This is a genomic window from Sinorhizobium arboris LMG 14919 (assembly GCF_000427465.1).
Taxonomy (GTDB): Bacteria; Pseudomonadota; Alphaproteobacteria; order Rhizobiales; family Rhizobiaceae; genus Sinorhizobium; species Sinorhizobium arboris.
On sequence record NZ_ATYB01000009.1, the window covers coordinates 170377 to 283425 of the forward strand.

Below are 113049 nucleotides of genomic sequence, written 5' to 3' on the forward strand. Positions count from 1 at the left end.
TTCCGAGGGCGCCCGGGCGGTGCCCACCGACGGGCCTGTCATCGTCTTCGACGACGATTGCTTCTACATGGGCAGCGTGCTCGCCGAATTGCTCGCCAGGGCCGGCCGCATGGTTATCTTCGTGACGCCCGAATGCCAGGTTTCCCCCTGGAGTAAAAACACGCTGGAACAGGGACGCGTCCAAAAGCGCCTCATTGACCTCGGTGTCGAAATCATCACGGCCATGGCCCTTGCCGATCGCACGAAAGACCGGCTCGAACTATCATGCGTCTACAGCGGCAGGACCCGCCCGGTGGAGTGCGCCGCTCTCGTCCCAGTCACCGCCCGCCTGCCGGACGAGACCCTGTGGCTGGAACTCAAGGCCCGCGAAGACGAGTGGGCTGACGCCGGCATCAAGAGCGTGACCCGCCTCGGCGACTGCCTCGCGCCAGGGCTGATTGCAGCCGCCGTCTATTCTGGCCATCAATATGCCCGGACCTATCAGGAACAGGTCGACGTAGATCGAGCTCCGTTCCTGCGCGAAGATATTGCGAGGCTTCATCGTCTGTGCTCGGCGTAGGACGGTTTGCGGCGGCCAGGAGCGGATGAGGCATGCCGCGCAGGAACTGTCACCTGAAGTAGCTGCGAGGGATCAACTGTTCTTTTCGCACACGACTTACCAGTTGATTATGCGGCGGGCGACAAGCCCCCCTGCAAGCGACAGGATTACGACTGCCATCGTGTACCAGATTGCAACGAAAAGCGGAGAGTCATCCGTGCAGTGCGAAGCATAGAAAGCCGCCGCAACGCCGCCGGCGGCCAAGCCGGCAACCGCGCCCGCAAGCGCGGGATGTGACGGAGCTCCATGGCGCAGCGCCAGCAGCAGCAGAGCGAGCGGCCCGATGCCGATCAGCGGTATAAAGGTCAGGCACACGAGAGCGTTCGTTCCAAAGAGCTTCGGGAACCATGTGCTTGCCGGGACGGCAAAGAGCTCGGCGATAACCGCCAGTGCGATTAGTACCGGCGCGACCATCAGAGTGGGCAGCAAGTCGCGCGGCTCGGTTTCCGGCCGGGAGAGCGAGCGCAAGGCGCCAAGGCAGCTGACTGCAAGGACGATCGCCGCCACAATCTTGAACGGGAAGCGCAACGTCTGCATTGCGCTTGCAATATCCGGCCTCGGACCAAGGAAGGCGAAGAAGACACCTGCAGCGAGGGCGACGGCGAGGGCAATGGCGCCCGACCAGGCGACAGTCATCGGCATGCCGCTTCGCCGGTTGTCCGCAGCCAAGGCCTTGATGAGTTCCTGCGTTTCCATATCACTTCCGTCCAAATCGCCTGGCGATGGCAGCAAGGCCGCGATGGAGCGCGACGCGAACCGCGGTTTCATTCATGTCGAGGCTTCTTGCAGCCTCGGCGATCGTGCGGCCCTCCACCGATATAGCAGTCACGACCGAGCGTTGGCCGGGCGTCAGCGCCTCGAGCGCGCGGCCAATCTCCCAGTCCCTGGCGGTTTCCGCCTCCTCTGTCACGAGAACGTCCTCGACCGCGTCGAGTCGCACGCGAGCATGGCGGCCATGCCGTCGCAAGGCATCCACGAGCTTATGCCTCGCGATGGCAAACAGCCAAGGCTTCACAGGTCCGTCGGTTCGCCAGGTATGGCGCTTCAAATGGACCGCCAGCAGTGTCTCCTGGACGACATCTTCGGGATCAAGGCCATTGGCCACTCTCCGGCGCGCCCAGATTCGAACAAGGGCAGCCGCGTTTTGCAGGAAATCGCTGTAGGCCTTCTCGTCGCCACCAAGCGACATACGAAGGAGCCGGGCGAGATCGCGGTCGTCAGCGCCGTTCACCTGCTCTTCCTTCCTATTCGCCGACATTTGCCACTTGTTACATGCCCCCACGCGGCAAATGTTTGCCGCGCAGGCCGTGGGGCCGGAAGTATGCGTTCTTCCTAAATCTTCCCGCACCCGTCCTAAAATCAAACGTCACCGCGCTCACGAAAGCGTGTAGCGGTCGATTGTAACATCCCGCTCGGTGGCCGCGAAGGACGGACTGCGTGCCTATGCTAGGCGCACGCAGCAACGATGGAGGGAAGACCATGACAACCAGAAGCTCGATCAACACGGCCATGCTTGCCGGCGCTGTGGCAACCGCGGTGTCGTCGCTCGCCATGGCCGCGCCGCTTTCGCAGGCCGAGGTCAAGGCCGCAATGGATGCAGGCAAGGAGAAGTGCTACGGCGTCGCGCTCAAGGGCCAGAATGATTGTGCAGCAGGCCCCGGCACGACCTGCCAGGCCACGTCGACTGTCGACTACCAAGGCAATGCCTGGAAATTCGTCGACGGCGGCACCTGCACGACTATGGAACTGCCGGGTGACCGCAAGGGCTCGCCGGAGCCGCTGACGCGCGATCTTCCATCTTAATCGGAACAGCCGGAAAGTGGAGGCGACAATGCCGGAAGTGGCAATTCACGCTGATCGCGCCCCGCCAGAAGCGCTCCGCTTTCCGGCGCATCCGGTCGATGGACTGGCCGGAACCAGCTTTAAACATCAGCATCTGCAGGACATTCTCGCCGACGGACCGGCTGGCGGCTTCTTCGAAGTTCATGCCGAAAACTATATGGGAGCCGGCGGCCCTCCGCATGCCGCGCTGACGAAGATACGCGAGGACTATCCGCTATCGCTTCATGGCGTGTGCATGTCGATCGGCGGACCGCAGCCGCTGGACAAAGGCCATCTCGGCCGCCTCGCTGCCCTCGTCCGCCGATACGAGCCGGCGCTCGTTTCGGAACATCTCGCCTGGTCTACGCACGACTCGACCTATTACAACGACCTATTGCCCTTGCCTTACACCGAGGCAAGCTTGCAGCGCGTGGCAGAACACATCGACGAGGTACAGGAGGCGATCGGACGGCCGCTCCTGCTTGAGAATCCCTCGACCTACCTGCTTTTCAGGGAATCGACGATGAGCGAAACGGCGTTCATCCGGGAACTGGTGAGGCGCACCGGCTGTGGCCTCTTGCTCGACATCAACAATGTCTTCGTTTCGGCCACCAACCATGGCTTTTGCGCCCTCGCCTATCTATCCGACTTTCCGCTGGCCCATGTCGGCGAGATTCACCTCGCCGGCCATACGGAGCAGGAGGACGATGAAGGCGATCTGCTGTTGATCGACAGTCACGATGGGCCGGTCGCCGACGCGGTGTGGAAGCTCTTCGAGGTGGTGATCGCCCGACATGGCCCGACGCCTACGCTGATCGAATGGGATAGCGCTATTCCGGATTGGCCGGTGTTGAAACATGAGGCGAAGGCCGCCCAAATGCTCATGGACCGCCACGCCGCCGGCCTTCGACAGGAGACGTTGCATGGGCGCGGTTAGGGACTGTTTCTTGAAGCCGGCGGACGACCTCAACTATCCCGGAAGCTTCGTGGCCGGCCTGCTCGATCCCGCTTGTCCAACCCCGACGCTCCTTGCCGGCCCGCACGGCAAGGCGGCCGACAGGCGCTTCAACGTCTACCGCAACAATGTGACGGTAAGCCTTATGGAGGCGCTGGCTGCCACATTCCCGGCGACGAGGCGCATCACCGGCGAAGCATTCTTCCGTGCCATGGCCCGGTTCCATATCCGCGAGACGCCACCGAAATCGCCACTCCTCTTCGAATACGGCCAGGACTTTCCCGACTTCATAGAACGCTACGAATATGCCAAGCCGATGCCGTGGCTGGCCGATATCGCGCGGATCGAGCGCGCCTGGCTCGATGCCTATCATGCGCCGGACGCAGCCGTCCTGCTGCCGCAGGCGCTGGCAGCCGCTGAGCCCGCTGAACTTGCCGACCTCGTTTTCGAGCCGCATCCGGCGACCGGTCTGGTCCGCTCCTCCTATCCGGCCGTGACCGTGTTCTCTGCAAATCGCGGGGATGGTCCGGTCGGGCGCATCGAGGCCACGGCCCCGGAAACCGCGCTGATCACCCGCCCTGCGCTCGAGGTGGAGGTCCGCGCTCTTCCGCCGGAGGTCGGCATCTTCGTCGTCAGTCTCCTCGAAGGGGAGCCATTGGGCCGTGCCGCGGTCGCGGCGCAGGCTCGCCACCCCGGCTTCGATCTTGCTCCTGTCATCAGGATGATGCTGGAGGCCGGTGCTTTTGCCGCTATTGGCCATGGAGGACGAAAGGGCGATGTTGGGACGTAACTTCCTCGACGGACACGAGAACGGGAAAAAGAGAAGCTTGCTCGGCCGAACCGACGGCATGATCGCCGCCTTCGTCCCGGCGTCCTTGGCCCAACTCGCCTTACGCCTGGCGCTTGCCGTGCCCTTCTGGCGCTCTGGCATGGGCAAATGGGATGGTTTTCTTGAACTCAACGACGTTGCCCTTCTTCTGTTCACGTCGGAATTCCAGCTTCACCTGCCGGGCGGGCCATATCCGTTCCCGGCACCGGCGGTGACTGCCTTCATTGTCGCCTGCGCCGAGGTCTTGTTGCCCATCTTCCTGGTCCTGGGCTTGGCGACACGCCTTGCCGCGCTCGGGCTTCTCGCAATGACGATCGTGATCCAGTTCACCATTCCGGACGGGTGGCCCATTCATCTGACCTGGGCTGCGATGGCTTTGGGCGTCATCGCCGCGGGTGCGGGGCGGCTGTCGCTTGACCACTGGCTCATGACACCGGTTGCGCCCGGAAAATGAGCAGCCGGAGTCTCGATCCGCACCGATCCGAGCCAGACAATCCGCCGCCGAGCGCGAACTGACGGCTGTGCCGATTCAGCTGATGCTTGCGCTTGTAGACCCGTAACGTGGTAGCCGAGACGCTTCTGGTGCCGGAACCCGGCTCGCTTCTACAACGCCAAGCCGTCGTGAATCCCCCGCCTTGAACGGCATCGACCCGTCGACCTACCGCCGCCGTCGGATTCTCGTTTTCGATGTAAGTGAAGATGGTGTCGCGATCGTCAAGCGCAAATCGCGCCCAGACGAGCCTCATCGATCACCCGGCGCAGCCTTGCGCAAAGCTGCCGACCGGCGCTCTCGAAAGTGCGCATCGGCATCGTCGACGTCGGGTCGGGTATCCTCGAGTGCCCGCAGCACTTTGGCACGGAACCAAGCGTCGTGCGCCTCGCTGTGACTGAAGAGTTCCAGCGGCAGGGCGCCCTCATTCGCAGTCCGAGTCAACAGGATTCGAACAGCGTCCGAGACCGTCAGACCCATGTTCTCTAAAACCGCCGTGGCGCGCTCTTTGACCTCGGCATCGATCCGAGTCTGAACAAGTGCATTTGAAGCCATGTGCAATCTCCTTCACCGCCAATGTAATGCACATGCATGACAGATACTAGAGCCGCCGCGACGGTCTCATGCCAAATTCAAACCGACTCGGGCCGGCTACAGCGCCGTTCCTGTTGATAGATTATGCGATCTTGTGGTCCGGAACGTGAACATCCTCGCAACAAGCCGCGCACAGGCCTCGTGCAGAATGGCTCTCTTCGACACCTTAAGGATGGAAACGGCAGGTGCGCCCCGTTGACAGCCTCAATTCGTTTATCCGATCGAGGACGCTGCTGTGAGGCTCGCGGGTATGATCTCGCGTTGCAACAGCTTCAAAGGTTTAGCCAAGAGCGTGGCTTGCGAGGCCGTAGAGGTTTGTTCCGGGCACCACGTCCGCGCCGCCTTTGCCCTGACGGGACATTGCGAGCACGGTGTCGAAGACGGTCAGGCCCGACTGTAAGAGGAATGTGGCGAAAGGGCCTGTCTCGGCCGGTGTGTCGAGCCTCAGAAACTGATTCTCGTGTGCGGCGACATGCTGTCGGATAACTGCGATGGCATCAGCATCAGAGTCCGCAACGACCGGGCCGATAACATGACCTCTGCCAAAAGGACGGCAAAGCGCGAAAGCGTGAAGCCGACCGTCGCGAAACAACCCGTAACTTTTGGCTTGTGCGAAGAGTTTGCCAATCAGCGCCACCCTCGAAATACCGAATGCCCGTGCATCCAGTTCAGCGACCGCGGGAAAGTCCTCCCCTTCCAGTCGCCGAACGGCCGACTGCTCCGCCGGCGATAAGCTCTCGGTCGAGAGGTGGACAATGCCTTGGCATTGATAGATGGTCCGCAAGGGCTGGAAACCGAGCGAATGATAAAGACGGCGGGCAGGCCTCGTCGCATTGAGCCTGAGATGGCGTCCCCGGCAATCCGAAAGCACGTGATCCATGAGCCAACGTGCGGTGCCGTTTGTCTGCAGGCGCGGAGAAGTGATCACCATGCCTATGGTCGCGAAATCGTCGCCATGCGGGAACCACATGGCAGAACCTGTTAGCCTGCCAATATCATCGCGCGCGACATAGCCGTGGCCGCACTCGCGCAGAAACTGCAAATCCTCCGAACGCAGAGGCCAACCGACGGAAACGGACAAGGCATGCAACTGTTCGAGATCGGCGCTCTCGATTGTGGCCACATGCATTTTGAAGCTGTCGATCAATTTAGAATCGGCTGCCGGTGCGCCCACCCTTTGCCTCCCGCCATTGTTTTTGCTTTCGTCTCATCTTCGCCAGTAGAGTTTCAGCCAGGCGGTGGCGAAAGCTTTTCTTGCTCACAATAGGACCTGACGCACGACACGATTCGCTTGAGAGCGTATTGCGCACACAACAATCCTCCGAATTCGACGCGCTTTCAGCATGTAAATCGTTCGCAGGCTTCTAAGGTACCTGTCGAAAAGCGAGCCGCGGGTCGCTTGCCGCTCATCTCATGCGGACACGTCGATATCAAAACTTTCGTTGTGAACGCATGAACGACAGCATCGATCTCGAAAAGCCGGGCATATTATGAGGGAACCGATGCAGGCAACGGAAATCCTGGAGAAGCTCGTTGGCTTTCGCTCTGTCGTGGGCCTGCCCAATGAAGACATAGCGGGTTGGATCCGCAGGTTTCTGGAAAGTCACGGCATAGCTGTCACTGTCCTTCCCGGTCCGGAGGGCGATCGGTCGAACATCTTCGCCAGCATCGGGCCGAAAGAGGCGCGTGGCTATATTCTATCGGGTCACATGGACGTCGTTCCGGCGGATGAAACCGGCTGGGCAAGTGATCCCTTCCGCCTGCGTGCGGAAGCGGGCCGGCTCCATGGGCGCGGCGCCACCGACATGAAAGGCTTTCTCGCCGCCGTTCTCGCCACCGTTCCCAGGCTCGCAGCCAAGCCGCTTCGCCAGCCGCTGCACCTCGCCTTCTCCTATGACGAGGAGGCGGGCTGCCGCGGCGTGCCGCATATGATCGCGCGCTTGCCGGAACTCTGCGCGAGGCCGCTCGGTGCGATCGTCGGCGAGCCGAGCGGCCTGCGCGCGATACGCGCCCACAAGGGCAAGGCTGCCGCCAGACTGACCGTCAAAGGTCGTTCGGGCCATTCTTCACGTCCCGACCAAGGGCTGAACGCCATCCATGCTGTCACGGGTGTCTTTGCTCGCGCGGTCGCAGAAGCCGACCGACTGACCTGTGGTCCGTTCGAGCATGTCTTCGAGCCGCCCTACTCTTCCCTGCAGGTCGGCACGGTGAAAGGCGGCCAGACAATCAACATCATTCCGGACACTTGCGAGGCCGAGTTCGAGGCCCGGGCGATTTCCGGCGTCGATCCGGCGGAACTCCTCGCGCCGGTGCGAGAGGCAGCCGAGGCGCTGTCGGAAGGAGGCTTCGAAGTGGACTGGCAAGAACTAAGCTCCTATCCGGCACTTTCGCTTAGCCCCGAAGCGCCCCTTGCGCGGCTGCTTGAAAAATTGACCGGTCTCGAGCCTCTCCCAGCCGTCAGCTACGGCACCGAAGCGGGACTTTTCCAACGGGCCGGCATCGACGCGATCATCTGCGGCCCCGGAAACATCGACCGCGCCCACAGGCCCAACGAATTCATTCACGTCGATGAGCTCCTGGCCTGTCAGGCGATGATCGAGCGGCTTGGCGAGACTTGCCGCGCCTGAGGCTCGGAGAAGGAGACGCGCGATGACCTTCCTCTTCAATTCCGACGCAAAACGTGGCGCAATCTTCGCCAAGGCCTTTTCGCGTGAACTGCCGGAGATTTCTTTCGCCACGGACCCGGCGGCGGTCGATCCGGAATCGGTGCGCTACCTGATCACCTGGACAGTGCCCGAAGATCTCTCGCGCTATAGCAATCTTGAGATCCTTTTCTCGATCGGCGCCGGCGTTGACCAGTTCCACATCGATGCAGTGCCGCCGCATGTGCAGGTGGTGCGAACGGTCGAGGACGGTATCATCCGGATGATGCAGGAGTATGTGACACTTGCTGTGCTCGCGCTTCACCGCAACCTGCCGGCCTATCTCGAGTGGCAGCGAGGCGAGAATTGGCAGGCCATTGCGCCGGTCCAGGCGGCCGAGCGACGGGTCGGCGTGCTCGGCCTCGGTATGCTTGGAACTGCGGTACTCGATCGACTGATGCCTTTCGGCTTTCCGCTCTCCGGCTGGAGCCGCAGCCCGCATGAAATCGAAGGCGTGAGATGCCTGAACGGCCGAAACGGTCTTGATGCTTTGCTGGGCTCGACCGACATTCTCATCTGCCTGCTGCCGCTGACCGACGAGACCCGTGGGCTGCTAAGTGCCCAACTCTTCGCCAGGCTCCCGGCCGGCGCGGCGCTCGTCCATGTCGGACGCGGACCGCAACTCGACCACCAGGCACTCCTCCAGGCACTCGACAGCGGCCATCTCTCCGGGGCCGTCATCGATGTCACTGACCCCGAACCGCTGCCGGCGGGTCATCCCTTCTGGAGCCACCGGAAGATCCTGTTGACGCCGCACATCGCGAGCGTCACCCAGCCGGAAACCGCGGCCAAAGCAGTGATCGAGAACATCAAGCGGCATCGATCAGGTCTCAAGCCCTTTGGGCTGGTCGACCGCCGCCGCGGCTATTAAGGCGCGTCGCGTTGAAGCGCAACCATGTGAAACGCTTTACGTCTTGTTTTCATGAATGTTGTTGCCCGGATACCGCTGCACAGGTTCGGCGAAATGCATCAAGATCTAACCCCAGGAAAGGAAAGCCATGTCGCTGTTGAAAACCATCGAGACCAGCCCCTCTTTCGCGCCGCGCGAGTCTAGCCCGCTCCCCGAGCGTCTGATCTCCGGCAATCCCTCCTTCAAGACCTGGGCTCAGGACGTCGCCCGCGGCGAGATGATCCATACCGGTGTCTGGGAAGCGACCCCCGGCGAGACGCGCTCGATCAAGGGCGAGACCTTCGAGTTCTGCCATATCCTTTCGGGCGTCGTCGAACTCACGCCGGAAGGCGGCGAGCCGGTCGTCTACAAGAGCGGCGACAGCTTCGTCATGAAGCCGGGTTTCGTCGGCGTCTGGAAGACGATCGAGAAGGTGCGCAAGATCTACGTGACCGTGATGTAGTGCGCGACGCGCGATCCGATCGGGGGCTTCTCATACGGGCTACCCCCGCGGATCGCGCTCGAACAGGTTCGACGGAATTTTGCGGCAGACCGGCATCCTCGCCCAACACGGCACGTTCGCGGCTTTCTGGCGCATCCTCGCTTCTCCAACCCATCAATCGCTCCCTCCCGCCCCTTTCGGATTGCTCCGGCGCATCGCCGATACGTCACCGTCGCGTCCATCCCGGTCTCCAAACATTTCGCTGTCCAGTCGCTGAAAACGTAATTTTCCGCCGTCGTTGCTCCTTCACTCGATGCATGCTGCTCGGCTTCGTCCGTTAGCTTGGCTTTAAGCCCATGCCGAGGATGCGCGATGACACTCAGCTTTGATCCTGACACACTTCCCCTGCCCATCGGGCATTTCATCGGCGACCGACTGGTATCGGCCGAGGGTGTCATCGACATGCGTCGCCCGTCCGACGGCAAGCCTTATGCGGGCTGCCCTCTTGCGGACGAAGCTCTCGTCGACCGCGCCGTCGAGACGGCCAAAGCGGCGCTGAAATCCAGCAACTGGGGCGGCGTGCGGCCGCGCGAGCGCACAGTCGTGCTGCAACGCTGGGCCGACCTGATCGAAAAGGAAGCAGGAACCCTCGCCAAGCTCGAGGCGCTTTCCTCGACCCGCCCCGTCGGGCACCTCGTCGCGGGCGATATAGCTGTTAGTGCCGAACAGATCCGCTTTTTCGCCGAGTTCGCCGACAAAGAAGGAAGCAATCTCGTGCCGACCGACGACGCCAGTCTCGGCATGGTCATGACCGAGCCCTATGGCGTCGTCGGTGCCATCACGCCCTGGAACTTTCCCATTTCCATGGCCGCCTGGAAGCTCGGACCCGCTCTCGCCGCCGGTAATGCGGTGGTGCTGAAGCCCTCCGAAATGACGCCGTTCTCGACAGTCTACCTTGCCGAGCTTGCGATCCGCGCCGGTCTGCCAGCCGGTCTCATCAATATCGTGCTCGGCGACGGAGCAGTCACCGGCAATACCATCACCGGTCACCCGGACATCGGCAAGGTGAGCTTCACCGGCTCGACCGGCGCGGGCTCCGCCATCATGACCAATATTGCCCGCACCGGCATCAAGCCGATGACGCTGGAGCTCGGCGGCAAGAGCCCCCAACTGGTCTTCGCCGACGCCGATCTCGAAAAGGCCGCAGTGGCGATCGCGCAGAGCATGCTTTCGAACGCCGGCCAGGCCTGCGTCGCCGGCTCCCGCCTGCTTGTGGAGGAAAGCATCGCCGCCCCGCTCGCCGAGGCGATCGTCACCCGCATGAAGGCTGCGGTGCCGGGGCCGACCTGGGATGAGACGAGTGAATATTCGCCGATCATCTCGAAGCGTCAGCTGAACCGCATCCACGGCATCGTCGAGACGGCCGTGGCGGCGGGCGGCGAATGCCTGTTCGGAGGCGCCCCAATGGATGTGCCGGGGTATTTCTATCAGCCGACGCTGATGGCCGTGCGCGACAGCTCCTCGCCAGCGATTACGGAAGAAATCTTCGGCCCGGTGCTGACGATGCAGACTTTCGCCGACGAGGAGGAGGCATTAGCTCTCGCCGATCACCCCACCTACGGCCTTGCTGCCGGCCTCTTCACCCGCGACCTGTCGCGCGCACTGCGGCTGACGCGCAGGCTTCAGGCCGGCACCGTTTGGGTTAACCGTTACAGCCGATCGCGCGACCACATCCTGCCGACTGGGGGCTACAAGCGCTCTGGCATCGGTAAGGACCTCGGCCGCGAGGCGTATCACGCCAACCGCAAGAGCAAGAGCGTGCTCATCAGCCTTTAGGAGCTTTCATGAAATCCTATTCGATCGCACTCATCCCCGGGGACGGAATCGGCCCGGACGTGACGGATGCCGCCTGGCAGGTCCTTTCGACCGTCGCAAGGCATTCCGGCTTCACGCTCACCGGAACGCCCCTTCCGTGGTCCTGCGCCTTCTACAATGAGACCGGTGCGATGATGCCACCAGGCGGCATCGAAACGCTCCGCCGCTTCGACGCGATTCTGCTCGGCGCCGTCGGCTGGCCGGCGGAGGTGCCGGATTCCATCTCGCTCCATGGCCTGCTGCTGCCAATCCGCAAGGCCTTCGTGCAGTACGCCAATCTTCGCCCGCACCGACTACTACCGGGCGTGCAGGGGCCGTTGAAAGCTGGAGCCTTTGACATTCTCTGCATTCGCGAGAATACGGAGGGGGAATATTCCGGTGCCGGTGGCCGCGTCCATCATGGGACGGAGGACGAGGTCGCGGTCGAAACCTCGATCTTCACCCGCACGGGCGTCGAACGGATCCTGCGTTTCGGCTTCGAGCAGGCACGTCAGCGTCGCGGCAAGCTCGCTTCGGTGACCAAATCCAACGCCCAGAAATACTCCATGGTGCTCTGGGACGAGATCACGCGAGAGCTCTCTGCCGAATACGCTGAGGTGGAGGTGACGAGCTACCACATCGATGCCATGGCCGCGCGCATGGTGATGGCGCCTGAAAGCCTCGACGTGGTCGTCGCCTCCAACCTCTTCGGCGACATACTCACCGATCTCGGCGCGGCCATTCAGGGCGGACTCGGTTTTGCCGCCTCGGCCAATGTCAATCCGGACAGGAGCGCCCCTTCCATGTTCGAGCCGGTACACGGCTCCGCTCCGGACATTGCGCATCTCGGCATCGCAAACCCCATCGCCTCCATCTGGTCCGGCGCCATGCTGCTCGACCATCTCGGGGAACGAGAGGCAGGGCGGAGGGTCATGGAAGCGCTTGAAAGAACGACCAGCCGCGGCATCGGAACGGTGCCGGGAAAAGACAGAACCGAAACCATTACCGCGGCGGTTGTCGCCGCGCTCGACTGATTCCAGGAGGACAGCACATGAAATTGAAGGACAAGGAGCTTTTCCAGCAATCCGGCCTGATCGGCGGTGAGTGGATCGCCGGCACCTCGGGCGACGTCGTCGAGGTCATCGATCCGGCCAGCCAGGCGGTTCTCGGGACCGTGCCGGACATGGGAACTGCCGAAACCCGCGCGGCCATCGAGGCCGCCAACAGGGCCTTTGGGCCCTGGAAGAAGAAAACGCATGCCGAACGGGCGGTCCTGCTCGAGCGCTGGCATGCGCTGATGATCGAAAATCTTGAGGATCTGGCGCTGCTCCTGACGATGGAGCAGGGCAAGCCGCTCGACGAAGCGCGCGTCGAGATCCGCTACGGCGCTTCCTTCGTCAAATGGTTCGCCGAAGAAGCCCGCCGCATCGGCGGCCACACCATCCCCTCGCCGACGCAGGACCGCCGCATTGTCGTGCTGAAGGAAGCGGTCGGCGTCTGCGCCATCGTCACGCCCTGGAATTTCCCGAACGCGATGATCACCCGCAAAGTGGCACCCGCGTTGGCCGCCGGCTGCACCGTGGTCGTCAAGCCTTCGGAATTCACGCCTTTTTCGGCGCTCGCCCTCGGCGTGCTAGCCGAGCGCGCCGGCATTCCGGCCGGCGTCATCAACATCGTCACCGGCATGCCAGCGGCCATCGGTAACGAGTTCATGGCGAACGAGACGGTGCGCAAGATCTCCTTCACCGGCTCGACGCGCGTCGGCTCGCTTCTGATGCGTGGTGCCGCAGACAGCGTCAAGCGCCTCTCCCTCGAACTCGGCGGCAATGCCCCCTTCATTGTCTTCGACGATGCCGATCTCGATCTCGCGGTCGAAGGCGCGATCGCCTCGAAGTTCCGCAATGGCGGCCAGACCTGCGTCTGCGCCAACCGCATCCTGGTGCAGGCCGGCGTCTACGACGCTTTCGCGGAGAAGCTCGCTGCCCGCGTCAACGCGATGAAGGTCGGTCCGGGCATGGAGCCCGGCGTAGCGATTGGCCCGATGATCAACGAGGCGGCGATCGAGAAGATCAACCGCCATGTCGAGGACGCGCTTGCCAAGGGAGCGAAGGTTGCGGCGCGAGGAAAATCGCTGCCGGAGGGCAGGCAATACGCCGCCCCGATCGTGCTGACCGGTGCCACGACCGACATGCTGCTCGCCAGCGAAGAGACTTTCGGCCCCGTTGCCCCGCTCTTCCGTTTCGAGACGGAAGAAGAGGCAATCGCGATCGCCAACGGCACGCCGTTCGGCCTAGCTGCCTATTTCTACACCGAAAGCCTCAAGCGCTCCTGGCGCGTTGGGGAAGCGCTGGAGTTCGGCATGATCGGCCTCAACACCGGCGCCGTCTCCACCGAAGTCGCTCCCTTCGGCGGCGTCAAGCAATCCGGCCTTGGCCGAGAGGGCGCCCAGGTCGGCATCGAGGAATATCTCGAGATGAAGAGCTTTCACATCGGCGGGCTTGGATAGCCCGTCGGTTCTCGGCGCATCGCCTTGATCATCCTGCCGGGCGGTCCATCACCGCTCGGCATTCGTTTGTCGGCCCGGCGCCTCTGGACTGGGCGCAGCGCCGGTGCGGTACGTTAAAGCAAGGATAAGGGTTTTAAACTCATTGAGGAGTCTTAGCGGCCCCGGGGTGGGTTCAGGGGCAATCCGGAAGACCTGAAGATGTGCCGGAAAAGCGCATGCGGATATGCCCGTCGCGCCTGGCCTACTGGATCCTGTCCAGCATCTTGTAATACATGCCGACAAAGGGCAGGAACCAGGGCTTGCCGAAATGGCCTGGCACCGCCGGCCAGTCGAGACCCTTCAGCGGATTACAGTCAGGCCGGTCAAGGATCGCGTCCGCCATGATCATGCCGAGATGTGTCGAAAGCTGCGCCCCGTGGCCGGAATAGCCCATCGCGTACCAGACCCCGTCGTGATAGCCGGCGCGGGGGAAGCGGTCCTTGGTCATGTCGACGAGACCGCCCCAGCAATAGTCGATCTCGACATTGGCAAGCTGCGGGAAGATTTCCTTGAGGCTCGCCTTGAGGATGGCGCCGCTTTTGGCGTCCGAGCGCTGGTCGGAAGTCGCCGAGAAGCGGGCGCGGCCGCCGAAGATCAGCCGGTCGTCGGGCGAGAGCCTAAAATAGTTGCCGATGTTCATGGACGTGACGCAGGTGCGGTTGCCGGGCATCGTCGCTGCGATCTCCGGTGCCGTCAGCGGCCGGGTAGCGATGATGAAGCTGCCTACGGCGATGATGCGGCGGCGGAAATAGCCGAAGGTCGAAGGCGTATAGGCGCCGGTGGCGACAAGCACGGCATCCGCAGTGATGCTGCCGCGTGATGTTTTCAGATGATGGCGGCCGCCCGCCTGTCGATGTTCTGTTACGGCTGCCTGCTCGAATATCGTGGCGCCGTGACGTTGCGCCGCTTCGGCGAGACCGACAACATAGCGGCCCATATGCATCATCGCGCTCTTCTTTGAGAGCATGGCGCCAAAGAAAGGAGCCCCGACCTCCTGCTTCAGATCGTCTGCTCTGAGAAGCGCCGTATCGGGGTCGACCTCGGCGTGCACGGCTTCGAAGTTGCGGGCGATCGCGTCGAAATGCTGGGGCTTGGAGGCGAGCTTCAGCTTTCCGGCGCGGCGGAAATTGCAGTCGATCCCCTCCTCCGCGATCAACGCCTCGATTGTGTCGATCGAGGCGTCGAGCGCCTTATAGAGGGCGATTGCCCGCTCCTTGCCGAGCTCCGCCTTGGCCGCCAGATAGCCATGCGCAAGTCCGTTGTTAAGGTGCCCGCCATTGCGGCCGGAGGCGCCCCAGCCAACCCTCTCCGCCTCCAGCACGACGACTTTAGCGCCAGCCTTGGCGAGCTGCCGAGCAGCAGCGAGGCCGGTGAAGCCGCCGCCGATCACTGCGACGTCGTAGTGGCCATCGACCGGACCCTGAGCGGCCCCGGCAAACGCCGGGGTTGTGTCGTGCCAGTAGGAGAGGAATTTCATGGCGATCCGCCTTTTCTTAGAGCCCGACGACGCCCGGCAGGCCGGAGATATCGGCAATCTCCACGTAGCCGTAAAAGGGATTGGCCGGCTCGTGGCCGCGATTGACCCAGACCTTGTTCTTGATGCCGAGGTCATGCGCCGACATCAGGTCATAGCGGAATGAGGATGAGCAGTGGAGAATGTCCTCCGGACCGCAGCCGAGCATGTCGAGCATGTATTCGAACGCCTGGAAACGCGGTTTGTAAGCCTGTGCCTGTTCGGCAGTGTAGACGGCGTGGAAAGGAGCGCCCAATTTTTCGACATTCGACATGATCTGCGAGTTCATCGCATTCGAGAGAATGACCAAAGGGATCTCTTTGGCTACTTTGGCGAGACCCGCAGGCACGTCGGCGTGCGGACCCCAGGTCGGAACGCGCTCATAGACCATGCGCGCCGCTTCCTCGCGGAATTTTATGCCATTGCGCTTGCAGGTCCGTTCGAGCGAATTGTGCACCACCTCCGCATAGGGCTTCCAGTCGCCGAGAATCTCGTCGAGGCGATAGGCGGCGAAATTCTTGATGAACTCCGCCATGCGCGGCTCGTCGAGTTGTTCGCCGTAGAGGTCGCGCGCTGCTTCTGCCATCTGGAAGTTGGTCAGCGTGCCGTAGCAATCGAAGGTGATATATTTCGGACGGAAGGTCGACATGTGAACTATCCTCGAAAGAGCCGGACTAGGGGTTTACGTGTAAGATCATAGGCGCCAGCTCATCCCTCGGCTCACCTGATTTCGCGACAATCGAAGCAGATTCTATCGTATCCAAAGTCGGCTTTGGCAGAAGGTTGCGGAGCTTTGCCGCCGCGCTGCTTCTTACCGGCGGCATTTTCGCTCCCGCTCTTGCCTGCCAGCATAAGATGCGGCGGCCCGTAAGAGCAAAGCTATAAGATATCGCGCGGGCCGCGGTCTTCAGCCGATCTGCCGGCCGCCACTCCTGCAGACTTCAGGGCAGGAAATGAAGGACATCCCCATGCAGACAAATCAGATCGACATCACCGCCTTCGGTCCCGAGCATCTGGAAGCCGCCGTCAGGCTCTCCCGGCAGGCGGGCTGGCCGCATCGCCCGGAGGATTGGCAGATGGCGCTCACCCTGAGCGAAGGCGTGGTGGCTATCGAGGATGCCCGAGTTGTCGGCACCGTGCTCGTCACCCCCTATAAAGCGGACTGCGCGACGATCAACATGGTGATCGTCGACGAGGCGATGCGCGGCCGCGGTCTCGGTCGGATGCTCATGGACGCCGCTCTGCGGATCGCCGGCGACCGGCCGCTCCGGCTCGTCGCGACCGCCGAGGGATTGCCGCTCTACGAGAAACTTGGCTTTCGGGAGACGGGGCGCGTGCTGCAGCACCAGGGCGTGGTCGGCGACGTCGCCGCGCCGCTGGGGATCGAGGCTGCAACCGCTGCCGATATCGGCGCTATCGCCGCACTTGACCGCCGGGCCTTCGGCGCCGACCGGGAAGGATTGATCGCTTATCTCGCCAAGGTGGGCGAGTTCGCCGTCCGCCGTCGCGACGGCCGCATCTCGGGTTGCGCGGCGATACGCCCCTTTGGCCGCGGCGAGGTTATCGGGCCCGTCGTTGCCGCCGATCTTGATGATGCCAAGGCGCTTGTCGCGCATTTCATTGCCGCGCGGCCTGGCCGGTTCCTCAGACTGGACACCACGGCCGACACCGACCTCGCGCCCTGGCTTGCCGAACAGGGCCTCGCCCATGTCGGCGGCGGCATCGCGATGATGAAGCCGCCGATCCACCGCGCCGCAGATCGCGCCGCTAACATCTTTGCCCTCGCCAATCAGGCGTTCGGCTGATCCGGAGATCTTTGATGTACAGCAATTCCCTCATCGAACTCGATCGTGCCCACCTCATCCATCCGGTCGCTTCCTATCGCAGCCACGAAAAGCTCGGCGTGCGCGTGCTCGCCTCGGCCAAAGGCGCGACCGTCACCGACGCCTCAGGTAGACAATTGATCGACGGTTTCGCCGGCCTCTGGTGCGTCAATGCCGGCTACGGACATGAGAGTATCGTCGAGGCGGCGGCGAAGCAGATGCGCGAACTCCCTTACGCGACGGCCTATTTCGGCCTCGGTTCGGAACCTGCGATCCGCCTTGCCTCGGAATTGGCCGAACGCGCGCCGGGCGACCTCAACCACGTCTATTTCACGCTCGGCGGTTCCGATGCCATCGATAGTACGATCCGCTTTATCCGCTACTATTGGATTGCCCGCGGCGAACCGCAGCGCGATCAGTTCATCTCGGTCGAGCAAGGCTATCACGGCTCCTCGACGGTCGGCGCCGGTCTGACCGCGCTACCGGCCTTCCATGCCGGTTTCGGCATCCCCTTCGACTGGCAGCACAGGATTCCGTCGCACTACGCCTACCGCAACCCGGTGGGTGGAGATCCGCAGGCAATCATTGAGGCATCGCTGGCTGCACTCCGTCGCAAGGTCGAGGAGATCGGCCCCGAACGCGTCGCCGCCTTCTATGCCGAACCTATCCAGGGCTCGGGCGGCGTGCTGGTGCCTCCCAGGGGTTGGATGAAGGCGATGCGCGAGCTGTGCCGCGAGCTCGGCATCCTCTTCGTTGCCGACGAGGTGATCACCGGTTTCGGCCGAACCGGACCGCTCTTTGCCTCAACCGCGGACGAGATCGTCCCGGATTTCATCACCACGGCGAAAGGGCTGACTTCGGGCTACGTGCCGATGGGCGCGGTCTTCATGGCCGATCATGTCTATCAGACGATCGCCGACGGCGCGGGCGCTGCCGCCGTCGGTCACGGCTACACCTATTCGGCGCATCCGGTGAGCGCTGCTGTCGGCCTCGCCGTCTTGAAGCTCTATGAGAACGGTCTCCTCGACAACGGCGTGAAGGCCGGTGCTCGGCTGATGGAAGGTCTCGAAAGCTTGAGGGACCACCCGCTCGTCGGCGATGTGCGCGGCCGCGGCATGTTGGCGGCCGTCGAGCTCGTTGTAGACAAGGGGAAGAAGACGCCCTTGCCGGCGGCCGCGGAACCGGCCCGGCGCATTTTCGATCGCGCCTGGGAAAACGGACTTGTCATCCGCGCCTTCGCCAATGGCGTGCTGGGCTATGCGCCGCCTCTCTGCTGTAGCGACGAGGAAATCGGCGCAATTATCGAGCGTACCCGCCAAACTCTGGATGAGACCCTGGAAGACCCGGATGTTCGCCGGGCTCTGCGCTGACGGTGCGGGGCGCGATATATCGCGAAAACGTCATATTCGAAATTTTGTGCCGCTCCAGAATGTCTTTTCGGACACTTCCGCGCGGCACAAGTGCCAAACTCAAATCAACGAAAAGGGCCGTATCCCAGCAAATGCGGGCCTTTTCACCAAGAGCGGGAAAAACATCCGCCGCCGGGAACAGAATAATCTTCTTCACGAAGCCGGTGCTCCCGAGCGAGCGCCCGAAAACTGGGGAATTGACGTGCGCAAGAGCCTTCCGGAATTCAAGTACATGACTTTCGACGTCGTCGGCACGCTGATCGACTTCGAGGCTGGTATAAAGCACTGCCTCGCAGAGATCGCCGCCGAGGCGGGTGTCGCGATCGATGGCGAGGAAGCGCTCGGCCTTTACCGCGCGGCGCGCTACTCCAAGGACGCCGACCTCTTCCCGGATGATCTCGTCCGAGTCTATCTCGCTATCGCTCCGAAGCTTGGCCTGCCAGCCGAACGGAAACAGGGGCAACGTTTCAGGGACTCGGCGAAGAACTGGAAGGGTTTCGCCGACAGCGCCGAGGCGCTTGCGCGCCTTGCCAAAGGTCACCGCCTCATTGCGATGACCAATGCCCGTCGCTGGGCCTTCGATTTCTTCGCCAGGGAGCTGGGCAATCCCTTTTACGCCGCCTTTACGGCCGACGACACGGGTACTGAGAAGCCGGACCCCGTCTTCTTCGAGAAGGTCTTCGCCTTCGTCGACTCGGAAGGAGATTCAAAAGACGACATCCTCCATGTCGCCCAGAGCCAGTACCACGACATCGGCATTTCCCGAAAACTCGGGCTGACCAATTGCTGGATCGAGCGTCGCCACGCCCAGAAGGGCTATGGCGGCACGATCGAGCCCGCCGAATTCACCGAGCCCGATTACCACTTCACCTCCATGGCCGGCCTTGCCGATGCCGTGGCCGTCGAACGCAGCTGACCAGTTCACCGGATCGGGTCGAAGCCCACCGAAGAAGGGCAGCCCGCCAATAGACGAAAGGGGAATGACATGAACGACAGGATCACCAATTGGAACAAATCCGATGACGCTATGGTCGAAAACGCCATTCGTCGCGGCGCGACGCGACGCGAACTGCTGCAGATGATGCTCGCGAGCGGCGTCGCCCTCTCCGCGGGCAGCCTGGTGCTCGGCCGAGCCGGTAATGCGGTTGCGGCAACACCGATCTCGGGCGGCGCGCTCAAGGCGGCCGGCTGGTCATCCTCCACCGCCGACACACTCGACCCGGCCAAGGCATCGCTCTCCACGGACTATGTTCGCTGCTGCTCCTTTTATAACCGCCTGACCTTCCTCGACAAAAGCGGTACGCCACAGATGGAACTGGCCGAAGCGATCGAAACCAAGGATGCGAAGACCTGGACCGTCAAGCTGAGGAAGGGCGTCACGTTCCATGACGGCAAGCCCCTAACAGCAGACGATGTGATCTTCTCGCTGAAGCGTCATCTCGACCCGTCCATCGGATCGAAGGTTGCAAAGATCGCCGCCCAGATGACCGGCTTCAAGGCGGTCGACAAGCAGACCGTCGAGATCACGCTGGCCAATGCGAACGCAGACCTGCCGACGATCCTCTCGATGCACCACTTCATGATCGTCGCCGACGGCACCACCGACTTTTCCAAGGGGAACGGCACGGGCGCATTCGTAAGAGAAGTCTTCGAGCCCGGCGTGCGCTCCGTCGGGATCAAGAACAAGAACTACTGGAAGTCCGGACCGAACGTCGATTCCTTCGAATATTTCGCGATCAGCGACGACAGTTCCCGGGTGAATGCACTCTTGTCCGGCGACATCCACCTGGCCGCCACGATCAATCCGCGCTCCATGCGCCTGGTCGAGAGCCAGGGTGACGGCTTCGTGCTCTCGAAGACCACCTCCGGTAACTATACCAACCTGAACATGCGGTTGGACATGGAACCCGGCAGCAAGCGCGATTTCGTCGAGGGCATGAAGTACCTCGTCAACCGCGAGCAGATCGTCAAATCGGCGCTGCGCGGCTTGGGCGAAGTCGGTAACGACCAGCCGGTATCCCCGGCAAACTTCTATCACAATCCGGACCTGAAGCCGCGCGCCTTTGATCCCGAGAAGGCCAAGTTCCACTTCGAGAAGGCCGGCGCGCTCGGCCAGTCGATACCGGTGGTTGCCTCCGATGCAGCGAACTCGGCGATCGATATGGCGATGATCATACAGGCTTCCGCTGCCGAGATCGGCTTGAAGCTCGATGTCCAGCGCGTTCCCGCCGACGGTTACTGGGATAATTACTGGCTGAAGGCGCCGGTCCACTTCGGCAATATCAACCCGCGTCCGACGCCCGATATCCTCTTCTCGCTGCTCTACGCCTCGGAGGCTCCGTGGAACGAGAGCCAGTACAAGTCGGAGAAGTTCGATAAGATGCTGATCGAGGCGCGCGGCTCGCTCGACCAGGAGAAGCGCAAGGCGATCTACAACGAGATGCAGGTGATGGTCGCCAACGAAGCCGGCACCATCATTCCGGCCTATATCTCCAATGTCGACGCGATCACCAGCAAGCTCAAGGGCTTGGAGGCCAACCCGCTCGGCGGACAGATGGGCTATGCTTTTGCGGAATATGTCTGGCTCGAAGCCTGATTGAGTAGCGGGGCTTGGGGCTGCAGCCGCAACGCTGCGGCCCCGGGCATGATGGTTCGAAACCTGTCTTGAAAGCGGAAAGGGAGCGCGCGTGAACAACCGGGTCCTATCCCTTGTGCTGAGCAGATTGCTCATTGCACTGATCACCTTGGTGATCGTCTCCTTCGCTGTCTTCTTCGCGACGACGCTCCTGCCGGGTGATACCGCGTCGATCCTGCTCGGCCAAGCCGCCACGCCGGAGGCCGTCGAGGGTCTGCGCAAAGCCATGCATCTCGACGAACCGGCAATCTTCCGTTTCCTGCGCTGGATCGTCGGTCTCCTGCAGGGCGACCTTGGCACCTCCTATGCCAATGAGATGCCGGTCGCGGATCTGATCGGCGGTCGGTTCGTCAACACACTCCAGCTCGCCGGCGTCACCGCACTCTTCTCCGTGCCGATCGCACTCACGCTCGGGATCACGGCGGCCATGCTGCGCGGCTCGCTCTACGACCGCATCGTCACCGTGCTCACGATCGGCGTCATCTCCGTGCCGGAATTCATGATCGCGACCTCAGCCGTGCTGATCTTCGCCGTCTATCTGAAATGGCTGCCGGCGCTTTCCTTCGCCAATGAGGTGACGTCGCTCACCGATCTGCTGCGCATCTATGCCATGCCGGTGATCACGCTCACCTTCGTCATCTCGGCTCAGATGATCCGTATGACCCGGGCGGCAGTGATCGAGACACTCAACACGCCCTATGTGGAGATGGCGCTGCTCAAGGGCGCCTCCCGGGCTCGCATGGTATTTCGCCACGCGCTGCCAAATGCTCTGGGGCCGATCGTCAATGCGGTCGCGCTTTCGCTCTCTTATCTGCTGGGCGGCGTCATTATCGTCGAGACGATCTTCAACTATCCCGGTGTTGCCAAGCTGATGGTCGATGCTGTCTCGACCCGCGACCTGCCGCTGATTCAGAGCTGCGCGATGATCTTCTGTCTCGGCTACCTGCTCCTGATCACGACAGCCGACATCATCGCCATCCTTTCCAATCCGAGGCTACGATGACAATGACCCATTCTGAGACCAAGTCTGCCCGGATTTCCGGAACCCGGCTCGGCTATCGCTTCAATATCGTCGGGATATTCGGCCTTTCGATTATCCTTTGCTGGGCGCTCGTCGCGATCTTCGCGCCGCTGATCATCCCCTATCCGGTCGGGGAAATCGCTGACCTCGATTACTTCGGCCCGATGAGCCGCGACTTCTGGCTCGGCTCCGACTACCTCGGCCGCGACATGCTTTCGCGGATTCTGATGGGTGCCCGCTACACCGTCGGCATCTCGCTTGCGGCAGTCACGATCGCCTGTTTCAGCGGCGTGGTCCTCGGCATGATCGCAGCAGTCGCCGGCGGCTGGCTCGACACGCTCTTGAGCCGCTTCCTCGACGCCCTCAACTCGATCCCGAGCAAGCTCTTCGGCCTCGTCGTGGTCGCCGCTGTCGGCTCCTCGATTCCGGTGCTCATCCTCACGCTCTCGGTGATATACATTCCAGGCGCCTACCGCTTCGCCCGCGCGCTTGCCGTCAACATCAATGCGATGGACTTCATCACCGTGGCCCGTATCCGTGGCGAAAGCACGCTTTATCTCATTCGTTCGGAGATCCTGCCGAACATCATCGGCCCGGTTCTTGCCGACCTCGGGATCCGCTTCGTCTTCATCGTCCTTTTGCTCTCCGGCCTCTCCTTCCTCGGCCTCGGCGTCCAGCCGCCCTATGCCGACTGGGGGGCGCTCGTTCGCGAGAACATCGGCGGCCTGCCCTTCGGCGCACCGGCGGTCATGTTCCCGTCGCTTGCCATTGCCAGCCTCACGATCAGCGTGAACCTGCTGATCGATAACCTGCCGCAGAAGATCCGCGATCGGAGCGAATGATGGCCAATCTCGCAGAAATCCGTGACCTGAAGGTCGAAGCTACCACCGATTCCGGCCGCCGCGTCGAGATCATCAAGGGCGTCAGCCTCGATATCGCCGAGGGCGAGATCGTTGCGCTGATCGGCGAAAGCGGTTCTGGCAAGACAACGATAGCGCTGACACTGATGGGATATGCCCGTCCGGGCTGCCGCATTGCCGGCGGCAGTGTCTCGGTGGCCGGAAAGGACATGACAACCCTTAGCGAAAAACAGCGCGCGAGGGTGCGTGGCACCGAAGTCACCTATGTTCCGCAATCTGCTGCCGCCGCATTCAACCCGGCCGCTACGATCATGGACCAGGTGATCGAGGTCACCCGTATCCACGGGCTAATGGCGGCCGACGAGGCGCGCGCCCGCGCCGTCGGCCTATTCCGGGCGCTGTCCTTACCAGAGCCCGAGACGATCGGAAGCCGCTATCCGCACCAGGTCTCCGGCGGGCAGCTGCAGCGTCTTTCCGCGGCCATGGCGCTTATCGGTGATCCCAAGCTCGTCATCTTCGACGAGCCGACAACAGCGCTCGACGTAACGACCCAGATCGAGGTGCTGCGCGCGTTCAAGTCTGTGATGAAGAAGGGCGCGATCGCCGGCGTCTACGTTTCGCATGACCTCGCGGTGGTCGCCCAGATCGCCGATTATATTGTCGTGTTGAAGGGCGGCGAAGTACAGGAGGTCGGCACCACCGAGGAAATCCTCTCGAACGCCAAGCACCCTTACACGCGCGAACTCCTCTCCGCCTTTGAACCAAAGCCCCGCGAGGCTGCCGACACAGGCAAGACCGCACCGGCTCCGCTTCTGAAGATCGAAAACCTGGTCGCGGGATACGGTCCGTCCCAGAGCGACGGCCTGCCGCTCGTGCGCGCCGTCGAGCATGTCAGTCTCAAGGTGGAGAAGGGGCGCAACCTCGGTATCATCGGCGAGTCGGGTTGCGGCAAGTCGACGCTCGCCCGCGCCATTGCCGGCATATTGCCGGCCGCCGCAGGCAAGATCGTTTTCGACGGCAAGGAACTCGGTCGCAGCGCCCGCGAGCGCTCGCGCGATGAATTACGCGAAATGCAGATCGTCTTCCAATACGCCGATACGGCGCTGAATCCGGCGAAATCCGTCGAGGACATCTTAGCCCGGCCACTTACCTTCTATCACGGGATGAACGCAAAGGCGCGCAACGCACGCATCGACGAGCTGCTCGACATGGTGCGCCTGCCTCGCAACCTGCGTCATCGCCGGCCCGGCGAGCTATCCGGCGGCCAGAAACAGCGCGTCAACTTCGCCCGGGCGCTTGCCGCCGATCCGAAGTTGATCCTTTGCGACGAGATCACCTCGGCGCTCGACACGGTGGTCGCCGCAGCCGTCATCGAGCTGCTGAAGGAGTTGCAGCGCGAGCTCGGTCTCTCTTACATCTTCATCAGCCACGATCTCTCCGTGGTGGAGGCGATTTGCGACGAGATCGTCGTGATGTATGGCGGCAAAAAGGTTGAGGACATCACTCCGGCCACGGTCAAGACGCCGCATCATCCCTATTCGCAGTTACTCTTCTCGTCGGTCCCGAAGCTCGACCCCACCTGGCTCGATGGCCTCCAGCGGGATCCGGAACTGGTGCGAGCCTATTGTCGGCGCTGAGGTGCCGCTGGAATGCCCCTCATGAGCCTGCCGGAACCTTCTCTCCGCACCGGAGCGAAGCAGACTCGGGGCATGCTCGTGCCTACGTCATCGCTGGAGGACGAAGGCCACCGCAGGCCCTCCCCTAGCCCTGCCTGCCGCGAAAGGGCCAGAGTGGGAGACGAATACAGATTCGAGAATTCTACGTCCGAAACAGGCTGGTCAGCGGCATGTGTGCCTTGACGATCGGCGACTTCAGTACGACGAAGCTGAAATATTTGTCGATGCCGACGTCCATGTCGGTAAGGCGTTCCATGATCGTCTGGTATTCGCCGATCCCGGCCGTGACGAATTTCAGAAGATAGTCGTAGCCACCGGACACCAGATGGCATTCGATCACCTGGTCGACCTTGTCAATCGCCGCAAGGAAGCGGGCAAAGTCGATCTGCCGGTGGTTCTTCAGCGTGATCTCGGTGAAGACCGTCAGGGTCTGCCCGAGCTTGCTCACGTTGATCTGCGCCGAATAGCCCTCAATGTAACCCTCCGACTGCAGCTTCTTGACCCGCATCAGACAGGGGCTTGGCGACAGGTTGACCAACTCGGCGAGTTCCACATTGGTGATGCGGCCATTCTTCTGCAGTTCGTATAGAATCTTGATGTCGATCCGGTCGAGTTTCATGGCGCGCCTTCCCCCCTGCTGAGTGGCCAACGGGTCAGCAGATTGTGCTGCGACTTTCCCATTCATGACCTTAACACACTGGAGAGACGTGTCGATTTCGTTTGTCACAATGCGCCAAAGCAGAAAGGGCGGTATTGCTCCCGCAAGACAAAATCTTGTGCTGCGCGCCGTCGCAGTCCGGCAACGCCGTTGCGCCAAAGCCGCTAGACTGTGGTCGTAACGGAGGTCACGACATGCCCGCACCGCTGAAACTCATCGACACAACGCCGCAGTTGCCCGAAGACGCCGATGCCGTGGTGATCGGCGGCGGCATTGTCGGCGTGTTTACGGCCTACTACCTTGCCCGCCGGGGATTGAATGTCGCCCTCGTCGAGAAAGGACGGATCGGCGCGGAACAGTCGAGTCGTAACTGGGGTTGGTGCCGCCAGCAGAACCGGGACGCCCGCGAATTGCCGATGGCGACGAAGAGCCTCGATCTATGGGAGCGTTTCGCCGCCGAGAGCGGTGAGGACACCGGTTTCCGCCGCTGCGGGTTGTTCTATCTCAGCAATAGCGAAGAGGAATTGGCCGGCTGGGCACGCTGGCGCGATTTCGCCCGGACCGTCGGTGTCACCACCCATATGCTCGACGGCGGCCAGGCGACCGAGCGCGGCCGCGCAACCGGCAAGCCATGGAAGGGCGGCGTCTTTTCGCCGACCGACGGCACCGCCGATCCGGCGAGCGCAGCACCCGCGGTCGCGCGTGCGATCCTGAAGCTTGGCGGCACCGTGCACCAATCCTGCGCCGCCCGCGGCATAGAGACAGAAGGCGGTCGCCTATCCGGTGTCGTGACCGAGCATGGCACCATCCGTACGAAAACGGCCGTCCTCGCCGGCGGCGCCTGGGCCTCCTCCTTCTGCCGTCAGCTCGGCATCCGCTTTCCGCAAGCTGCCATCCGTTCGTCGATTCTTGCCGTCTCGCCGGGTGCCATCGGCCTTCCGGATGCGCTGCATACGGCCGCCGTTTCGGTGACACGCCGCGCCGACGGCGGCTATACGCTCGCCATCAGCGGCCGCGGCCGTGTCGACCCGACGCCGCAGCAACTCAGGTTCTCGCCGCAATTTCTGCCAATGTTCGTCAAACGCTGGCGCAGCCTGGCGCCAGGCGGGCTTGAGGGCTTCCACTCCGGCCATGAGACCTTGGCTCGCTGGCGGCTCGACGAGCCCACGCCGATGGAGCGCATGCGCATCCTTGATCCTGCGGTCGACAAGGGCACCATTCGCCTCACCCATTCGCGCGCGCTCGACCTCCTGCCTCCCCTGAAGAACACCAGCATCGCCGCCGCATGGGCGGGCTATATCGACAGCACGCCCGACGGCGTGCCGGGTATCGGCGAAATCGCCGCTATGCCGGGTTTTATCCTCGCCGCCGGGTTCAGCGGGCACGGCTTCGGAATCGGTCCTGGCGCCGGCCACCTGATCGCAGACATCGTGACCGGTAACGAGCCGATCGTTGATCCCCGCCCCTACCATCCGGACCGTTTCCGAAAATCCGCCTGGGGTAAAGTCGCTGACTTTTAGAACCTACCAACGGGCCAGGGCCGACGCCGCCCTGTGCATCAGCTCGAGGCGACGATGCCATCACGATGCCGGTGACGGTGCGACCGCCCAATCTGTGGCGCGGTCTCAAGGCGCGCGATCGACAAGGGCCTCTGCTCCCTCCTGTTCCGCGCAATGTGCACAGCAGTAGATCGTGTCACCCTGCTCCACGCCATGCCCGATGATTCGGACGCTGCAATGCGGGCATGTCGGCGCAAGTTTCTGGATTGCGCATTCGAAACTATCGAAAGTGTAGGTTGTTTCGTTTCCAAGGCTCACCTGGAAAGCCTTGTCATAGTCATTGCCGCATTGGTCGCATCTGGCCATGGCTGTATCCTCCTGCTCACTCGGACCAACCTCGCGAGCAGCGATAGGTTCCGTCCAGGCTTCGGCTCAAGCCAGGACCGGTCATGTTGCCGCGTCCCTATTGGGACCGATGTCGAGTTTTTTCCAGGCCGGACAGTTCATTCGACGTCTGGCACGGTTGAACCGATTCGAACCCGAGACCAGTGAATTGCGGGCTTTAGGTTTCTTGATAGTTCCAGGGATTTACGACGGTAAGTCCTGCCGCCTCGAAGGAACTTATATCACGCGTCGCTACGATAAATCCTTTGGAGGCGGCAATGGCGGCAGTATATCCGTCGGGCGTCGGGAACCCCTTGCCAGCCGTGCGGGCCTTCACGGCCAAGTCGGTATAATGCCGAAGAACGAAAACCTATGCCAGCGCGGCAAGAATCAGCGCCGCATAGGTGAGCTGGTGCATCAATTGATCGGCGCCGTGCATCGCCCAGTAGGTCCTCGTCGTCGCATCGGCGCGGCTGTGCCGCGACAGCAGTGCCTTGCCATAGTCGATGAGATAGTGAGCTATGAATTCGGCGAGCACGAGAATGGCGACGCGCGTCATGCCGGCGCCGGCAAGCATCAGCGCCGGCACGGTTCCGAGCGCGTGCCCGCCCGCATGGACATAGCCGCCGATCATGCGGAAATTTCCTTTGCCGCGCAGGATCCAGGCGGGCTGCAGCACATAATCAGCGACGAAGTGCTTGAGCTGCATGCAGGCTAGCATCGCCACCGTCGTAATCGCCATTTCCATCGCTTCCTCCCGCGGATCGAGCGTTTAGCTGGTCCATCGTATGCACGCCGACGGGCCTGGTCTTGCCGCGGACGGTCGCAAGCCCGAGCGGCCTCGTCATCAGCTCTGCCCCGAGTTCCCGCATCGTTGCGTCGCTGAGCACGATTTCGACGCCGCGCTCCTTGGCCACGTTCACCAGCCGGCTCGCGAGATTGACCGTGTCGCCGATCGCGGTGTAGCTCAGCCGCTCGGCGGAGCCGATATTGCCGATCAGCGCCATGCCGCTGTTGATGCCGATGCGCACGCGGATCGCATTCTCGCCGGCCGCGATTGGTGGCTCGTCATGCATTGCCGTCCGAATTGCGACAGCCGCGCGGCAGGCGCGAGCAGCATGATCCGCCTGTTTGCCCGGCGCGTTCCAGATCGCCATGACGGCGTCCCCGATGTACTTGTCGACGGTGCCTCCCTCGGCATGGATAGCTGCGACCGCGATCGTCAGGAAACGCGTCAGATGCGGCTCGACGCCGGGTCCGAGCCTCTCCGTCAGCTCGGTGAAGCCGGGCAGGTCGGCGAACATGACCGTCACTTGACAGAGCTCGCCGCCGGGCTTCGGCTCGATGCCGCCCTCGACGAGCGGTCGCACGACGTCGAGCGGCATATAGCGGGCGAAGGCCGAAAGCCCGACCGCCATCCGCTTCAACGCCTGGGACAAATCGTTGAGCTCGGCGAGAAAGGTCGGGTGATGGCGGACGCTCTCGAGCGAGAAGCGCTCGACCGCGCGCAGTTGCTCCGCCAGCCGGGCGAGCGGCCGGGCGAAGAGGAAATTCGCAAAGCCTACGGCAGTTGCTGCGGCAAGCGCGGCCATGACGAGCACGACTATGGCTATGCGGCGGATATTCTTGTCGATAGCGCCTGCGAAGGTCGAGCGCGGGGTGGCGGTCACCAGGCGCCAGTTCTCGAAAGGCAGGCGCGACGACGACACGAAGACCGGCCCCAGCAAAGCGTTTGGCACTACGGCGCGGAAGGCGTCGACCTTATTGGCCGCGACGGCGTCGGCGGCGGCCGTCGCCACCGCATCGGAGGCCGGAAAGTCGGAAAAATGCGCCGCCATCACGCCGTCGGAAGGTTGCGATGTCGCAAGTACCTGCCCGCGCTCGTCAAGAACGAAGGCTTTGCCGAGCGGCGGTAGCTCGAGCGCCTGCAGGGTCTCGGAAAGGCGCCGGAGACTCACGGCCACCATCACCACGCCGGTAAACTTCCCGAAGGTCACGACACGCTTCGACAGCACCATCGCGGGCTCGAAACCATTCGGCAGCACATTGGTGACCGTCCAGACGGGCTCTCCGGTTTCCTTGCCCAGCCGGTACCAGGGGGCGCCGAGTGCCACATAGGCGCTCTCCGCCTTGATGCGCTCCTCGAAAAAGATGTCGCCCGGGATCGGCCGGTAGAGATCGCGCCGCAGCGGACGGAGTTCGCCGGCTTTCGCAGCCCCGATTTCGACCATCTCGATTCGCCCGTCGGCGGTCGCATGCGACCCGAAGAAACGCCCGTCCGGAAAGCCGAAGCCGATCCAGGCGATCGCCGGCTGCTCGCGCAGCAGCGACAGGAACAGGAATTCGCGCTTGACCTCGTCATCGGCGCCGATTGCCCCCTGGAAGAAGATCGAGCGGACAACTTCGGCGGTGCTCGTCACGAGCGCCAGCGTCCGGGAAAGGTCGTTCCGGACGGATCCCGCCGTCTGGCCATCGAGACTCGCGACGATCACCTCGATGTTCTCGCCGGCTGCACGCTGCCAGATCAAATGGATCAACGCGGCGGTGGAGAGTACCGCCAGCATGAGGATAACGATGATGACCTGGGCGAGCTTCGGGCGATACATCGCTAGGCCTCGTGTTGGCCGGTAATCAGCCGCGCGGCGCGATCGTTGCGGACATAGGCGAGCGCCCAATCGAGAAAGACGACGAGGCGATTGCGGAAGCCGACGAGGAACCAGAGATGGGCGAAGTTCCAGACGAGCCATGCGGGATAGCCGGAGAGCCTGGCCCTGCCGAAATCCGCAACTGCTGCTTTGCGGCCGATGGTCGCGAGATTGCCGTAGTCACGGTAACGGAAGGGCGCCGATTGCCGTCCCGCCATGTCGCCGAGAATCGCGCGGGCCGCGTAACGCCCCATCTGCTTGGCCGCCGGCGCTACGCCCGGTACAGGACGCCCGGCCGCATCGGCCACCGAGGCCGTGTCACCGATGACGAATATTTCGTCGTGCCCCGGCGGATTGAGGCGCTCGTCGACCAGGACCCGACCGGCGCGGTCGGCCGCCGCAGCGATCCACTTGGCGGCGCGCGAAGCCACGACGCCTGCAGCCCAGAGAATGCAGGCGGAGCCGATTTCAGTTCCGTCGGCCAGCCGCACGCCGCTGTCGTCGCAACCGGCGACGGCATTGCCGAGCAGCAACTCGACGCCAAGGCTTTCGAGTTGTCTCTGAGCCTTTCTCGAAAGGCAGGGCGGCATCGCCGGCAATATCCGCTCACCCGCTTCGACGAGAACGACCCGGGCCGAGGATGAATCGATGCGCCGGAAATCACGGACGATCGTCCTACGCGAGAGCTCGGCGATGGCGCCGGCGAGTTCGACACCGGTCGGCCCGCCGCCGACGACAACGAAAGTCAACAGCGTCTGACGCAGATCCGGATCATCGGTCACCTCCGCCCGTTCGAAGGCGGAGAGGATACGCGCGCGGATCGCCGTCGCATCCGTGATTGTCTTCAGGCCCGGGGCGTAGTCCGCCCAAGCATCGTTGCCGAAATAAGTGTGGCGGGCACCGGTCGCGACGATCAGGTAGTCATAGGGGATGCACCGACTGCCGGTCATGACGCATCGCGCGGCGGTATCGACCGCCTCGACCTTGTCCATCAGGACCGTGGCATTCGACTGCCGCGAAAGAATGCGGCGGATGGGCATCGCAATCTGCGCCGGCGAGAGCCCCGCGGTCGCGACCTGGTAAAGCAGAGGCTGGAACAGGTGATAGTTTCGCCGGTCGATGACGGTGACCTCGACCGGCGCGCGACGAAGCGCGATCGCCGCGTTCAATCCGCCGAAGCCCGCGCCGAGAATGACCACGCGCGGCCGGTGCTTTGTCTGGTGCGAGGCGGCCGCGATCTTGCCCGTCACGGAGTCGCTCTGAAAAGGCGTCACCGACATCGCTCAGCCTCCGGCACGGATGCGTCGGGCGACCAGATGATCGACGGAAATGGCTCCCGCGCCCCGCGACAGGATGAGCAAGAGCAGGCTCGTCCACATCAGATGCTCGACCCAATGATCCGGGTAGACGAATATCTGAATGGTAGCGACAACGCCTAGCAGCATCAGCGACGCGAGCCGCGCGAGCAGTCCCAAGGCGAGCATCGCCGCGCCACTGAGTTCCGCCGTCGTCGCCAAAAGGGCGGCCAGCCCGGGATCGAGCAGCGGCACGCGATATTCGAAGGCGAACAGCTGAAGGGTTACCGGCCAGGATGCGAGCTTCGTCTGGGCGGATTGCCAGAAAACCTCCGCGATCGCCACGCGGGCCGCCAGTTGCACGATCGATAGCGGCAGTGCGGTCGCCCACTCCACGGCCGTGTCGTGAAGTCTGTATATCGTTCTGGAAACACTGATCGGTGTTGCGCGCATTGTGGTCATGACACTCTCTCCTGCTGGTTGGAAGCCCCCTTCATGCGATGGATGCCGATGACGAGCTCGCTGACGAAAAGACCCGTCAGCGCGCGGGCGATATCGAACTCAGGCGAATGGCGGCAGGCGCGAGCGACCGCAGCCTCGAGTCTGCTGCCCCGCATCAACACGTGCCAGAACGCAAACTCCGCGGCGTTGAGGCGCAGGAAGCGAACGGTGTCGGCATGTCTCCACAGTGCAATGCGCTCCGGCTCGCGTTCGAGGTGCGCGAGCCTGTCGGGATCGCCTCCCTGCTGGTGCGCCGCCCAGATGCTGAGGGCGGGCCAGCGGCAGAAAACAAGTCGCAGTGAAGGCTGCAGGAAGAGTGCGAAGGACCCGCTCGAAAGCCCCTCGTAGAGCTCGATGAGTGTGCTTGGCCGCTCCAATGGCGCGTCGAGCGCTTCGGCGATCTTCCACTCCAGGCGCGCCACCTCGGAAACAAAGGGCATATCGGCGGTTCCCTCGAAGCGCGCGAGGAATGGCGCAAATCCTGCGCCGTAGCGCGAAAGGCGCGGCTCCTGTGGCGGGCTGTTCCGGATGAAACAGCCGGCCACATAACTGAAGTAGCGCTCGTCGAGCAGCCGCACCGTCACGGGGAACACGGCCTTCAATGTTGTCGTGAGCGAGACCAGCGTGTTGTTGCGGTAGATATTGAGCCGCCTTGCGGGATCGAAACGGCCCCGCTCGAGGAGTGGCAGGATATCGGCGGGGCCGGTCGTCAGAACCGCGCGCGCGACGACGCTCTGCAGGGTCTCAATGGAGGACATGGCCGTGCCTCCTGCAACCATCCGATGCGCACTTGCCGCAAGCGGCTTTGACTGCCGCGATTGCGGCAAGCGCCGGGAAACGGATGCCACTCGCGTCATCGCGGCCGGGCAGCTTCATGGTCTCGAAACGGCTGTCCGGCATGGTGACCGGCGGCTCCTCCGGGCGCTCGCCGAAGGCGATACTGCGGGCCAGCATGTCCGCCCACATGGCTTCGCCCAACAGGACCTCGAGCGGCGGCACATCCGTGTCCCATTCGATCAGTGTCGGTCGCGGGCCGATCCTGCGGAGAGCGTGGGCATAGAGCGACCAGACGGCCGGCGGCACGCGCGACCCATGGTCGTCGATGAGAATGACGTCGCCATCCACTTCGTTGACTGCATGGCCGGCCAGGTGGATTTCGCCGATCGCATCGGCAGGCAGGGCGTCGATGAAGGCGAATGCATCGTAATCGAGGTTGCTTGCAGAGACATGGACGTTGTTGACGTCCAGCAGCAAGCCGCAACCGGTGCGGTTGACGAGCTCGCTTAGGAACTCGGCCTCGGTCATGCTCGATTCCGCGAAGGCCAGATAGGCGGAGAGATTTTCGATGAACACCTGACGCTTGAGCGTGTCCTGCAGCCGGCCGATGTTCCCGCAAACGATGGCGAGCGCCTCATCGTCATAACGGAGCGGCAGGAGGTCGTTGAGGTAGGCGCCGTCGGCGACGCTCCAGGCAAGGTGCTCCGAGACGATCGCCGGTTGGAAGCGCTCGCAGACGAGACGCAGCCGCTCCAGATGCGCTCGGTCGACACCCGATGCGCTGCCGAGCGACAGTCCGACGCCGTGCACCGAAAGCGGATAAACCTCGCGCAGCTTCTCGAGCGCATCCACGGCCGCTGATTGGCCCATGTAGTTTTCGGCATGGACTTCCAGCCAACCCGCAGCGGGCCTGCGGGAAAGCATGTCGGCAATGTGTATCGAACGGAGGCCGATGCCCGCAGCGCACGGCACCGGGTGGGTTGGAAACGTCTTGGGCATCGGTCTACTCCCTTTTTGCTTGTTGTCGGAGGCCGTCAGGCCTTAGGGGCGTCGCTGCCGCCGGCGATCTTTCCGCAGGTGCCGGCAGGCACGTAGATCCAAGCGTCGGCCTGGTCGTCCATCGTCGAGGTGCCCGCGCAGGAATGGGTGGCTGTCTGGCAGTCGTTCTGCCCGGCCTTGACGATGCCGTAGCACTTCTCGAACGAGAACTCGGGCTGGGCGGCCGGTCCTGCCGATGCGGTCGACGCCGAGACGGAGGCGATTGCGGCAAGCGCGGAACTGATGAGCGTACGAGTGTTGATCATTGAACATCTCCTGGATCTGACGTTGTTCGGACCGGGTATCGGCCTGACAATGACAAGCTTCGCAGACCGCTCGCGCTCTTTGAAATGCTGTTCAGGCATGGTTTCGATAGGCCGAACTATCCGCCGGCGACGGGCGCACCTGAGACAAAAAAAGTCCCCCGATCGGACCGTATCGGGGGACAGGACTGCCATCGGGAGGGAGATGGCAAGGAGGTGCGTTCGGCCAATGGCGACGCGCCGTGATTGGTCGGGAAGCGCTGAGCCGTCTAAAGGTAACGCGTACTGATATCGACGCTCGAGCGTTTCCCTATCGCGTCATAGTTCGCCATCAGCCAGTCCTCCGCGCACTGTCGACCGCGGTCACGGAGGTCTACGAGGGCTCCCCACTCGGCATTGAGCTTGCTGGAGACGCTGAGGTTTCTCATCGTCTCGTCGTCGGAAATGCCATGTACGAAAATGCGTTTGAGGCCAAGGGAATTGCCGGCCTCGGAATCGATCAGGTGCGTCACGAAGGCGATTGCCCGCATCTCCCTCAATAGTGACGAGTTGAAGCTGATTTCGTTGATCCTGTTGAGGATTTCGGCCGCAGTGCGCGGCAGTTCTGTTCGCTCAAGCGGATTGATGTGCACCACCAGCACATCCGGGGTCTCGCAGCCATAGATCAGCGGGAAAATGGCGGGGTTTCCCATGTAGCCTCCATCCCAATAGGCCTCGCCGTCGATCTCTACGGCTTGAAACAGGAACGGCAGGCAGGCCGAGGCCATGACGGCGTCGATCGAGATCTCGTCATTGGAAAACACCTTGACCTTGCCGGAGCGCACGTTGGTGGCGCAGATGTTCAGCTTCACGGGACAACGGGACATGCGGACCGCATCGAGATCGATCGACTGTTCCAGGACATGGCGCAGCGGATTGTAGTTCAACGGGTTGAACTGGTAGGGCGATAGCAGCCGCGTCACCATGTCGAAGACGACGAAGGCCGGCGAATGCTCCAAGGATTTCGACCCGGTCAGGCGGTCGAGCAAACTCGGCTGCAGAGGACTGAAGGCTGCCGCATGGCTGATGCGACGCCAGAAATTGGCGAGAGCCCTTTGCGCGCCGCTGCGTCCGCCCTCCGCAAGCCCATAGGCGAGGACCGCGGCGTTCATCGCGCCAGCGCTGGTCGCAACGATGCCTTCGAAGGAAAGGTTCGCCTCGTCGAGCAGCCGGTCGAGCACGCCCCAGGTGAATGCGCCGTGCGCACCGCCGCCCTGAAGCGCGAGGTTTATCGTTCGCGGCGGACGCAGGTCGGCCTCCGAGCGCCGCACCTGGTGCTCGGATTCCGGCAGGTCCACATGGGTGTGCTTGTTCATGGCTTTGCTCCTCTCGATCAATGGGCCGTCCACCCGCCATCGACGGGAATAGCCGCACCGGTGATCGAGGCGGCCGCGCTGCTGCACAGGAAGACGCTGAGCGCCCCCATCTCTTCGACCGTCGCGAAGCGCTTGGTCGGCTGGTTCTTCAGGAACACGTCGCGGATAACCGCGTCGCGGGCGATCCCGTGCGACTTGGCCTGGCCGTCGATCTGCGCCTCCACCAGCGGCGTCCAGACATAACCCGGGCAGATCGCATTGGCCGTAATGCCGAATTCCGCGCCTTCGAGCGCCACGACCTTGGTGAGTCCGACGAGCCCATGTTTGGCAGCCACGTAAGCGGACTTGAACGGCGAGGCGACGAGACCGTGAGCCGAGGCGACGTTGATGACGCGTCCGTAACCGCGAGCGCGCATCTGCCCGTAGGTCGCCCGAACGAGGTGAAACGCAGCAGAAAGATTGATCCCAAGGATCGCGTCCCATTTGGTCTCGGGGAATTCGGCGATCGGCGCAACATGCTGGATTCCGGCATTGTTGACGACGATGTCGACCTGTCCGAAGCGGGCGCCGGCGCGCTCGGCCATCATCCGGATGGCCTCCGGGCTCGACATGTCGGCGCTGTCATAGGCGACGTCGACGTCGTTCTCCTCCGCCATCTCGGCCCGCTGCCGTTCGATTTCGGCCGGATCGCCGAAACCGTTGAGCATCACTGCCGCGCCCGCCTTGGCCAGCGCCTGGGCGATGCCGAGACCAATGCCGCTGGTGGAACCGGTGACGATGGCGCTGCGCCCCTCGAGCGCCCTGCGCCCGAACATCGCGTCGATTTCAGCGTCGGTACTTTTGAGCATGTCCGCGTCTCCTCACGTTTTGGCCGAAAGGCCCTTTCCGGGAAGAGAATGGCGCTCTATTCATTTCAACTGAAATGCCACTGTGCTATGAATTCGATAGGTGAATTGCATTGGCAAGGGCGGCGCACACAGGGGAAGTTCATCGCCTCGACTTCGGCGCTGCCAGGACCCCATGGTGGGTCTCTATAGCATTTTCAAATGATTGATTTCTAGGTCGGATCCGATCCGAAGCAATATGCCGTAGAAGCCTTCCGGGGGGCAGGTATGGACATTCACCACGTTCGCTATTTTCTGGCGGTCTGCGAAACGCGCAACTTCACGCGCGCCGCCGAGAAATGCAATGTAACGCAGCCGGCATTGAGCCGCGCAATCCAGCAACTCGAGGACGAGGTCGGCGGCCTGTTGTTCCGGCGCGAGCGCAACCTCACTCATCTGACCGATCTTGGAAACCTGCTGCGGCCTCGCTTCCAGTCGATTCTAGACGAGTTGTCGGGCGTCCGGCAGGAGGCGTCCCGCTTTCTTTGTCTCGAGGATGCGCATGTGAAGGTCGGCGTCATGTGCACGATCGGGCCGCGGCGTTTCACCGGCCTGCTCACCGATTTCAATGTGCGCCATCGCGGCATTCAGCTTCAGCTGGTGGAAGGGGTGCCTCTCGGCCTTTCCGAACTGCTGGGGGCTGGTGAGATCGATGTGGCGATCATGGCAAGCAGCGACCAGTTTCCCGAGCGTTTCGATATCACGCCGCTGTTTCGCGAGCGGTTCATGCTGGCCTTCCCTGCCGGGCACCGCTTGAGCCAGTACGAGGCAATCCCCATCTCGGCAATCGACGGCGAAGTCTATCTCAAGCGGGTCAACTGCGAATTCAACGACTATCTCTCCGATGTCTGCAATGCTTGCGGCGTGCGTACCCAGGATTCCTATTCGAGCGAGCGCGAGGATTGGATCCAGAACATGGTCGCGGGCGGCCTCGGCATCTGCTTCCTGCCCGAATACAGCGCCGTCATTCCGGGCCTGCAGGTGCGTCCCGTCACCGATCCGGAAGTGAGCCGGGAGGTCTGCCTCGTGACCGTCGCGGGCAGGCGGTTTTCGCCAGCCATGGCGACATTCGTGAGCGCCGTGAAATCCTTTGGCTGGGCCTCTCCGCATTCGGGAATAGACATGCGGCGCATTGCCTGACCCTGCAGCGCAGCGCGCCCCTTCTCGCGCAATAGCTCTGAGCTATGGAATTCAAAAGCAGGCGGCATTTCTTTGTCGGCGGAATCTCCCGCAATCTCCTTGTGCCGCCGGAATTTCTCCGGCGTTACCGACGAAGGAGAACCCGACATGCCTCAGAAGTTCACTGCAGGCCGCCTGCCGCTCGCCCTTGCAACGCTCGGCCTATTTGCCTCCACCTTCGCAACCGTGCCTGCTCTTGCCGGAGAATGCCCAGCCGATCAGGTGGCGGCAGGTGCCATGGCGCCTGGCGCAACCGCACCGGACGGCGTCACCGATGACGTCCTCGCCTCGATCGATCTCTCCCCCAGGGGCGGCGACTGGAAAGGAAGCGCGCTGCGTTTTCGCAAACTGGTCGTCCAGCCGGGCGGCGTCGTGCCGTGGCATTCGCATGAGGCACGTCCAGCCAACATCCTGATCCTCGAAGGCACGATCACCGAATATCGCAGCACCTGCAAGGTTCCTATCGAGCACAAGGCGGGCGAAGTCACCGCCGAATTCGGCGAGCTTGCCCACTGGTGGAAGAACAACGGCTCCAAGCCGGCCGTGCTCTACTCGGCCGATATCCTGCCGCCGATGTCGAAAGACGATCACACCATGTGAGCCGCAAGGCGACAGCACCGCAACCATCGCGGACGTTTCCGGCCGCTGGCGGGAAACGTCCACATTTATAGGAGGACAAGCGATGGCGAACCTCGATCATGCCTCGCCGCCGGCGTCCATGTCCGTTCTGGCAAACCCCGTAGCCGACCGCTGGCATTTCGGCATCATTGCGCTCATCGCATTCCTGACCCTCGTCGATCTTTTCGCCGCCCAGGCGATCCTGCCATCGCTGCAGCGGGAATTCGGGGTCAGCCGCGCTACAATGGGCCTCGCGGTCAATGCCAGCACGTTCGGTATGGCGGCCGCTGGCCTTGCCGTCGGCATCTTCGGACGCAACCTGGATCGGCGAAACGGCATCTGGATCAGTCTCGCACTGCTTGCAGTGCCTACCGTGTTGCTCTCGACGACCCGAGACATTGCGACCTTTGCCGGCCTGCGCGTGGCGCAGGGCCTGTGCATGGCGACCGCCTTCACGCTTACCATGGCCTATCTTTCGGAGCGTTTCCCGGCCGAGCGGTCCACCGGCGCGCTTGCGGCCTATGTCACCGGCAATGTCGCGAGCAACCTTTTCGGCCGCATTCTCTCGGCGGCAGTTGCCGACCTCGGCGGATTGTCCGTCAACTTCCAGACTTTCGCGCTGCTCAATCTGGCGGGCGCGGTGCTCGTTTGGACCACGTTGATGCGGACCGAACGCATGATGGCGGACCGACACAGGCGAAGCAGGAGCGGAAACTGGCGCTCGGTGCTCGGCAATCGACGCCTGCAGAGCGTGCTCGCCATTGGTTTCCTGATCCTCTTCGTCTTCATCGGGACATTCACCTATGTCAACTTCCGGCTTGTCGAGCTCGGGCTATCGCCGATGCAGCTCGGCCTCGTCTATCTGGTATTTCTGCCATCGCTGTTCACGACGCCGCTCGGCGGGTATATCTCGCGTCGTCTCGGCGCCGGGGCCGGCATTGTGCTGACGCTCCTATGCGCTGCGCTCGGGCTCCTCGCCCTTCTGAGCAGCAGCCTCGCCGCTGTGCTTGCCGGTCTCGCCATCGTCGCCGTCGGCACGTTTCTCGCGCAGGCGCTTGCAACCAGCCAGGTCGGCCGCATCGCCGAAACGGAAAAAGCGACGGCAAGCGGCGCCTACCTCGCCTCCTATTACACGGGCGGGCTGTTCGGCAGCCTGGTGATCGGCCAGGTCTACGATCGCTTCGGATGGAGCACTTCAGTGCTGATGCTCGTGGCAATGGTCGTGCTCGCCATGCTCCTTGCCGTGCCGCTGCACGCCATGAGGTCCGGTTATCGAAATGGACAAGAGACGGCATTATCAAATCGCAACGGCGAGCCGCATCCTTGAATAAGCCCATCGGGGGCTACTGCATGATTCCTAAATCGGAATCGGTTCAAGGACCAAATCATGCAGCAACTCAAATTGCTACAGCGACCTTTGCGCGTCCGGTCGGACGCGGCGCTGTAGAGAGGAGCTTTGAAATGATGAAGATCAGCAATGCGATACTGACGGCAGCCTTGCTCACCACGATGACGGCACCGGGTCCTGTTTCGGCGGCCGGGGCCGCAGACCGGGACGGCATCGTCACGGTCAAGAGCCGCTATTCGGTCAGCGAGACCGTGAACCGCATAAAGCGCAGCGTCGAGGATAAGGGCATCACCCTCTTCGGCGTCATCGACCAGGCCAAGCTCGGCAATGCCGCTGGCAACGAGGTGCGTCCGTCGCGCCTGGTGATGTTCGGCAACCCGGCACTCGGCACGACTTTCATCACCGCCAATCCTCTCGCCGGACTCGACTGGCCCGTCCGGGTCCTCGTCTATCAGGCGAAGGACGGATCCGTTTATGCGGCGTACACGGACTTTGACTGGATCGCCAAACGCCATCGAATTTCGAATCGGAAGGGCGAATTCGCCATGGCGTCGCAGGTGATCGAAGCTGTCACATCAATCGTTAGAGAGTAGATGCGCGAGGCCAAAGCGCTCATCCCCGGCTCCTTCCAGGAGCCGGCGAGCGCCTCTGCATTTCTCGACCGGCTTGAAGGCTCTCGACGAGAGAGCCTCGGCCATACGTGCTCGCCTTGAAGGGAATGGAACCAGCGACCCCGTCTTTACAACCGCCCCGCCAGTGCCCCGCGCCCGCAAGGCATGGGGCACACCGTTTCAGGCTGAAGAATTGGCGGAATGATCGTTCGACTCAGCCTGGCAGCGCGACCGCGTCGGCACCCGCGGGCAGGCGCAAGGGGCAGTCGGGTTCCGTGACGGCGCGCCAGATCGCAGCATCGACATCTCGGGGCTCGACGACCTCTTTATTCCCGCCTCGGCATGGGCAGAGAAGACGCGCCCGGCCAGTGGGCGATAGGCTTCGGGAATCCCCCCGCCCCCTGCCATCTTGGCCCGCGCACTTTTCGCGAAGCGGGTCCCCCGGGCCTGGCCGGGCAGCACCAGCCGGGTGCGGATACCGAACGGCTCGAGCTCGTGCGCGAGGCATTCGGTGAACGCACGCCCGCATCTCGGCACCACCGGAGATCAGGCGCGGTAGAGGCTTTGGAGATAGGCGCAGAACATGTCGGCCAGGGCGTCGGCGTAAGCCTCGATCTCCGCTGGCGTTCGTGGCGTCTCCGAAAAGCGCTTGCCGACCGAACTCAACGTCGTGGTGATCAGGTCGCCAACCAGATCGCGGATTGGCTCGGAGGCTTCGGGCAGCACCTCCCGTATGAAGGCTTCGAAAATGCGGTCTCCTGCCGCACGGGCCCCCTGCGCCTCGGGTGCATTGCGATAGAGAGGAGCTGCATCGTCGAGTGCCACGCGCACGGCAGCTTCATCACATTCGGCACCGCGGCGCAACCCTCCGGCCCCAGCTCGACGAGCTGGAGACGTTCGTTGCGCTGCTCGCTTCGCTCGACCCGCGTCAAAAGGCGACGGCCGAACTCGCCGATGAACAGGAGAAGATGCTGCTGGGCCCCGAAGCGCGGAACAAGGACTGGAATTTTCCTGCCAGGGCTCAGGGCATTCCGGCTTCATCACTGAACGGGGAACAGCGCGCTCTGCTGATGAAGGCGATCAGCCTGTACGTGAACGACGTTGCGGACGCGACCGCTGCCACGATCCTCGCCCGGTACGCGCGGGAGCTGGATTCCACCTATCTCAGCTTTTCCGGTTCGGGTTCGCTCACCAGGACCGGTGATTACGTCCGCATCGACGGACCGTCGGTGTGGCTGGAGCTGGTCATGGACCCTCCGTACTCGACCAACCGGCCGCACACGCATGCCGCCTGGCGCGACAAGCGCACGGACTATGGTGACACCAGGGGCTAGCTGCTGTGTCTCGTCTTTCCTCTCTGCCTGCAAATAGCAGAGCAAACCGATTGCTTCGGCAGCATGTTGTCGAACGCAATACCGTCACGCAATAACATCGAAGAATAAGGACATGCATGTATTCGTAACAGGTGCCACGGCTGGGTCGGCTCCGCAGTGGTTGATAAGCTCATCAATGCCGGCCACCAGGTCACGGGCCTTGCTCGCGACAAGGACAAGGCCGCTGTACCTGCAGCGAACCTTCGACGGTTACCCAACCGGATTTCGATCGTGGGGCAGAGGTCAGGCTTCATTTTTGCTAGGCTTACCGTCGGTGGTGGCCAGTCTATCCAGGTTGCCAATGAGCCGTCTGAGAAGATCGACTAACATCTTCTTGTCAGCTTCGGAGAAGCCGGCCAGGGCATCGCGATTTCCCTGCATGACGGCCTCTGTCGCCCGCGGAAGACGGCCGCGCGCTGCCTGGGTCAGAGCTATTCGACTGCTGCGTCGATCCAGCTTATCACGTGTTCTTGTAATCAGCCCATCGCGCTCCATTCGCGCGAGCATCTGCGCCATTGGTGGCTGCTCAATCCTGGCGAAACGGGTGAGATCCTTCTGAGTTGTGGCGATGCGGTTCTCGAGCGCGACGAGAACCGGAAGGTGTCCAACTCCAAAGCCAAGTGGCCCCAGACGGTCTTCGCTGAGACGGGCAAAGGCCCGCGCCGCCAGACTCACGAGGTGCCCTGGAGTGTTGAGTACATCTTCGTTCACGTCGCACCTCGAATCGCAGTTGACGGCAACTATATACGTACATATGTATCTTGATGTCGAGCGGGTGCATCCCTGCTCAAGAACTTATCAAGCGAGGTCAGCAGCATGTTTGACAACGACGTTCGGACAATGGGGCATCTGTACGAGCGCTTTAACGCAAGGGACATCGATGGCGTGCTGGAGGCACTCAGTGGCGACGTTCAATGGGCAAACGCCATGGAGGGCGGCCACGAACGCGGACACGAGGCTGTCCGAGCGTATTGGACGCGTCAGTGGGCACTGGTTAGTCCTACTGTGACGCCAAAGACGTTCTCTCGCTCACCTTCCGGGGCGGTGCTGGTTGAAGTGGAGCAGCGTGTTTTCGATCTCGAGGGTCGGCCGCTTTCAGGAGAGCAGGGACATGATCTCAAGGACAAGACGGTCACTCACATCTTCCACATGGAGGGGGGCAAGGTTGCTCGCTTTGACGTGGATGATCCCGCAAAGTGAAACAGCGTCCCGGCCCCGTTCCCATCCGATCGGAAGGGCTAAGGCGAAGGCGATTGCGACTTGATCACGTCGTGGAGCAGCCGCTCTAGATAAAGACCCAATTCCATTTTTTCGCTGCACATGGTCTTGTCGATACAGCTGAGCGTTGCTCGGGTGGCGCCGAAGCTGCGTGGAATGCATTGCCTTCCGTGAAGAAGCTGAGTTTCAAAGAACCTCTTTGCCCCAACTTGAGCGTACGGGATACGTTCCAACAGACCTGCGGCAGTGGGACGCCGCCGTTCCTACCGCACTCCAGTGCCGCATACGCGTTCCTACTTGCGATCCTGCGCGCTTCGGGCAAGCACGCTCGGAAAGATGAATGCCTTCGATCTCGTCGTCACGGTTGCGCTGGGATTTGCCCTCGCGACCACTCATGAAGGAATCGCGCTCCTCGAAGCGAATTGCGGCAGGAAACACCGCGCGGCCCAGCGGAGTGAGCAGATGGTCAGCTGCACCTCGCCGGCTCAGAACAATTACCGGAACCATTGCAGTCGGTCGCGGTTGGCCTGACAGAAAGATTAGTCGCCTCGACGGAAGTGCGGCGGTTCCGATGGGGCCGATAGAAGGGCCCGTCCGATGACAGAATACAGACACTCTTTCGCGATTCCGCTGCTCGCATTCGCGGCCTTGATCGCCACGCCTGCCCTGTCGCAGGCACCTTCACCGAGTGCCGAGGCCGACCCCTGCCGCGCCGTCCCGGGCGCCGATCAGAAGCCGCTTACCCAACAGCTCGATGACTGCAATGGCGTGCTCAAGCCGCCAAAGGTCGGCGACACGGAAATTGTCGCGCCAACGCCAGACGTGGGCAAGTCACGGGTGATACGTCCGGGAGACTTACCTGCACAACAAAGCGGTGCCGGCGTGCAGTGAGAGAGTAGGAGAGAGCTGCAGTCGAGAGGGTCGCGCTTTTCCGGTGGGATATGAGCCGCTCGACACGTCCGGTTGCGGCGTCGACCAGCTCTTCGACGACGCCGTGCGGGGCGGCGCGATGGTGAAGAAATCGGCGACGTGGAGAATATCGTCTTCAATGGGAAGGGCGAGGTTCTTTCGCTGATTGTGGAGGTGGGCGGCCTGTAGCGTGTAGGGATACGCATTTCGGCATCCCCAATCCCTTACGTGGCAACTAGCCACTGCTGATTTGAAGTCAATTAAGGTAGCCGGCTAAATACATTGTGGTTTCCTATGCCGCTTTTTTGACGGTGGATCGGATCACCTCCCACGCCCGAAACCTCCCCTCCCCGTCATCTCGCGTTAGACTAGCCCAGTTTGCCAACGATTCGAAGCGCCAGCTGCGGCGTGACATCGAGCGACCTGGCAACCATGGCACCGAAAACGAGTGGCCCTACGATGACGAGGTTCGCCTGCCGCCCGTGGTCAGCCCTTGAGCGATGGCGAGCGACACGATGAATGGTTCGGTTTGGCCTGAAGCAGTCAGCCAATCCACCGCCCGATGTGTGTGGGGGGGTTATTGGCTGCCGAGTTGAGGGGCACCGTACCCAAAGAAGAGATTCGCTTTGCAGCGGGAGCTATCCTCGCGCCCCACAGCCGCATCGGGAGGGGACGCCATGTTCATCAAAACGATCGAACCTGACGAGGCAACGGGTGAAATCGCATTGCTTTACGAGGCCGAGAAAAAATCAATGGGCCGTGTGATGCAGGCGCCGCAAGCCTGGTCCGCCTGCTGATCGTCGGGCCCGGAGTTCCGGTAACCCCTCAAACCGCCAGCTCGCCAACGCGGAGCAGATTACGCGCGATGGATCACAGGTAACCAAAGCCAATATACAGCGGCTGCGGGACGTCGGCTTCACCGATGTCAACATAGCCGACATCGCATTGGCCGCCTCGTTCCGCAATTTTGCCCGCAGGCCTGCTATGCCGGCGGCCCCGGCCGCTTCCGCTACCTGCTCTACAAGGACGTCAATCGTCACCCAGACCTGTGAGCAAGGCGGAATGGCGACGTCGCAACCGAGACGTCGCCATCGCATCGGGTGCTAGACGCCCAGCCAGAGCGCTGCCAGGATGAAAGCGGCCAGGAAGACGGTTTCAGCAATCAGCACGGCGAAGGCCTTGCCGCCGACGCCGAGGATGCGGGGCAGGGATGTCTTGATGCCGACGGCGGCGATGGCGATCAGCAGCGCCCAGCGGGAGAGGTTCCCGGCAAGCTCCGTCACGGGTCCGGGGATATTGAGCCAGGAATTGATGCCGGCCAGCACCAGGAAGACGAGGACGAAGCCGGGGATGAGGGGCGCGCGCGCGGCATTCTCGGGCATGCGGCTGCGGAAGACGAGCGCGGCCGTCAGCACGACAGGGGCGAGCATGGTGACGCGGATCAGCTTGACGAAGACCGCCGTCTCGCCTGCGGGAACGGAGACCGAGAAGCCCGCGCCCGCGACCTGTGCCACGTCGTGGATCGTCGCACCGAGGAAAAGGCCGGTCAGGACATCGGACAGTCCGAGCGAGGCGGCAAGAACCGGGTAGAAGATCATCGCGAGCGTCGACAGGAGCGTGACGCCGATCACGACGAAGACCATTTCGCGCTCCGCCTCATTGGATTTCGGACGGGCGATGACCGCGGCGATCGCCATGGCTGCCGATGCGCCGCAGATCGCTACGGCGCCACCGGTCAGGGTGCCGAAGCGGGCATCCTTGCCGGTCAGCCGGGCAGCCAGCAGACCGAAGCCGATCGTTGCGACGACGGCGGCTGCCAGGACGAGGAGCACGGACAGGCCGAGATCCGAGAACATGGCAATGCTGACGCGAAGGCCGAGAAGGGCGATGCCGGCGCGCAGCAGCGTGCGCGAGGCGAAGTCGAGGCCGGCCGCACTGCGTTCGTCCTCCGACAGGAAATGCAGCGCCAGGCCGATGAGAATTGCGAGAAGCATGGCCGGAGCGCCGTAGTGCTCGGACAGGAAGGATGCCGCCAGCGATACCATCACAGCAACGGAGAGGCCGGGAAAAATGGTACGCAGGTATAGGGGAAAGCTGGTCTTTGCCATCTGGTCACGGGCGGCAGGCTCGGTCATGCGGTTCTGGGTGTCCTGATCGTGGCGGGAGGACGGCGGGAAATTCCGCGCCGCCCCTGATTGTCAGTTGATGTCGGCGGCGCGCTCAGCGTCGACCGTCTTCTGGGCTTCGCTGACGGCCGCCCCGAAGAGGTCAAAGACCTCCTGTCCGCGCGTCACATTGGCCTTGAACCACTCGAACACCGGTTCCACGGCCGCCTTGAACTCCGCCTTTTCGGCATCCGTAGGAACGTAAACCTCGCCGCCGGCCTTGGCGAAATCGGCATAGGCGCCGATTTCCTTGCGCTTGGGGCTGGCGAACGTCGCCTGCTGCAGGGCTGCGAAACCGTCGATCACGATCTTGCGCTGGTCTTCGCTCAGTTCGAGGAAGCGGTTGTTGGACATCCACCAGAAGGCGCCCATGTAGCTGTGGCCGTCCAGTGTCAGGTATTTGAGGCCTGCATCCGGAAACTTCATGCTCATGATATCGGTGATGCCGTTGGCGGTTCCTTCCACCACGCCGGTCTGCAGCGAGGTGAAGAGTTCCGGCCACGGAATGGGCGTCGGCGCGGCACCCACGGCTGTGGTGATCTTCTGCGGCAGGTCGGCCGGAACGGTGCGCATCTTCAGCCCGTTGAGGTCGGCCGGCGTCTTGACGGTGCGCCGCGTGTTGGCGTAGTTGCGCCAGCCGCCGGTATTGCCGATCGTCATGAGACGGATCGTGTTGTTGCTGTCTTCAAGCGCCATGTCCCGCAGCTTCCGGGTGAAGTCGCCCTCCAGAACGGTCTCGGCCACGCGGTCGTCGCTCATCAGGTAGGGCAGATCGAGAACCTGAATATAGGGGAACAGACCGGCAGCGCCCCCGGAGGTCGAGATATAGATGTCGATGGAGCCGTCTCCGACGCCCTGAAGGCATTCCTCGCCGGTCGCGCAGAGTTGCGTCCCGATGAAGAGCTCGACCGCGATTGCGCCATTGGACGCGTTCTCGATGTAGTTCTTGAAGACCACGAGGCCATCGTAGTCCTCGTCGTTCTCGTTGGAGTTGGCGGTCGCCCGCAGGGTGATGTCGGCGGCATGCGGCAGCGTCGTTGCAGCCATCACCAGCGAACTGGCGACCAGAAGTGTTTTCATCAGATGTTTGAGCATTTTGGTTCCTCCCTTTTTTCTCAATCTCTTGTTTCGGTTCAGTCGATAAACCCCGCCAGACGGGGAACCGTCAGGCAGATCGCGGGAAAGTATGTAATCAGGAGAATCGCCACCACCTCGACCAGCAGGAACGGAAGCGTCGCGCGGGCAACCGTCTCGACCCTCAGGCCGGAAACGGAGGACGTGACGAAAAGCACGAGTCCCATGGGCGGTGTCAGAAGGCCGACGGTCAGGTTGACCGCCATGATGATGGCGAAGTGAACCGGATCGACGCCGAGCGAGGTGAAGATCGGTCCGAGGATGGGTCCGAGAATGATGATCGCCGGGCCGGCGTCCAGAAACATGCCGACGATGAACAGCAGCAGGTTGATCAGCAGCAGCAGGATCAGCGGATTGTCCGACAGTGTCAGAATGAAGGCTGCCAAAATTTCCGGCGTGTGCGCGAGGCTGGCGACGGTCTTGAAGGCCATCGCCGCGCCGACGAGCAGCAGGACGACGGCTGACGTCATGCCGGCGCGGATCAGGATGTCGGGCATGTCGCCGGCGCGAAGACTGCGCAGCACGAATATTGCGATCAGCGCCGCATAGCCCGCGGCGATCGCGGAGGCTTCGGTGGGGGTGAAAATGCCGCCGAGAATGCCGCCCATGATGATGACCGGGGTCATCAGCGGCCAGAAGGCCTTGAGGCTGGCATCGCCGCACTCCTTCCAGCTTGAGCGCTGGGTGGCCGGCGGCAGGTTCTCCCGGTTTGCCAGCAGGCGCACGACCACCATCAGACTGACGCCGATGAGGATGCCCGGCACGATGCCGGCCAGGAAGAGGGCGGCGACGCTCTCGCCCATGACATAGGCGTAGATGATCATGATGCCGGACGGCGGAATGATCGGCCCGATGATCGAGGACGCGGCCGTGACGGCGGCGGCAAAGCGGCGCGAATATCCCTGCCTTTCCATGGCCGGGATCAGCATGGAGCCTAGCGCCGAGACATCGGCGACCGCAGAGCCCGAGAGGCCTGCAAACAGCATCGACGACAGGATGTTGACATGGGCAAGGCCGCCGCGCAGATGCCCGATGACGGCCTGCGAGAACTCGACCAGCCGGAGGGTGATGCCGGCCCGGTTCATCAGTTCGCCGGCCAGCATGAAGAACGGAATGGCCATCAGCGGGAAGCTGTCCATGCCGTTATAGACATTGCGGTAGAGCAGCACGATGTCGCGCTCCTGGCCGTTCAGCCAGAGCAGGATGGCGGGCGCGGCGATGAGGCCGAACATGACCGGCAGGCCGAGCATCAGGAAAACGAGGAAAAGCGGCAGGAACAGTCCCAGCATCATTCAGCCCCCAAGGTGGTGCTCATCGGAATCGGCAGCAGTCGCGATGCGGCGCCGAAGAGGCTTGCGACGCACCGCAGGATCAGTTCGACATTCACGGCAAACATCACGGTCACACCGGTCGCAAGCGATGCCATCATCCAGCTTCGCGGCACCTTCATCCATTGCGCAAGGTCGAGCGACACGGGGATGCTGAGGGACGGCATGGTAAAGCGTCCGCCAAGTCCTGTTACCTCGTTCCAGCCGATGCGCAGGCCCCACCACAGGACCACTGCGGATATGAGGAGAAGAACAAGGTTGAGGATGGCTGCGGGCAATCTCGGAAGAACGGAGACGACCAGCTCAATGCTGACGAAGCCGCCGCGGCGGAAGGCCGTCGGCGCCATCAGGCCCGTCATCCAGAGCATGAGGAAGCGGGAAAACTCCTCCGTCCACGGCAGGGCGTTGCCCAGGCCGTAGCGGAAGAGAACCTGAACGAGGATGACGATGACCATGACGCCAAGGCAGGCGCCGCCGAGCCACCGGCCGATCGTCAAAAGGGTGGCATTCACTCTGCCAAGATGTCCGGCAGCCGCCAGAAGTAGGTCCATTTATTCCTCCCGGGCGCTGTCCGGCTTCTCCTCCGAAGCCGGATGCGCCAGCTTCATGCCATCTGAGCGAAGCGTCCGAAGCTCCCCTTCGAAAAGCAGAGCGGTTCACCCTCCCGGTGTGCCGCCCGCAGGACACGTCCGAGAAGGATCGTGTGGTCGCCGGCATCATAGCGGTCGGCGCGCGCGCATTCGAAGCGGGCAAGCGTGCCCCTGATCACCGGCACGCCTTCGGAATTTTCCTGCCAGTCGATGCCGTCGAAGCCGCGTCCGCCGCGTGTGAACCGGGCGCTGAGTTCGTTCTGGTCGGCGCTGAGAACGTGGATGACGAAATGGTCTGCGGCCGTGAACAGTTCATGGCGGCTGGAACTCTTGGCCGGCGACCACAGGACCAGGGGCGGATCAAGGGAGACGGACGCGAAACTGTTGACGGTCATGCCCGAGGGACCCTCCGGCCCGGACACGGTGACGACCGTGACACCCGTCGTGAAACTGCCGAGTGCGTTGCGCAGCGACCGGGCGTTGGTCGGCTCGGGTATGAAGAGATGTTCACCGTTCGAAGTGGCAATATTGGCAGCCATCATCACGCGACCTCCTGTCCTGTCGCCAGAGTGTAGAGTTCAAACCAGGTTTGCCGGTCCATCTCAATCCTGGCCGCTTCCGAGATCCGCGAAATGCGCTCGAGAGTGTTGGTGCCGAGAACCGGGAGGATCCGCGCCGGATGACGCAGCAGCCAGGCAATTGCTGCCGCACCCGCATCCGTTCCGAATGTGGCGCCGAGCTTTTCCAGCGCGGCGGTCAATTCGCCGTTCGATGCCGAAAAGAGCGCTCCGCCGCCGAGCGGCGACCAGGCCATCGGCGGGATCCTGCGTTCCTGCAGAAAGGCCAGATCCCCGTTGGTGAAGGCCTCGGTGGCAACCAGGCTCATTTCGATCTGGTTGGTCGCAAGCCGCGTCTGCATGGCCGATTGCAGCAGCGAGAAATCGAAGGGCCTGAAATTCGAGACGCCGACGGCCCTGACCTTGCCGGAGGCGACCAGCGCGTCAAGCGCCGATCCGGTTTCCTCGGGATCGATCAGCGGGTCGGGGCGATGGATCAGAAGCAGGTCGACACGATCGGTCGCAATGTCGCGCAGCGAAGCCTCGACGGAGGCCGTGATGTGGGTACGGGTCGTGTCGTAGTGCTTGACGCGCGCGCTCGCATGGCGGCCGGCAGGCGCGACGATCCCGCATTTGGTGACGATCTCGATCCGCTCGCGCAGATGTGGCGCTGCGCGAAGGGCGCCGCCGAGAATGGCCTCGGCGGTATAGCCACCGTAGATGTCCGCCTGGTCGATCGTGGTAATGCCCTGTTCGAGGCAGCGCTCGATCTTCGCCTGAACATGCACCGGCGACGTGTCGGCATCGTCGCCGATCCGCCACATGCCGTAGACGAGGCGGCTCAGGCTCAGGTCGGGGGAAAGGGAAATGCGGTCCATTAGCGGCGAACTCCTATGCCAAGCGGGGTTGCCGGCGTTTCATCGGGAACGCGGCCGTATTCGTGCGGGAGAGAGCAGGTCTTGAGCTGAGGCAGAACCTTCGTGCCGAAATGCTCCGCCTCGTCGAGATGCGGGTATCCGGACAGGATGAACGCGCGGATGCCTATTTTCCGGTAGGCTTCCAGCTCGCTGAGGATGCGATCGGTGGAGCCGACGAGGGCCGCGCCGCAGCCGGAACGGGCCCGGCCGACGCCGGTCCACAGGTTCGGCTCGATATAGCCGAACTGGTCGGCAAGTTCGCGGGCGCGGGCCTGATGCGAGACGCCGAGGGAAATGCTGTCATGGGCCCGGTCGCGGATAAGCTTGCCATATTCGTCGTCGAGCCGGGAGACGAGATGCTCAGCATATTCGCGGGCTTCCTGCTCCGTGTCGCGCACCACCATGTGGACGCGCAGACCGTAGTCGAGCGTGCGGCCATGGGCCTCGGCGCGAGCGTGGGCGGCCTTCATGCGGCCGGCAAGCGCCTCGCGGGTTTCCGGCCACATCAGGTAGACGTCGCATTGCGCGCCGCACAGTTCGAGCGCATCGGGAGAATAGCCGCCGAAATAGAGAAGCGGGCCGCCATTCTGCTGGTAGGGCCTTGCCGGGTCCGTGGAAACGCCCTTGAAATTGTAGATCTCGCCGTCATGGTCGATCGTGTCGCGGGTCCAGGCCTGGCGCAGGATCTCCACCACTTCATGGCTGCGGCGGTAGCGATAGGCGCTGTCGGCGGTCTCGCCGGGGAAGTCCGAACTGATGACGTTGAGAGTGAGGCGGCCCTTGAGCATGTGGTCGAGCGTGGCGACCGTGCGCGCCAGCATGATCGGCTGCATCTCGCCGCAGCGAATGGCGGCCAGGAAGTTGATGTCGCTGGTAAGCGGCGCGCAGCCGGCAACGAAGCTCAGCGTATCCTGTCCGACCTGATAGGAGGACGGGCAGAGAATGTTGCGGAAGCCATGCTTCTCCGCCGCTTTCACGATGTCGGAGCAATGCTCGAAGCTCGAGCGCAGCGCGCCGTCGGGAACGCCGAGATAGGCGTAGTCATCCGAGCAGAGCGCCGCGAACCACGAAACTTCCGCGGCGTCCAGATCCGCCGATGTCACAGGGACGATGCTCATAAATCTCCTCCGGGTGCTGCAATTTCCTCTTGCCTATCATCCGCATTGATGTAGATCAATAGTGTATCAATTTTTCCTGCGCAGCGTCGCGACGGTTTCGAAGCCATGAATCAAACGAACGGAAGTCTGCCGATCTATCTCCAGATCACGGAGCTGCTGGTGCGCGATATCGCGGCCGGCCGGCTGATCGACGGGGAAAAGCTCGCGCCGGAGCGGGACATGGCGGAAAAACTGGGCATCGCCGTCGGGACATTGCGCAAGTCGCTTGCCGAATTGCAGGCGCGCGGACTTCTGGAGCGGGTTCAGGGCTCGGGCAATTACGTCCGTGCAATCAGCGATCCGCAGAGCGTCTATTCGATGTTTCGGCTGGAGCTTCTGGGCGGCGGTGGCCTGCCGACGGCAGAAGTCCTCGATGTCACCCGGCTGGAAAAGCCGGCAGAGTTACCAGAATTCGGCACGTCCGCCGAAGGGCACCGGATCCGCCGAATCCGGCGGCTGAGCGGCAAGGTCGCCGCGCTGGAGGAAATCTGGCTCGACGGTTCCTTTGCCGATGTGGTGACGCGCGAGGATCTTTCGGAATCGCTCTACCTCTACTACCGGACGCGGCTTGGCCTGTGGATCGCGCGGGCGGAGGACCATGTCTATCTGGACAGCGTGCCCGACTGGGCGCCCGAGGTCTTCGCCCTGCGGCCGGGAGCCCCCATCACTCATGTCCTGCGCATCAGCTATTCCCAGAGCGGAACGCGGGCCGAAGTGTCCCGCACATGGTTCGATCACGATGTCGCGCGCTATGTGACGCGGCTCAAGTAGAGAGCAGAGAGGAAGACAGCCTTGACACCCAGTTACGGTATTATCGGTTGCGGCATGATGGGGCAGGAGCATCTGCGCAACATCGCATTGCTGCCGGAGGCATCGGTCGCCGCGATTTTCGAGCCGGACCCCGCCATGCGGGCGCTGGCCGCCGAAAATGCGCCGGGAGCCGTGCTGGCGGACAGCATCGAGGCGCTTCTTTCGGTGCCGGAGGTGAACTGCCTGCTGATTGCCAGCCCCAACCATCTCCATGTGCCGCAGATGGAGGCGATTGCGCGGATCCGGCCGCTGCCGGTCCTGGTGGAAAAGCCGCTCTTCACGGCACCTGCCGATGCGGCGAAGCTGGAAGCGCTGCGCCGTGTCTATCCGGCGCCCGTCTGGGTGGCGATGGAATACCGCTACATGCCGCCCGTGGCACGCCTCATCGAGGAGGCGGATGCCGTGACCGGCGGCATCCGGATGCTGACCATCCGCGAGCATCGCTTCCCCTTCCTCAGCAAAGTCGGCGACTGGAACCGGTTCAACCGCAATACGGGCGGCACGCTGGTCGAGAAATGCTGCCACTTCTTCGACCTGATGCGCCACATCCTGCAATCGGATCCCGTCCGGGTCATGGCGTCCGGTGGCCAGGCGGTCAATCACCTCGACGAACGCGTCGGCGACGAGCGGCCGGACATCTGGGACAATGCCTATGTCATCGTCGACTTCCAGTCCGGCGCGCGCGCCATGCTCGAACTCTGCATGTTTGCGGAAGGCGCGCGCTATCAGGAGGAAATTTCCGCGGTCGGGCCGAAGGGCAAGATCGAGTGCCTGGTTCCGGGGCCGGGCCGCTTCTGGCCGGAGCACCTCGGAGAGCCGCCGGTCGCACAGGTGATCGTCTCGCCGCGCGCACCGAAGGGGCCGAAATTGGTGAAAATCCCCGTCGATCCGCGGCTGCTCGATGCGGGCGATCACAACGGATCGACCTTCTACCAGCACCTCCGCTTCCAGCGCGTGGTCATGGGATTGCAGGATGTCGAGGTCACGCTCGACGACGGCTTGTGGGCCGCGGCAATCGGCATGGCAGCCCAGCAATCCGCCATGACCGGGCGCGCGGTGGAGTTCGATCGCCAGAGCTACAAGGTGGCCGTCTGATCTTGGAACTGTACGCATGACCGCGCAGACCGGCCAGACGATCGCGGCGGCTGCGACGGCAAAGTGCCACATAGGTGTCAAGCCAGGACGATAGGAGCTAGTGCCAGGTCTCGATGACCGGTCCGATCGGGCCCATCATCGGGATCTGGCCACAATTTTTCCGGAAGGATGCTCCTGTCGCTTGGCATTTCAGGGTGTCGACGTGATCCACGGTGTTCCTGCAATGAGCGAACCGGTACGAGATTGCCGCCTTGAGCAGCGCCTACGTTCTATTCCGCCGCGAGACCTTCCTTGCCGACCATTGTCGCCATGCACCGTGACGGTCTTGCGCTTTCGACGGACACGACCCCGGGTCAACGTCTGCCGACACCGTCGCCGATCCCCAGTCCAAGCAGGGCACGCGTTGTCTTTTGCTGATGCAGAAACTGCAGCCGCGCGACGATCATTTCATTCAGCGGCGCGAGGCCGGCCGCCCTATCAGCCAGTTCGACGCAGAGATTGCCGCGATCGCCCGCTCCCGCGGCGCGGCGTTGGCAAGGCGCAATGTCGCGGACTTCGAAGGCACCGGCATTGCCATCACCAATCCCTGGGACCACCAGCTCCCGTGATTTCGCATCCCCTCAAGCGATGTGAGCGTTGCAGATCGCCAGCGTGCTCGGGATTCTGGCGGGTATCTGTCCGGCGTTGACGAGGCCGGCCTCGCGTCAATCTGGAATGCTGCTCATCACGGCCATTTGTTGCGTTCTTGAAGTCCGCTATTTTGCGCAAAACATCCCAACGCTCAGGAGGACTCATGACGAAGCATCGCATCTATTCGGTCAGCGTCGCGAGCGTCTATCCGCATTATGTCGCCAAGGCGGAGAAGAAGGGGCGCAAGTATGGCGTCGGAGCGATGGTGGTTTCCCAGCGACCGTCCGAAGTCGACGAAACAATCCTCTCTCAGTGCGGCACGCTGGTGGCGCTGAGGCTGACCAATCCGACGGATCGCGGACGTGTCAAAGGCGCGCTGCCGGACAATCTTTCCGGGCTGATGGACTTGCTACCTGTTCTACGCACGGGCGAAGCCATAATTGCTGGAGAAGCCGCACGGCTTCCTGTCAGGACCCGCATATTCCTGCCCCCAGAGGAACACCTGCCCAAGAGTGCGGATCCCGATGTCGCTTCCGCATGGAAAACAAGGCGCGTGGCCGAAGGGTACGACAGGGTCGTCGCGTCCTGGCGTGCCCAGAGCACGATCGCAGTCGCGCGTAACCTTGAAATCGAGAGACATTTGGTTCCGGACTTGGCTGAGGAACAATCGAACAATGATGCGTGATCCCGTAGCTTCCAGCACCGTCGTATCTATCGGGTATGGCCAAGCCACAGAAACACTAGAAGTCGAGTTCCTGAATGGTGGCATTTATCAGTACTACAATGTGGGTCAGGTCGTTTACGACGAGTTCCTGACCGCCCCGTCCAAAGGGCAGTACCTCTATCTCAACATCCGGAATTTCTATCCGTACTCACGGGTGGGCTGATGCATGCCGACAGCGGTGTCCCGTCCGGGATCGCCCTTGACGGCAAGGGCGCTATCGGCAACTTTAACTTGAGGAATCTGTTGGGGGGCCTATGTCTACAATTGAAGAGAGTCTGCGGGCGATATCAGAGCGCGTCAAATCACATTCCAGCACCATGGCAACCGAAGAGGCAGTGAAAACGGCCGTCGTCCTGCCGTTTCTCCGCTCCCTTGGTTACGAAGTATTCGATCCCACCGAGGTGATACCGGAGTTTACGGCCGACGCTGTGGGCAAAAAGGGCGAGAAGGTCGACTACGCGATCAAGATCGACGGCGAGATCCGAATCCTTATCGAGTGCAAACCGATCTCGGTAACACTGGAAAAGAAGCATCTGGACCAGCTCTATCGCTACTTCAGCGTGACGAACGCCAAGTTCGCCATACTGACGAATGGCCGAACTTTCAATTTTTACACGGACCTCGAAGCTCCGAACAAGCTTGATACACGCCCCTTCTTTGTTTTTGACGTCACTGATTTCAACGCTGGAATCGTGACCGAGCTGCGTAAATTCGAAAAGGCCTCTTTCGACGTATCTGCCATTCTCGCGACGGCCGAGCGACTGAAGTACACGTCCGGTGTCAAGCAAGTGATTTCCAAGCTTATCGAAGAGCCTTCCGAAGACTTCGTACGGCTCGTCGCCGGAAACGTCTACGAGGGCAGGATCACGGCCCCGGTAAAAGAGATGCTGACCGGAGTGGTTAGGACCGCCTTCCGTGACGTGATCATGGACTCGGTTAAGAACCGACTTTCCAGCGCACTTGCCGACACCGAAGAAGTCATTGAAAGGATCGACGAACCCGTCGAGGGAGAGCCCGAGGTCGTCACGACCGAAGAGGAGCGTGAAGGGTACATGATCGTCAAAGCGATCGTCCGAGACACGATCTCACCGAAACGCGTCGCTATGCGCGATCAAAAGTCCTATTGCGGCATCCTGGTCGACAACAACAATCGCAAGCCACTGGCAAGGCTACACTTCAATCGTTCGGTCAAGTACATCGGGCTTTTCGATGGTGAGGCGGAGGAGAGACTCATCATCGACTCTCTTGATCAGATCTACGACCACAGTGACCGACTCAGGGCTACGGCGACGAAGTACGCAGGCGAATAGCGTAGGGCCAGCCGGTACCTCCCAAAATCGATACCTGTGAGAACGCTCCGCCAGGCTCTCTGGCGGAGTCTATTGATCGAAATTGCCCACCTCTTGGGTCCTTGTGGCACTTTCCTCCCGAACTCGCTGGCCCCAGGCCCAGCGAACTAGCGGCCGCCATACGCCATGGCAGATTTCGCACCACTCCGTCATTTCAGCGTTTAACACCCGATCGAAAGAAGCGAATTGCTCCCCGTTCCTTGTACAGTCCGATGGTCAGCGTGGCCGATGCCGCGATTTCCCGCACGTGATCACCACATTCCAGCCTACCCAAAAGGCGGCGTGCCTCTTTTGGGTTGGGCGCATCGATTTCAGTATCTTCCAGGCGCAACCGGACACGCCGGGAGGTCACCCAAACGTTCAAGTAGTCTGGACCTTTCCAGATAATAACTGCGATGAGACCGGGCCAGGACGCAGAAAGCAGGTCAAGAATCTCGGTCATAGAGCGAACCAGCGCCGTGAATGGTTGTCCCCATAAACTAGCCGCAGGCAGAGACTGTTAAATGCGAAACCCAGAATCTTGAGGTTTTCTGGCGTTTCGGTTCGCAGATCATGATTCGTGAGCTGTTAAATGCGCCGGCCGCACTTTTTGAGGCGTCGCCGGCGACCGTCCGGAACATCGATCACAGCGACGCGTCGCCCTTCGGCGATGCTGGCTGTTGCCATAGCCAGTCCTCCTCGAGCCTTGGTGCGGGACAATTCCCCTGGCAGCGGATCTCATTGTTGAGACCGTTCATGTCGAAGAATGTCTGCTCGTCTCCGACATGAATGACAAAGCGGCCGCGCTGATAGGGGTCGTTTGCGGGAGGGGGCGAAATCCTACGCTAAGGCTTTGGCCAACGATATTCTCGGGTGAGATTGATGTGTTCCCAGCCGAGGGGTGAGACATGGGCCAGCAAATCGGGCGGCAGCAGTCTTCCTGCGCGTTTCTGGCTGGCGACTACCTCTCCCAGCTTCATGGTGTTCCAGAAGATGATGATCGCGGCGAGCAGGTTCATGCCGGCGATGCGGTAATGCTGGCCTTCGGCTGAACGGTCGCGGATTTCACCCCGGCGATGGAAGCTGATTGCCCGCTTCAGCGCATGATGCGCCTCGCCTTTGTTGAGCCCGATCTGGGCACGGCGTTGCAGCTCGGCATCCAGAATCCAGTCGATCGTGAACAGGGTTCGCTCGACGCGGCCGACCTCGCGCAGAGCAGTATCAAGTTCGTTCTGCCTCGGATAGGAGGCGAGCTTGCGTAAAATCTGGCTGGGCGCGACGCTACCGGCCGCAATGGTGGCAGCGATGCGCAGAATGTCAGGCCAATTGCGCTCGATCATGGCCTGGTTGATCTTTCCGCCGATCATAGTTCGCAAATGGGCTGGCGCTGACGAAGGATTGAATGCGTATAGCTTTTTGGATGGCAGATCGCGGATGCGTGGAGCGAACCGATAACCGAGGATAGCACAGGCGGCAAACACGTGATCGGTGAACCCGCCTGTATCAAAGCGCCAATTCCAACTCGGGGCACCTTATCCGGCGCCACCGACCGGAGTGATCACCTTGCCCGTCCCGCCGCAGTCTGGGCATGGTTCGGCGTCGAGCCTGCCTGTTCCCGCGCAGCGGCGGCAGATATTTTCGCCCGAGCCGGGCGTGCCGGCGGGAACCTCGTCCGGATTGGATGAACTGGGCCGGGTATTGGATCCGGTCGTTTGCTTGGGCTTCTGAGTCATTACGCTGTCCCTGTTTCCTCCGGTGGCGCCTTGCAAGCCCGCTCTTCGTTACCTTGGTGTCAGATAGCAAAAGCGACCAGATCATCGGAGCGATCCAGCGAAGGAGCCGCGTCACGCGGTGTTGCTGACCTGAGGCAGCACCCGCCGTATTGCCGCCACTGTTCTCTTGCGCATCGGAGGACTGACGACGCCCCGGATTGCGAATTGGCACCTAGTAATCCCTCAGGCGCCAAATTGTTCCTGGGCAACTGCTTTGCTGCCGCATGCCGGCCGGCACCCACGCTCGGAGCTCTGGAAGGGAAATGGTCGGGGCATCGGTTCTCGAGCTGGCGCCGGCCGCTACTAAGGCCGGAAAAGTCGCTTCAGCACGAGATGAACCGGCAGATAGGCAACCGCGGGAAGCAACACCATGTAGAGCCCTAGATAGGTGCGCGGAGACAGCACCTTTTGCGCCTCCGGCCCCGGGCCGATCCCGTGCACCCAATTGATGTTCTTCTCGGGAGGAGTGAGCCAGTAGCTCGCGAGAAGCACTCCCCAGGCGAAGACGGTCTGCGCCTTGAATGCCCGGCGATCGTAGCCTTGCCGCATCAGCATGAATAGCATGAGCACCGGCAGGAAGAGATGAAAGCCGGATAGCAACCGCATGTGCGCCGGCTCCTTCGGATCGAACATATAGGCGGCGAGCCCGATGAACCTGCCGCCGGTGAGGAAGTCGACACACCAGGCCAGTTCGAGCGGCAGAACGCCGACCGCCATCATCGAATAGAAAAGCCGAATGCCTGTCCAAAGTGCAATGAGCACCGCAAAGAGGGCGAGATCGGAGAACCAAAGGAAATTGCCGGCGCCGTATCGCAGCCAATAGAAAGGCGCGAGGACAGCGACGAACAGCGTATATGGCAGGGTGATCCAGAGCGGATAGGCTGGGATCGGGTCTTTGCTGCGCTGTTTGGCTATCATCGCTCGCCTCGGTCGCGGAACCGGCATCAGCGGCGCCGGCAAAGCCTAACTCCGCAGCCGCAGGGCTGTTCCCGCGTCGGACGGCCCGCGTCGTCGGAGTCAAACGGTTTCGAGCGCTCGATACGTTCGCCTCCCGGCGCTCAGGTCTCGCGTTTTGATTCCGGACTGGTCGTGCTGCTTCCGGTCGTCGTTCCCGCGCCGGTTGTTCCTTCTGTTCCTGTTGTTCAGGTTGGGGATCTTCCGCCCGCAGTCCAGCCTTGCTGGCTCACGCGCAGATTATTCTGCACGTTCTTAACGCCTGAGACTTCTTCCACGCAGTCTTCGGCGCAGCGCTTTTGCTCCCGGCTTTCGACGGTGCCGCTCAGCGTGACCTCGCAATTGCTGACGTGCACCTCGATTTCCGAGGCATCGACCGAACGGTCATCGCTAAGCCGCTCGCAGACGTCTTCGCGGATGCGTTCATCGGATCGCTGGTAGCCTTTCGGCCCCCGACCACGATATTGTCCGAAGCGCTCGCTGCCGGGCTGTCCATAGCCACCGCCATACATCCCGCCGCGATATCCCTCGCCGCCGTATCCGCCGCCGTGCCCGGCGCCATATCCCTCGCGCCCATAGCCGGCGCCGTATCCGCGGCTGAAGTCACGGCCGTAACCGCTCTCCCCACGACCAAAGTCCTGATCTTCAAAGACCGCCTCCGTACTCTCGCTGCCGCCACCGTAGCGCTCGGCACCGAAGCCCCGTCGCGATCCGTACTCACGGCCATATCCGCCCATCCGCTCATTCATTCCACGACCGCCATATTCTCCCCAATGAGCCCTACCGTGGCGTTCGCGACCGTAGTCTTCGCCACCGGAAGAATAATCGCCCCAACGGCTCTGGCTGCTACGATAGCCGGCCCTGTCGTCTTCGAAGCCCCGGTCGGAGGAGCCGTAGCGTCCCCTGTTTTCATCACGGTCACGGCCGTACTCGCGACGATATCCATAGTGCTCGTCTCGGCGATTTCTATCGTTGGCCATCTCGATTCCTCCCTAGCAATCGGGAGCTCAGCTGCGATGCCAAGCTCCGCGCTGCGTAGAACCAGCGGACCGCACGGCTGTTCCCTTGTGCTTGTTTCTTTACAAGCGGAACAAACAACTTCGGAAGCGATTTTGATTTGAGCAGCCGACGAGAGTTGGCCCGCTTGCACACCCGAGTGTTCCGATAAAGCATCGCAAACCGAGAAGATCCAAAACGGTGAACCTGGACTCGATGATATTCTGCCTAGGTAGCATCAATGCCGATTTAACATTCGGCGGCATAGCAGACATGGCGGCCGGCGGCACGATACGCACCGGGCAATTCCATCAGCGCGCTGGCGGCATGGCAGCCAATTCGGCTTACTTCATTCATTGCTTGGGTGTTCCGGTGCAGCTCCTCGGGCGCGTCGGCGACGACCACTTCGGCAAGATCGCTCTTAATCCGTTGCGAAAGGCAGGCCTGCCACTCGACGGAGTCTCTATAGCCGAAGGCGAATTCACAGGCGTTGCCGTGATTGCCGTTGCGAAGGATGGAAACAAAACGATGCTGTCGGCGTCGAACGCCAACAACAGCTGGCCAAAAGAGGCCGTTGCCGCAGTCGTCCAACGCATCATGCTGGCGCCCGATGGTTCGATGCTCGTTGCCGACTTTGAGGTGCCCCGGTCAGTTCTGGAGGCGGCATTCGACGCCTGCGAACGCAGAGGCTTTGACATCGTTGTCGATCCAACATTCCCGGAGGAGATGAGAAAGCCAGACTTTTCGCGGCTCCGTGCCATCACTCCCAACGCGCAGGAAGCGTCAGCGCTCGTCGGCACGCAGGTCAGCGATGAGGCGAGCGCCAGGGAGGCAGCCCGGGTACTTAATGAATGGGGCGTTGATATTGCCTGTCTCAAATTGCCTGAAGGCGGATGTATTGCGGCGAAGGGAAACGAGCTTTTTACCATTCACGCCCCGAAGGTCGAAGTAGTTGACAAAACCGGGGCGGGCGATGCGTTCGTCGGAGCCTTGTCCATAGCCCTGCTGAGGGGACTGCCCTTTGGTGAGGCCGCTCGATGGGGCGTTGCTGCTTCGAGCATATCGGTCAAGCGAAGCGGGGCTCAGGAATCGTTTCCCCCTGCAGAAGAATTCAACCGAATGCTTGAGGTCGTCAGAGCGGCGGCATAACCGCGGGCGGAATTTCGGGGATGCGGCGAGCAGATGCGTTCAGAAGTGAAACAAATCGTGTCCTCCGACTGTTAGGAACTCATTCGATGCCGGGCAAGGGCCCGATCGCAAGCCCGCAGCATTGGCGAAGGCAGCCAGGGCCCGCCGAGGTCTACCCATCAACGAGTTGGATTCAGATCGTGGAGGCACCATGTTGACCGAAGCACAGAAATTGACGCTGGAGCAAAGCGTCCGTGACGTTCTGCAGGATTTCGACCAGAGCGGTGCCGCCTTTACGACGCCGATGCTCATCTCTGCCCTTAGAGAAACCGATATGGCCGCAGACGAGCACCTGCTCGACGAGGCCGATACAGAAGCGTTCATCACCGACATTGTTACACGCCGACGCGACGAACTGGACGGAGGTCCACGCCAAATCGTTGTGCTGGAAGTCGATCCAGAGCAGAAATGGGGGTTCAAAGATGCGTAGCGGCGGCTCTCGTCGCAACGGCTGGAAGGGGCGACGCCAGAACACGATAACGTGGTCCCCACCACCGCCTGCACTTTGAAAGCGAAGGCCAACGAACACGATTGCGGACGACTCTCGCGAGCGAAAGGTTTCCTACAGCGGCAATCTGCTGTGAGAAGTCGAGGATGGTTATGGCCACTTGCACCGTTAGGTTCTTCAATGGAGAAATAGGATTTGGGTTCATTACGCTATGTAAAGAGCTACACGGCGTTAGCCGTCCGCCGCGTTTACGTCGCTGCCAGGTGCTCCTCAGTGAGGGCAAGGTGATCCATACGTGCAAGATAGCACAAGCGGTCGCGCTTCACGTTTCAGAGCGCCCCGAAGACGAAGCTCGCGCGGAACATCGCGACGTTGTAGCGATTGGGCTGTTCAAACCGGAAACGATCGAATGGCAGCCATTGCGCGCGATCCTTCTTCAGACAGCACCTTGTCCCCGGACCAGCGGATCCGTGCGGCCCGTCTTGAACGCCGGTCGCTGCAAAGCCGCAGCAGCACGTTCACGTCGGCGGTGGCCAGCGGAACGATAGCAAGCCTGATCACGACGGCGGCATTGGCGCTGCTCGCTGGATTGGAGGGACGGAACGTCTTTCAGCCAACCAATGCCACGAGCCATTGGTTTCAGGGCGGAAATGCCGGCCGCGTCAGGGTCGCAGACGCGAAGCACACCTTGCTCGGCTACTGCACTCATCATCTGTCGGCGATCTTCTGGGCTCTGCCCTTCGAAGCATGGCTGGCGGCGGGCCGTTCCAGGGAACCGTCGTACTGCGGAAGGCGGCGCTGACCGCCGCCGTTGCCTACTTAGTCGACTACCACCTGGTTCCGAAGCGGCTGACCCCCGGTTGGGAGACCGTTCTCTCGAAGGACTCGATTGGAATGACCTATGCCGCACTGGCGCTGGGTCTGGCGGCGCGAGCGATGCTGTCACACATATCGCAACATCGGCCTTGGGGCAACCGCAGCATTGGCGACGAAAAAGAAATCGACCTGAATTCCAGGGCCGAGGTCATACCGGTTCGCGCTGTGTCAACGTGCATGATCAAAGGCAGATCGGCCAGCGACTCGTGTGAGACCTTTAAGCACGCTCCATGCTCGCGACCATTGCCCAGATCGCCCGGCTTAGGGCAACTTGTCCGACGGGACCACACCGAATGGCTGTTCCCCCCATTCCAGGATCAAGGCGGACCGATGGACCGACCGTTCTTCGGAAAGCCGGCACTGCATGTCTCGCCTTGAGTGGATACGAACCACGGGCCCACCAATAGTTTCGGCGGGAATGTCCGAGCGGTCAGTGATTGTTCGGCTCCTGCATCCATTGCGGAATGTCTTGCTTGGCATGTAGCACGCGCCACACATCCACATGATCTGGCTGGTCGCGATAGAAAATGAGATAGGGATATCGCTTCAGAGAGACACTCCGCAGGTCAGGCAATCCCAATTCGTATGCATACCGCAACGATCCGGCCTCAGGATGGCTTGCGATCAAAGCGTACGCCGCTTGAAGTGCGTCGATGAATCCGAGGGCGGCCTCGGTTCCTGCTTCGCGTGCATAATAGTCAATGGCCGCCTCGACGTCGCTGCGCGCCAACTGCCGCAGGATAATAGTCTTATTATTCACTTGGTGTGCTGACCACGAACTCGATCGCGCAGACTGGTGAAATATTCCGCGTCGACCGGCTCAGTTCGCGCGGACGAGGCTCCGTCAAGCAACAACCTGCGTAACGCGAGGCGATCCTGATCTCGACGTATCAACTCCCGAATATACTCACTGCTTGTCCCATAACCCCGTCCGGCGACTTGCTCATCGACGAAGCTCTTAAGATGGTCCGGCAGGGAAATGTTCATTGTGCCCATGCAAGTGACCATACCGGCCTTGGCAAAAATTGGCAAGACCGCTCGCTTCTCTTGAACCACGAGACCGACGTCGCGATGCCGAATCGCGGTATGGCAGCAGGTTCCTGTTGATACATTATGCGATCTTCTCGGCCTAAAACATGAACATCCTCGCAAGAAGCCGTGCACACGGCTCGTGAACAACGGCGGCCTTCGACCCAAAGTCGCGTTCCCGAGAGCATCCGGAATTTCGGGTGCCAGCCCGCACAGCAGAAAAGTATTCGCACGCTTTTGGCTGAGACACAGATATTGCGTCCGGGGCACTGTCGGCTAGCGTCACCGGCTAATTTAGTTTTGGCTATATCAATTCTCCCGCTCGCTAACCCACGCCGCAAGGCTTTGGACCAGGCTGACAACGCGCTTTCTGACTTTCGCGTCGCGAATTCGTTCGAAGGCTTTGTTCAGGGCCAAGCCCTCGTCACTGGACACAAACTCGGTCAAATCATTGTGCGGAATCGGCTTGGCGGACTCGTCGTCCTGACCGCCCGGCATGTTCCCGAAAAGTACGAGGGTGCCACTTCGAGCACTTTGGCAATCGCTTGAAGCCGGCTTGCTCCGACCCTATTGGTCCCCTTCTCGTACTTCTGCAACTGCTGGAATGTAATCCCGAGCGCCTTGGCAAGGGTCTCCTGGGTCATCTCGATCCAGAGTCGGCGCATACGGATTCGGCGGCCCACGTGAATGTCGATGGGATCAGGTTTCTGCCTCTCAGGGCTATGAGTGAACACGCATTACCCCCTTGGTGTTTGTTGATTTCCGAGCCAACGCCCGCCCGCGTGCCTGGATCTAAAACTCCTGCCGGCGGGCACCTGGACAATCTCTCCGTGGGCGCACGAGCATGCTTAAAACCGCAGCACGAGGCCCAGGATTGGCCCCTGCTGAACGGCGTCGAACACGAACCCGTTGTTGCTATAGTCCACGCCCAGTGCGCGGTAGCCGGCGACCGCCGAAATCGTGTCACTGAACCGGTAGCCGATCGCCGCGGCGACGTCCCAGTCGAGATCGGCGCCACCGGCACCGACGAGCCCCCAGCCTGTCAGGTAGATTTCGGATGTCAGCGAATAGATTCCGCGAAAGCCGGCCAGACCGTCTACCCAGGTGGCATCATCGCTTCTGGAGCGCCCATCGAGAAGCCTGCCGCTAAAGGAAAGCTGGCTTTCGACCGACCATACGCGCAGACCGCCCACCACGTCCAAACGCGCTGTCCCGCTTTCGAAGACAGAGTACCCCGCACCGAGCAGTCCTGCGAATGTTTCGGATGCGAGCTCAACGTCCGTCGCGAGAACACCTCTTGGTGTGCCCGCCTGCCCCGAAATCTTTGTATACATCACGTCAGCGAAGATGCTGTACGGGCCGTTGCGGGCTTCGCCTATTGCCATCGCACCGAACTCAAGATTATCGAAAATGTCGCTGAAACTGGCATCGACATCCACCGCCGGCAGCCCGAACTGGGCAACGTCACCCGACAATCCGGCCGCCCAGAAATAAGGGGCAAAGGAAAAGGTCCATCCGCTATCGGTGGTCGTCTGCTGAAGCTCCGGCGTCATTGGGGAATATATTTCCGCAGCGTTGACCGTCCCGACAACGAGGCACGCTCCGATTGCCGCCACAGTACAGGAGATGCAACTGTTCATGATTTCTCCCTATAACGGTCGCTGTTGCGACCAACCTGTGTTGGTGGTCCGCGTTCAACCCGCTGAGATGGATTGGCGCTGCGCCTCGACCGCACTGTTCTGACACCGATCTGTGTGACACAGGAGATCGATGATTTGTTTTTCGCAGCCGCCACGAACAGCGCCGTCGCGGCTGCATGCACGCCAACACAGATATCAACTCACCTTCGTCACTGGCGGTATCGTCCAGGAACCATCGATTATGGATGGATTGCTTTCGTTGGGCCAATAAAGGCGCATCATGAGGATGAATTTTCCCTTGGGCGCCGGAAGCCAGTTCGATTCCTTGTCCGCTCCCGGTGACTCGTGCTGGATAAGCAGGTCGATCGAGCCATCGGGGTTCGCCTTGAGTGGCTGGCGCGCACTGATTGAGTAGCGATTCAGTGAATTGTCGACAAAGAAGTAGTCTGCATCATACATGGTCAAGGACCAGAAACCCGAAACGGGCGGCGTTAGGCCTTTGTTGAACGTCAGAACGTACTTCTCGGACCCGTTATATGCCCGCTTAATTACTCCGCTGCCGGACTTCAGCGAGGTTGGGTAAATCGCATCCTGGGGCCGGTTAGCTCCAAGACCGATCGCGGTAACCAGGGCACGCTGGATATAGTTGGTGCCGTAAATACCGGTCTTCGTCGTGAAGCCCCAGCCATCAATATCCTGCACGTCCCCGTCGCTGAATTTGAAGTGCATCATGATGCGTGCGAAACCGAGCTGCGGCACCCGCTTCAGGAAGGCCGGGTCGAACTTGGTCTTGTCGAAGTCCTGGCCGGGAACGATCCCGATTTCGGCGAGCTTAGCGACCATGGGCGCATCCGCATCGGTCGGCGGATTTCTTTTCAGGAGCTCGGCGAAGAGGGTGAAGTACTCGACGGCGTCCATATTGTTGACCTGCTCGCGAACGGCGGTCTTCATGTCGATCGCCGGATCGACCTTGCCCTTGGGTGGAGCCCAGTCCTTCCCCCATGCGCTTAAGGGGTAAAGCTTCACTTCATCCTGCAGCTTATGAACTTCGGCGTAGTCCTCCGGGGTTCCCGTGCAATAGATGCGCCCAAGCAGCCACACGATGCTCGTCGGAGACCTGTATTCGGTCACACCCTCCGGAAGCGTCCCATCCCACCCAGGGCCGGTCACCACGAACGTCTGTGGGCCCGTGCCAGTGGTGCGCTTTCCGGGAACGTCGAACACTGTCGTCCAGCCATCCAGCATTGGAAACAGGGCATAGCGGTCTTTCAAGTCCGGCAGGCTGACGACCCAAGGCTCATTTCCCACATCGAAGAACGCGGTCGTATAGAGGGTATCGGCATTGGGCGCCGTCACGTCCCGGAACTTGGCGTCCGGATACTGGCGCAACTTGATCAGATGCCCCATGGGGCCCCTGCTTCCCTCCGCTTCGGCGACGTTGGTAATCACCCGGCGGGTCATTTCCATCGTTACCAGAGGATAGGCGTAAATATAGGCCTCGACAGCCAGCGCGAACTCGTCGAGTCCTTCCGGAAAATCGGCCACCAACCCGTCTCCGGCCATCGCCGGCGAACCGAGAGACCCAGCCGCCAGCGCCCCAAGACCGGCCTTCGTCAAGTCACGACGTGTAATATCCATTCTGTCCCTCCAAAGAAAAATTGAGTTGCAACGCAACGCGTTGAGTTCAGTCGATGTAAACGACGACGTAGCGCCCGCCTTCTGGTTGGTAATAGACCCCGCCACAACGCCATACCACGACACCGTTCACGCTGGTTTTGACGCAACCGGCTGGCAGAGTGGCGGCATACACCGAGGAGCGGCGGATCACTCGACGCGTCGTACGGCGGGCGACGCCAGCCACACTTCCCGGCGTTATTGGTCGGCCTATGACTGCGTGCGCCTCCGACACAAACGGGCCGAACGGCGTGGGAACAACGTTGTCCACCGCAAGCAGCGCCAGACCAACGATGGCGATTGAAAGGACCTTCAACTTGCGCCTCTTCATTGCGCCGCCTCCAGTGAAAGCTCGCCAGTGACGTCGGCATGGTGGTGTTCAACTTTGTTCGCGGCGGCTGGCGGCGCGAATTTAAACTGTGCCGTATCGATCGCGTCCGAATTCCAGTTGCTCAGTCGCAGCGTGTATTGCGGCGCCCCGGTCATCCATTTGGTCGTGATGACATACTTGAGCGGTAATGGCTTGCTGCCCTTGCTGATCCAGATTTGCCAGTCGACGATATCGGTCCTGAAGGCGAGATGATCGCATTCGACGCCGTTGACGAAGGCCGATCCGACGACGGTTCCCTCGGTGACGCCATCAGTGAGGACCCCATAGGGATCACTTGCCAGCAAGTCCGCTCCCGGAGCGTCCAGTTCGCTTGTGGCGCGAAGTTCCTCAGTCGCATCTTCAATGCTGCGGCCTGGACTTTGCAGTTGGGCATAAGTATTTGTGATCCGATCATGGAGCGATATCGTGGTGCCGTCGAATATCACCTCCGCCTGGGCAAAGGGCCCCATTCGATTCATCCGGAACCCCTTCGCGCGATCGAGTGCAATGGAGCCGGATGCGCTGTACTGAATCTTCTGGCCATCCAGAGTGACGATTTCCTGATCTGCATCGTAGTCGACACTAAGAGTCGGCATCGACCTGAGTTTTTCGCTCATCGCAGCCAGGATCCTATCGGCTTCGGGATCAATCCCGTCTCGCGCTGAGGCCGGCCGAGCGATCGCGCTGACTGCGAGCATGGATATCAGTGCGTACGAGCGCCATGCCGTACCAAGCTGTCTCATTATAGGTCCATTCATTTGCTCACCTGCCGCCTGCAACTGGTCGGTCATGGCGCGCCGTCCGGAGTCCGCATCCGGGTCTATTGCTTCTTGGGCCCGGGACGGCGCATGCGGGAGCACGACGGCAATCACGGTGGCCGCCAATCCCGTCGCGCGACGCCTGGTCCAGGAGACTACATCGGCATGCACGTTCTGTTGCTTCATCTCGCTCACTCTCAGCTAGTGGGATTCCGGGATGCATCGCCAATGTCTTGATCGGAGGAGCCCTTCAGTCGGAGTTTCCCAAGCCGGGCTTCCACCCTCCCCGCCCTTCGAGGGCTTCGCCGATTTCGGCGACGAGGCAATTGATAAGCTCCTGCCATTCGCGCTCCCGCTCTTCACGCAGCACCCTGTCGGACTGCAGAACCTGGGCGAGCGCGTGCTCGGCTTCCGCGAGCTCTCCGCACAGATCGAAGAAATCCTCGCTCATTCTCATCAGACGGCGGATCGCGAATTCGGCCCGCGGGAAGCGACGCGCCGCCGCTGAAAAAGCCAGCTCCTCGCCCTTCTGGTCGTTGATCCAGGTCATCGCCCCTCCGATAAGCAGGCAGCCTATGCGGAGTTTCGGTTCGTGCGTAGGTGGAGGGCTGTAACTTACGTGATCATCTGTTGCGGCCGGGTGCCGCGAGGCGCTCGCCATTTTGCCGCCGCCCTATGGCGCGCTGCAGTCGATCGACGGTTGTCGCTGTTGCACTTTACACGCCTGATCTATAGTTTGTGGCTGCTAGATGCGGCTTTCGGCCGAAGGGAACGGCCGGCACAATTCTCGCTTTTCACGCACGGGGGTGTCGTGATTTACACTGCAGCATCGGACCCGGAAAAACCGCAGTCCACGGACGCCAGGTGTCTGGCCCAGCTCGCCCGCATCCGGCAGAGCGCGGATTTCGATGCGACCGAGCGCGAACACCGCTTTCTCCAGTATGTCGTCGAGGAGACCCTCGCCGGCCGCGGCGGTCGGATAAAAGCCTATACCGTCGCCGTGGAAGTGTTCGGTCGGGACAGTACGTTCGATCCACAGAACGATCCGATCGTGCGCATTGCTGCGAGCCACCTTCGCCGGTCCCTGGAGCGCTATTACCTGACGGCCGGGAAGTCCGATCCTATGGTCATCGAGATTCCCAAGGGCGGTTATGTCCCTATCTTCTCGGAGCGAGCCTCGCCTGAGCCCGCCGCGGCCACAATGCTGCCTCCGGCTCCAGGACCGATGGACGCCTTCTCGGTTTCAGCGGTTCCTTCCTCTGACGACGTTCGCGCCCAGCTCGAGCGGATAGTCTCGAACCCGGAATTTCACGGTGGCGGGCGAGGAACCGCGCTCCTGCGCTATATTGTCGAGGAGACGCTTGCTGGCCGAGCCGAGCGGATCAAGGGCCACTCTATCGCAACCGAGGTCTTCAAGCGCGACGAGAGCTTTTCGCAGGACGACCCGGTCGTGCGGATCGAAGCGGCCCGGCTGCGGCGGGCGCTCGAGCGCTACTACCTGGTCGCGGGGCAGACCGATTCGCTGCGAATAGAGGTCCCCAAAGGCGGGTACGGGCCGACGTTCAGATGGAACAATCTCGTGCCTTCCGAAGCGGACAGGGCGTCGGTTCCGAATATGTCCGAGCCAGCTCCCCTCAGAAGGCGGCGGTATGGGGCATTTCTGGTCGCAGGCGTCGTGGCAGTCGCGGCCGCGATCCTCGGCTACTCGATGATCGGTCGGTCGGGACTGCTTTCCGCCTCACCAGCAGACGCTGTTCCGGTGCCGGATGGTCCCACTCTCGTGATCGCGCCCTTCGCCAATCTTGGAGAGGGGCCGAATGCCGTCATCTATACAGATGGCCTGACGGAGGAACTCCTGACCGCTCTTCCCCGCTTCAAAGAGATCAAGGTCTTCGGTCGCGAGACATCGAAATCGCTGCCGCCGGACGTGGACGTGTCGCAGGTCCGGGATGAACTGGGCGCGCGGTATCTACTTGCGGGCGGCGTGCGGACATCGGGCAGCCGCATCCGGGTGACCGCCCGACTCGTCGATGCCTCCGACGGAGTGATCCTGTGGTCGGAAGACTATGACGACGATCTGAAGTCGCGCGATCTGTTCGCAATCCAGTCCGATGTCGCGAGCAAGGTGGCGACCACCGTTGCGCAGCCGTACGGCATCATTGCCCAAGCCGCTGCCGCCATCCGCCGCCAGACGATCTTGGCGCTTATCGGTGCACGCTGAGGTTCTACGACTACCGCGCCGAGCTAAGCGTGGAACGTCACGCCGAGGTCAGGGCATGTCTCGAAAGCGCGGTCGCCCAATATCCGACCTATGCGACTGCCTGGGCGATGCTGTCCATCGTCTACCTCGATGAGGAGCGATTCAGTTTCAATTCGAGGTCCGGCGCCCCCACTGCCATGCAACGGGCGCTCCACGCGGCGCGGAGAGGAACTCAGCTCGATCCCGGCAACACCCGCGGCCGTCAGGCGCTGATGACCGCATTGTTCTTCAACGGGCAATATGCCGAGGCGATGCGCACCGGAGAGCAGGCGCTTGCCATGAACCCTAACGACACCGAGCTCTTGGGTGAATTTGCGACCCGGCTGGCGATGGGCGGACAGTGGCGCCGCGGCGCGGCGCTTCTGGACCGGGCAATCGCGCTCAATCCGGGCGGAGGGGGGTACTATTACGGAGCTCGTGCCCTAGCGGCCTACATGCTTGGAGACTACCCGGCGGCGGCGGCCGGCATCAAACAGGCCGACCTCCAGAAATTCCCGCTTTTCCATGCCGTCGCCGCGGTCATCTATGCGGATGCCGGGATGCCAGACGAGGCCCGGCGAGCGGGCGAGACGTTCATGCGGATGCGCCCTGACTTCATTCACAACATTCAGGCTGAACTCACGACGCGAAACTACACGCCGAAAGATCAGTTGCGCCTGGTTGCAGGGCTTCGAAAGGCGGGCCTGCCAGTACCGGAGGGCGTTGAGGCCGCTATCGCGCGTGCGGCGAACGATGCACGGCCGCGCTAGAGGGTCACGATAACTACACGTAACTACCCTGATGCTACGGGCGTGCCGCTCTGCCTTCACCTAAACTTCGTGCATCGGCCGTGGGGCAGACTCGACCGGAGGATGTCGCGTTTCGCACGACGCACTCTTAACATGGGGATACCAGTGACCAGTCAAAATCGCCTCACGAAACACTCCGGATTCTTCCGGCTTTTTCAAAGCATGGTGGTCTGCGGAACGTTCGTGGTTATGACTGGATGCGGCGGGCATCCCAAAGGCGTGCTGACGCCTGTCGCCGAGGGCACGCCTGCGACGAGCCGCGTCGATATGCTGATCACCACCACCCGTGGCCGTTCGGAGGTGGCCGGAGAGATGTTCACGGGCGAACGAGCGCGCGCCCCGGCCTTCGCGAATATCACGGTTTCGATTCCGCCTGTCCGCAGGGTCGGCGAGGTTGCCTGGCCGAAGAAACTTCCGTCCAATCCGGCCACTGATTTCGCGACGTTAAAGGCGGACGAACTGACCAGGGATGGAGCCAAGACCTGGCTCAACACAACGGTCAGGAAGAGGCCAGACCGCAGCGTGCTCGTCTTCATCCACGGCTTCAACAACCGCTTCGAGGACTCCGTCTATCGCTTCGCGCAGATCGTCCATGACTCAGGAATCAAGAGTGCGCCTGTGCTGGTGACATGGCCGTCGCGAGGCAGCCTGCTTGCCTATGGCTACGACCGCGAAAGCACCAATTACACCCGCAATGCGCTAGAATCGCTCTTCCAGTATCTCGCCGCAGATAAAGAGGTGAAGGAGGTATCAATCCTCGCACACTCGATGGGGAACTGGCTCACGCTCGAAGCTCTCCGCCAGATGGCGATCCGCAATGACGGCCTGCCGAACAAATTCAAAAACGTGATGCTTGCGGCTCCGGATGTCGATGTCGACGTCTTCCGTTCGCAGATCGAGGACATGGGCAGCCAGCATCCCCGGTTCACCCTGTTCGTATCCCGCGACGATCGAGCTCTCGCCTTCTCTCGCCGGGTCTGGGGCGACATTCCCCGGCTCGGTTCGATCGACCCGGAGGCCGATCCCTACAAGCAGGAACTCGCGGACAACGAGATCAACGTCATCGATCTGACGAAGATCAAGGACGGCGACGGCATGCATCACGGCAAGTTCGCCGAATCCCCGGAAGTCGTGCGGCTCATCGGCGCACGCATCTCCGAAGGTCAGTCTCTGACGGACAGCCGGTTGGGCCTCGGGGACCATCTCATTGCAGGAACGACGGGAGCCGCCGCGGCAGCCGGCAGCGCTGCCGGCCTCATCCTCGCTGCTCCGGTCGCCGTCATCGATCCGCATACCCGAGACAACTACGCCCACCACGTTGGTTCGGCGATGGGACAATCGGGTGGCAAGCAGAAGGTGGCCGTGAAAGGCTGCGGTGCGAGACAGTCGGCTGAACGCGATCCGGCGTGCGCGCCGCAAAACTAATTTGGTTTCGTCCCGGGGAACTCGATTAGTGCCTACCCTAGAAAGGGAGCAGACAGTTCCTGTCGATGTATTATGCGATCTTTTCATCACAGAACGGGAACGTCTCCCTGCTGCGCGCGCGTTGGGACAGCTTCCTCTATACGCGTTGCGCGCTCTGATGAAGGCGAGCGCAATCACGGTTCGTGTCGTCGCGGGCGGCAACGATGAAGGGTGCGGTCAAGCGGCTGCATTGGCGAAAGCCTCGGTCACTTGGACGGCCGCTTCCGGGGTGCATCCCCAGCGGCTCCCAAATATGGCCGTCGAGATCCTCGAAGCAGCGGCTGTACATGAAAGCCCTATCCTGCGGCTTTTCGCGCGCCTCGCGTCCACCGCACGACCGTCTTTTCGGTGATCGCATCCACCGCCTCGCGGCGATCCGGATCTCAAGAAGATCCGCAGAAGCACTGAGCCGACTCTGGGAAGGGTTTGATGATCGAGGCTCTGACCGGGCTTGTCGTCGTCATCGCGCTCGCGGCCTACCTGGTCGTGACGCTTCGTGCGGCCGGAACGGTTCTTCAATACCTTTTCCCGCTACCAGAGCTTTGGGCTAGTACCCGGTCATCTCCAGGTAGCCCCTCCCACTGACACTGCCTTCAAAGGCAATCGGGCCCTCCCAATACGGTATGGACGTTGACATCCACGCATGGTCGTTCAGAGGCTGGGTTGTGACGTCAAAGCCGCGACTGGGAATCTGGACGTTCCATGAAACGGGAATTTGACGTCCTGCGACTTTGGCGGTTCGCACGGGAACGATCTTGAGAGCTGCCGCGGGTAAGGGGTCCGGTCGCCCATCGGCAGTGATCCAAGTGGCGGAGGTAAATCCCTCTCCTTCATTTCTGAGACGGAAGCCCATGAGCTTCTCCCCTGTATCGAGATGCAGCGAGAACCAGTCCCAACCGGTCTGATCTTCCGCAAGCGGCTGCGACGACCACTCGCGGTCAAGCCAAGCTTTCCCCGTCACCTCGACATTCCCGGTCGGTAGCGAAAGCGAGCCGGTCACCGCATAGAACGGTTGCGAATAGTAGTAGCTGGCCTGTCCCTTCGCTGATTTCAGCGAATAGCCGTTATCGCCATGCGACACCAGCGGGCCCGTGGCCAACAGGCGGAGTTCGTAGCCGAATTCCTCTGCCGTCGCAGTCAGGCTGAGATCGGCCAGCTGATCCGCTCCTGGGACGGCATGTCCCTTCATCTGCCAATCATCGATCCAGGCCGAGAAGGGCTCCGCGACAACCCCAGCCTGCCCCACTCCCCCGCGTGCAATACGCTCTGCCACGAAGTGGTCCCCTGAAGTGGTGACGGCCGCGTGACCCATCCAGAGTTGGGGGCTCGACCACCCGTTGACCTCCCTTGGAGCAAGCGCTGACCGGAAAAGGGTCCACTGCGCTCCGTATTGAGTCCCGTCGGGAGCTTCAAGATTGGCTGTTAGATACCACCACTCTATCCGGAAATCCGGATGTGGGCCGTGGTCGGCAGGGAACCGGAACAGCAGGCCGGGCTGCGGCTCCGAGAACCCTCCGGCAACCGAGCCGAGGCCAGCAAAACCCTCGGAGGCCGCTTGGCTTCCGGACAAGCTGGCCATTGTCATCATCGCAACGGCGATCGCAGTCGATCTAACGCTCATTGGCGAAAGCCTTCAGAAGATCCGACGGCGCGAGTCCCGCCAGCCGGCGAAGCGGGATCAGTACGGAAACGACCGCAGCGGCGAGCGCGACGAGACCGAGCCTGACCCACTCGTAAGGAAAGATATGCATCGGCAGACGCCAGCCGAAGGCTTCGACGTTCACCACCGCGAGAAGCACCCACGCCAGCGCCAGGCCGAGTGGCAAAGCGGCAATAAATGTCGCCAGCCAGAGCAGCAGCATCCTCAGAAGCTCGAGGAGAGCGAGATCGCGTCTCGTGACCCCCATCGCCCACACGGGTGCAAGCTGCGGGAGGCGCATGTCCGAAAGCGTGAGGAGGCTCGAGAACATAGCCAATGCCGCAACCCCAAGCGTGAATATATTCAACGCGCCAGTAACCAAAAATGTGCGATCGAAGATCCGCCGTGACTGTTCCTTCAGTGCCGCTTGATCGACGATGTTCTCTGGTGGAAGTCCGAATTCGTCCGAGAGGCTCGAACGTAGGTCTGCAACCTGTTCAGGCTGGACCCGCAGACCGTAGCGCAGGCGCGAGACGTGCGGGTAGCGAGAGGTCAGGGCGTTTATTCCGGCGATGACCTGGCCCTTTGGGTTCCCGTAATCCGAATAGACGCCCACAACCGCCGCACTCCAGTCGCTCGCCAATTCCAGCTGATCGCCGATGCGGAGCCGCTCCCGCCTCCAGAACTGTTCGTTGACCAACACCCCTTCACCGGACGCCACCAGATCCCAGACGTCCGGCCTGCCAACGATCAGGGGCCAGTGCTTCCTATAGGTCGGATCGTCAACGACACCGAAGATCTGCATCGGCTGCCCCCGGATCTCGGCGTCTATGCTGGAGATCGGCAACACCGATTCCACCTTGGTTGCGAGCCATGCCTTGAGCCTGTCTGCCTCGCCTTCGTTCCGGGCGGCAACGTAAAGCTCCGCGGCGAGACGTTGGTCGAGCCAGCCGACGAACGTAAGACGGAAGCTCGACACCATGGTTCCGACGCCTACATTTGCCGCCAGCGCAAGAAGCAACGCCATGAGGGCAAGGGAAAGTCCGGGGAGCTGCTGCCGCGCGTCGGCCCAGAACCATGTGACGAGCGCTCGCGAAGACGTCCACTGCATCAAGGTGATGAATCCGGAGAGCACAGCGGGGAAAAGTAGCGACGCCCCGAGCAGAAGACAGCCAAGCACGCCAAAGCCCGCCTGGAGTCCATCAGCCGACAGAAGAAGAGCTCCCGAGAGGGCTAGCAAAGCCGCTGCGGCCAGCACCTGAAACCGCCGCCCCGCTTCCGACGATCGCCCCCAGGTCTGGGGCTGGGCCGCCGCGAGCAAAGGCACCCTCATCAACCGCAACAGGCTGGGCCGACGAAACCAATGTTCCGGCCACTGCGATGGCGAAGCCAGAAACCCACCACTCCGGACGCAGGGAAAGCGTGCCGGGCACGCTGGCTCCGTAGAGTCCTTCGAGGGTTGCGGCCACTCCGGGTAGCAGCAGCGACGCGACCAAGTATCCAATGGCGACGCCGACCACCCCGGCGGCAAGGGCAAAAAGGATAAGCTCGGCGAGCAGCAGAACCGCAAGCGCACTCATCGAAACCCCAAGGCAGCGAAGCGTTCTGAACGTCGGCCGCCGTTGCTCGAAGGCGAGGCCGATCGTCGAGTACACTATTAACAGCCCGACAGCGAAGGCGAGAAACCCGAAAGCCGTCAAATTGAGATGGAAGCTCTCGGTAAGATGCTCGACGTCGGCTTGTGCATTTGGCTCGCGAACCGAGAGCGTTGGAACAAGCTTCCCAAGCGGCTCCAGACCGGGACGTTGGTTTTCGGCGATCACGATCCGACTGAGCTCGCCCTCTCGTCTCAATAGCCGCTGAGCCAAGCCGATATCGATGAAGGCAGCCCCGTCTAACATCCGATTCGAAACATGCAGCGCGAGGTCGGTCTGCCCTCGGATTTTCTCCACTGTTCCAGGAGAGACGACTATCATGCCCGGAGGCGTGATGAAGGAAAGCAAGTCCTCGGCATTTCTCAGGTCGACGGTCTGCGTCTCCGCGGGCATCGTCAGTGGCTCTATCCCAATCACCCTTAACCGGGTGGCTCCGAACCGATATTCCCCCTCCAAAACTGGCGACACGTTCCAGCCCGCCAGTCTGAGCCGCACGAAGACGGATTGAGGAATCGAGCGGTCGTTTGGGGAAACCAGGTTCGCCAACCCTTTCTGGTCGAGCACAACCGCGGCGCGGGCGTAGCTCGCGCGGGCTTCTGCATTGATTGCCTGCACTCCGGACCACAAGGCCGTCGCCAGTGCCAGGCCCGACAAGAGAGCGCCGAGTTGCAGCGGTCGTCGTCGCCAGTGGGACAGAAGTGCTGTGGATTCGGTCCACATCGTCATTCGATCCGCCCGCACCGCAGATGGACCTGCCGGTCGAGCCTGTCCGCCAGTCTTTGCGAGTGTGTCACCACGAGCAGCGTTGATCCAATTCCCTTCGAAAGCGAGAGCATCAGATCCAGGACGGCGTCTCCATTGGCCTCGTCCAGATTCCCCGTGGGTTCGTCTGCCAGAACCAAGCCGGGACGAGCGGCAAGGGTTCGTCCGATTGCCACCCGCTGCTGCTGTCCGGTGGAAAGCTGCTCGGGATATCTGGTCAGCAATGGCCCGATTCCGAGGCGCTCCACGAGTTTATTTTCCCACGCGAGATCGTGGCGTCCCGCAAGCTTGGCGTGGAAAGCGACATTCGCGGCCACGTCTAGTGAGGGGACAAGGTTGAACTGCTGAAATACGAGGCCGACTTCGGTTCGCCTGTAGGCGGCGCGTTCCCGATCGTTCAACTTGGAGATGTCTCGGCCCCCGATCTCGATCTCGCCTGAGTTCGGGCGGTCAAGGCCGGCTACGAGATGCAGGAGGGTGCTCTTTCCGCTGCCCGACTCCCCTGTCAGGGCAACGCTCTCGGCCGCGCCGAGATCGAGATTGATCCCTCTCAACACTTCAAGCCGCCCTTCGGCGGTCTCATAGGATTTCCTGAGATTGCGGAGAGTGATCACCATGGCGGCCAAGATTAGGAAGATTTCACATATGTAACTCTCCACGGCCGCTTGGAAAGGCCCACGGAGAGGAGATGCGAATGCTGAGCTCGTCGAACGTCAGGTCCTGCGCAAAACGGCTCGTCTTTCGAAGGAGACAAAGCTGTTTTTCCGGGGCCGCCTTAGCGCCTTTTCGGGAATGAACTTAGGGCCTAGGTCCTACACAAGCGGGCCGATGCCCAGACTTGAAGAATTCGTCACATGGCGTCGGGGGTGTCTCGTGAATGCGAGCGTTGGTACATCGTCAGCGCCCACTCCGTTCGAAGTTCGTCCAGATACAAAATGTAAACGTTACCGTCACTGCCCCTGACCTTAAAGTAGCGGTAGTCGGCGCCGTGCCACTGATCGATGTTTTCGGCCACTTCGATCTGCCGGCCGTTGAGGTAAAATCGTCGGAGCTTTTCGGCACCGCCGTCGTCCATAAAGGTTTCGACCTGAACTTGCATGGCGTGCTTGCTGTCCCGCGGCCGAAAGGCGCAGGACCGCGCCTCCTGCCGGTCGAACCGGAATCTCTCTCGGTGATTGGACAAATAGCTGAGGGTGGACGAGAAGAAAAGGTGCACGGCGCGCTGGCCTCGACGAGGCATTGGAACGACCTTCCGATGCGGTGGCGGAGACGAAGCCGGCGCCGACGCCCTCTCGACGGTCAGGAACGGTATTGGGACATGGTGAACGATATGGATTGGACGGGTCTCCTGCAGGGGGCGCTGCCACAGCTCGACCTACCCTGGCCTGGGTTCCGGAAGGTGCGGCGCCAGGTTTGCAAGCGCCTGAGGCGGCGCATGCATGATCTCGGCCTCGAAAGTTATGCGGCTTATCGCGCCCGCCTGGAAGCCGATTCGGCGGAATGGCGAATCCTCGCGCTCGACAATGCACACCCGGGCCGACCGGGAACGCAGCGCTAAACCAAGAGGTCAGCCAGCGTAGGTGCGAGACCGCGTGCCGTGCCTTCGAAGCTAAGGGGCGTGTTCGCCATTCGGGTTTGGCGCCGGCGCCTCTCTTGTGTCCCGAGGCGGATTTTCGCGTTCAACGGACTTTGGTGTCGATTCCTGAGGGTCGGGACGGCGGAGGGGCCGCACTTTGGGATCGCCCTTCTTGGGCCGAATAGGAACTTTTTCCATCATGGTACGTTGCTCCCGTCTTCCACAAGAAGAACGGCTCGGCAGAAGCAGAGTTCCAATCGAATGCGAGTATCTCAGCCTTGTGGGGCCCCCGACGCAGCCTCGCTCCGCTGCGGTTGGGCTTGAGCCCGCGCCCGCTGTAGCGGATTCATGGTCTCGTGGAGAGAGCGCGCCGCTCAGGCGATGAAATTCCAGGTGGTGGGCAAGCAACATAGCGCTGGTCCTCGGCAATTTCCCCTAACCTTGCGGAGCAAGGCTCGTGCGGATGCCGGCCGCGGCAAAGCGGGTCAACTGTATCTGAGTTGCCTCCTCGGTATAAAGAACATGAACAGCGCGACCGCTGGCCGTGAGCTTTTCAGCCTCGTTAAAGGCTTCTTCGAAACTGACGGGAATTGCGTCGGTGGGGGTGGAGAGATCGTCCTGTTCCAATACGTAGAACCTGGCGTTTCGGATATCAGTGGTCATCGGCACTCTCCTTTCGCACAACAATAGCTGGCGAGCGCGTTGGTTCCTGATGACAAGGATTTACCTGACGCTGCATGGACGGTGGCCAGAAAACCGCAACCGGCTCGTCGGCCTCATGTCTATCCGCCGGCGACGCATTGTCGATGATAACGTCTCTGGCGGAGGTCGGGTCCTCCTTGTTCCAGGTTATACCAAGCCCGATCTTGAGATCGTCGCCACGCACGCACTCAGCTCGAAGTTTTCTGAAGCGTTGGCTCCCACCGACAGCTAACTTCGTCCGACTGCAGTTGCAGACGATAGATTATGCGATCCTTTGAGCACGGAACGCGAACATCCTCGCAAAGAGACGGGCAAGATTAAACCACGCGCGAGACTAAAGGCGATCGGTGGCCGGCCGATGCGGCGCCGTGGCGCCGTGACTGTACAATCCCCTCGCCATGAGAGGAATCGAACCGTTTCGATGTTGCGTAATTTGTTTAATGGCATAGGACCTGTCGCGCTATTCGCTTTGGGGCCTGACAGTTCCGCCGGCGGCTCGCCGGGCGCCTTACCTGCCGCGGATGATGGCGTCTCTTCCGCCTGCCGTTGAGCGGAACCGGTCAATTCCGAATAATCGTCGGCTGAGAGCCGAGAGTTTATTTTACTGAACCGAAAACGGCTCCCGAAGTCCCTGAAACTTTCGAGTAGGCAACTGTTTCATCGAAGGCGAGATTCGGCGACCGAGGAGAGATCGAAAGCAAGCAGCTCTTCAACGCCTCGCGACGGTCGTTCAGCCATCTGGCGTCGCGGAAGACCAAAACTGTAGCGAAGATGATGTCGGCCCCGAAAAGCAGGCCTGGCATGGGCCCGCCTACGCCAGCCCGCCCTAACAAGGCCAGAGATTTAGGCGTAGGGCTTTTGGGGGCTGTTTACTTGTCGTCGTCGCGCCAGATACGCTCCATGGAAATGAAGGTAAAAGACGCCGACCAAGCAATCAGCACAAGCCCGTTTAACCCTTCCAGTCCGGCGATAATTCGCATGTCGCCCGTGGCGTAAACATCGCCGAATCCCATCGTACTGTAGCAACTCAGCGAGAAATAGAAGAAGTCTGTGGTGCCTGATCCTGCCAGCCCTGCAAGTGAACCAAATTCAGGGTGATAGTGCATCCAGGCACCCAAGGAACACGATCAGTTCGGTTCGTTTCGAAAGTAGCTTGCTGCGGCGCGGGGTCGCCACGCCGGTCATGATCTTAAAATGAGTAGCGCTTGTCACGACGACGAGCGCGGCTGACAGGAGGCAGACCCACACAATCCCTGGCACGTATCAACCTCGACATGGTGCTTGTCGCAGTCGTTATCGGCGCTCCTAAACGGGACCGTACCCAACTGGTTCAAGTACAATAGCAGGGAGCCCTAGTGGGCCGCGAGCTTATAACATGGTCCGCATGCGCGAGATCCAGTCATCTCGCATCGAAGCTCAAAATATCCGCATAGGGTCGTTCCTTCCGGTTCCTGCAGTGAAGCCAGATCAGACGAGGAGATGGTCGCCAATCGGGGGCCAGACCAAGAGAAGATCAAGTTTGAAAATCATTGCCGCATACAGGCCCTCGCACACGTAACGGGGTGATGGGCGGAGATTTCCGGAACCTCAGTCTCTTCTCGCCCCATTGCCAGATCGCGACAGTTGGGCGAAGTTCCGGCGATGTGGCTCGTGAAACTGATGCTTGCGCTGGCAGGGTCGTATGTGATCGTCGCGGCCGGCGTGTACTTCTTTCAGACTTGGCTGATCTTTCCGGCCGGCCTTGCTGCGCTCGGCCCCGACCTGCCGGCCAGCGTACGCCATGTCGAACTGCTAACGGAGGAAGGCGAGCGCATCGTTGTGGTGCGCCTGCTGCCGGAGCGGTCGGCAGCTGAACCACGGCCACTCTTACTCGGCTTCGGCGGAAACGCCTGGAACGCCGATGCGCTTGCCCTAATGATGCACCAACTACTCCCCGACTATGAGGTAGCCGCAATGCACTACCGCGGTTATGAGCCGAGCGGCGGCCGCCCCTCAGCCGTCGCCCTGTTCGACGATGCCCGGCAGGCATACGATCACGTTGCCGCAGAGACCGAAGCAGGCGTCGTTGCGGTTGGCCTTAGCATCGGTGCTGCAGTTGCGGTGGATCTGGCCGCTACCAGGCATCTGCGGGGCGTCATCCTTGTAACCCCGTTCGACTCGTTGAAGGAACTTGCCGCACACCACTATACCTGGCTTCCGGTGCGCCTTTTGCTGCGGCATCGCATGGAAACGGCGGAAACGTTGCGCAATCTCGACGTCCCGACGGCCATCATCACGGCCGACAACGACGTGATTGTTCCCGCGGCGCGCTCGGCACCCGTTCGCGAGGCCGCTCGCGACCTGCGCAGCGACATCGCTATCGCGTCTGGCCACAATGACCTCTATGGCCATCCCGACTTCGCCGGGGCACTGCGCGAATCGATCGCTGCGGTTAGTGACGATTGAGGTTAAAGGAAATCGGCCCTCAATCCGAAGCGCGTCACGCCAGCGATCAAGCGCCGCTGGAGGCGACTAGGCGGAGACCTGGTTGCCGAGCACGGATCGAACAGGACGGGTTCAGTTTCCGCCGGCCTTATAGCTGATCCTGTAAATCACCCCGTTCGTATCTTCAGACACCAGCAGTGACCCGTCCGGCGCTATCGCGATCCCATGGCGCCGTCGCGTTCTTTGATCTTTCGAAGGCTGGAACTGATCGCGATGCGCAGCATTCCAGCGAGAGATAAGGAACGGGAGGCGATTTCCGATGAGCGTGCGCACTTTCCGACGCGACACTATTACCAAGCCAGTCTTCAAATGGGCCTCGCGCATCATGCCGCCGATCTCGAAGACCGAACGCGACGCGATCGAGGCGGGCACGGTGTGGTGGGACGGCGAGCTTTTCACCGGCAATCCCGACTGGAGCAAGCTTCTCGCCAAGCCGCCCGCGAAACTATCCGCAGAGGAGCAGGGCTTCCTGGATGGGCCGGTGCGCGAACTCTGCGCGATGGTCGACGACTGGAAGATCAACTGGGAGCACCGCGACCTGTCGGGTGAGGTTTGGGATTTTCTGCGCGAGAAGAAGTTCTTCGGCATGATCATCCCTAAAAAATATGGCGGCCTCAGCTTTTCAAACACCGCACATTCGGAGGTCGTCCGCACTGTTTCTTCCTGCAGCGTCGTGGCCGGCGTGACGGTAATGGTGCCGAATTCGCTCGGCCCCAGCGAATTGCTGATGCATTTCGGCACCGACGAGCAGCGCGATTACTGGCTGCCCAGGCTCGCCGACGGGCGCGAGATCCCCTGCTTTGCCCTGACCTCGCCTGAGGCCGGGTCGGACGCGGCGGCGATGACCGACACCGGCGTCGTGGAATATGGAGAATGGGAGGGCGAAAAGGTTCTGGGCGTCAGGCTCAACTTCCACAAGCGCTACATCACGCTCGGCCCCATCGCCACCGTGGCGGGCCTCGCCTTCAAGATGTACGACCCGGAAAATCATCTCGGCCACGGCAAGAAGCTCGGCATCACGGTTGCGTTGTTGCCGACGTCGACGCGAGGCGTCATGTATGGCGAGCGACACATTCCGCAATTCACCCATTTCCAGAACGGTCCGCTTTACGGCGAGGACGTTTTCTTGCCGCTCGACCTGATCCTGGGCGGCGAGAAGCAGATAGGAAAAGGCTGGAAGATGCTGATGACGGCGCTCGCGGCCGGCCGCGGTATTTCGCTGCCGGCGCAATCGGCGGCGGCAGCAGCCATATGCGCGCGCGCCACCGGCGCCTATGCGCGAGTCAGGACCCAGTTCAACGTACCGATCGGCACGTTCGAGGGCATCCGGAAGCCGCTTGCCGATCTCGCCGCAAATATCTACCAGATCGATGCTGCAAGGCGGCTCACCATCGCCGCTCTCGACGAGGGACACAAGCCGTCGGTGATCTCGGCCATCATGAAATTCCATGCCACTGAGCGGATGCGCGATTCCGTTGCGAAGGCGATGGATATCCACGGCGGCAAGGCGATCATCGACGGCCCGCGGAATTATCTCGGCAGCCAGTTCAGGTCGGCGCCGATCGGCATCACGGTCGAGGGCGCGAATATCCTCACGCGCAATCTGATGATCTTCGGTCAGGGCGCGGTGCGCTCGCATCCTTACATGCTGAAGGAAATACTGGCCCTGTCGAATGAGGACGAGGCGAAAGGGCTAGACGCATTCGACAAGGTGGTCTGGCGCCATGTCGGGCATGTATTCGCTGCGCTCTGGCGAGCCTTCGTCCGCGGGTGGTCGGGCGGGCGCATCGGTCCGGCGCCGCCCGAAGCGGCGATGCCCGGCTACTGGAAACAGCTGTCGCGGCATGCCGCAACCTTCGCGCTGCTTGCGGATCTCTCGCTGCTGACCTTGGGCGGCGCGCTCAAGCGCAAGGAAATGATCTCGGCCAGATTAGGCGACATACTCTCGGAACTCTACCTGCTCGGCGCGGTTCTGAAGCGCTTCGAGACAGAGGGCCGGCATGAGGAAGACCGACCGATCGTCGACTATGTCATGCGCCAGGGGCAGGGCCGCATCGCGGCCGCCTTTGCCGGCGTGCTCGACAATCTGCCGTCGCGCTGGGTGCCATTCCTCGTCAGGTTGGCCGCTTTTCCCGCTGGCGTATCCGCTCCGGCGCCGTCAGACGCACTGACGAGCGCGGTGGCCGAGACACTGATGAAGGATTCGCCGCAGCGCGACCGGCTGACGCCAGACATCTACCTGGGTGAAGGACATGCGGAGCATCCGCTGAAGGATCTCGAGCGGGCTTTCGGGCTCGTCACCGCGGCGGCACCCATCGAAAAGAAGATGCGCGACGTGCATGTCCGTGACCTGGAAGAGGCCCGCGCCAAGAGTGTCATCAGCGAGGCGGAATTCGCGCAACTCGCCGAAGCCAAGGCGGCGGCGGACCGCGTGATAGCGGTCGACGCATTTCCCATGGAGGAGATCTCGCCGGTCGCCGCGCAGCATCGAAGAAAGAAGACGATGCGCGACAAGCGCTCGGCAGGCTCCGATGCCGCTCAGTGAGACGCGGCCTATTGGACCAGCGCCTGCCTCGGACCATCAACGCTCCTACAGCCGGGCGTCTTATCAGACGCGCAAAGGTCGCTGTAGCACTTTGAGTTGCTGCATGTCTCTTTTAAATTGAGATCGATTTAAGGAGACATGCGGTAGCCGCGCCTGAGCGCCCAGAGAAGCAGCTTTGCATAGAACCTTTCGCGCAGGTCCGCTGGGGCTAAAAGCCGCATTCTTTCGAGTGCCGCGCGCTCCTCCTGGTCGGGCTGACCTTCGCTCAAAGACGCAAGTACCGCGTGCGCGAGCAACCGCTTCGAGGCACTTGTATGCTTCAGATGTCGCAGTGCCGGGACCAGGTGCTGCTCCTCCTCTGAAAACTCCGTGTCGAATGGAAACGGGGCGCACCAATCTTGCTTGCGCAGTGGGAGAAGCGCTTCGGCTATGCGGGCGGGCGTATTATGGCGGGATGCCGACGGAATGCTGAAATCCTTCTCGATCTTGCCGGCGCATTTCGCCGTTTCGAGGAGTTCGTCCTGAAAGGCCGAATCGGTGATCGCCAGCATGGCTGCGATGCAGTCACGATCGGATTTTCCGCGCAGATCAGCAACGCCGTATTCGGTCACGACGACGTCGCGCAGGTGGCGCGGCAGTGTCGTGTGGCCGTAGGACCAGACGAGGCGTGATTCACGGCGCCCGCGCGCCTGGCGTGCCGCGTTGAGTGTGATAATGGAGCGCCCGTCTTGGAGCGCGAAGGCCTGGGCGGCGAAGTTGTACTGCCCGCCGACACCTGAGACAACGCGGCCGTCCGCGAGCGCGTCCGAAACGGTTGCACCCATGAGCGTCACCATCATCGCGTTGTTGACGAAGCACGCATTCACCCGATCGGCGCGCTTTTGCTCCTCGTCGCCGTAAAGTTCATTGACGAAGGAAATGCCCCGCATCTGGAAAAGCGCACGCTCCTCCTCCGGCAGGTCGCGGAGAAACCGGTGGAACGCGGTGCTACCGACAAAGAAACCGGAATGCAGGATTGCCCCGTCGGAGGCACGGCGCTTGAGAATGCGTTCCCGGTACAGATCCATGAAGCCGTCGACGAACATTTCGCTGGCGGCGTAGAGGCCGGTCTTGAAGGCTCCAGTCTCCCGCTTTTCAGCCTCGTTGTGCGGAGAGAGGCGATGCAGCGCGTCGGCGAAAAGCTCGGGCCGCCGCTGCCGGAGGATCAGACCGGCCGTCAGCGCATCGCCGAGCGAGCCGATGCCGATCTGCAGGGTTCCGCCATCCTTCACCAGGCTTGCCGCCTGAATGCCGATGGCGTGGTCGGCCATCGATACCGGCTCCCTCGGCACGACGAAGAGCGGCCGATCGCGATCGAGTCCGTCGAGAATGAGATCGAATTCGCCGGCCGGGAGCACCGCCTCGCCCGGCATGAAGGGCAATTGCGAGCTGACTTCGCCCACAAGCAGAAACGGCTCCCGCCGCGCCTTTATCTTCGGCAGAATATCGAGCGTGATGTCGGCATTGCAGGACACGCTGTACTCGGCGTCCGCGCCGTCGCCGCGCTTTGCCACAAGTTGCGCGAGCACGTTGATGCCGCGGTCGATGAGGTAGCGGCCGACATGGGTGTAATTGGCCGAGACGTAGTTCTGTTGGGCGATCTTGATCGCGAGCCAGCGACCGGCGACGAAAAAGAATTCGCTGACGCGAACGTTTTCCGGCAGCTTGCCTTCGCGCAGCGCCTTGGCGTACGCGATATCCGGACAGCCCGAGTATAGCCGTTCAACCAGCGGCTCGACGAAGCGGCGTTCCATGTCGCTCGACCAGGAAGGCTTTTCCAGCGTCAGCGCCGTCAATATCTCCAGATTGATCGCCCTGTCCTTGATCGCCCGTTCGAACAACGCATTGGTGATGAGATTGGCTTTGCCCAATCCAAGCGGAAGCCCGAGAACGATGCGCCCGTCAAGGCGCTCGATGATGCGGTCGGCGATGCTTTCGGCCTGTTGATGCTGGTCTGGCTTGCCCGTCACGGTTCTCCGCTCAATGCCTCCCAGCCCTTGTCGGGAGCAAACCGCGACCCGTGCCGCTGTTGGAACCGCTTGAGCGTCTCAACAATGTCCGCCGCACCGCGACTGCGCGCATAGTGCATCGGTCCGCCGCGGAACGGCGCGAAACCGGTCGCGAAGATCATCGCGGCATCGAGCGTCTCGTCATCCTTGACAATACCCTCGCGCAGACAGCGTACGCAGGTGTTGAGCATGGGCAGAAGGAGACGGTCTGCCATCTCCTGTCCGGGTGCGGGTGCCTCGGACGACTTTTTCGGCTTGCCCTTGTCGTCATAGACGTAGAGTCCCTTGCCCGCCTTTCGGCCGGTTTCGCCGTTTTCAACCTTCGCTTCGAGCCAGGCCGGAATGTCAGGAATGGGGTCGTCGAGCTTGTCCTTGAGCATCCGGACGACATCGAGACCGATGTCGAGCCCGACACGGTCGGCGAGCTCTATCGGGCCCATCGGCATCCCGAAATCCTCCGCCGCCCGGTCGATGGTCTCCTTGGGCGTTCCCTCGTCGATCATCACGAAAGCCTCGGTGAGATATGCCGTCAGGGCACGGTTGACGAGAAAGCCGGGCGCGCTTTTCACTCCGGCGGGCAACCGGTCGATAGTGCCGCAGAAGCCGTGCACCCTGTCGAGCGTTGCCGGGCTCGCCTTGTCGTGGGCGACAACCTCGATGAACTCCATCTTGGCGACCGGGTTAAAGAAATGCAGCCCGACCAGGCGATCCGGAAAGGCCAGGCCCTCGCGCAGCACCTCGAGCGGAATGCTCGACGTATTGGTGGCGAGGATGGCGTCCTCCTTCAATTTCGGCGCGAGGCCGTCGAACACCTTGCGCTTGACGTCCGTCTTCTCCACGACCGCCTCGATGACGAGATCCGCCTTGGCGACGCCTGCTCCCTCGAAATCGGGAACCAGGCGGTCGAGGGCGTCGCGCCGCTCGATGCTCGAATGAAGTTTCTCGTCGCAGAACTCCGCGGCGCGGCCAATCGCCTTGGCGAGGGTGTCGTGGTCGACATCGGCAAGCGTGACATGCAGTCCCCGCGCCGCGCACCAGACGGCGATATCGCCGCCCATCGTGCCCGCTCCGATAACGTGGACGTGACGAATGCCGCTTTCGGCCTTGGCGGCGTCCTTCAGCTTTTCGCGCAGGAAGAAGACCCGCATGAGGTTCTGCGCCGTCTCGCTCACAAGCAGTTCGGAGAAGGAGGTGATCTCGGCTCCTTGCATTGCCTTGGCATCGCCGCCATGCTCCTCCCAGAGATCGATGAGACGGTAAGGTGCCGGATAGTGCTGCTTCGGTGCTCGTTTTTCCGCCTCGGCACGAAACCGGCGGGCGGCGAGCCGGCGAGCCGGCGCGAGGCCGAGCAGTCCCGATTTCCAGCTGCCGCGATCCGTCTTCATCTGGCCAGCGACGGCGGCGCCCACTGCATTCTCGACATGGCGTTCCTCGACAACCGCGTCGACGAGACCGAGCGCCTTCGCTTTCTTCGCGTGCACGGTCTTTCCCGTCAGCATCATCGTCATCGCCTGGACCGGATCGATCAGCGCCGTCAGCCGGAACGTCCCGCCGAGCCCGGGATGCAGGCCGAGCCTTATCTCGGGAAAGCCCAGTTTCGCGTCACTCAAGGCAATGCGGTATTTGCAGGCGAGTGCGATTTCCAGGCCGCCGCCGAGGCAATAGCCATGGATCACCGCCACGGTCGGTATCGCGAGCGCCGCCAACCGGTCGATGATCCCGTGCGCCCACCGCGTGCGCTTTTCCACCTCGCGCACCTCGGTCACGCCTTTGAAGTCGCGGATGTCAGCGCCCGCGATAAAGCCGCCCCTTTTGGCCGAGCGGATGACGAGGCCCTTGGCGCCGATGCCCTCTATCTCGACAAGCACCGTGTCGAGTTCAGCGATGACTGCTTCCGAGATGGTATTCGCGCTTTCGTTGGCTCTGTCGAGCACCAGCCAGGCGATATCGTCCGGTCCCTTGCTCAGCCGCCAATGCGTGAAAACCTTCAAGGCGGTTCCCGGCCCGAACTCTTTATCGCGGCGGGCGAGCGTTTCCCAAACCGAGGTGTTTCCGGCCGGCATCAGGCAGCCTCCAGGAGCATGGCGCCGCCTTGCCCGCCGCCGATGCACTCGGTGGCTATGCCGCGCTTCAGGTCAAGCCGGCGGATCGCGTTGACGAGATGAAGCACGAGGCGGGTTCCGCTCGTGCCGACCGGATGCCCGAGGCTGATCGCCCCTCCGTCCACGTTGAGCCGGTCGCGTTCGATGTGCCCGAAGACGCCGTCGAGACCGAGCACGTCGCGGCAATATTCCTGATCCTCCCAGGCGGCGATGCAGGCAAGCACCTGCGAAGCGAAGGCTTCGTTGAGTTCCCAGAGATCGACATCCTCCCGGGAAAGCTTCCTGCGTTTCATGATTTCAGTCGAACACAATGTCGGGGCAAGCCCCATGATCGAGGGATCGAGCGCCGACCATTCACTGTCGACGATGCGGGCGAGCGGCGTAATCTGGTGCCTGTTCATCGCCTCTTCCGATGCGAGGACGACCCAGCAGGCGCCATCGGTGATCTGGGAGGAATTGCCGGCGGTGACGTTGCCGTGGGGTTTTTCGAAAACCGCCTCCAACTTCGCGAGCTTGTCCATCGACGTGTCCGGCCGCACGCCGTCGTCATGATCGTAGAGCACGCCGTGGCGGGAGATCGCCGGGATGACCTCGCCCGCGAAGACGCCATTGTTCTGCGCGCGCGCCAGGCGTTGATGGCTTTCCAGGGCATAGGCATCGGCAGCTTCCCGCGTGATGCCGAACAGATGGCCGATCACTTCCGCCGTTTGACCCATATTGAGATCGGTGATCGGATCAGTAAGTCCGCGTTCGAGTCCGACCACAGGCTTCGCCATCTCCGGTCTCAATCCCGCCAAGGCAGTGGCTTTTTCCCAAGGTGTCTTCGCCGCTGCACGGCCGCCGAACCATTCGGCCGCTTGCTGGCGAAGCACCAGAGGTGCATGGGACAGCGCCTCCGTTCCGCCAGCGAGAATGAGATCGGCCCTGCCAGCTTCGATCGCACGGAAGGCTATGTCGATCGACTGCATGCCCGAGCCGCAATTGATCTGGACGGTAACGGCCGTCATTGCCGCCCCCATGCCGAGCCTGAGGGAGGCCACGCGCGCCGGGTTCATCTCGTCGGCGATCACATTGACGCAGCCGAGAACGACGGTGTCGAATTCATCCGGAGAGAAAGGCTGGCGCATGAGAAGCGGCCGTCCACATTGAACGGCAAGATCGACCGGCGTGAACGGTCCCGGCTTGTTGCGCGCCCGCAGAAAAGGCGTGCGCGCCCCATCCACCAGGTAAACGGGGCGAGCAGAAATCGCGGCGGTCCGATTGGGAGATCGGGATCTGCCGGCCATCGGTACCCCGGGAGTGGCCGCCTTCGCCGTGCGACGCGGGGTCGTCGCTGCAGCGGAGTTCGGCGGCTGGGCCATCGCTTGGCTCCCACTAGACGGCGGGACGTCGAAACCGGATTTTCTCCAGGAAAGCATAAGAAAATCACGCGTCAGCCGCACGGGTTCGCGTCAAGGTCAAACGTTCAAAGCCGGGAATCGGTTCCGCAGCCGCCATTCACACGATTTCGCGTGGCAACAGGACCGGCGACACGTGCGCCGGGGCAAGACCGCGGCGCTGCCCAGTAGCCCGCGCCCGGCGAAGCCGTGCAGGGGCTTGAACACAAATTCCTGCTTTCTTTGCGCCAGCGCTTCCACGTTTTCGGTGCGGATCAGATGCGTCTCCGGTACTGGTCGCTCAGGATTTGACGCTCCCGGGGCTCTATTCCCAACTCTTTGTCCCAATGCGGCAGCGATAGCCATTCCAACAGCCGTTTGTCGCTTCGCGTGGCATAGGTAAACGGATTGGGCGCGACGTAACACGACCCGCGCGATAGGCCGCCCGGAGAGCGGAAAAGTCCTCGGACTGCCAGAAGAAATCGGTCGAGCGGTTGACGATGAAGCTCACCGCCTGTCCCTTGAGCAGCAGTTGCTGGCCGTCGCAGCGAAGCTCCCCGGGACAGCCCATCTCCGACTGCCAACCGCGCCGGCGCAACAGATCGCAGAGCAGCTGGAGTTCATTGCGAAATCTGCCTTGTTGCAACGATTCGGCATCATCGAGGATGAGAAACGAAAGTTCATTGGAGCATCGGCGATGATCGGAGGTCCGATTGCCGTGGCTTGATGGTCATGTCGTTGGCTACCGCCGGGCTCAACACCCCGGCAGGCGCTGAGCACTCGCGAAACAAGGACCCTCACCGACCGTTTCCCTGAAAACGGCGAGGCCTCGCCTCGGCATCCCGACGAGGAGATTGGCCATAGCAATTCGCGACTCTTACCGCAACGATGGGCGCTCCCGCTATCCTGACCGTGGCGACTACGTGAATGAGCGTTCGGGCAGGCCTGTTACGCGGGGTGCCCGTCCGGCGGACCGCATACCGGATCGGACATTTGGCGACGACGAAAACTGGAACGATTACGGCGGCACGGGTGTGCGCTACGGCGGCAGCTCAAGCGGCGGTTATGGCACAGGCGGCGCGGCCCTGGACTACCGCGACGTAGTCGGAAGCCGCTATGACTGGGAGAATCGCTACTCGGATGTCCGGCAAGTGTTTCCCGAACAGGGGTGTCATCGAAGGCGCGGGCCTCGCAATTATACCCGTTCTGATCAGCGCATTCGCGAAGATGTGAGCGATCGCCTGACGGACGATCCGCACATCGACGCGTCGAACATCGAGGTGACGGTCGAGAACGGAGAGGTCACGCTTTCCGGCACGGTCATGAGTCGGCCGGTCAAGCACCGCGCTGAGGACATCACCGAATCTATCTCCGGAGTGAAGCACGTCCAGAACAATCTGCGACTCCAGCGCAAAGCCGGTGTTCTCGTGGGTGCCGGACGCAACACCAGGACGCCGGATAGCTCGCCCGGTGGCGGAGGCAATCCCCCGACGATGTTCTAAGGCTCACAAGCCAAGTGTGCCCTAGGCCAAGTATGCCTGGGAATGAATCGGCGAGTGCCATAGCCGTTCATTGATTCAACATCGCTGCAACAGGGGAACATTCGACGTCCGCGGCGATTGGAGTAGGAGATCTCCAACGCAGCTGTCAGGAACGAGGAGGTCAGCGATGAGCACAACCGGACTCGATGTCTTCGACAAGACGCTTCAAATTACCAATACCTGGTTGGATGAAATAATGGCCGAGCTCGGCCCTGATCGGCAAGTAGCTTGGCATGTGTTGAACGCGGTGCTGCGCCCCCTCCGTGACCGTCTGCCGATAGACCTCTCGGCCCATCTTGCATCGCAGCTCCCCGTTCTGGTGCGTGGCACCTATTACGAACAATGGCAGCCTGGACATCAGCCGGACAAGGCTCGTTCGACGAATTTCTCCAGCAGGTGGGCGCCAAGCTCGAAAACATCCGCCCGGTCAATGCACGCGATGCGACGAAGGTGGTCTTCCACGTCCTCTCACGACACGTGGACCGTGGCCAGTTGGAAAAGGTGCGGTCTTCTCTGAAGGAGGACGTGCGGCAGCTCTGGCCAGAGAGCGCCCTGGACGATGCCCCCGGCAGGGGAACATCGGATCGTGGCGGGGCCGAGTAAATGTAGCAACGAAACGCCGCAGACGCGCGTACTGCGGCTGTGAGGGCAAGCTAATGGCCTTCTCCACTCCTGATGACGTCGAGTCTGTCAGAATCGGACCTCCTGGTATCGAGGCCTTTCTCGGCGTCCCCTCAGACGCGAGTGGCCTAGTGATCTTTGCGCATGGCAGCGGAAGCGGACGCTTCAGTCCTCGCAACAATCGCGTTGCGGCGGCGCTGAGGAAAGCGGGGTTGGCGACGCTCCTCGTTGATCTCCTGAGACCGGACGAGGAACAGGACCGCCGCAATGTCTTCGACATAGCTCTCCTCGCCAGTCGGCTGACGGCGGCCAAGCGTTGGATTGCCGAAATCTCCGCGGTGCAGCATCTCCGGGTCGGCTACTTTGGCGCGAGCACCGGTGCTGGCGCGGCCTTGCAGGCAGCTTACGCCGAGCCGGACGTGGGGGCGGTAGTGTCCCGCGGCGGCCGGCCCGATCTGGCCCTAAGCGTCCTGCCGGAGGTTCGTGCGCCCACCCTCCTCCTCGTCGGAAGTCTCGATGGGCCAGTGATCGGCATGAACGAGCGCGCCTTCGACGCCCTCACCTGCAAGAAGCGGCTCATCATTATCGAGGGTGCGGGCCACCTGTTCGAGGAGCCGGGCACGATGGATCAGGTGGTCCGACATGCGACCGACTGGTTCCTGGCCCATCTCGGCAACACGTCGAGAGGGACGTGACATCATGGTGTATTCTCAGCGAAATTTTGTGGATCGCAGGGATGCGGGACGGCAGCTCGCTGGCGTTCTGGCGAAGTACACCCAGTCGGAGCCTCTTATCCTGGCCCTGCCGCGCGGCGGCGTGCCCGTAGCTTTCGAGATAGCCCAAGCATTGCGAGCACCGCTCGAACTGATGCTGGTGCGCAAGATCGGCGCGCCCGGACACCCGGAATACGGCATCGGCGCCGTAGTTGACGGCAGCGACCCGCAAGTCGTTTATAACGAGGAGGCGATGCGCATCGTCAATCCTCCAGCCAGCTACGTCGAGACCGAGAGCCAGCGGCAACTCGCTGAGATCGAGCGACGGCGCAAGACATATCAAGGAAATCGATCCGCCACGCCGACCGAGGGACGCACAGTAATCGTCGTGGATGACGGCATCGCGACGGGCGGCACCGTCAAAGCCGTCTTGAGGGCGTTGCGCAAAGCCGGCTCCGGCAGGATTATCCTTGCCGTTCCCGTCGCCCCCAGAGAGGCGCTTAAGGAACTCAGGACGGAGGCTGATGAAGTCATCTGCCTGCAAACACCGGATCCATTCCGGGCCGTCGGTCTCCACTACCTCGACTTCGACCAGACATCCGACGAGGAGGTCATACGGCTTCTCAGAGACGCCCGCAGCGGCGTGGGTTTGAGCCGCTAGCGCCTTACTCCCGCCCACGACCCGCCCAGTTCAAAGAAGCCGAAGCCAAGCAGTCCGGTCAGGGGTATACCCCCCGGCCCAGTTCAGGGCGAAGCTGATGGCTACCAGGCATAGGATCGCCGTCGCCGTCGTCTCTCGCACGTGAAAATACGAGTAGTAAGCGCCAACGAGCAGCACCAGCAAAGTGCCTGCGAGCCACCACCGCTATTGGCGGCAAACGCTACGCCGTGATGAATCATGTTTCTTTTGCCTCTCAGACGCCCACTGGGAAGTCGTAGGGGCTTGGGACGTGTGGATGAACATGGTTGAGATCGAAAAGTGATGAGTGAGTTAGGTGTACCTAGAGGAGTCCTCAACGGGCCATCGAGCGGGTGCTGTCATGTCTTACGGCGATAGTGCATCTCGGCCCAAAGATGGAGAAGAGGTACGCCCAGGGTTAAACCGTATGAAAAAATGCGGGACGCTCTCTCGTCGATCATTTCCGTTGTCAGACCCGGAAGGAGGGCGTTGGTGGCAATTAGGGGAAGAGCCGCCAATGCAAGGCCACGCCAGAAGGTCTCTCGGTGCTCGCGCAATTCGGCTGCACCGTGCCTTACGAACGCTGCCGAAAGGGACACGAATTTCACCAGCGCAGTTGCTCCCATCCCAGTCAAGCTGGCGATGGCTCCGGAAAGGACCAGCAATTGCAGCATCCCTTTTGGAGTCTGTGGTAGGTCGAACAAGATGCTGGCCGGCAGCATGGGGATGGAGAAAAGGAGCCCAAACAGCGCTACAAGACCTGCGAAAATTATCCACGCAGCCAGAGCGACGGCCGGGATCAGCGCGAAGATGACGAGTTCGACAACATATAGGCTGCGACTCCATTTTTCCGAAATTGTCACCCGCCCCACCAGCGCCTCCCTTACGCTGCAGTAGTACAACTTGAAGGGGAATGATTGCAATGGGGTTCGCGAGGGGCCGATGTTCGAATGCGCCTGCCTGCGGCGACCCAGTGCGGTCCCCGGGTGATTGCTCCGCCTACCGGTCACTCGAGTCGAATGCCCGTATCCGCGTCGAAAAAGTGCACCGTCGTGCCGGCCATCGACACCGAAACATCCTGTCCCGGTTGATAGTCGCTCCGTTCGCGCAGCAGGCAGGTCAGTTCCTGTCCCGCGAAACCGATTTGAAGCAGTGTTTCGGAGCCCGTCGGCTCGACAACGATGAGCTTCGCCGGCGCGCCCTTGCCGCCGATCGTGATATCCTCCGGCCGAATACCAAACACGACTTTCCGACCGTCCGCGTTGGCTGGCATGCGCGACAGGGCGATCGAGGTGCCATCGAGCATTTCCAGCCTTGGACCCCCGGCGCTTCGCAGTGTGCCGGGTATGAAGTTCATGGCCGGCGAGCCGAGAAAGCCTGCGACGAACTGGTTCGCCGGCCTGTCGTAGAGTTCGAGGGGCGCGCCGATCTGCTCGACTTGGCCGCCATGCATGACGACGATCTTGTCCGCCATGGTCATAGCCTCGATCTGATCGTGGGTGACATAGACCGTGGTGGTGTTGAGACGCTTCTGTAGCGCCTTGATTTCGGCGCGCATCGCCACGCGCAGCTTGGCATCTAGGTTTGACAATGGTTCATCGAACAGAAACACCTTCGGGTCGCGCACGATCGCCCGACCCATGGCGACGCGCTGCCGTTGGCCGCCCGAAAGCTGCGCCGGCTTGCGGCCGAGCAGCGGCTCGAGGCCAAGGATGGAGGCGGCCTGATCCACCTTCTTCTTGATCTCCTGCTTCTTTATACCGGCCATTTCCAGTGCGAAGCCCATGTTCTGCTCGACAGTCATTTGCGGGTAAAGAGCGTAGTTCTGGAACACCATCGCGATGTCACGCTCCTTTGGTGCCAGATCGTTGACCACCCGATTCCCGATCCTGATCTGGCCTGCGGTTATCGATTCCAGACCGGCAATCATGCGCAGCAAGGTCGACTTCCCGCATCCGGACGGGCCGACGAGGATGACGAATTCGCCGTCCTCGATATCGACGCTTACGCCGTGCAGAACCTGCATCGAGCCATAGGACTTGCGCACCTCTGCGATTTGAACGGATGACATTTGCGGATCCTCTCAGCGGGCCTGCGGTTTCTTGCGCACGCGAATCGCCTGGTAAGGTTTGCCTGGAAGCTCGACGCCAAAGGCGGCGTCCGGCCTTCGGCCGCGGATCTCGCTGCCGTGACGGGTTGGATGAGGCTGCGGCGCTGCGATTTTCCTGGCCGGCGTCACCGTCATCTGCCAGGTGTCTATGAGGTCTACCTCATAGTCGCCGTCCTCCGTGGGCAAGCCTGTAGACCAGACGACAGGCTGGTGCTCGCCCAGGTAGATGTAGCGCACGTCGCCGTCGATTGCGCCGGAGACGCGACTCCACGGGAACACGCCCGGCTTGCCGATCGGGTTCAGGCCGCTGCGGACATCCTCCTTGAGGAGCTCGAGCAGGAAACCGATACGCTTCCATGCCTCGCCATGCAGCTGCCCGCCCTTGGCCCACCAGATCAGGTCCTCGGCGTCCGAGTAGGTCTCGCCATGGCCGGCATAACCGCCGCGCATTACCGTGATCCAGAAACGGTGTACTAGTTCCTGCGCGGTTATGTTGCCCCAGGACTGGATAATATTGCCCTCGTATTCCGGCTCATCGTTGACGACCGGCTTGCCGTAATCCTCGCGCCAGTCGAAAGTGCGCTTGACGTCCCAGTTTTGAATGCAGACGTGGCTGACCCACGGCTTGCGGTGGTCGTAGTTCATCGTGACGTCGCCATTGTGGATGGACTTCAGGTGACGGTACGGATCGTTTTCCTCGATGATGTGGAAGAAGCGATCCCACCGGCTCATCGGTTTGGTATCGAGCAGAAAGTCGTACTCGTTGGCGAGCGACCACCAGACATTGCGGTAGGCAGCCAGGCGCGCGGTCAGATACGCGACATACCGGTAATCCTGTTCGGCCGACATGTCGCAGTATCCCCAGCGGTCGTAGGGGTGAAAGATGATAATGTCCGCTTCGATCCCCAGCGTGCCGAGCGCCGCAACCTGATTTTCGAAATGCCGAAAGGCGTCCGGGTTGGGCCGGTCGAAATCTTCTTTGCCGCTTTCTTCGGGCGTATAGATCGGATGCAGGGGCTCGTTGGTGTTGTAGGGGTAGTCCTTGGGAAAAACGCCCATACGCAACTTGTTGAAGCGTGTCTCTTTCAATGTCTTCAGCGTCTCCGCCTGTATCGCCAGCGGTTGATGCGTCCATGCATAGCAGGTCGTGCCAAAGGGGAAGTACGGGGTCCCGTCGGCATAGGCGAAATGGTAGCGGTTGCTGACCGATACCGGCCCGTGATTGCCCTTCGACGGCGGCGTCGCCAAGAAGGAACCAGTCCTGCCGTCGAGTTCAGCCGTGGTAGAGCGGGTCCGGAAGGTCCACTCGCCTTCCCTGTCCGGCATGAAGCGCACCTTGTAGGCCCCCTGGCCGTCATAGAAGCCCGGCACGCGCACCTCGCGGCCGAATTGCGAGAAGACGGCGTCGAGCTCGACGTCGACATATGGATTTCCAGCCGAAGGACCGTCAAAGCTCGCTTCGAACATTCCCCATTTTTCGGTTGTCGGCACATTGGTCATGCGAAATCCTCTGGTCGGTTGGGGGATAGCTATTCCTTCACCGCGCCGGAGGTCAGGCCCGATACGAAATAGCGCTGAAACATGAGGTAGACGATGGTCGCCGGCAGCACGGTCATGACGATCGCAGCATTGAGCTGGCCATAGTCGTTCGAGAACTGGCCCTGAAACGACATCAAACCGAGCGGCAGCGTCCACATGTTCTGGTTCTGGAGCAGCACCAAGGCCATGGCGAACTCGTTCCATGTGGCGACGAAATCAAGGATGAACAGCGCCGCCAGGACCGGGATCGAAACCGGCAGGAAGATGCGTCGAAATATCGTGAAATGCGACGCACCGTCGATGAGCGCGGCCTCGGAGAGTTCCTTGGGTATTGCCCGAAAGAAACCGTGCAGGATGAAGACCTGATAGGGTACGCCGAAGGCGATGTAAGGCAGGATTATGCCTGGATAGGTATCAATCAGGTCGAAGCGGTTCACCATAGTGAACAGCGGCGCCAGCATGACCTGGAAGGGAATCATAGTGCCGAACAGAACAACCAGCAGAAGCGCCTTGCCCCAGGGAATCGACATGCGCGCGAGCGCATAGGCCGCCATGGCGGAAATGGCGAGCCCGAGCGGAACCTTTATCAGCGCGATGACGGCGCTGTTAGAAAAGGTGGTGTCGAAGCGCCCACGCCTCCAAGCTTCCGTATAATTGTGCCAGGCATATTCCGGCGGAGGGGTAAAAGCGCCGGTTGCCATCACCGCCTCGTTCGTCTTGAGCGAGGTAAAAATCATGAACACGAAAGGAGCCAGCCAAATTAGCGCCACCAGCACCAGCGCGATCCACAATCCGACGAGGACCGGATCGACGCGGCGCGTCGTTCCGTCCGGTTCACTTGCCTCGGCCGTGGTCACCCTCATCTGGCGGCCTCCTCCTGTTTCTGTGTCCAGCGCAGATAGGGCACGACGATCGCCACGGTGATCAGCAGCAGGACTACGGAGATCGCGGCGCCGCGGCCATAGTCGAAGATCTGCATGGCTTGGGTGAACGCCCACAGGGCAAGCATTTGCGTCGACTGTGCGGGACCTCCCCCGGTCAGGCCGTAAACGATATCGAATGCCTTCAAAGAATTGATCACTGACAGCACCAACACGATGGTGATGGTGGGCCTGAGCGCCGGCAGCGTGACATATCGGAATACGCCCCAACCGCCGGCCCCGTCGATCCTGGATGCCTCGACGAGTGTCTGCGAAACGCTTTGCAGGCCGGCCAGGAACAACACCATCGAAAAGCCGACGGAATGCCACAGGTGAGCGACAAACACGCAGTAGAGCGCGATGGTGCGGTCGCCGAGCCAATCAGGAATTGACGAGGCCATACCCATATTGGTCATTAACTGGGAGAACAGGCCGAAGAAGGGATCGTACATCCATCGCCACATGGTCGCCACGGCAATGGAAGCAATGATAACTGGAAGGTAGTAGGTGGCGCGCAACACGCCGCGCCCAAAGAGCTTTTGATTCAGACCAAGCGCCAGTAGCAAGCCCACAAGCGGCGGGAAGATCAGACACAGGATTGTCCAGATCACCGTGTTTTTGAACGCAACCCAAAACACCGGGTCTGACGCGAAGATGAAGCGGTAGTTTTCCAAGCCCACAAAGACACGGTTGGCGTCGAGGCCGTTCCATCTCTGGAAGCTCATGACGACAACGTCGAGAAGGGGGAAGAGGGCAAAAATGCCGTAAATCACCACGGCCGGGCCAAGCAAAGCCCAGCCCTGAACCCGGGCATTGCCAAGCGATTGCCTGAGATGCATCGCGTCGAACTCCACTGATCTTGAGAGGGCTGCCGGCACGCGCCGGCAGCCGGGAGAGCTGGCTTAGCCGCGCTTGTCGATGAAAGCCTGCAATTGCGCCGATGCGTCGGTGGGCGCCATGGTGCCGCCGGCGACTTCGTTGATGACCCTGAAATATTCAGTCGTCACGTCGAGCGGGAACGCCTGGTCGCCGTTCATGTAGACCTGCGTGTAGTCCTTGAAGACCTGCAGCCATTCCTGGCTGATCGCCGGGAGGTTTTCGTATTTGACGTTCTTGTTGATAGAGGTCGTCGCAAACTTGCCGACGTTCTCCTGCTGGACCCCGTCCGACAGATAATAGTCGAGGAACTTCGCCGCGAGATCCGGATGCTGGCTCTTGCTGCTCACATAATAGTATTCGGCGAAACCGTAGAGCCGTTTGGTTCCGGTCGGGAACGGAAAGATGTCGTAGTCGTCGAGTTTGGCGTTGTTCGTTGTCAAGGTGCCGACGAGCCAGTCGCCTTCCAGCATCATGGCGGCGCGGCCGGCGATAAACAGGTTGAACGACTGCGTCTGGTCGATTCCCATGAAGGGCGACAGGATGTAATTTTTGGCCCACTTCTCCATTTCGGTGAAGGACTCGGTGGCGCAGGCTTCCTCGGTCCACTTGAGCTCCATCTTCATGAGCTTGTCGTGTTTTTCTGCGCCGCACTTTGTTTCGAGAATGACATCCATTAGGCGCATGAGGTGCCAGTTGACTTTGCCGCCGAAAGTGAAAGCGGGAATACCGGCCGCTTTCAGCTTCTCCGCTGCGGCTACCAACTCGTCATAGGTCTTGGGTTCGCTTGATATGCCTGCCTTCTCGAAGGCCATCTTGCTGTAATAGACCGCCTCGCCTTTGAAAGTGAAAGGCACGCCGTTTTTGCCGCCCGGGTAAAGGTCCGCGAAGGAGGCCGCCGCGGGCACCAGCCTGTCTGCCCACTTGTACTCTGTGTAGTATTTGTCGAGCGGCACACTCAAACCGGCTTTCACATATTCCCCGCCGAGACCTAGACCGGCCCAGCTGAAGTAGATGTCGGGCCCCTTGTCTGAACCGGCAGCGACACGCAGTGCGGTCTTGTGATCGTCCGTGCCGCGGCGGACGATCGTCACTTTGGCGCCAGGATTGGCAGAAGAGAAATCGGTCGCGATCTTGTCCATCGCCTCGTTGGCCTGATTGTTGCTGAAGTTCAGCGTCCAGACCGTGATTTCCTGCGCGTGCGCGGTTGACGTCCCCCCCGCTGTTCCGCCCAGAAGTGCTGCTGCTGCAACGGCTGCCGACAATACTGTCCTGCTTTTGGTCATTGTTTCCTCCCGTACGACGACCTCGGCACTCTTTCGCTTAGCTACTCTCCATGCACTCACTACCTCTCAACTGGTATAATGAGTATTCCTGTATTGCAAGCGGATTCGGCGGCCCGAAAAATATCTTGCCGTCAGCGCGGCGACTGCGATGCTGGCGCCGGTAGACACGATCCGCGACTTGCGCGAGTAAACTGGCGCCGTAGAAGCCCATCGTGCGCGAGACGTCCTGAGTCGATCTGCGATATCGTCGGAGCGCGCTCGCGACCTTTCGGCGGAAGAGGTCAGGGATGCCCTGGTGTACGCGGCCGAGGTCATCAGAACACTAAGAATCTGCTTGGAACGGATTAGGTGACCTTACCCGGAGCCCCTCCGCCTTGCGAAACAGAAAGAGCGATTAACGCGATCGTGCCATCAGGCCATCGGCCGTTGTACAGGGCGTTGCGCTTGACCTCGCGACCGGAACGCCGCTCGGTTACTGACTAGTTCCTATCAAGCCCCACCTTCGCCCTCGGTGCCCGGATTTGGCAACCGATCAGCCTCTTTTGTGGCCGCCCGCGATCGCAGTAGGTCCGCCGCGCCGGCTGCTTCCGCAGGCGTTCGTAGGGCTCGCCGTCGAGGTCGACTCGAACCGCACCAACACGCATCGCCGCAAGGTTCTTATCTATCTTCGTGTAGGCCCGCCGGGCCCTCTTTAATTCCTCGTCCGAGAGCTCAGATTCACGGTCACGCAATTGGTTATTTCAGCGGCCTCGGAGCCTGCGGCTTGAAAGCCGCGGGCCGCTTTGTGACAAATGTCGAAAAAGCGCCGAAATCGACCTGGCCTTGTTTCAGCCTTGCATCAGTTCACCCGAGAATTGTCGCTTCCGCCAGCCTGCAAGATAAAGCGAAACGGGTGAGTCTCTACATGCTGTCGCGAAAAAACGACAGCGGTCTTCGAAGCGGTTCCCGTTGATACCATTATGCGATCTTTTTAGCACAGAACGGGAACATCCTGGCGGCGTGCCGCACACACCGCTCCTGAGGACACGACTGCCCTCGACCCAAACGCAGAGTCCTAAAGGCGGAGTGGTGGGTGCGCCTCCTTTGCCGTCATTCGGAGTTTTGTGGGCGAAACTCTTGAGCGGACATTCCTCACATCTCTGCTACGGCCGCTATCGCAGGTGGAACAAACTTTTCGCCCCTCGGTAGCCACGCTATGATTTCACATGGCCGATTGGGGGGGAAGGCGATGAAGGACTACCCGAGTCTTAAGCAAAGAGCGGCGATTGTCGCTCTCTATTTCGCCATCTTCTACACGGCGTTTCATGTCGCGACCGGCTACTGGCTCCCAACGAGCGGCCTGGAAAGCCTGTGGCTTATCAGCGGCATTACGCTCTGGCTCTTCAGTCTCTTGTCTTCGCCATGGTTTCGTCCGCCTCGCGACACGTTCGCGAACGCCGTAACCGCCCTCGTTCTCCTCATCACGGCTGACCTTTCTGTTCTCACCCCAATGCCGCCGGCGCTAACTGCGCTGCGATACGCTGGCATCGCTTGGGCTGTATTGGTCGGCTTCATCAGTTTCCGAGCGATGATCCGCGCAGACAGCGCGCCGCAGGATGCGTGGGGAAGTCTGTTGCGCCGTTTGTGCGACACCCTCGGTCGTGGTGAGCTCGTGTATACGCCGCCGGCACTCATCGGCATTCTGGGTGGGTTCGCGGCCTCCCCGGGGTCTGTCGCGGCACTTCTAATCCTCTGGCTCGTCATGATCTTGGTCCGGCCGGTTGAGCTCGCGTTCTCTCTTGCGCGCCAATTCCGGGTCGAGCGCACCACCTCTGCGCGGACGCCGCAGGTTGGGACCATCGACCGGATCGACCACCCGAACATCATCCGCGTGAAGCTCAATCGCGTTGGCTCTTGGAAACCCGGCCGGCTGCACATCGCGGCGATGCCCGATGGCGATCAGAAATACCTCCTGGCACTCTTCACCCAAGTTCAAGGCACTGAGGTCGTCGGTACCGGGATCTGTATCGCTCAAGTGGCCGAGCCAATTCCGAGCGTCGCCGGTTGCGTTCACGAATCGCACGATCGCAAGAAGACTGAAGAGTTCATCGTGACCGTGAGCGGAATGCCTGGCTGCGAGGTTGCCGGCTTCACCGTGGAGCGTTCTACGATCGGCAATATCTATTTCGAAGTGTCCGAAAGCCTGGATCTCGCCGAAGGCGAGGTCGTGTTTACCCGCCTTCGCGGCGAGACGATCTTCTATCAAATCGTGGAGGCGCAGACCGCTGAGGAAACTTTCGACCAGAATCCGCGGGGCACCCATATCGTGCGCGCGGTGCAGCTCGGCGCCTATTCGACGGAGAAAGGCTTCATAAAGTTCCCATGGCTCCCGACCATGAACATGCCGGTATTCCGCGCAGCGGAGATGAGCTTTCCCGCAACGAAGCTCACGGACCGACAGTTCATCGTGGGCACCGTCCCTTCTACCGACATCGGGGTGGCGGTAAACATTGACAATCTGATCCTCTATCACACCGCCATCCTAGGCATTACCGGCACCGGAAAGACCGAACTGGCGCTCTCGGTCATTCGTGAAGCGGTCGCCCGCGGCTCCAAGGTATTCTGCGTCGATTTCACGGGGGAGTACCGCCACCGACTTGCGGACCTAGATCCGATTTTCCCTTAGACAAAAAGGCCGTCGTGGAGTTCGACGCAAAGCTCTTTGCCGTCGACACAGGCGCCTACGGCGCAGGCGCCGAGAAAAAGGATCTCGATAAATTTCTGAAGACGATTCGGGCTGACGTTCACGCAAAGGTGGACGCCCTCCTTAGAAGCGACGAACAACAGCTAGCGATCCTCGAACTCACGGAACTGTCCAGCTCTCGCGCCAGCGTCCGCGTGACTGAGCTGTTCCTCTCAACCATTATGGAATGGGCGCGTGCGAACCGCCGCGCGCGTCAGGTGCTGCTCGTGCTTGAAGAGGCGCATACGATCATCCCGGAAACCTACGGAGCCGGATTCGACGCGAACACGCAGTATGTCGTCTACCGCATCGGACAAATCGCGCTTCAAGGACGAAAATATGGCGTCGGCTTACTCGTAGTGAGTCAGCGGACGGCGCTGGTGAGTAAGACCATTCTTTCCCAGTGTAATACGTTCTTTGCGTATTCGCTTATCGACCAGACGAGTCTCACGTTCCTCGAAAGCGTGTTCAGTCACGACCATGTGAAGGTGATTCCCAATCTGCGGTTCCTCGAATTCCTCGCATTCGGTAAGGCGGTGCAGGTAGAGCGACCGATACTACTGCGCCGAAAGTTCGACCCGGACAAGAAGGCCGCTAGCGAGGCGCTAAATCGCCCACTACCGGCGCCCGCAGATGCCGTTGCCGAGCCGGGTGCCACTGCTCTGCAAAAGGCCGAGGGTCTGCAAGCGGAGGATCCAGCTAAGCCGACGAGGGAAGAATTGGACCAGAGCGAACCCGGGACTACGCAAAGTCCTGAAATGTAGCGGTCGCCCTCTCCGTCGTCGTGCAGCCGCTGAGCAAGCCGCGCAGCGGGAAGCCGACTGCGAATCCCTCGCCTTGAACGGAATCGAACCTGCGGCCACCGATCAAGTTACAACGGTCGCCATGTCCAAGCAGCCAATGATTATCCGACTCCTGCTTCCAAGTGTCGGATTTTCTCGTTTGGCGCGACGCAGCGGCACCGGTCGACACAACCTGGGTGTCTCTTTACATGCTGAGAACCGCACAACCATAAGGTCCGAGAGCAAGTTCGCCGTCCACCGGTTTGCCCGAAAGGAGGTCCGTGCCAGCGGGGACGGAGCTCAACTCCACCGGCTCCGCCTCGCAATTCAGCAGGAAAAGCAGCTTTCTGTCTTCCGCCTCCCTCAGGACGACCTCCACGGCAGGCGGCAAGTCCGATACCAGAGGCTGGACATCCGCGCCGAGGACATGGTCCACCAAACCTTCGACCAAGGGCTCGGTCAGATAGGTTCCGACGTAGCAGGCGCGGCCTTTGCCGACCTTCCGGCTCGTCACCGCTGCCCTGCCGCTCGCGAAGCGATTCGACCAGTGCCCCAGAACCTCGACGTCGTCGTCGAGCGCGAGAAGCTCGTAAAGGTGTGCGGCCTCGTGCTCCCGGTTGCCCAGGGTGAAGCGGTGGCGCCGCGATGCCGAACTGGACGGCAGGCGCTTTGCCGGGTTGTGAAAGCCGAACTCGGTTCCATGGAGGCCGAACAGGCCGTCGGCGCCCGGCTCTGCCACCCGGCCGAACTCCTCGACCCGCACGCCGCAGAGCTTCGAAAGCCCCGGGCCGGGCGCGAGGTCCGTCGGTATGTGGTTGTTTTCATCGCGGGTGCCGGTCATTGCGCCGACGATCAGGGTTCCGCCATTGCGGACGAAGGCCTCGACCCTGTCGTTCCACTCCGGCTTCCACATCACCCAGTGCGGCACGTAGAGGACCTTGATCCGCGACAGATCGTCCTCGGGATGGATGAAACCGCAGGCGATCCCTTTCGAATAGCAGTAGCGATGGAGCAGCATACCGTCTTCGAGAGGGCTCGGCATGCCCATCGGATAGGTCCTGTAGGCTTCCTGGTTGTCGAAGTCGGCTCCGGCGATCGCGACGTCCATGCGCACGGTGGTGGCGAGGAGGTCCTTCTTGATCCTGCCGATGTCCGCGGCGAACTGCTTTGCTTCCTGATAACGGCGGCGTGGCACATCGTCGTGGTCGATGATACCCATCCAGTAGATTTCCGCGCCGAAATGCGCCGGCCGCCAGCGGAAGAAGAGGAGACCGTCGGCTCCACGCGCGACGGAACTCAGCGCCATCCGGCGCATCTCGCCGGGTTCGGGAGTCATGGTCGAAAAACCCGGCTGACTGCCGAAACCGGATGCCTGCTCAGGCACGATGAAGTTGCCGGAATAGGCGCGGCAGACGTCGAGATGCAGCGCCTGGGTGGCGGGATGGCCGCCGGTGCGGCGCATCTCGTCGTAGAGCATCGGGTAAACGTCGAAGCCGAGAAAGTCGAGATCCTGACCGAACTGGCCGCGGAAGTCGATGTCTTCGAGCCGCCCGAGATTGTGGAAGATGAACCATTCGGGATTGGCCCTGCGCAGGATTTCGACCTGGTCATGCTGGAAGGCGGCTGTCGCATGGGCGAGGAAGCGATGGTAGTCCTGCATGTGCCCGGGCGCGACAAATCCCGGATTGTCCTTCCTAGGGATGGTGATCTGATCGAAACCGTCATAGGCAAGCGCCCAGAAGTTTCCGCCCCAGGTGAAGTTGAGCTTGTCGATCGTCTCATACCGATCGTGGAGATAACGGCGGAACTCGCGCTCGCTCGCTTCGGAATAGGAGGTCGAGGCGGTAGTGTTCAACTCATTGTCGGTCTGCCAGCCGATGACGTTCGGGTTATCCGCATAATGGCGTGCCAAGGCCTCGGTGATGCGCCGGCTATGCATGCGGTAGACGGGGCTGTTGGTGTCCGCATGCTGGCGGGAGCCATGCGTGGCGGTTCGTCCTCGTTCATCGACACGCAGCACTTCGGGATAAGCTGCGGTCAGCCACCGCGGCGGCGTTGCGGTTGGCGTGCAGAAGATGGTCTTCACGCCTTCCTCGGCGAGCACGCCTATGGCCCGGTCGAACAGCGAAAAGTCGAACACCCCTTCCCTCGGCTCCATCAGATGCCAGGCGAATTCGCCGAGGCGGACCACGTTGAAGCCGGCGGCGGCAATCCGCTCTGCATCGCCCAGCCAGTGGCTTTCATCGACATGCTCAGGATAATGCGGCACTCCGAGCAGGAAATCGTCCAGGTTAAGGGTGCGCCAGACCGAGAGCGGCGCCGGAAGGGTACGCTTCATGATTTTGTCCTTGCTTAGATTTTCGCCACGGCCTTGGTAGGCGTGATGGTGCTGCCGTCGGCGGCGAAGAGGTAGGCGTCGGCGGGATCGAAGCCAAGCGACACCGCGCTGCCGTTGTGAAAGGGCCTGATATCGGCGATCTGCACGGTGAACACGTTGGTGCCGCTGTCCGATTCTTTGGTGACCAGCGGCCCCGCATCGACATAGACGATCGTCTCGCGGCCAAGATATTCCGTTAGCCTGACCCTTCCCGTAAAGCGGATCCGCGCTGCCACATCATCGAGCCGGAGCCTCTCCGGTCGGATGCCGAGCGTGACGGCCTCACCGACGCTCACCTTTCCGACGAGAGCCTCAAACCCCACGTCGAGCCCGCCGGCGCAGACGACCCTGGCAGAGGATCCGCTGACTTTGCTCACCTGGCCGGCGACGAAATTCATGCGCGGGGCGCCGAGAAAGCCAGCGACGAACATGTTTTGCGGATTGTTATAGAGATCGAGCGGCGCTCCGACCTGTTCGATCCTGCCCCGGTTCAGGACGACGATCCGGCTCGCCATGGTCATCGCCTCGACCTGATCGTGCGTGACATAGATCATGGTCGATCCGAGCTCAGCATGAAGCGTGGACAGTTCGACTCGCATCTGCGTTCGCAGTGCCGCGTCCAGGTTGGACAGCGGTTCATCGAAGAGGAAGACGTCGGGCGACCGGGTGATCGCCCGCCCGATGGCGACGCGCTGACGCTGGCCGCCCGAGAGCTGCTTCGGCTTCTTTTCGAGCTGCTCCTCGAGCCTGAGAATTCGCGCGGCCCTCGCGACAGCCGCCTCGATCTCCGCCCTTGGCCGCTTCGCCATCCTGAGGCCGAACCCCATGTTTTCGGCGACCGTCATGTGCGGATAGAGCGCATAGGACTGGAACACCATCGCGATACCGCGGTCGCCGGGCTCGAGCCTGGTGACGTCCCGTCCGCTGATGCGGAGCGTTCCAGCGCTCGTGGTCTCAAGGCCTGCGATCGTCTTCAAGAGGGTCGACTTTCCACAGCCGGAGGGGCCGACCATCACCACGAACTCGCCCTCTTCGATGGTCAGGTTGACGTCCCTGAGCGCATGGTAGCCGCCATAGTGTTTCTCGATATTGATCAGTTCAACGCTCGTCATGTGAAGGGTTCCTTGAAATCTGCTCAGCCCTTGACCGCACCAACCGTCAGGCCGGCGATGAAGTGGCGCTGCATGAGGAAGAACATCACCACCGGCGGGATCGCGACCAGGATCGTTGCCGCGGCCACCAGGTTCCATGCGGACACCCACTCGCCGCGCAGATTGTTCAGCCCCGCGGTCACCGGTTTGACCGCGTCGCTCTGGGTCAGCACGATCGCCCAGAAATAATCGTTCCAGACGAAGGTGAAGGTGAGGATCGCGAGCGCCGCAAGCGCCGGCCTAACCAACGGAAGCACCACATGCCGGAGCGTCTGCCACGGCGATGCGCCTTCCGCCCGGGCCGCCTGGAAGAGCTCATCGGGCAAGGCGGCAATGAAGTTGCGCATGAAGAGCGTGGCAAAGCCCGTCTGGAAGGCAATGTGAAAGACGATCAGCGCGTAGTAGGTGTCGTAGAGCCCGATCGACACCATGAGGTCGCGGACCGGGATCATCATGATCTGGGCCGGAAGGAAGTTGCCGCCGACGAACAGCGCGAACATCAGGTTCGCCCCGCGGAACCGATACCGCGACAGGACATAGCCGGTGAGCGTCGACAGAACGAGCACGCCGACGACGGAGGGCAGCGTCACGATCAGGCTATTGAGGAAGTATCGCGCCATGGCGGTCTGCGTGAAGACCGCCGTGTAGTTTTCGATGAAATTGAAACTCTTCGGCCAACCCCAATAATTGCCCGCCATCACCTCCTCGAACGACCTGAGCGACGTGGCCATGACCGCCATTAGCGGCACGAGCCAAAGGGCGAGGATCAGTACCACCATGGACGCATATGCGAACCGCCGGATCGGCGCGTCTTCGGCAAGCGGTCTCGGATACATCAGACGCCCTCCCGTTCGGGCTTGAGAAGGGTGCGCAGGTACCAGGCAATGAAGGCTGCCATGATCACGAAGAGCACGGTGGCGATCGCGGCTCCGTAACCGAAGCGGTAGGAGAAGATCGATTGCTCGTACATCTGGTAGGCAAGGACCGTCGAGGAGCCGAAGGGGCCGCCGGAGGTCATCACCGCCACCATGTCAAAGGACCGGAGCGCGCCGATGACCGTCACTGCTAGAGCAATGAAGCTGACTTCGCGCAATTGCGGCAGGATCACGTGGATCAGCATGGGCCATCCGCGCGCGCCATCGACCCGTCCCGCCCCAATGAGGTCTTCGTTCAAGTTGTTGAGGCCCGCCAGGAAGAGCACGAGACAGAAGGCGACCTGCGGCCAGAGCGCCGCCACGACGACCGCGAAGGTGACGAGATGCTCGTCCGAAAGCAGCGCCGGGGCGGTCGCTCCGAAGTAGCTGAAGATGAGCGACAGCAGGCCGAAGGTGGGATCATAGACCCAGGTGAAGACTACGCCGACCGTGACGGACGCGAGAACCAGCGGCACGAAGAACAGCGACTTCATGATCCGCATGCCGCGGATGGGTTGATTGAGCAGCAGCGCCAGCGCCAGGCCCAGCGGCGGCGCAAGCATGAACATGGCAAGCCAGATCAGGTTGTTCTTGAGCGACACGTGGAACTGCGGATCGTTCAGCAACTGCGCATAGTTCGCCAGCCCCACCCATTGTTTTGCTCCGACGCCGTCCCAGTCGAAGAAGGAAACCCAGATGGTCTGCGCGGATGCCAGGATGATCACCACCCCGAACAGCAAGGCTCCGGGCATGATGAAGAGGGTCGGGGCTATCCAATGCCGATGGTTTCGCCAGAAGGTAGACATTCAAGATCCACTCACGAAGGCTTCGAAAGCCGGCCTCACCGGCCGACAGCAGGCAGGGCTACAGGTCTCACTGCAGCCCTGCACTGTTGCGGTCCGCTCCTGGGAGAGGAGAGCGGTCGCGCGAGGTTCAGGCCTTGAAGATGCGCTTGCGCGTCGCTTCGAGGCGCTCGAGGATCTGGTCGCGCCGGTCAGGCTTGGCCATGAACTCCTGGAAGCCTTTCAGGCCTTCTTGCGCCATGTCGGGGTCGGTGTCGCGGTCGTAGTATTGAGCCGAGCCTTCGACGGTCTTCAGGGACTCGACCGCCGCATTGACGAGCGGGTCCTTGCTCGGCGGGCAGTCATTGCGCGGCGGCACCGCGCTTTCGGTCTCGAGGAATGCTGAGAGGTTGTCCGGCTGGTAGAAGAAGGCCAGGAAATCGCGGGCGTTTTCCTTGTTCTTGGCGTTTTTCGGAACATGGATCGAATTCAGCGCGAAATCCTCGTAACGCGCCGTGCCCTGGACGATCTCGGGGAACGGTGCGAATGCGATCTGGTCCTGCTGGTCTTCCGGGAAGCCGTATTTGACGAAGCCTGCGAGATCCATCATGGCGGCCTTCTTCTGGGCAAGCGCGGCGGCCGCCTGTTCCCAGCCGAAGGATGTTCCGTTCGGGCTGAACAGCCCGGCATTGATCAGCTCCGCCCACTTGTCGAAGACCGGTAGCATCGCGGGGTCGGTGTAGGACATCTTGCCGTCCATCAGCGCCATATGCTTGTCGAGGCCGCTGATGCGCAGGTTCATGTGATCGAACCAGCCGGCCGCGGGCCACATTTCCTTGGTCCCCATGCTGACGGGGATCATGCCCGCCGACTTCGCCTGCTCACCGAGCGAAAGCAGCTCTTCCATGGTCTTGGGCGGCGTCCAGCCCTTCTCGGCGAAGACGTCCTTGCGGTAGAAGAGCCCCCAGAGCAGGCCGCCGAGTGGCAAACCATACTGTTTCCCATCGACCGTGACGGCGCCCGCGGCCGGGCCAAGCACGTTTCTGTAGTTCTCGCGCTCGAACAGGTCGGAGATGTCGTCGAAAAGCTCGCGCTTGACGAAAGCCTTCATGCGGTTGCCCGAGAACCAGAAGCAGATGTCCGGCGCTCCGACGACGAGGTAGCTGCGGATGGCGGTCTTGTGCGCCTCGTGATCCATGTTGTTGATGGCCACCTTGACGCCGCTCTCCTTCTCATACGCGCTCGCGATCCGCTGAAGCACCTCACGCTGCGAGGCGTTGCCGATGTTGGAGATGATCGTCAGTTCCTTGCTCTGCGCGAAGGCCGGAGCGCCGAGCGTCATTCCCGCGAGCGCAGTGCCCGCACCGATCAGGAACTGCCGACGCGACGCCGCGGCGCGAGTGACAAGCTTGACGATGTCGTTGGATGCCATTCCATATCCTCCCAGGACAAAGCTCCGCCACGCCCTGACGAGCAGCGCCTGGGCCTCTTGGAAATAAATTTTGCGATCGTGCGGAGTCCGGGGAAATTGGCTTTCCGCGCACTCCTCCTCATTGCCAACGGAGAAAAGCTAGCCTACCTTCGGATCAGGCACAAGAGTTAATTTAAGAAATAAACTAACTGGGAGATGCAGGTTGAAAGGGAATGCGAGCACATCGCGCGCGCTGAACAGGCGCCTGATCTTGAATCTGCTGCGCAACCGCGGACCCATATCGAGAGCCGAACTCGCTTCGGTGACGGGTCTCAGTCCCGCAGCCGTCACGTTCGTCGTCACGGAACTGATGGACGAGGCGCTGGTGGTGGAACGGGAGGCGGTCGCGAGCTCAAACGGTCGCCGACCCATACCGGTGGATATCAACTACGAGGCCCATCTGGCATTAGGCTTCAAGCTCAACCGCAGCAGCATCGACTGCGTGCTCACCGACCTGGCCACCTCACCGCTTGCCACGCTGCAGTCATCCGTTACCGACACCAGCCCGCAGGGCATGATCGAGGCAATCCGGGAAGCCATCCCGCGGCTCCTGGCGCAGGCCAGGCGTGACGAGAAGGACATCATGGGGATCGGCGTATCGATCCCAGGCGAAGTGGACCCGGGGAACGGCGTCTGCCTCCAGAGCCCGCGTTTCGGCTGGCGTGATCTTCCCTTCGCGGAAATGCTGGCCGAGCGAGTGCACGCCCCGGTCTGGATAGACGACGACGTCAACGCCTTCGCGATCGCGCAGAAGCTGTTTGGCGCCGGCCGCAACCACCGCAATTTCGCGGCACTCGCAATCGGCGCGGGGATCGGCTGCTCCCTGGTGCTGAATGGCGATATCTACCACGGAAGCAACAGCGCGGCCGGCAAGCTCGGGCACATCACCTCCGTGCCCGGCGGGGAACTCTGCGAATGCGGCCGGCGCGGATGTCTCATGGCGCATGCCGCCGAGCCATACATGATTGCCGAATGGGGGCGCAGGAGGGGTGCCGAGCCAACAAGAGACGACTTCGTCGCCTCCGCCGCCGCCGGCGACGAAGACGCCTTGGAGATTCTGGAAAAAGCGGGATCACGCATCGGCAGACACCTGGCGGACCTGGTGAATCTGTTTGATCCCGAACTGATCGTCGTTGGAGGCGAAGCCGTCCAGTTCGGCGACGCCCTCCTCGACCCCCTCAAGCAATCAATGGAACAGTTCCTGTTCTTCGCCAAACCCGAGATACAGACGGACTGGGTGCCGAGTTCCTGGGCGAGAGGCGCCGCAGCCCTGGCGACACAAGGCATATTCGATTTCGAGCGCCTGCCCAGCGGGTGATCGGTCAAGGCAAAAGCTGTTCTTCGCGTGCGGGTTTTGATGGGAGTAGAACCAGAGAGCGTCTGGCGCAGTTAAAGGGATCTGAACCGGCGACGCCAATCCCTGGAACCACCAGCTCCCGTGATTTCGGATCCCCTCAAGCGATGTGAGCGTTGCAGATCGCCAGCGTGCTCGGGATTCTGGCGGGTATCTGTCCGGCGTTGACGAGGCCGGCCTTGCGTCAATCTGGAATGCTGCTCATCACGGCCATTGTTGCGTTCTTGAAGTCCGCTATTTTGCGCAAAACATCCGAACGCTCAGGAGGACTCATGACGAAGCATCGCATCTATTCGGTCAGCGTCGCGAGCGTCTATCCGCATTATGTCGCCAAGGCGGAGAAGAAGGGGCGCACGAAGGCAGAGGTCGATGAAATCATCTGCTGGCTGACGGGACACAGCCAGCAGACCCTCGAAGATCAGTTGGCAAGGGGCACCACCTTCGAGAATTTCTTTGCGCAAGCGCCTCGGATGAATCCCTCTCGGTCGTTGATTACAGGAGTGATCTGCGGCGTCCGTGTGGAAGAAATCCAGGAAACGACGATGCGGGAAATCCGCTACCTGGACAAGCTGATCGACGAACTCGCAAAGGGCAAAGCGATGGAGAAAATCCTGCGAAATTAGCGGCCGGGTTGGGCGCTTTCGCTCCTCCAGCATCGGCGGGCCCCGAATTGTGCTTTCCCGCCCGATAGATAATATCGCAGCATGGTAACGGATCTCAATTTAAACCTGCTGCGATCGTTCTTTATGATCGCCGAAGAGCGAAGCCTGACGCGCGCCGCCGCCCGGCTCAACATGAGTCAGCCCTCGGTCAGCCAGGCACTCCAGCGGCTGGAGGAGCAACTGGGCTGCCAGCTTGTTCTGCGCGACAGCCGAAAGTTCGAACTTACGGCGCGGGGGCAGAAGATCTATGAGGAATGCGGCGAGATCTTTCGTTCCGTCGAGCGCATAGGTCAGCTCACACAGGAGCGAATCGTCGAGGAATTCGGCGAGGTTCGGATCCAGATCATCTCCAATCTCGAATCACCGCTCATCAACGAGGCCCTGCGGCTCTATCACCAGCGCTATCCCTCGGTGACCTGGGTGGTCGAGGTGCAGAACAGCCAGGACACGATCAAGCGCATACAGACGGAAAAAGGAGGCATCGGCTTCTGCCTGCTGTCCCGCCCCGTCTTCAGCTTGAACTGCGAGCTGATGTTCCGCGAGGAGTTCAGCGTCTATTGCGGAGCGGAGCACCCCTTTTTCGGTCGCAAGGAGGTGGAAAAGCGGGAGCTGCGACAGGAGTCCTTCGTCTCCTTCACCTGCGCAACCGAAGGCATGGGTCTCGAACCCATGGCGGTCCTCAGCCAAAGCCTCGGGCTCGGCGAGCGCATCAGCGGACAGAGCCCCAACCTCGAGGAAGTCCGACGAATGATCGTCGCCGGCCTGGGGATCGGCATTCTTCCCCTGACGGCGGTTCACGACGAAGTGGCGAACGGCCTTCTTTGGCCGCTGGAGATCAAGGGATACCCGCTTGGCGCGGACGTCTTCCTCGTCACGCACCCGGAGGGCGCCTACTCCAGAGCCGAGCGGAATTTCCTCGATCTGGTTCTGGAATTACGTACCCTCTATCCCGACATGCATTGAGGCGCCTCTCCGCACGCTCGACTCTTGAGATCAGCGGTTGGCGCGAGCCACCACCGCATGCAGCAGAACATTGAGGGCGGGCGCGAGATCGCCGCGGTCGCAATCCTCCTCGTTGTTGTGCGTGATACCGCCCTTGCACGGCGTGAAGATCATCGCCGTCGGGCAGTGGCGCGCAAGGAAATAGGCGTCGTGTCCGGCTTGTGACCGGATATCGCGCCAGTCATAGCCCATGCGGACGGCTTCGGTCCGGATACCGTCGACCATGGTGCGGTCAAAAATATCGCCGCCCCAGAACCACTCGTCCTCGATCACAGCCGAGCAGCCGGCGCGGGCCGCACTTTCGAAAAGGGCCCGGCGCATTTTTTCCGCCATTACCTGCGCGGTCGCGGGGTCGGGATGGCGGACGTCGCAGATCGCCTGGGCCGTGTCCGAGAGGATGCCCGGCTTGTTCGGCCATGCCGCCAGTCTTGCCCCGGTCGCCTTGCCGTCGCCGACGGCAAAATCCCAGCCGATATCGTCCACCGCCGCCAGCCAGCGGGCGCCGGCAATCAGCGCATTGTGCCGCTGGTCCATCGGTGTCGGGCCGGTATGCGCCGTCTTACCCTCGAAACGCACCCGCATTCCGTAGCTCGGATACCCCCCCGTCACCACGCCGACATCGCGGCCTTCCCGGTCGAGGATCGGTCCCTGCTCGATGTGCAGCTCGTAATAGGCGTCGATCTCGCCGGCCCGACAGGGCTTGTTGCCGTTGTAGCCGATGCGCGCCAATTCATCGCCGAAGCGCGCACCATCGTCGGCGACGAGGCCCCGCACCCAATCCGCCTCATAGGCCCC

General features: G+C 61.6%; 103 protein-coding genes and 13 pseudogenes (2 of these 116 cut by a window edge). 53 read left to right on the forward strand and 63 right to left on the reverse strand.

All coding sequences use genetic code 11. The annotated features are described in order from the left end of the window. On the forward strand, nt 1–559 hold the final stretch of the coding sequence (locus SINAR_RS0108585; RefSeq protein WP_027998719.1) for an oxidoreductase. Its footprint begins 1535 nt before the window's first position; only the last 559 of its 2094 coding nucleotides appear in the window; the start codon falls outside the window, past its left edge; the stop codon is at nt 557–559. A 96-nt stretch (nt 560–655) separates the two neighbouring features. On the opposite strand, the gene SINAR_RS0108590 is transcribed toward SINAR_RS0108585, so the two are convergent. Beyond that, nucleotides 656–1294 (reverse strand): NrsF family protein, encoded by a 639-nt coding sequence (locus SINAR_RS0108590; RefSeq protein ID WP_027998720.1) that lies wholly within the window; start codon nt 1292–1294, stop codon nt 656–658. A gap of 1 nt (nt 1295) precedes the next feature. Further along, nucleotides 1296–1829 (reverse strand): sigma-70 family RNA polymerase sigma factor, encoded by a 534-nt coding sequence (locus SINAR_RS0108595; RefSeq protein ID WP_027998721.1) that lies wholly within the window; start codon nt 1827–1829, stop codon nt 1296–1298. A gap of 248 nt (nt 1830–2077) precedes the next feature. On the opposite strand from SINAR_RS0108595, the gene SINAR_RS0108600 reads away from it, so the two are divergent. From SINAR_RS0108600 to SINAR_RS0108615, 4 genes are read left to right on the forward strand one after another with little or no spacing between them, the layout of a single operon-like run. Continuing rightward, on the forward strand, nt 2078–2401 hold the full coding sequence (locus SINAR_RS0108600; protein ID WP_027998722.1) for a BufA1 family periplasmic bufferin-type metallophore: 324 nt from the start codon (nt 2078–2080) through the stop codon (nt 2399–2401). Between the two features lie 28 nt (nt 2402–2429). Further along, on the forward strand, nt 2430–3356 hold the full coding sequence (gene bufB / locus SINAR_RS0108605) for an MNIO family bufferin maturase (protein WP_027998723.1): 927 nt from the start codon (nt 2430–2432) through the stop codon (nt 3354–3356). After that, nucleotides 3343–4164, forward strand: coding sequence for an HvfC/BufC N-terminal domain-containing protein (locus SINAR_RS0108610; protein WP_027998724.1), 822 nt, complete (start codon nt 3343–3345; stop codon nt 4162–4164). The genes bufB (SINAR_RS0108605) and SINAR_RS0108610 overlap by 14 nt, the downstream gene beginning before the upstream one ends. Beyond that, on the forward strand, nt 4151–4657 hold the full coding sequence (locus SINAR_RS0108615) for a DoxX family protein (RefSeq protein ID WP_441004979.1): 507 nt from the start codon (nt 4151–4153) through the stop codon (nt 4655–4657). Before SINAR_RS0108610 ends, SINAR_RS0108615 begins: the two co-directional genes overlap by 14 nt. A gap of 205 nt (nt 4658–4862) precedes the next feature. Here the strand turns inward: SINAR_RS0108615 and SINAR_RS1000000137725 are convergent. The 3 genes and pseudogenes from SINAR_RS1000000137725 to SINAR_RS0108625 form a co-directional block, all read right to left on the reverse strand. Then, nucleotides 4863–4949: pseudogene (locus tag SINAR_RS1000000137725) on the reverse strand (type II toxin-antitoxin system mRNA interferase toxin, RelE/StbE family); the annotation flags it as partial. After that, nucleotides 4946–5248, reverse strand: a complete 303-nt coding sequence (locus SINAR_RS0108620; protein ID WP_027998726.1) for a type II toxin-antitoxin system RelB/DinJ family antitoxin — start codon at nt 5246–5248, stop codon at nt 4946–4948. The gene SINAR_RS0108620 and the pseudogene SINAR_RS1000000137725, both read right to left, overlap by 4 nt. A 319-nt stretch (nt 5249–5567) precedes the next feature. Beyond that, nucleotides 5568–6461, reverse strand: a complete 894-nt coding sequence (locus SINAR_RS0108625) for a GNAT family N-acetyltransferase (RefSeq protein WP_027998727.1) — start codon at nt 6459–6461, stop codon at nt 5568–5570. Between the two features lie 328 nt (nt 6462–6789). Here SINAR_RS0108625 and argE point away from each other — a divergent pair, with 328 nt between their 5' ends. The 6 genes from argE (at nt 6790) to SINAR_RS0108660 (ending at nt 13680) form a co-directional block, all read left to right on the forward strand. Continuing rightward, nucleotides 6790–7914, forward strand: a complete 1125-nt coding sequence (gene argE / locus SINAR_RS0108630) for an acetylornithine deacetylase (RefSeq protein WP_027998728.1) — start codon at nt 6790–6792, stop codon at nt 7912–7914. A 22-nt stretch (nt 7915–7936) separates the two neighbouring features. Continuing rightward, nucleotides 7937–8860 carry a 2-hydroxyacid dehydrogenase gene (locus SINAR_RS0108635; protein ID WP_027998729.1) on the forward strand — a complete coding sequence of 308 codons (924 nt, stop codon included), beginning with the start codon at nt 7937–7939 and terminating at the stop codon, nt 8858–8860. 127 nt (nt 8861–8987) lie between these two features. After that, on the forward strand, nt 8988–9341 hold the full coding sequence (locus SINAR_RS0108640) for a cupin domain-containing protein (RefSeq protein ID WP_027998730.1): 354 nt from the start codon (nt 8988–8990) through the stop codon (nt 9339–9341). A 351-nt stretch (nt 9342–9692) separates the two neighbouring features. Next, nucleotides 9693–11156 carry an aldehyde dehydrogenase family protein gene (locus SINAR_RS0108650; protein WP_027998731.1) on the forward strand — a complete coding sequence of 488 codons (1464 nt, stop codon included), beginning with the start codon at nt 9693–9695 and terminating at the stop codon, nt 11154–11156. An 8-nt stretch (nt 11157–11164) separates the two neighbouring features. Then, nucleotides 11165–12208, forward strand: coding sequence for a tartrate dehydrogenase (locus tag SINAR_RS0108655; protein ID WP_027998732.1), 1044 nt, complete (start codon nt 11165–11167; stop codon nt 12206–12208). Nucleotides 12209–12225: 17 nt separating this feature from the next. Beyond that, nucleotides 12226–13680: an NAD-dependent succinate-semialdehyde dehydrogenase gene (locus SINAR_RS0108660; RefSeq protein WP_027998733.1), complete on the forward strand. Its 1455-nt coding sequence runs from the start codon at nt 12226–12228 to the stop codon at nt 13678–13680. 241 nt (nt 13681–13921) lie between these two features. Here SINAR_RS0108660 and SINAR_RS0108665 read toward each other — a convergent pair whose 3' ends face one another. Further along, nucleotides 13922–15196 (reverse strand): NAD(P)/FAD-dependent oxidoreductase, encoded by a 1275-nt coding sequence (locus SINAR_RS0108665; protein ID WP_027998734.1) that lies wholly within the window; start codon nt 15194–15196, stop codon nt 13922–13924. A 16-nt stretch (nt 15197–15212) separates the two neighbouring features. After that, nucleotides 15213–15881, reverse strand: coding sequence for a haloacid dehalogenase type II (locus tag SINAR_RS0108670; RefSeq protein WP_027998735.1), 669 nt, complete (start codon nt 15879–15881; stop codon nt 15213–15215). A gap of 319 nt (nt 15882–16200) precedes the next feature. Between SINAR_RS0108670 and SINAR_RS0108675 the strand changes: the two genes are divergently transcribed. The 7 genes from SINAR_RS0108675 to SINAR_RS0108705 all read left to right on the forward strand — a co-directional run bounded on the left by SINAR_RS0108675 (nt 16201) and on the right by SINAR_RS0108705 (nt 24617). Beyond that, the gene (locus tag SINAR_RS0108675; protein WP_027998736.1) at nt 16201–17037 is read left to right on the forward strand and encodes a GNAT family N-acetyltransferase; all 837 of its coding nucleotides are present in this window, start codon (nt 16201–16203) and stop codon (nt 17035–17037) included. 14 nt (nt 17038–17051) lie between these two features. Beyond that, on the forward strand, nt 17052–18425 hold the full coding sequence (locus SINAR_RS0108680; protein WP_027998737.1) for an aspartate aminotransferase family protein: 1374 nt from the start codon (nt 17052–17054) through the stop codon (nt 18423–18425). A gap of 241 nt (nt 18426–18666) precedes the next feature. Further along, complete coding sequence (locus SINAR_RS0108685) at nt 18667–19380, forward strand: HAD-IA family hydrolase (protein ID WP_027998738.1); 714 nt, start codon at nt 18667–18669, stop codon at nt 19378–19380. A 69-nt stretch (nt 19381–19449) separates the two neighbouring features. Then, complete coding sequence (locus SINAR_RS0108690; protein WP_027998739.1) at nt 19450–21060, forward strand: ABC transporter substrate-binding protein; 1611 nt, start codon at nt 19450–19452, stop codon at nt 21058–21060. Nucleotides 21061–21151: 91 nt separating this feature from the next. Next, a complete protein-coding gene (locus SINAR_RS0108695; RefSeq protein WP_027998740.1) occupies nt 21152–22102 on the forward strand; it encodes an ABC transporter permease in 951 nt (316 codons plus the stop codon). After that, nucleotides 22099–22962, forward strand: coding sequence for an ABC transporter permease (locus SINAR_RS0108700; protein ID WP_027998741.1), 864 nt, complete (start codon nt 22099–22101; stop codon nt 22960–22962). Before SINAR_RS0108695 ends, SINAR_RS0108700 begins: the two co-directional genes overlap by 4 nt. After that, nucleotides 22962–24617, forward strand: a complete 1656-nt coding sequence (locus SINAR_RS0108705; RefSeq protein ID WP_027998742.1) for an ABC transporter ATP-binding protein — start codon at nt 22962–22964, stop codon at nt 24615–24617. Before SINAR_RS0108700 ends, SINAR_RS0108705 begins: the two co-directional genes overlap by 1 nt. Before the next feature lie 181 nt (nt 24618–24798). Here SINAR_RS0108705 and SINAR_RS0108710 read toward each other — a convergent pair whose 3' ends face one another. Then, nucleotides 24799–25275: an Lrp/AsnC family transcriptional regulator gene (locus tag SINAR_RS0108710; RefSeq protein ID WP_027998743.1), complete on the reverse strand. Its 477-nt coding sequence runs from the start codon at nt 25273–25275 to the stop codon at nt 24799–24801. Nucleotides 25276–25508: 233 nt separating this feature from the next. On the opposite strand from SINAR_RS0108710, the gene SINAR_RS0108715 reads away from it, so the two are divergent. Beyond that, complete coding sequence (locus SINAR_RS0108715; protein ID WP_027998744.1) at nt 25509–26834, forward strand: NAD(P)/FAD-dependent oxidoreductase; 1326 nt, start codon at nt 25509–25511, stop codon at nt 26832–26834. A gap of 105 nt (nt 26835–26939) precedes the next feature. On the opposite strand, the gene SINAR_RS1000000138675 is transcribed toward SINAR_RS0108715, so the two are convergent. The 11 genes and pseudogenes from SINAR_RS1000000138675 to SINAR_RS0108765 form a co-directional block, all read right to left on the reverse strand. Continuing rightward, nucleotides 26940–27179: a metallothionein gene (locus SINAR_RS1000000138675; RefSeq protein WP_027998745.1), complete on the reverse strand. Its 240-nt coding sequence runs from the start codon at nt 27177–27179 to the stop codon at nt 26940–26942. Between the two features lie 196 nt (nt 27180–27375). Next, nucleotides 27376–27555 (reverse strand): annotated as a pseudogene (locus tag SINAR_RS1000000137730) (PIN domain-containing protein); the annotation flags it as partial. 12 nt (nt 27556–27567) lie between these two features. Continuing rightward, the gene (locus SINAR_RS0108725; protein ID WP_027998746.1) at nt 27568–27945 is read right to left on the reverse strand and encodes a DUF3307 domain-containing protein; all 378 of its coding nucleotides are present in this window, start codon (nt 27943–27945) and stop codon (nt 27568–27570) included. After that, entirely contained in the window at nt 27881–29803 is a 1923-nt protein-coding gene (locus tag SINAR_RS0108730) for an adenylate/guanylate cyclase domain-containing protein (protein WP_027998747.1), read from the reverse strand. Before SINAR_RS0108730 ends, SINAR_RS0108725 begins: the two co-directional genes overlap by 65 nt. A gap of 2 nt (nt 29804–29805) precedes the next feature. Then, the gene (locus tag SINAR_RS0108735; protein ID WP_027998748.1) at nt 29806–31122 is read right to left on the reverse strand and encodes an NAD(P)/FAD-dependent oxidoreductase; all 1317 of its coding nucleotides are present in this window, start codon (nt 31120–31122) and stop codon (nt 29806–29808) included. A gap of 3 nt (nt 31123–31125) precedes the next feature. Then, nucleotides 31126–31599: a DoxX family protein gene (locus tag SINAR_RS0108740; RefSeq protein WP_027998749.1), complete on the reverse strand. Its 474-nt coding sequence runs from the start codon at nt 31597–31599 to the stop codon at nt 31126–31128. Next, nucleotides 31596–32396, reverse strand: coding sequence for an HvfC/BufC family peptide modification chaperone (locus SINAR_RS0108745; RefSeq protein WP_027998750.1), 801 nt, complete (start codon nt 32394–32396; stop codon nt 31596–31598). The genes SINAR_RS0108740 and SINAR_RS0108745 overlap by 4 nt, the downstream gene beginning before the upstream one ends. Further along, the gene (gene bufB / locus SINAR_RS0108750) at nt 32383–33414 is read right to left on the reverse strand and encodes an MNIO family bufferin maturase (protein WP_027998751.1); all 1032 of its coding nucleotides are present in this window, start codon (nt 33412–33414) and stop codon (nt 32383–32385) included. Before bufB (SINAR_RS0108750) ends, SINAR_RS0108745 begins: the two co-directional genes overlap by 14 nt. A gap of 35 nt (nt 33415–33449) precedes the next feature. Next, nucleotides 33450–33719: a BufA1 family periplasmic bufferin-type metallophore gene (locus tag SINAR_RS0108755; protein ID WP_026620872.1), complete on the reverse strand. Its 270-nt coding sequence runs from the start codon at nt 33717–33719 to the stop codon at nt 33450–33452. Nucleotides 33720–33985: 266 nt separating this feature from the next. Beyond that, nucleotides 33986–35071: a patatin-like phospholipase family protein gene (locus tag SINAR_RS0108760; RefSeq protein WP_027998752.1), complete on the reverse strand. Its 1086-nt coding sequence runs from the start codon at nt 35069–35071 to the stop codon at nt 33986–33988. Nucleotides 35072–35088: 17 nt separating this feature from the next. Next, nucleotides 35089–35919 carry a 3-hydroxybutyrate dehydrogenase gene (locus SINAR_RS0108765; RefSeq protein WP_027998753.1) on the reverse strand — a complete coding sequence of 277 codons (831 nt, stop codon included), beginning with the start codon at nt 35917–35919 and terminating at the stop codon, nt 35089–35091. 264 nt (nt 35920–36183) lie between these two features. On the opposite strand from SINAR_RS0108765, the gene SINAR_RS0108770 reads away from it, so the two are divergent. The 4 genes from SINAR_RS0108770 (at nt 36184) to SINAR_RS0108785 (ending at nt 39693) form a co-directional block, all read left to right on the forward strand. Continuing rightward, entirely contained in the window at nt 36184–37095 is a 912-nt protein-coding gene (locus tag SINAR_RS0108770) for a LysR family transcriptional regulator (RefSeq protein ID WP_027998754.1), read from the forward strand. Between the two features lie 147 nt (nt 37096–37242). After that, nucleotides 37243–37734, forward strand: coding sequence for a cupin domain-containing protein (locus SINAR_RS0108775; RefSeq protein WP_027998755.1), 492 nt, complete (start codon nt 37243–37245; stop codon nt 37732–37734). Between the two features lie 82 nt (nt 37735–37816). Further along, complete coding sequence (locus SINAR_RS0108780) at nt 37817–39079, forward strand: MFS transporter (RefSeq protein WP_027998756.1); 1263 nt, start codon at nt 37817–37819, stop codon at nt 39077–39079. 134 nt (nt 39080–39213) lie between these two features. Next, complete coding sequence (locus SINAR_RS0108785) at nt 39214–39693, forward strand: DUF302 domain-containing protein (RefSeq protein WP_027998757.1); 480 nt, start codon at nt 39214–39216, stop codon at nt 39691–39693. 564 nt (nt 39694–40257) lie between these two features. On the opposite strand, the pseudogene SINAR_RS01000000133210 reads toward SINAR_RS0108785, so the two are convergent. Continuing rightward, nucleotides 40258–40563: pseudogene (locus tag SINAR_RS01000000133210) on the reverse strand (TetR/AcrR family transcriptional regulator); the annotation flags it as partial. Between SINAR_RS01000000133210 and SINAR_RS01000000133215 the strand changes: the two are divergent. Next, nucleotides 40530–41045: a DUF3500 domain-containing protein gene (locus SINAR_RS01000000133215; RefSeq protein ID WP_234710584.1), complete on the forward strand. Its 516-nt coding sequence runs from the start codon at nt 40530–40532 to the stop codon at nt 41043–41045. The pseudogene SINAR_RS01000000133210 and the gene SINAR_RS01000000133215 overlap by 34 nt on opposite strands. 112 nt (nt 41046–41157) lie before the next feature. Continuing rightward, nucleotides 41158–41270, forward strand: a pseudogene (locus SINAR_RS1000000137735) (NAD-dependent epimerase/dehydratase family protein); the annotation flags it as partial. A gap of 57 nt (nt 41271–41327) precedes the next feature. On the opposite strand, the gene SINAR_RS0108800 reads toward SINAR_RS1000000137735, so the two are convergent. Then, nucleotides 41328–41795 (reverse strand): MarR family winged helix-turn-helix transcriptional regulator, encoded by a 468-nt coding sequence (locus SINAR_RS0108800; protein WP_027998758.1) that lies wholly within the window; start codon nt 41793–41795, stop codon nt 41328–41330. Between the two features lie 105 nt (nt 41796–41900). On the opposite strand from SINAR_RS0108800, the gene SINAR_RS0108805 reads away from it, so the two are divergent. The 4 genes and pseudogenes from SINAR_RS0108805 to SINAR_RS1000000137740 all read left to right on the forward strand — a co-directional run. Next, the gene (locus SINAR_RS0108805) at nt 41901–42284 is read left to right on the forward strand and encodes a nuclear transport factor 2 family protein (protein ID WP_027998759.1); all 384 of its coding nucleotides are present in this window, start codon (nt 41901–41903) and stop codon (nt 42282–42284) included. A gap of 615 nt (nt 42285–42899) precedes the next feature. Further along, entirely contained in the window at nt 42900–43193 is a 294-nt protein-coding gene (locus SINAR_RS0108815; protein WP_050577452.1) for a hypothetical protein, read from the forward strand. A gap of 72 nt (nt 43194–43265) precedes the next feature. Continuing rightward, nucleotides 43266–43400, forward strand: coding sequence for a PRC-barrel domain-containing protein (locus tag SINAR_RS1000000138440; RefSeq protein WP_150852008.1), 135 nt, complete (start codon nt 43266–43268; stop codon nt 43398–43400). Nucleotides 43401–44176: 776 nt separating this feature from the next. Then, nucleotides 44177–44263 (forward strand): annotated as a pseudogene (locus SINAR_RS1000000137740) ((S)-ureidoglycine aminohydrolase); the annotation flags it as partial. A 51-nt stretch (nt 44264–44314) separates the two neighbouring features. On the opposite strand, the gene SINAR_RS0108825 reads toward SINAR_RS1000000137740, so the two are convergent. From SINAR_RS0108825 to SINAR_RS0108855, 7 genes are all read right to left on the reverse strand, one after another. Then, nucleotides 44315–45346 (reverse strand): YeiH family protein, encoded by a 1032-nt coding sequence (locus tag SINAR_RS0108825; RefSeq protein ID WP_027998762.1) that lies wholly within the window; start codon nt 45344–45346, stop codon nt 44315–44317. Between the two features lie 63 nt (nt 45347–45409). Continuing rightward, nucleotides 45410–46471, reverse strand: a complete 1062-nt coding sequence (locus SINAR_RS0108830; RefSeq protein ID WP_027998763.1) for a TRAP transporter substrate-binding protein — start codon at nt 46469–46471, stop codon at nt 45410–45412. A gap of 38 nt (nt 46472–46509) precedes the next feature. Beyond that, the gene (locus SINAR_RS0108835; RefSeq protein ID WP_027998764.1) at nt 46510–47799 is read right to left on the reverse strand and encodes a TRAP transporter large permease; all 1290 of its coding nucleotides are present in this window, start codon (nt 47797–47799) and stop codon (nt 46510–46512) included. After that, the gene (locus SINAR_RS0108840; RefSeq protein WP_027998765.1) at nt 47799–48389 is read right to left on the reverse strand and encodes a TRAP transporter small permease; all 591 of its coding nucleotides are present in this window, start codon (nt 48387–48389) and stop codon (nt 47799–47801) included. Before SINAR_RS0108840 ends, SINAR_RS0108835 begins: the two co-directional genes overlap by 1 nt. 53 nt (nt 48390–48442) lie before the next feature. After that, nucleotides 48443–48970 carry an NADH-dependent FMN reductase SmoA gene (smoA, locus tag SINAR_RS0108845; protein WP_027998766.1) on the reverse strand — a complete coding sequence of 176 codons (528 nt, stop codon included), beginning with the start codon at nt 48968–48970 and terminating at the stop codon, nt 48443–48445. Then, nucleotides 48970–49863, reverse strand: a complete 894-nt coding sequence (locus tag SINAR_RS0108850; protein ID WP_027998767.1) for an aldo/keto reductase — start codon at nt 49861–49863, stop codon at nt 48970–48972. Before SINAR_RS0108850 ends, smoA begins: the two co-directional genes overlap by 1 nt. Next, nucleotides 49863–51020 carry an LLM class flavin-dependent oxidoreductase gene (locus SINAR_RS0108855; protein ID WP_027998768.1) on the reverse strand — a complete coding sequence of 386 codons (1158 nt, stop codon included), beginning with the start codon at nt 51018–51020 and terminating at the stop codon, nt 49863–49865. Before SINAR_RS0108855 ends, SINAR_RS0108850 begins: the two co-directional genes overlap by 1 nt. Before the next feature lie 105 nt (nt 51021–51125). On the opposite strand from SINAR_RS0108855, the gene SINAR_RS0108860 reads away from it, so the two are divergent. The 6 genes and pseudogenes from SINAR_RS0108860 to SINAR_RS0108885 all read left to right on the forward strand — a co-directional run bounded on the left by SINAR_RS0108860 (nt 51126) and on the right by SINAR_RS0108885 (nt 55628). Further along, on the forward strand, nt 51126–51830 hold the full coding sequence (locus SINAR_RS0108860) for a GntR family transcriptional regulator (protein ID WP_027998769.1): 705 nt from the start codon (nt 51126–51128) through the stop codon (nt 51828–51830). Between the two features lie 21 nt (nt 51831–51851). Continuing rightward, a complete protein-coding gene (locus tag SINAR_RS0108865) occupies nt 51852–52964 on the forward strand; it encodes a Gfo/Idh/MocA family protein (RefSeq protein WP_027998770.1) in 1113 nt (370 codons plus the stop codon). A 455-nt stretch (nt 52965–53419) separates the two neighbouring features. Next, nucleotides 53420–53572, forward strand: a pseudogene (locus SINAR_RS01000000133220) (VapC toxin family PIN domain ribonuclease); the annotation flags it as partial. 185 nt (nt 53573–53757) lie between these two features. Continuing rightward, entirely contained in the window at nt 53758–54279 is a 522-nt protein-coding gene (locus tag SINAR_RS0108875) for an ATP-binding protein (RefSeq protein WP_027998771.1), read from the forward strand. Next, nucleotides 54269–54481, forward strand: a complete 213-nt coding sequence (locus SINAR_RS0108880; protein WP_027998772.1) for a KTSC domain-containing protein — start codon at nt 54269–54271, stop codon at nt 54479–54481. Before SINAR_RS0108875 ends, SINAR_RS0108880 begins: the two co-directional genes overlap by 11 nt. A 91-nt stretch (nt 54482–54572) precedes the next feature. Beyond that, nucleotides 54573–55628 carry a type I restriction endonuclease gene (locus tag SINAR_RS0108885; protein ID WP_027998773.1) on the forward strand — a complete coding sequence of 352 codons (1056 nt, stop codon included), beginning with the start codon at nt 54573–54575 and terminating at the stop codon, nt 55626–55628. Between the two features lie 193 nt (nt 55629–55821). Here SINAR_RS0108885 and SINAR_RS1000000136540 read toward each other — a convergent pair whose 3' ends face one another. The 4 genes and pseudogenes from SINAR_RS1000000136540 to SINAR_RS01000000133230 all read right to left on the reverse strand — a co-directional run bounded on the left by SINAR_RS1000000136540 (nt 55822) and on the right by SINAR_RS01000000133230 (nt 59352). Beyond that, nucleotides 55822–56109 carry a hypothetical protein gene (locus SINAR_RS1000000136540; protein ID WP_150852009.1) on the reverse strand — a complete coding sequence of 96 codons (288 nt, stop codon included), beginning with the start codon at nt 56107–56109 and terminating at the stop codon, nt 55822–55824. A gap of 382 nt (nt 56110–56491) precedes the next feature. Further along, nucleotides 56492–57151: pseudogene (locus tag SINAR_RS01000000133225) on the reverse strand (Tn3 family transposase); the annotation flags it as partial. A 570-nt stretch (nt 57152–57721) separates the two neighbouring features. After that, a complete protein-coding gene (locus SINAR_RS0108905; RefSeq protein ID WP_050577453.1) occupies nt 57722–58336 on the reverse strand; it encodes a hypothetical protein in 615 nt (204 codons plus the stop codon). A 224-nt stretch (nt 58337–58560) separates the two neighbouring features. Then, nucleotides 58561–59352: a BON domain-containing protein gene (locus tag SINAR_RS01000000133230; RefSeq protein ID WP_084617233.1), complete on the reverse strand. Its 792-nt coding sequence runs from the start codon at nt 59350–59352 to the stop codon at nt 58561–58563. 217 nt (nt 59353–59569) lie between these two features. Here SINAR_RS01000000133230 and SINAR_RS01000000133235 point away from each other — a divergent pair, with 217 nt between their 5' ends. From SINAR_RS01000000133235 to SINAR_RS01000000133240, 3 genes are all read left to right on the forward strand, one after another. Then, a complete protein-coding gene (locus SINAR_RS01000000133235; protein ID WP_150852010.1) occupies nt 59570–60517 on the forward strand; it encodes a ribokinase in 948 nt (315 codons plus the stop codon). 190 nt (nt 60518–60707) lie between these two features. Further along, nucleotides 60708–60986: a hypothetical protein gene (locus SINAR_RS0108925; RefSeq protein ID WP_027998777.1), complete on the forward strand. Its 279-nt coding sequence runs from the start codon at nt 60708–60710 to the stop codon at nt 60984–60986. Nucleotides 60987–61413: 427 nt separating this feature from the next. Continuing rightward, nucleotides 61414–61806: a hypothetical protein gene (locus tag SINAR_RS01000000133240; RefSeq protein WP_209439299.1), complete on the forward strand. Its 393-nt coding sequence runs from the start codon at nt 61414–61416 to the stop codon at nt 61804–61806. Nucleotides 61807–62310: 504 nt separating this feature from the next. On the opposite strand, the gene SINAR_RS0108935 is transcribed toward SINAR_RS01000000133240, so the two are convergent. The 8 genes and pseudogenes from SINAR_RS0108935 to SINAR_RS0108970 form a co-directional block, all read right to left on the reverse strand. Next, nucleotides 62311–62640 (reverse strand): type II toxin-antitoxin system RelE/ParE family toxin, encoded by a 330-nt coding sequence (locus SINAR_RS0108935; protein WP_027998778.1) that lies wholly within the window; start codon nt 62638–62640, stop codon nt 62311–62313. After that, the gene (locus SINAR_RS0108940; protein ID WP_084617293.1) at nt 62637–62912 is read right to left on the reverse strand and encodes a type II toxin-antitoxin system ParD family antitoxin; all 276 of its coding nucleotides are present in this window, start codon (nt 62910–62912) and stop codon (nt 62637–62639) included. Before SINAR_RS0108940 ends, SINAR_RS0108935 begins: the two co-directional genes overlap by 4 nt. Before the next feature lie 306 nt (nt 62913–63218). Continuing rightward, nucleotides 63219–63574, reverse strand: a pseudogene (locus tag SINAR_RS01000000133245) (helix-turn-helix domain-containing protein). A gap of 183 nt (nt 63575–63757) precedes the next feature. After that, on the reverse strand, nt 63758–64549 hold the full coding sequence (locus tag SINAR_RS0108950) for a hypothetical protein (RefSeq protein WP_027998780.1): 792 nt from the start codon (nt 64547–64549) through the stop codon (nt 63758–63760). 195 nt (nt 64550–64744) lie between these two features. Continuing rightward, entirely contained in the window at nt 64745–66187 is a 1443-nt protein-coding gene (locus SINAR_RS0108955) for a DUF1254 domain-containing protein (RefSeq protein ID WP_027998781.1), read from the reverse strand. A 46-nt stretch (nt 66188–66233) separates the two neighbouring features. Continuing rightward, the gene (locus SINAR_RS0108960; protein WP_027998782.1) at nt 66234–66554 is read right to left on the reverse strand and encodes a hypothetical protein; all 321 of its coding nucleotides are present in this window, start codon (nt 66552–66554) and stop codon (nt 66234–66236) included. Continuing rightward, nucleotides 66551–67537 (reverse strand): DUF2092 domain-containing protein, encoded by a 987-nt coding sequence (locus SINAR_RS01000000133250; RefSeq protein ID WP_027998783.1) that lies wholly within the window; start codon nt 67535–67537, stop codon nt 66551–66553. The genes SINAR_RS0108960 and SINAR_RS01000000133250 overlap by 4 nt, the downstream gene beginning before the upstream one ends. A 64-nt stretch (nt 67538–67601) precedes the next feature. Beyond that, nucleotides 67602–67901 (reverse strand): hypothetical protein, encoded by a 300-nt coding sequence (locus SINAR_RS0108970; protein WP_209439300.1) that lies wholly within the window; start codon nt 67899–67901, stop codon nt 67602–67604. Nucleotides 67902–68162: 261 nt separating this feature from the next. On the opposite strand from SINAR_RS0108970, the pseudogene SINAR_RS1000000138445 reads away from it, so the two are divergent. Next, nucleotides 68163–70360, forward strand: a pseudogene (locus tag SINAR_RS1000000138445) (adenylate cyclase). Nucleotides 70361–70561: 201 nt separating this feature from the next. Next, complete coding sequence (locus SINAR_RS0108980) at nt 70562–71824, forward strand: alpha/beta hydrolase (RefSeq protein WP_050577456.1); 1263 nt, start codon at nt 70562–70564, stop codon at nt 71822–71824. Between the two features lie 586 nt (nt 71825–72410). On the opposite strand, the gene SINAR_RS0108985 is transcribed toward SINAR_RS0108980, so the two are convergent. The 4 genes and pseudogenes from SINAR_RS0108985 to SINAR_RS1000000136545 form a co-directional block, all read right to left on the reverse strand. Further along, nucleotides 72411–73484: a lipocalin-like domain-containing protein gene (locus SINAR_RS0108985; protein ID WP_027998786.1), complete on the reverse strand. Its 1074-nt coding sequence runs from the start codon at nt 73482–73484 to the stop codon at nt 72411–72413. After that, nucleotides 73474–75883: pseudogene (locus SINAR_RS01000000133260) on the reverse strand (ABC transporter permease). The gene SINAR_RS0108985 and the pseudogene SINAR_RS01000000133260 overlap by 11 nt, the downstream one beginning before the upstream one ends. Further along, the gene (locus SINAR_RS0108995) at nt 75880–76536 is read right to left on the reverse strand and encodes an ABC transporter ATP-binding protein (RefSeq protein ID WP_027998787.1); all 657 of its coding nucleotides are present in this window, start codon (nt 76534–76536) and stop codon (nt 75880–75882) included. The pseudogene SINAR_RS01000000133260 and the gene SINAR_RS0108995 overlap by 4 nt, the downstream one beginning before the upstream one ends. A 233-nt stretch (nt 76537–76769) precedes the next feature. Next, a complete protein-coding gene (locus SINAR_RS1000000136545; protein ID WP_027998788.1) occupies nt 76770–77018 on the reverse strand; it encodes a hypothetical protein in 249 nt (82 codons plus the stop codon). Between the two features lie 219 nt (nt 77019–77237). On the opposite strand from SINAR_RS1000000136545, the gene SINAR_RS1000000137515 reads away from it, so the two are divergent. Continuing rightward, nucleotides 77238–77477, forward strand: a complete 240-nt coding sequence (locus tag SINAR_RS1000000137515) for a hypothetical protein (RefSeq protein ID WP_027998789.1) — start codon at nt 77238–77240, stop codon at nt 77475–77477. Nucleotides 77478–77930: 453 nt separating this feature from the next. Here the strand turns inward: SINAR_RS1000000137515 and SINAR_RS0109010 are convergent, their stop codons facing one another. From SINAR_RS0109010 to SINAR_RS1000000138270, 3 genes and pseudogenes are all read right to left on the reverse strand, one after another. After that, entirely contained in the window at nt 77931–78158 is a 228-nt protein-coding gene (locus tag SINAR_RS0109010; protein ID WP_027998790.1) for a hypothetical protein, read from the reverse strand. A gap of 133 nt (nt 78159–78291) precedes the next feature. After that, nucleotides 78292–78384: pseudogene (locus tag SINAR_RS1000000137760) on the reverse strand (LysR family transcriptional regulator); the annotation flags it as partial. Nucleotides 78385–79066: 682 nt separating this feature from the next. Then, nucleotides 79067–79457: pseudogene (locus SINAR_RS1000000138270) on the reverse strand (ion channel). A gap of 381 nt (nt 79458–79838) precedes the next feature. On the opposite strand from SINAR_RS1000000138270, the gene SINAR_RS0109030 reads away from it, so the two are divergent. Further along, complete coding sequence (locus SINAR_RS0109030; RefSeq protein ID WP_027998792.1) at nt 79839–80642, forward strand: alpha/beta hydrolase; 804 nt, start codon at nt 79839–79841, stop codon at nt 80640–80642. Nucleotides 80643–80940: 298 nt separating this feature from the next. Continuing rightward, nucleotides 80941–83226, forward strand: coding sequence for an acyl-CoA dehydrogenase (locus SINAR_RS0109040; RefSeq protein ID WP_027998793.1), 2286 nt, complete (start codon nt 80941–80943; stop codon nt 83224–83226). Nucleotides 83227–83354: 128 nt separating this feature from the next. Here the strand turns inward: SINAR_RS0109040 and SINAR_RS0109045 are convergent, their stop codons facing one another. Genes SINAR_RS0109045 through SINAR_RS0109055 form a run of 3 tightly spaced genes read right to left on the reverse strand, consistent with a single transcriptional unit; the run spans nt 83355 to nt 88662 of the window. Next, nucleotides 83355–85235 (reverse strand): acetyl-CoA hydrolase/transferase C-terminal domain-containing protein, encoded by a 1881-nt coding sequence (locus tag SINAR_RS0109045; RefSeq protein WP_027998794.1) that lies wholly within the window; start codon nt 85233–85235, stop codon nt 83355–83357. Continuing rightward, entirely contained in the window at nt 85232–87337 is a 2106-nt protein-coding gene (locus SINAR_RS0109050) for a 3-hydroxyacyl-CoA dehydrogenase NAD-binding domain-containing protein (protein WP_027998795.1), read from the reverse strand. The genes SINAR_RS0109045 and SINAR_RS0109050 overlap by 4 nt, the downstream gene beginning before the upstream one ends. Further along, complete coding sequence (locus tag SINAR_RS0109055) at nt 87337–88662, reverse strand: acetyl-CoA C-acetyltransferase (protein WP_050577477.1); 1326 nt, start codon at nt 88660–88662, stop codon at nt 87337–87339. The genes SINAR_RS0109050 and SINAR_RS0109055 overlap by 1 nt, the downstream gene beginning before the upstream one ends. A 622-nt stretch (nt 88663–89284) precedes the next feature. Here SINAR_RS0109055 and SINAR_RS0109060 point away from each other — a divergent pair. From SINAR_RS0109060 to SINAR_RS0109085, 5 genes and pseudogenes are all read left to right on the forward strand, one after another. Next, entirely contained in the window at nt 89285–89479 is a 195-nt protein-coding gene (locus SINAR_RS0109060) for a hypothetical protein (RefSeq protein ID WP_027998797.1), read from the forward strand. 127 nt (nt 89480–89606) lie between these two features. Next, nucleotides 89607–90254: a BON domain-containing protein gene (locus SINAR_RS1000000134665; protein ID WP_050577458.1), complete on the forward strand. Its 648-nt coding sequence runs from the start codon at nt 89607–89609 to the stop codon at nt 90252–90254. A gap of 166 nt (nt 90255–90420) precedes the next feature. Then, nucleotides 90421–90896 (forward strand): annotated as a pseudogene (locus SINAR_RS01000000133275) (DUF2267 domain-containing protein). 53 nt (nt 90897–90949) lie between these two features. Beyond that, entirely contained in the window at nt 90950–91609 is a 660-nt protein-coding gene (locus SINAR_RS0109080) for a dienelactone hydrolase family protein (RefSeq protein WP_027998800.1), read from the forward strand. 4 nt (nt 91610–91613) lie between these two features. Beyond that, the gene (locus tag SINAR_RS0109085) at nt 91614–92288 is read left to right on the forward strand and encodes a phosphoribosyltransferase (RefSeq protein ID WP_027998801.1); all 675 of its coding nucleotides are present in this window, start codon (nt 91614–91616) and stop codon (nt 92286–92288) included. Nucleotides 92289–92665: 377 nt separating this feature from the next. Here SINAR_RS0109085 and SINAR_RS0109090 read toward each other — a convergent pair whose 3' ends face one another. The 7 genes from SINAR_RS0109090 to SINAR_RS1000000138450 all read right to left on the reverse strand — a co-directional run bounded on the left by SINAR_RS0109090 (nt 92666) and on the right by SINAR_RS1000000138450 (nt 99768). Then, a complete protein-coding gene (locus tag SINAR_RS0109090) occupies nt 92666–93178 on the reverse strand; it encodes a hypothetical protein (RefSeq protein ID WP_150852014.1) in 513 nt (170 codons plus the stop codon). A 134-nt stretch (nt 93179–93312) separates the two neighbouring features. Continuing rightward, nucleotides 93313–94377 carry an ABC transporter ATP-binding protein gene (locus SINAR_RS0109095; protein ID WP_027998803.1) on the reverse strand — a complete coding sequence of 355 codons (1065 nt, stop codon included), beginning with the start codon at nt 94375–94377 and terminating at the stop codon, nt 93313–93315. Between the two features lie 12 nt (nt 94378–94389). Then, nucleotides 94390–95916, reverse strand: a complete 1527-nt coding sequence (locus SINAR_RS0109100) for a DUF5060 domain-containing protein (protein ID WP_027998804.1) — start codon at nt 95914–95916, stop codon at nt 94390–94392. Nucleotides 95917–95945: 29 nt separating this feature from the next. Next, nucleotides 95946–96818: a carbohydrate ABC transporter permease gene (locus SINAR_RS0109105; protein WP_050577459.1), complete on the reverse strand. Its 873-nt coding sequence runs from the start codon at nt 96816–96818 to the stop codon at nt 95946–95948. Then, entirely contained in the window at nt 96815–97714 is a 900-nt protein-coding gene (locus SINAR_RS0109110) for a carbohydrate ABC transporter permease (protein ID WP_027998806.1), read from the reverse strand. Before SINAR_RS0109110 ends, SINAR_RS0109105 begins: the two co-directional genes overlap by 4 nt. A gap of 63 nt (nt 97715–97777) precedes the next feature. Beyond that, on the reverse strand, nt 97778–99037 hold the full coding sequence (locus SINAR_RS0109115) for an ABC transporter substrate-binding protein (RefSeq protein ID WP_033057214.1): 1260 nt from the start codon (nt 99035–99037) through the stop codon (nt 97778–97780). A gap of 479 nt (nt 99038–99516) precedes the next feature. Beyond that, complete coding sequence (locus SINAR_RS1000000138450) at nt 99517–99768, reverse strand: ProQ/FINO family protein (protein WP_027998808.1); 252 nt, start codon at nt 99766–99768, stop codon at nt 99517–99519. A 497-nt stretch (nt 99769–100265) separates the two neighbouring features. On the opposite strand from SINAR_RS1000000138450, the gene SINAR_RS0109125 reads away from it, so the two are divergent. Both SINAR_RS0109125 and SINAR_RS1000000137520 read left to right on the forward strand, forming a co-directional pair. Further along, entirely contained in the window at nt 100266–101702 is a 1437-nt protein-coding gene (locus tag SINAR_RS0109125) for a helicase HerA domain-containing protein (RefSeq protein WP_027998809.1), read from the forward strand. Nucleotides 101703–101716: 14 nt separating this feature from the next. Further along, nucleotides 101717–102523 carry an ATP-binding protein gene (locus SINAR_RS1000000137520; RefSeq protein ID WP_027998810.1) on the forward strand — a complete coding sequence of 269 codons (807 nt, stop codon included), beginning with the start codon at nt 101717–101719 and terminating at the stop codon, nt 102521–102523. Nucleotides 102524–102746: 223 nt separating this feature from the next. On the opposite strand, the gene SINAR_RS0109135 is transcribed toward SINAR_RS1000000137520, so the two are convergent. The 5 genes from SINAR_RS0109135 to SINAR_RS0109155 form a co-directional block, all read right to left on the reverse strand. Further along, nucleotides 102747–104879 (reverse strand): beta-galactosidase, encoded by a 2133-nt coding sequence (locus SINAR_RS0109135; RefSeq protein ID WP_027998811.1) that lies wholly within the window; start codon nt 104877–104879, stop codon nt 102747–102749. Between the two features lie 14 nt (nt 104880–104893). Further along, nucleotides 104894–106030, reverse strand: coding sequence for an ABC transporter ATP-binding protein (locus tag SINAR_RS0109140; RefSeq protein ID WP_027998812.1), 1137 nt, complete (start codon nt 106028–106030; stop codon nt 104894–104896). Nucleotides 106031–106053: 23 nt separating this feature from the next. Then, nucleotides 106054–106905 (reverse strand): carbohydrate ABC transporter permease, encoded by an 852-nt coding sequence (locus SINAR_RS0109145; protein ID WP_027998813.1) that lies wholly within the window; start codon nt 106903–106905, stop codon nt 106054–106056. Beyond that, nucleotides 106905–107789 (reverse strand): carbohydrate ABC transporter permease, encoded by an 885-nt coding sequence (locus SINAR_RS0109150; protein ID WP_027998814.1) that lies wholly within the window; start codon nt 107787–107789, stop codon nt 106905–106907. The genes SINAR_RS0109145 and SINAR_RS0109150 overlap by 1 nt, the downstream gene beginning before the upstream one ends. Before the next feature lie 127 nt (nt 107790–107916). Beyond that, nucleotides 107917–109197: an ABC transporter substrate-binding protein gene (locus SINAR_RS0109155; protein ID WP_027998815.1), complete on the reverse strand. Its 1281-nt coding sequence runs from the start codon at nt 109195–109197 to the stop codon at nt 107917–107919. 202 nt (nt 109198–109399) lie between these two features. On the opposite strand from SINAR_RS0109155, the gene SINAR_RS0109160 reads away from it, so the two are divergent. The 3 genes from SINAR_RS0109160 to SINAR_RS0109170 all read left to right on the forward strand — a co-directional run bounded on the left by SINAR_RS0109160 (nt 109400) and on the right by SINAR_RS0109170 (nt 112215). Beyond that, nucleotides 109400–110554 carry an ROK family transcriptional regulator gene (locus SINAR_RS0109160; protein ID WP_027998816.1) on the forward strand — a complete coding sequence of 385 codons (1155 nt, stop codon included), beginning with the start codon at nt 109400–109402 and terminating at the stop codon, nt 110552–110554. 308 nt (nt 110555–110862) lie between these two features. Beyond that, nucleotides 110863–111213: a DUF2200 domain-containing protein gene (locus SINAR_RS0109165; RefSeq protein WP_027998817.1), complete on the forward strand. Its 351-nt coding sequence runs from the start codon at nt 110863–110865 to the stop codon at nt 111211–111213. A gap of 81 nt (nt 111214–111294) precedes the next feature. Further along, nucleotides 111295–112215, forward strand: a complete 921-nt coding sequence (locus tag SINAR_RS0109170; RefSeq protein ID WP_027998818.1) for a LysR family transcriptional regulator — start codon at nt 111295–111297, stop codon at nt 112213–112215. Between the two features lie 30 nt (nt 112216–112245). Here the strand turns inward: SINAR_RS0109170 and SINAR_RS0109175 are convergent, their stop codons facing one another. Continuing rightward, a protein-coding gene (locus tag SINAR_RS0109175; protein WP_027998819.1) for a Zn-dependent hydrolase crosses the window boundary here: on the reverse strand, nt 112246–113049 show its 3' portion. It continues 441 nt past the right edge of the window; 804 of the gene's 1245 nt are visible here — the last part of the coding sequence; its start codon lies off the right edge, out of view; it ends in the stop codon at nt 112246–112248.

Excerpts from the sequence above, each read along its gene's own strand:
- SINAR_RS0108590 (WP_027998720.1), bottom strand. The coding sequence starts at position 1,294 with ATGGAAACGCAGGAACTCATCAAGGCCTTGGCTGCGGACAACCGGCGA.
- SINAR_RS0108600 (WP_027998722.1), top strand. The coding sequence starts at position 2,078 with ATGACAACCAGAAGCTCGATCAACACGGCCATGCTTGCCGGCGCTGTG.
- bufB (WP_027998723.1), top strand. The coding sequence starts at position 2,430 with ATGCCGGAAGTGGCAATTCACGCTGATCGCGCCCCGCCAGAAGCGCTC.
- SINAR_RS0108610 (WP_027998724.1), top strand. The coding sequence starts at position 3,343 with ATGGGCGCGGTTAGGGACTGTTTCTTGAAGCCGGCGGACGACCTCAAC.
- SINAR_RS0108615 (WP_441004979.1), top strand. The coding sequence starts at position 4,151 with ATGTTGGGACGTAACTTCCTCGACGGACACGAGAACGGGAAAAAGAGA.
- SINAR_RS0108620 (WP_027998726.1), bottom strand. The coding sequence starts at position 5,248 with ATGGCTTCAAATGCACTTGTTCAGACTCGGATCGATGCCGAGGTCAAA.
- argE (WP_027998728.1), top strand. The coding sequence starts at position 6,790 with ATGCAGGCAACGGAAATCCTGGAGAAGCTCGTTGGCTTTCGCTCTGTC.
- SINAR_RS0108635 (WP_027998729.1), top strand. The coding sequence starts at position 7,937 with ATGACCTTCCTCTTCAATTCCGACGCAAAACGTGGCGCAATCTTCGCC.
- SINAR_RS0108640 (WP_027998730.1), top strand. The coding sequence starts at position 8,988 with ATGTCGCTGTTGAAAACCATCGAGACCAGCCCCTCTTTCGCGCCGCGC.
- SINAR_RS0108650 (WP_027998731.1), top strand. The coding sequence starts at position 9,693 with ATGACACTCAGCTTTGATCCTGACACACTTCCCCTGCCCATCGGGCAT.
- SINAR_RS0108655 (WP_027998732.1), top strand. The coding sequence starts at position 11,165 with ATGAAATCCTATTCGATCGCACTCATCCCCGGGGACGGAATCGGCCCG.
- SINAR_RS0108660 (WP_027998733.1), top strand. The coding sequence starts at position 12,226 with ATGAAATTGAAGGACAAGGAGCTTTTCCAGCAATCCGGCCTGATCGGC.
- SINAR_RS0108665 (WP_027998734.1), bottom strand. The coding sequence starts at position 15,196 with ATGAAATTCCTCTCCTACTGGCACGACACAACCCCGGCGTTTGCCGGG.
- SINAR_RS0108670 (WP_027998735.1), bottom strand. The coding sequence starts at position 15,881 with ATGTCGACCTTCCGTCCGAAATATATCACCTTCGATTGCTACGGCACG.
- SINAR_RS0108675 (WP_027998736.1), top strand. The coding sequence starts at position 16,201 with ATGCAGACAAATCAGATCGACATCACCGCCTTCGGTCCCGAGCATCTG.
- SINAR_RS0108680 (WP_027998737.1), top strand. The coding sequence starts at position 17,052 with ATGTACAGCAATTCCCTCATCGAACTCGATCGTGCCCACCTCATCCAT.
- SINAR_RS0108690 (WP_027998739.1), top strand. The coding sequence starts at position 19,450 with ATGAACGACAGGATCACCAATTGGAACAAATCCGATGACGCTATGGTC.
- SINAR_RS0108700 (WP_027998741.1), top strand. The coding sequence starts at position 22,099 with ATGACAATGACCCATTCTGAGACCAAGTCTGCCCGGATTTCCGGAACC.
- SINAR_RS0108705 (WP_027998742.1), top strand. The coding sequence starts at position 22,962 with ATGGCCAATCTCGCAGAAATCCGTGACCTGAAGGTCGAAGCTACCACC.
- SINAR_RS0108710 (WP_027998743.1), bottom strand. The coding sequence starts at position 25,275 with ATGAAACTCGACCGGATCGACATCAAGATTCTATACGAACTGCAGAAG.
- SINAR_RS0108715 (WP_027998744.1), top strand. The coding sequence starts at position 25,509 with ATGCCCGCACCGCTGAAACTCATCGACACAACGCCGCAGTTGCCCGAA.
- SINAR_RS1000000138675 (WP_027998745.1), bottom strand. The coding sequence starts at position 27,179 with ATGGCCAGATGCGACCAATGCGGCAATGACTATGACAAGGCTTTCCAG.
- SINAR_RS0108725 (WP_027998746.1), bottom strand. The coding sequence starts at position 27,945 with ATGGAAATGGCGATTACGACGGTGGCGATGCTAGCCTGCATGCAGCTC.
- SINAR_RS0108730 (WP_027998747.1), bottom strand. The coding sequence starts at position 29,803 with ATGTATCGCCCGAAGCTCGCCCAGGTCATCATCGTTATCCTCATGCTG.
- SINAR_RS0108735 (WP_027998748.1), bottom strand. The coding sequence starts at position 31,122 with ATGTCGGTGACGCCTTTTCAGAGCGACTCCGTGACGGGCAAGATCGCG.
- SINAR_RS0108740 (WP_027998749.1), bottom strand. The coding sequence starts at position 31,599 with ATGACCACAATGCGCGCAACACCGATCAGTGTTTCCAGAACGATATAC.
- SINAR_RS0108745 (WP_027998750.1), bottom strand. The coding sequence starts at position 32,396 with ATGTCCTCCATTGAGACCCTGCAGAGCGTCGTCGCGCGCGCGGTTCTG.
- bufB (WP_027998751.1), bottom strand. The coding sequence starts at position 33,414 with ATGCCCAAGACGTTTCCAACCCACCCGGTGCCGTGCGCTGCGGGCATC.
- SINAR_RS0108755 (WP_026620872.1), bottom strand. The coding sequence starts at position 33,719 with ATGATCAACACTCGTACGCTCATCAGTTCCGCGCTTGCCGCAATCGCC.
- SINAR_RS0108760 (WP_027998752.1), bottom strand. The coding sequence starts at position 35,071 with ATGAACAAGCACACCCATGTGGACCTGCCGGAATCCGAGCACCAGGTG.
- SINAR_RS0108765 (WP_027998753.1), bottom strand. The coding sequence starts at position 35,919 with ATGCTCAAAAGTACCGACGCTGAAATCGACGCGATGTTCGGGCGCAGG.
- SINAR_RS0108770 (WP_027998754.1), top strand. The coding sequence starts at position 36,184 with ATGGACATTCACCACGTTCGCTATTTTCTGGCGGTCTGCGAAACGCGC.
- SINAR_RS0108775 (WP_027998755.1), top strand. The coding sequence starts at position 37,243 with ATGCCTCAGAAGTTCACTGCAGGCCGCCTGCCGCTCGCCCTTGCAACG.
- SINAR_RS0108780 (WP_027998756.1), top strand. The coding sequence starts at position 37,817 with ATGGCGAACCTCGATCATGCCTCGCCGCCGGCGTCCATGTCCGTTCTG.
- SINAR_RS0108785 (WP_027998757.1), top strand. The coding sequence starts at position 39,214 with ATGATGAAGATCAGCAATGCGATACTGACGGCAGCCTTGCTCACCACG.
- SINAR_RS0108805 (WP_027998759.1), top strand. The coding sequence starts at position 41,901 with ATGTTTGACAACGACGTTCGGACAATGGGGCATCTGTACGAGCGCTTT.
- SINAR_RS0108815 (WP_050577452.1), top strand. The coding sequence starts at position 42,900 with ATGACAGAATACAGACACTCTTTCGCGATTCCGCTGCTCGCATTCGCG.
- SINAR_RS0108825 (WP_027998762.1), bottom strand. The coding sequence starts at position 45,346 with ATGACCGAGCCTGCCGCCCGTGACCAGATGGCAAAGACCAGCTTTCCC.
- SINAR_RS0108830 (WP_027998763.1), bottom strand. The coding sequence starts at position 46,471 with ATGCTCAAACATCTGATGAAAACACTTCTGGTCGCCAGTTCGCTGGTG.
- SINAR_RS0108835 (WP_027998764.1), bottom strand. The coding sequence starts at position 47,799 with ATGCTGGGACTGTTCCTGCCGCTTTTCCTCGTTTTCCTGATGCTCGGC.
- SINAR_RS0108840 (WP_027998765.1), bottom strand. The coding sequence starts at position 48,389 with ATGGACCTACTTCTGGCGGCTGCCGGACATCTTGGCAGAGTGAATGCC.
- smoA (WP_027998766.1), bottom strand. The coding sequence starts at position 48,970 with ATGATGGCTGCCAATATTGCCACTTCGAACGGTGAACATCTCTTCATA.
- SINAR_RS0108850 (WP_027998767.1), bottom strand. The coding sequence starts at position 49,863 with ATGGACCGCATTTCCCTTTCCCCCGACCTGAGCCTGAGCCGCCTCGTC.
- SINAR_RS0108855 (WP_027998768.1), bottom strand. The coding sequence starts at position 51,020 with ATGAGCATCGTCCCTGTGACATCGGCGGATCTGGACGCCGCGGAAGTT.
- SINAR_RS0108860 (WP_027998769.1), top strand. The coding sequence starts at position 51,126 with ATGAATCAAACGAACGGAAGTCTGCCGATCTATCTCCAGATCACGGAG.
- SINAR_RS0108875 (WP_027998771.1), top strand. The coding sequence starts at position 53,758 with ATGACGAAGCATCGCATCTATTCGGTCAGCGTCGCGAGCGTCTATCCG.
- SINAR_RS0108880 (WP_027998772.1), top strand. The coding sequence starts at position 54,269 with ATGATGCGTGATCCCGTAGCTTCCAGCACCGTCGTATCTATCGGGTAT.
- SINAR_RS0108885 (WP_027998773.1), top strand. The coding sequence starts at position 54,573 with ATGTCTACAATTGAAGAGAGTCTGCGGGCGATATCAGAGCGCGTCAAA.
- SINAR_RS1000000136540 (WP_150852009.1), bottom strand. The coding sequence starts at position 56,109 with ATGACCGAGATTCTTGACCTGCTTTCTGCGTCCTGGCCCGGTCTCATC.
- SINAR_RS0108905 (WP_050577453.1), bottom strand. The coding sequence starts at position 58,336 with ATGATAGCCAAACAGCGCAGCAAAGACCCGATCCCAGCCTATCCGCTC.
- SINAR_RS01000000133230 (WP_084617233.1), bottom strand. The coding sequence starts at position 59,352 with ATGGCCAACGATAGAAATCGCCGAGACGAGCACTATGGATATCGTCGC.
- SINAR_RS0108925 (WP_027998777.1), top strand. The coding sequence starts at position 60,708 with ATGTTGACCGAAGCACAGAAATTGACGCTGGAGCAAAGCGTCCGTGAC.
- SINAR_RS01000000133240 (WP_209439299.1), top strand. The coding sequence starts at position 61,414 with ATGGCAGCCATTGCGCGCGATCCTTCTTCAGACAGCACCTTGTCCCCG.
- SINAR_RS0108950 (WP_027998780.1), bottom strand. The coding sequence starts at position 64,549 with ATGAACAGTTGCATCTCCTGTACTGTGGCGGCAATCGGAGCGTGCCTC.
- SINAR_RS0108955 (WP_027998781.1), bottom strand. The coding sequence starts at position 66,187 with ATGGATATTACACGTCGTGACTTGACGAAGGCCGGTCTTGGGGCGCTG.
- SINAR_RS0108960 (WP_027998782.1), bottom strand. The coding sequence starts at position 66,554 with ATGAAGAGGCGCAAGTTGAAGGTCCTTTCAATCGCCATCGTTGGTCTG.
- SINAR_RS01000000133250 (WP_027998783.1), bottom strand. The coding sequence starts at position 67,537 with ATGAAGCAACAGAACGTGCATGCCGATGTAGTCTCCTGGACCAGGCGT.
- SINAR_RS0108970 (WP_209439300.1), bottom strand. The coding sequence starts at position 67,901 with ATGACCTGGATCAACGACCAGAAGGGCGAGGAGCTGGCTTTTTCAGCG.
- SINAR_RS0108980 (WP_050577456.1), top strand. The coding sequence starts at position 70,562 with ATGGTGGTCTGCGGAACGTTCGTGGTTATGACTGGATGCGGCGGGCAT.
- SINAR_RS0108985 (WP_027998786.1), bottom strand. The coding sequence starts at position 73,484 with ATGAGCGTTAGATCGACTGCGATCGCCGTTGCGATGATGACAATGGCC.
- SINAR_RS0108995 (WP_027998787.1), bottom strand. The coding sequence starts at position 76,536 with ATGGTGATCACTCTCCGCAATCTCAGGAAATCCTATGAGACCGCCGAA.
- SINAR_RS1000000136545 (WP_027998788.1), bottom strand. The coding sequence starts at position 77,018 with ATGCAAGTTCAGGTCGAAACCTTTATGGACGACGGCGGTGCCGAAAAG.
- SINAR_RS1000000137515 (WP_027998789.1), top strand. The coding sequence starts at position 77,238 with ATGGTGAACGATATGGATTGGACGGGTCTCCTGCAGGGGGCGCTGCCA.
- SINAR_RS0109010 (WP_027998790.1), bottom strand. The coding sequence starts at position 78,158 with ATGACCACTGATATCCGAAACGCCAGGTTCTACGTATTGGAACAGGAC.
- SINAR_RS0109030 (WP_027998792.1), top strand. The coding sequence starts at position 79,839 with ATGTGGCTCGTGAAACTGATGCTTGCGCTGGCAGGGTCGTATGTGATC.
- SINAR_RS0109040 (WP_027998793.1), top strand. The coding sequence starts at position 80,941 with ATGAGCGTGCGCACTTTCCGACGCGACACTATTACCAAGCCAGTCTTC.
- SINAR_RS0109050 (WP_027998795.1), bottom strand. The coding sequence starts at position 87,337 with ATGCCGGCCGGAAACACCTCGGTTTGGGAAACGCTCGCCCGCCGCGAT.
- SINAR_RS0109055 (WP_050577477.1), bottom strand. The coding sequence starts at position 88,662 with ATGGCCGGCAGATCCCGATCTCCCAATCGGACCGCCGCGATTTCTGCT.
- SINAR_RS0109080 (WP_027998800.1), top strand. The coding sequence starts at position 90,950 with ATGGCCTTCTCCACTCCTGATGACGTCGAGTCTGTCAGAATCGGACCT.
- SINAR_RS0109085 (WP_027998801.1), top strand. The coding sequence starts at position 91,614 with ATGGTGTATTCTCAGCGAAATTTTGTGGATCGCAGGGATGCGGGACGG.
- SINAR_RS0109095 (WP_027998803.1), bottom strand. The coding sequence starts at position 94,377 with ATGTCATCCGTTCAAATCGCAGAGGTGCGCAAGTCCTATGGCTCGATG.
- SINAR_RS0109100 (WP_027998804.1), bottom strand. The coding sequence starts at position 95,916 with ATGACCAATGTGCCGACAACCGAAAAATGGGGAATGTTCGAAGCGAGC.
- SINAR_RS0109105 (WP_050577459.1), bottom strand. The coding sequence starts at position 96,818 with ATGAGGGTGACCACGGCCGAGGCAAGTGAACCGGACGGAACGACGCGC.
- SINAR_RS0109110 (WP_027998806.1), bottom strand. The coding sequence starts at position 97,714 with ATGCATCTCAGGCAATCGCTTGGCAATGCCCGGGTTCAGGGCTGGGCT.
- SINAR_RS0109115 (WP_033057214.1), bottom strand. The coding sequence starts at position 99,037 with ATGACCAAAAGCAGGACAGTATTGTCGGCAGCCGTTGCAGCAGCAGCA.
- SINAR_RS0109125 (WP_027998809.1), top strand. The coding sequence starts at position 100,266 with ATGAAGGACTACCCGAGTCTTAAGCAAAGAGCGGCGATTGTCGCTCTC.
- SINAR_RS0109135 (WP_027998811.1), bottom strand. The coding sequence starts at position 104,879 with ATGAAGCGTACCCTTCCGGCGCCGCTCTCGGTCTGGCGCACCCTTAAC.
- SINAR_RS0109140 (WP_027998812.1), bottom strand. The coding sequence starts at position 106,030 with ATGACGAGCGTTGAACTGATCAATATCGAGAAACACTATGGCGGCTAC.
- SINAR_RS0109145 (WP_027998813.1), bottom strand. The coding sequence starts at position 106,905 with ATGTATCCGAGACCGCTTGCCGAAGACGCGCCGATCCGGCGGTTCGCA.
- SINAR_RS0109150 (WP_027998814.1), bottom strand. The coding sequence starts at position 107,789 with ATGTCTACCTTCTGGCGAAACCATCGGCATTGGATAGCCCCGACCCTC.
- SINAR_RS0109155 (WP_027998815.1), bottom strand. The coding sequence starts at position 109,197 with ATGGCATCCAACGACATCGTCAAGCTTGTCACTCGCGCCGCGGCGTCG.
- SINAR_RS0109165 (WP_027998817.1), top strand. The coding sequence starts at position 110,863 with ATGACGAAGCATCGCATCTATTCGGTCAGCGTCGCGAGCGTCTATCCG.
- SINAR_RS0109170 (WP_027998818.1), top strand. The coding sequence starts at position 111,295 with ATGGTAACGGATCTCAATTTAAACCTGCTGCGATCGTTCTTTATGATC.